This window comes from Acidocella sp. C78, from assembly GCF_907164655.1.
The window spans coordinates 1-115,343 of record NZ_CAJQZK010000001.1 but is presented as its reverse complement, the minus strand read 5'-3'; the positions used below and the strand labels follow the sequence as shown (position 1 = coordinate 115,343).

The window sequence follows — 115,343 nt, the reverse complement described above, 5'->3', positions numbered from 1 at the left end:
CGCAAATTGCTTCTTTTAACTTGATTTATGATTGGTTTTCGGCTGCCAATTCGGCATGTTCGTGCGCGAGAAGCGAATCAACGGCTACAGCTACCTTTATCTGGTCGAGAGCGTCCGTGAGGACGGGCGCAGCAAGCAGCGCATCATCAAGAACCTGGGCCGGAAGGAAGTCGTCCTGGCCGATGGAGGTCTCGACCGCCTCGCCGCCTCGATCGCGCGCTATGCCGACCGTGCCTCGGTCCTGGCCCAGCTGGCGGCAGGCAATCCGGACGGGCTGAGCTGCAAGCGGATCGGCGCGCCGCTGTTGTTCGGCCGACTGTGGCAGGAGAGCGGGATCGCTGCTGTGTTCGAGGAGCTGCTGGCCGGGCGGCAGTTCGAGTTCCCGGTCGAGCGCGCGGTGTTCGCCACCGTGCTCCACCGGATCATGGTCTCGGGCTCGGATCGCGCCTGCGACAAATGGCTCGAGGATTACGACATTCCCGGCACCGAGGAGCTCGGCCTGCATCACCTCTACCGCGCCATGGCCTGGCTCGGCGAAGAGCTGCCGGACGAGGAACAGGGGGATGCCACGCCCTTTGCGCCACGGACGGTGAAGGATCTGGTGGAAGAGCGTCTCTTCGCCCGACGGCATGATCTGTTCACCGACCTCTCGGTCGTGTTCATGGACACCACCTCGCTGTATTTCGAAGGTGCCGGCGGCGAGACGCTGGGCGCGCGGGGCCACTCCAAGGATTACCGCCCACAGCTCGCGCAGATGATCCTCGGCGTGGTGATCGATCAGGACGGAAGGCCAATCTGCACCGAGATGTGGCCAGGAAACACCGCCGATGTCTCGGTGCTGGTGCCGGTGATCGACCGCCTGCGGTCGCGCTTCGGCATCGGCCGGGTCTGCGTCGTCGCCGATCGCGGCATGATCAGTGCCGCGACGATCGCCGCGCTGGAGGAGCGCGGGCTGGAATACGTGCTCGGCGCAAGGGAACGCACCGACCGCATCGTCCGCGAGGTGGTGCTGGCCGATGAGCGCCCCTACACCCCGCTCTGCCTCGAGCGCGCCGGTGGCGACGAGACCCAGCTCTTCATCAAGGAGGTCAAGGTCGCGGGCAAGCGCTATATCGTCTGCCGCAACGAGGCGGTGGCCATCGAAGAGGCCGAGACCAGGCGCAAGGTGGTCGCCGCCCTCGATCGTCAGCTGACGCGCGGCGATAAGGCGCTGATCGGCAACTCCGCCTATCGCCGCTTCCTGCGCCCGGTCAGTGACGCAAAGCCCGGCCGCAAGCACAAGCTGTTCGAGATCGACGCCGGCAAGCTCGCCGAGGAAGCCCGCTTCGACGGCGTCTTCGTGCTGCGCTCCAACGCCCGGATTTCACCGCTGCAGGCGGTGATCCGCTACCGGGACCTGCAGAATGTCGAACGGCTGTTCCGTGTCGCGAAGGCGACAATGCGCACCCGGCCAATCTACCATTCCTCCGACGCCGCCATCCGCGGCCACGTCTTCTGCTCGTTCCTCGCGCTGATCCTGCACCAGGCGCTCGACGAAAAACTCCGCCGGGCCGGCAAGCGCGTCGAATGGGCCGATCTCCTGCGTGATCTCGACCGCCTCCAGGAGGTCACCATCAGCAAGCGCGGGCAGCAGATCGTCCTGCGCACCCCAGCAACCAACTCGATCGGGCCGATCTTCAAGGCCGCCGGCGTCGCCCTGCCAGCCAACGTGCGAGACGCATCCGCTTCCTGATCCAAATCCTCCCGAAAGCCGCAGGGTGTGGTGCTAAGAAACCACGCGCCCACAATACATGGCTGTTTTCATTGGACTATTTTCAGGTCGCTGTTCAAGTCGGGCCAGACTGCCTTGTATCCCCTTGACCAATGGTATTTGTAGCTATTAGCCCCAACACACCACCAGACCGGAGCAATACAAATGCGCGCCTAAAGAAATGCGCGGAAATGTCTGCGTTTCCGTGAGCACCGTCATGTATTGTCTGCAACCAAGGAATATAATTCTTCGCATTTCCTGCCACAATCGTATTTCCACCGGCAAAGGGTGGATTACCAACGATCGCATCAAACCCGCCGTTCTTTCGGTCAAAGACTTCCGGGAACTCGATCTCCCAATGGAATGGGGGTATCCCGTGCTCACCTTTGCGCAATCGCGTTGCTGCAAAATTGAGTAAATCCCAACGTGGCTGCGCGCTAGAGATCTGGCTTTCGACCTCTGCGCGTGCCTTCTCCCGAGCTTTTGTTTTGTCCGACACAAAAAAGGAGGAGACCACAGCATCCCCCATCACCCTGATTGGAAGCACTTCAGACTCCAAACTGCTGAATCGGGCCTCCTGAACAGTGCGCCCAATGTCGTCTGGCGCGTTCTGAATTTCGGCTCGCCCCCTCATAGCTTTCGACACACTTTCGCGCACTAATTGCCGAAATAACGGAAGACCAGCCTTTGATTCATTCCAATTGGCCGCAGAGATCTTTGCGATCTTCAGGCCGACAAGACTATCGCCGCACTTCAACGCGTGATCCAAGAATGTGAACTCGTGGTCCCGTGCCAACGTGGCCAGCCAAAGAGACAGCCGCGCAAGATCGACCGCGCGCGGGTTTTTATCGACCCCGTAGAGACAGCGTTGTGCGACGAGCCGCCGCGCATGAAGCTCCTCGTCCTCGTCGGCGGGAATGGTCGGACGCGTCTGCGGCCAACGTGTCCAGGCTACTACGAGGCGCTCGCCCAAAGCGCGGCAGGCCTCGACCAGGAAGGCGCCCGAGCCCATGGCCGGGTCGCACACTTTCAGCTCCAGCACCTGCTCCGGCGTGGCGTCCGCTCCGAGCCGCTCGAAGGCCGGCTCCAGCGCATATTTGACGATTGGCGCGGTGAGTGACCGAGGCGTATAGTGGCTGCCGGTCCGTCGCCGTTCGCCAGTTGGCTGCAGGATCGGTGTTCCGGATGCCGCGACCCGCTTCGTTGGCGAGCCGCGCTCATCGACCATGCCGTCGAGCGCGGCCACAAGATCCTCGACGCTCTTGGCGTCCTCGACCGGCTTAGCCTGCGCTGCCGTCAACGCGCGCCCGACGTTTTCCTTCAGTTCCTTGATTCGGTCCTTGCCCTTCTTCGCGAGAACGTCATCGAGCGCGACGAAAACCGGCGTCTTGTTGTTCTTGCCCGCCTTGATGGCGAGCACGCGGCTCGTGGCGGCCTCGACCGTAAAGCCCATGACTGTCTCGTAGACCGAGCCGATCTGTTCGACGTCGAGGGTTCGATAGGACAGTCGCTCGCGCTCTGCACCGCGCAGCTTCAGGGTCATCAGCCCTTCAAGGATGCGAAGCAGGCACCCGTCCGACACGGCCAGTATCCGGGCTGGCTCATCCTTTGAGGAGCGGCCTTCAAGGAAGGGGAATTCGTCCGGATCGAACAGCTTGCCGCCACGCGCCTGCACGAAGCCGGTCTTGTGGCCTTTGTGGATCAGGCGAAACAGCGCCAGTAATCCGCCCCATCCACCGCGCCGCTCGTCCATGGTGTCGGGATTGAGCGTCGCGTCTTCCGTGAGCTTCGCGTAAAGCCCGCGAACCGAATAACTCGTCTCGTAGATCTCGCGCGCACGGGCGTCGGATCGAGACGGAAGCAGGTCCCGGTCTTCGGCGTAGAGCACGAAGACCAACCGCATCAGGACGGTCAGCAGCCCCTCATAAAGATGATCAGGACGGCTCTCCGCGAGTTCGCGAACCAGCCTTGGCTCGGCGGCGTGCAAACCTCGGAGAAGTTCGTGGAGCGCGCCGAGAACCTGCTCGGCGAGAGCGGTTGAAACCAGAGCCTGGGCGTCGCGGCTATGCTTCAGCAGCGCGGGCAGCCGCCGATTATCGGCATCCGAGAACAGCCGAAACCGATCGAGCAAGAGCTTCAGACCGCCCAGCATGGGTCGGCCGGCAACCATCGCCATGGGCCGGATCGGAAAGCTCTGGTGGCCCGACGTTTCGCCGCGCGGAGCATAGATCAGGCGAAACTCGGGATAATACCGAACCTCACCGTCCTTCCGTTCGTCCCGCTCGGAGATCAGCAGGCCAGCAAAGACGCCGGTGTCACGCAAGAGCCGCTCGAAGCGCTGATGTGGGGTCGCCTCCCAGCCGTCGAGGGCGTTCCGGGCGTCAGGATCGACGCCTGGCGCCTCGATCCGCACGAGAAGCTGCCAGCGGCGATCGCCGTCACCGAGCTCCGCGACAGCCCATGTCGGTCGCAGCATGGTGCCATGCTCCGGGAGCGCCACGAGCAGTTCGTCCGGAATGGCCGGACCGCCGGGCGCACCAGCGACGTGGCGCGCTTCCCAGCCCAGAACCTGTTCGAAGAACGCCCAGGGATCGGTGAGCGCAGGCTTGGAAAGCTCCGAGCCGATAATCTCGGTCACCTGGCCAGTTTCGATTGGCGTTTGCCTGAGCGGCAATAACCCCAATTCCTTGAGCAACGTCGGCGCGACGACGAGGCCCACCGGGGGCACATGGTCGAGCCATTCGAGATCGGGATCGCGATAGATTTCCGCAGCCATTGTACTTACCCCGATACCGGCCAGAGATAGACCAGGCCGACGGGCTCCAGGCGATGCGCTCGCACCTCATAGGAGTCGCGAAGCCGCTTCGGTTCATCGCGCAATTCACGTTCAAGGCGCGTCAGGCGGCCTTCCCAATGCCGCCGGTCAGCTTCTCGCTCGCGCCGCTCCTCGGGCACGAGATCGAGGGTGAGCTGGTTGGGATCGAACTCTTTGGCCGCCTTGGCGATACGTGACCGCTGCTGTTCAAGCAGGTCTGACAGCGAGCGCGCCTCCTCCTCCCCTCGCTTCTGAAGTTGCGCCGTAACCGTCGTCAGTCGCTCTGAGGCGATCTTTTCCAAGGCCGGGACAAGGTCGGCGATATCCTTTGCGACGAGAGCCTGGATACGGGCGACGGCGGCTCCGGACGCTTCACGGGCGTCACGCAGGGCGTCTTCGAGCTGGTTGAGGGTCTTCTCCTCGCCGCTCTCGCCCAGCGGTCGGAGCGCCTTGTGGTCGCGTTCTGACTCCGTCCAGATGGCGGTAATCGGAATGACTTCTTCATGCAGCCGGGCTGCGCCCGCGCCAAAGACCGCCAGGCGTCCCATCAGTACGATACGAGGCTGCGCGCCCGGCCCGTAAATGACCGACACACGCGAAAGCTTCGACTGGAAGCCTTGGCTGAGGAAGCGAGACAGGAGCCGTCTGACCAGGCGGTGCTCAAGATGCACTTGCACCACGTCCGAGGCGTCACGGCCGTCAGCCATGATCGGCGGACTGAAAGCAATTGACCGGATGGGCGCATCGCGCCGCCAGTCGCCGAGACGCTCACCGCGCTTCCGCGGTCGAACCCGCAGATCGTCGAAGGCATCGTCCCAACCCGCGTCCTTTGTGAACGCCGGGTCGTTGGGATTGAGCCTGTAGGTTTCCACCTTGCCGACCGCCGGCCCACGGGCGTCGTCCAGAACATAACCGGCGCGCGACAACGCCGCCGCAGCCACACGATGAAGATCTTCCGGGTCGACGCCGACGCGCTCGCGCGACCGTTCGAGTGCGCGCTGCAGATCGGCCTGCTCCTTTAGCAACCGTTCGTGACGCGCGCGCTCGTCGTCGTCCATTTCGGCGCGCGCGCGATTGAGCCGTTCGGCGTCGCTTTCCTCAGCGATGGCCCTAGCGATCGCCGCGCCCTGACCGCGCAAAATGCCACCTTCGGCCAGACGCTTCGCAATGCGCTCTTCAATAACCTGGCCGACCGATCCGAGCTGGTCGCGGATGGTCTCCGTCTTCCGGACCAACGCCTCCAAGACGATGTCGGCTTCGCGCTGCTCATAACGGAAATATCGGCAAATGACCTGTTTCGCAGGTTGAAGTTTGCGATCGATCCGGCCGTTGCGCTGCTCCAGTCGGGAGGGGTTCCACGGCAGGTCGAAATGAATCAGGTCGGAGCAATAGCTTTGGAGGTTGATGCCTTCGCGGGCCGCATCAGTGCAGATCAGGATGCGCAACGGCTCAACATCGGGATCAGCGTTGAACGCTCGCTTCACCTCTTCCCTTCGATCCGATCCAGTTGCGCCGGTGAAGACGCCAACTCGGTCATCAGCGCGATCCGTGTCCGACACCGCCTCACGCAGGCGTCGTTCGAGCCACCGCCGCGTGTCTTCGTATTCCGTGAAAATGATGAGACGCCGGCGATTCCAGTTTTGGCCGCTGAGAAGGTTGGCTTTGATCCAGTCGGTCAACCAGCGCACCCGGGCGTCGGGCCGCGACGCGTAGCGCTCTGCGATGGCCAACATGTCGTCGACCACGGCAAGTTCAGCGCGCAGGTCTCCCTTCGCTGCGTCTGCAACGCCAAGGGCTGAAGCGGCCTCGGCCGTGGCGTCGTCATCCGCGTCGATAGTTTTTTCGGCGCGCTCTCCTTCAAGCCCAAGCTCGGCGCTGTCTTCGCTCGCCGGGCCGCCCACAAACGCCAGCGCGGCGGCAGCGACCAAGCCGGCTTCTTCACCATCGAGCATTCGCTGCAATGTTGCCCTGTGGACTTTCAGGGTCCGTGCGAACGCCGCGACCGACGACAACAGCCGTTGCTGGAGACCTACAAAGGCCAGCTTCGCCATCGACGCCTTTTGGGTCGGAAGATTAGCGATGCGCCGCATCCGCATCTCGCCGTACGTGGCAAGCTGCCGGGCGAGTGCGAGTTCAGGCGTGTCCTCTGGCAGACCGTCGATGCGAACCGCCTCGATGATCCGCTCCGGGAACGCTTCGCCAAGGCGCCGAAGATCGGCCTTCAGCCGCCGGACCATGACGGGCTCAAGATCCTTTGGGCGAACCTCGACACCCCGAGTGAAGCGCTGGGGATCAAGCATCTCAAGCAAAGCCGAGAAGCTGTTCGAGTGCCCATTATGTGGCGTGGCTGTCAGGAAAAGGCGGTGCTCGAACCGCTCGCCGAGTTCGCGAACCGCCTTCGTGAGCTGGCTTGAGATTGCGTAGCGAATGCCCGCCGCGGGCGCGGCGTGGTGCGCCTCGTCCAAAACGAATAGCGCACGGGCACGAAACTCGCCGAGCACGTCACGGAGTCCAGCCGCATAAACCTCATCCGTGAGGAGACGGTGCGAGACGATGAATCGCGAGCCGGTCGCCCAGGGATTCACGGAGAAGCCCCGAAGCCGGCGCATCTCGCCTATCCGCTCTCTGTCGATGATTTCGAACGAAAGCCCGAACTTCGCTTCCAGTTCATCCTTCCACTGGATCGTCATAGCGGGCGGGGCCGCAATGACGATGAAATCAATCCGCCGCCGCAGCAGTAGCTCTCGCGCGACTAAGCCTGCCTCGACGGTCTTGCCCAAGCCCACGTCATCCGCGATCAACAGATTCACGCGCGGAAGCCGCAACGCCTTACGAAGTGGGAGAAGCTGATAGGCATCCAGCCGAATGCCTGCCCGAAAGGGCGCTTGCAGCAGGTCGCGATCAGCGGCAGTCGCAGATCGCCATCTTATCGCGCGAAGGTGGGCGGCCAACACTTCAGCTCGATCAGGAAGGCCGGCGCCGACATTCCGCCACCCATCCTCATCGAGCACGACGGCGCCGATTTCGGCATCCCAGAGGATTTCCAGCCGCTCACCTTGAGCATCGTCGGAAATGCACGAGAGGTTGAGGGTCTGAAGGTCGTCAGCCTCCCCCTGGACTTCCTCGACCAACCACGGACGGCCCCGCAGCTCGACAAAGCTTCCCGGTTCGATTTTCTTGCTAAGGATTTGCTGCATTACGCGCCCAGACTCGTCTGTTGGTCAAGATCACTGTATTTCCCAGTCAGTCTGGTAGACCATTCAAATTTTTCAATAACAGATGCGAAAACCACAACCTGACAATGCTTTTCAATGGACGCGCGCCCAGAGTGAGCCGTGTCGATAAGCCGATTTTGCCGAAAAAGTTTGCATAACCTAACCATAAAGCCGCCCCTAATATTCGATGGCTAAATCCGCCACAAATTCAATATGACGATAGCTCCCGAAATCGCTCTTGCGAAGCACTCTCAGGCGGCCCCGGATTTTGACGTTGCGCGGGCCGGATTTCCAGACCGCCGAGTCTTCGCCGAGTACCATCAAATCCGTTTCCCATAGGATAATGGTCTCCGGCACAGTACCGAGGACACGACAAAGTATCCGGCAACGTCCCGCCGATTGCATTGAATGCGCGCAGAATACCGTCTGGCTTTGGCCCTCTAAGCAAAAACGGCCCCGAAGGACCGTTCTTAACGCGTTGATTTCGTTGATAAAATCTGGAGCGGGCGATGGGATTCGAACCCACGACCCCAACCTTGGCAAGGTTGTGCTCTACCCCTGAGCTACGCCCGCACTCCGTGTTGAGCCTTCTAGTCAGCTTCGTACGGCTTGGCAAGCGGGTCTCTCGTCCAAATTCGGGTGGCTGGCACGCTCTGATATCAAGCTTGCCGGCCTGCGCGCGAACTTGGCGTTGCCTGTTACCCCCGGGTTCGCGGTCATGAGGCAGACGTGAGGAAAGTCTGTCTATTTTCCGATGGATTTTCGATGCGGAATCGGAGCGTGTATCTATGAGGCGGCCTTGGCCTGCGGCGGCTCGATGACTGTGAGCAGCTTCTTTGGCTTTGATATTCCAAGATTTTTCAGGATCTCGGCAGCTTCGGGGCTGATTTTCGTGCGCTGAACAATAGTCCGGCCGGCGATCTGATAGCGGACCGCCTTGAGGCCGGCCAGGATGTGGGCGATCCGCGCCCAGGGAAGGCCGCAGCGCAACTCCGCCGAGCGCTGTATCTGCAGGGCAAGGACGCAGAGCCGGACATGCGCCTCGATCCGGCGCGGGCTCCAGTGATACATCGGCCGGACCTCGAGCCCGGTCTGCTTCATCCGCCGGAAGCAGGCTTCGATGATGGTCCCGCCTTTGTAGCCGAGGGCGACGTCCTCGGTGGACAGCGTGTCGTCGTTGGTGATCACGACGAACTTGCCGTCGAAGCGGGCGGCATGGGCGATCTTTCCGGAATCCAGATGCGGCCTGCCGGCCGCATCCGTGCTCAGGTAGCGGCCGTAGCGGCGCGAGGTGAGCAGTGCGCAGGCGGCCTTGGGATGCTCGGCATCACGTGCGGCGAGCAACGCCAGTTCGGCGCGCAGGCCGGCCAGAACCTCGTCGCGATGCTGGCGCTGCCGCTCGGCTTCCTCAGGGTTCAGGCAAAGAACGTAACGCTTGCGCCGCTCACCGTCGCCGACCACGACCTCCTTGGCCTGAAGATTGTCGGCAACCTTCCGATAGCGCCCCGGTCGGGTCAGAACCGCCTCATCCACATCGCGCAGCCGGCGCATCGGCACCGCCAGGATGTAGTGGCCGAGCCCCTTGCTCAGCGCCATCAGATTGTCCGCCGAATACATGCCAGCGTCGCCGACGAACAGGCAGCGCCCAAGGTTCCAGGCGCGCAGATCCTCCTTGATCCTCGCCACCGTCGCGACATCGGCGGTGTCGCCCGGCAGCACCCAGGAGCGAACCGGCATGCCGTCCCGTGTCACCGCCATGGCGATGATCACCTGCGGCTGATTGTCGCGTCCTTCCTTGCTGTGGCCGCGCCGGCGCAGCGGGGCGAACAGCCGCCCGGCCCAGACTTGCTCGGTCTCGTCGGCCTCGTCGATCTCGAAATAGGCCGTCGTGGTGTCATAGAAGATCAGATCGACATCGAGGCGGAACAGGTCGGCGGCCCGCAGGAACACCGCCCGCTCGATCGCGTCGGCCCAGACCGCCAGAACATCGAGGGCGCGGTAGAGGTGGTCGACCGTCAAATCAGTCGCCTCCGGCAGCCAGGCAGTGTCGGTGAGCCACCGCTCCGCGCAGGCACGCTTCGAGCCTGGATCATCGAGCCGGTTCGCCGCCATCGCGAACAACGCCGCCTCATGCGGAGCGGTGAGCTCCGCCTTGCTCAGGCAATCCCTGACCGCCGGGCCGATGCCGAGTTCCTCCCACAGATGCCGCGCTGTCAGCGGAATGCCGAACTCGAAGGCGGCGTCGATCTCGATATCGGGCGGCGCGGTGCCTGCCGGCGCGCCATCACCGACCTGCTCGTCATCGCCCAGCACACGGTTGATGCTGCGCACCAGCCGCTCGAGAGCGGCGCGATCGAGTTGATCCGCACGGCCGAAACTGTGGATCACCTGGGTCTCCGACCGCTTGCTGTCGGTGTTCCAGACGTTCTCCGCGAGCCCATAGTAGCGGACCGTGGAGCCGTCGCGGTTCCGGCGCTGGGTGACACGCAGATACATGCCTATCGAATAGCGTATCTCGTCAGGTTATAAAAGACACAAGGCCGAGAGTCGTGTGTCTATGTGTTGGCGCAGATTCCGCCCACTCCACGATCATTCAATCCAACCAATTCAACCACTTGCCCAAGCCACACACAGCCAAATGTGCCTCATGACCGCGAACACGGGTTACCCGCAATGCCGAAAATCCCAAGGGGGCCGCGTCATGTCCCTGGTGGTGGTGTAGGAGGCTGCTGATCAGCTTGCCGCCGTGACCGTTGAGAGCCTGACCCGACTTAAACAGTCAAACCCGGAACGATACGGTATCGTAAGTTGAGATCTTTGATTTCACTCGAGATTTTCGTAGGCACGTCGGGATTTTGCAAAAACGTGGTGCTAAATAATTGCGCAAATTGCTTCTTTTAACTTGATTTATGATTGGTTTTCGGCTGCCAATTCGGCATGTTCGTGCGCGAGAAGCGAATCAACGGCTACAGCTACCTTTATCTGGTCGAGAGCGTCCGTGAGGACGGGCGCAGCAAGCAGCGCATCATCAAGAACCTGGGCCGGAAGGAAGTCGTCCTGGCCGATGGAGGTCTCGACCGCCTCGCCGCCTCGATCGCGCGCTATGCCGACCGTGCCTCGGTCCTGGCCCAGCTGGCGGCAGGCAATCCGGACGGGCTGAGCTGCAAGCGGATCGGCGCGCCGCTGTTGTTCGGCCGACTGTGGCAGGAGAGCGGGATCGCTGCTGTGTTCGAGGAGCTGCTGGCCGGGCGGCAGTTCGAGTTCCCGGTCGAGCGCGCGGTGTTCGCCACCGTGCTCCACCGGATCATGGTCTCGGGCTCGGATCGCGCCTGCGACAAATGGCTCGAGGATTACGACATTCCCGGCACCGAGGAGCTCGGCCTGCATCACCTCTACCGCGCCATGGCCTGGCTCGGCGAAGAGCTGCCGGACGAGGAACAGGGGGATGCCACGCCCTTTGCGCCACGGACGGTGAAGGATCTGGTGGAAGAGCGTCTCTTCGCCCGACGGCATGATCTGTTCACCGACCTCTCGGTCGTGTTCATGGACACCACCTCGCTGTATTTCGAAGGTGCCGGCGGCGAGACGCTGGGCGCGCGGGGCCACTCCAAGGATTACCGCCCACAGCTCGCGCAGATGATCCTCGGCGTGGTGATCGATCAGGACGGAAGGCCAATCTGCACCGAGATGTGGCCAGGAAACACCGCCGATGTCTCGGTGCTGGTGCCGGTGATCGACCGCCTGCGGTCGCGCTTCGGCATCGGCCGGGTCTGCGTCGTCGCCGATCGCGGCATGATCAGTGCCGCGACGATCGCCGCGCTGGAGGAGCGCGGGCTGGAATACGTGCTCGGCGCAAGGGAACGCACCGACCGCATCGTCCGCGAGGTGGTGCTGGCCGATGAGCGCCCCTACACCCCGCTCTGCCTCGAGCGCGCCGGTGGCGACGAGACCCAGCTCTTCATCAAGGAGGTCAAGGTCGCGGGCAAGCGCTATATCGTCTGCCGCAACGAGGCGGTGGCCATCGAAGAGGCCGAGACCAGGCGCAAGGTGGTCGCCGCCCTCGATCGTCAGCTGACGCGCGGCGATAAGGCGCTGATCGGCAACTCCGCCTATCGCCGCTTCCTGCGCCCGGTCAGTGACGCAAAGCCCGGCCGCAAGCACAAGCTGTTCGAGATCGACGCCGGCAAGCTCGCCGAGGAAGCCCGCTTCGACGGCGTCTTCGTGCTGCGCTCCAACGCCCGGATTTCACCGCTGCAGGCGGTGATCCGCTACCGGGACCTGCAGAATGTCGAACGGCTGTTCCGTGTCGCGAAGGCGACAATGCGCACCCGGCCAATCTACCATTCCTCCGACGCCGCCATCCGCGGCCACGTCTTCTGCTCGTTCCTCGCGCTGATCCTGCACCAGGCGCTCGACGAAAAACTCCGCCGGGCCGGCAAGCGCGTCGAATGGGCCGATCTCCTGCGTGATCTCGACCGCCTCCAGGAGGTCACCATCAGCAAGCGCGGGCAGCAGATCGTCCTGCGCACCCCAGCAACCAACTCGATCGGGCCGATCTTCAAGGCCGCCGGCGTCGCCCTGCCAGCCAACGTGCGAGACGCATCCGCTTCCTGATCCAAATCCTCCCGAAAGCCGCAGGGTGTGGTGCTAAGAAACCACGCGCCCACAATACATGGCTGTTTTCATTGGACTATTTTCAGGTCGCTGTTCAAGTCGGGTCATGGTGGTCAGCGACAACGGCACTGAGCTCACCAGCATGTCGATCCTGCGCTGGTCGAAAGAGCGGAACGTGGAATGGCATTACATCGCGCCCGGCAAGCCCCAGCAAAACGGGTTCGTCGAAAGCTTCAACGCCCGGCTCCGGGACGAGTGCCTGAACGAGACCTTGTTCACGAGCCTGCCTCAAGCGAGGTCCGTGCTGGCCGCCTGGCGTCACGACTACAATCATCACCGCCCCCATTCGAGCCTGGGCAACAAAACCCCGGCAGAGGTGGCGGGAAAAATCAGCGGCGCGCCGGGTTGGGGGTTAACCCCCAACCCGGCTGTTGCACCTACGCCCAATCGTGGGCATCACTCGGGGATGAGACTCTACTCGTGAATGGCGGGAACTTGGGGCTCAGACCACAGGGGTTATCTCTCAACCAACGGATGTGCCGGCTACACCATAGTTTTGTAGCAAGTGGACGTTGCTGATTGGTCGGGAAAACCAGTAGCCTTGGCCGAATGGACACCCAAGGCTGCGAAGCAAACCAGCCTGATTCTCGGTTTCGATACCTTCGGCAATCATGTCTATGCCGATGCGCTGCCCCATACTAATAACCGTCTCAAGAATCACGCGGCCATTGGTATGCAGAAATACGTCTTCCAGCAAGGCCTGGGCAATCTTGATACGATCGAACCTATACTCGTGTATCGGCCGGAACGAGGAATAGCCTGTTCCAAAATCATCGAGTATGATGTTGCAGCCTAGAGCGCGGATCCGGTCGAGCAAGTCAAGACTATGACCGCTGATGTCGAGCAAACATGTTTCGGTGATTTCAAAAGCGATGCGGCCTGGGCCTAGTCCATTCTGCGCCATAACTTCGGCGATCTTGTCGGGCAGCGTTTCATCCCGCAATTGCCGCGGCGAAAGATTGATCGTGACTTGAAGGCCTGGTGTCAATTGAGCCGCGGTTTGGCAGGCCATGTCGATGACGTATTTGCCAATCATCCCGATGAGACCGCTATCCTCCGCGATCGAGATGAACTCGCCAGGGCTGATGATACCTCGTGCCGGATGGCGCCATCGGACAAGTGCCTCCATAGCCACTGGCGCGCCCGTGCTCAAATCCACAATGGGTTGGTAGTCGAGAAAGAGCTGGTTTCGTATCGCAGTATTTTTGAGATCGGCATGAATGGCGATCCGTCGCGTAATGGCGTCCTGAGTATCAGAATTGAAGAAATTGAACCGGCCGCGACCCTCGACCTTGGCCTGGTAGAGTGCAAGATCCGCGCAGTGGTGAATGCCTTCCGGCGTTCGCGCGTCGTTCGGCAGCATGGCAATTCCGACTGATACGCCGACGGTCATCGTCAGACTCCTGATCCGAAAGGGCTGGCCAAGATGCTCGACGATCCGCGCTGCAATCGAAGCCACCTCCGGCCGTTGCACGCCGGGTACGATGATGGCGAATTCATCGCCGCCAAGGCGAAACACCATGTCCCGCCCCCGCACACACCCACAAAGGCGTTCCGCGGCCGCGCGGAGAAGGTTGTCGCCCACCGCGTGACCGAAACTATCATTCACCGTCTTGAAGTAGTCGAGATCGACGCACAAAAGGGCCGCCGGCGCCTGTTCAGCGTCGTTGATCGCCTGCGCAAGGGCAACTGCGAACATATCCCGGTTGAACAAGGTCGTAAGGGGATCATGGCGGGCGAGATAGGTAACTCGTTCCCGGGAGCGATGCAGGTCTGTTATGTCACGTCCGACGCCGCGATAACAGGCAAGCTCACCAGTTTCCCTGAAAATTGGCTTGGCAGAAAGATCCCACCAGCGCAATTCTCCATCGAAAGGAATTGAGACGATCACGTCACGGAAGGGGAGATGTGATTCGAGTTGCTCCATCAGTTTGTCGATCGCTTCGTCCTTATGCCGGAAAATCGATCCATCACCATCGAGCAGAAGAGTGCGGAGATTGATCCGCATCGCCGACGCGCTACGTCGGGCGACCTCACAGAACCGTTCCGAGGGGTTTACAATCGCCAGACTGCCGTCAAGCTCGAACAACCAGTCGCTTGCGCCCTGCTGAAAATCGCGAAGAAGGATTTCTGTTTCCTCTTTCAGCCTGGCGATCCGGATGGCGCCGACTTCCCGCTCGACCAGCTTCCGGCTAAGTTCGATGATAAGGATAAACGAGACGACATCGTATGCAGCGATCCCCACGAGTGTTGCAACGCTTGTGTGGGATCCTGGTAGCAACAGTGCTATCATTGAACCCGTCACTAACGGGGTCCAAAACAACAATGAAAATGTAACTGGCCCCGCAAACACTGCCGTCGAAATCAACCCGATCAAGATGGCATAGATTTGAGCCATTTGCACAGAGTTGCTGTGCGGTAGCGTAGAGATTATTACCCCCCCCAACCAAAACCGATCAAAAATTGCAGGGCTCCGTAGATTCTAAAAAAAATTTTCAGAAGCTCAGCTTTGCGGCGGCTTCTTATCCAAAATTGACCAAGAAAAATCAGTGCGCCGTAACAAATAGAAAGTAAAAATACAAAAGGTATAAGTATTCTATCTACTAGGCCACCTAAAAAACTGTAAGTAAAAGCAACTAGGGTAATTTCGCCAATAGCTGCCATTTTTATACTGAGACGAGCGCGGGTGTCAATTTGAGAGATTTGGACGGAGGTTACAAAAGACTCCGGGATGAGTTTTGAAAAGAAAATTTTATTTCGAAATAATTGTCTGAAATTATAGAACATTCGAAAATGTCCAAAAATGCGGCGCCAACGTCCCATCTAAATCGACCCAAAGATGTGGGTTGTAATGTTTTTTATACTAAAAATTGAAAAAATTATATCATATAATGTTGATAGGTTTTGATGAACCCTGCCCTTAGATTCAGGAGATCCAAAATGGATGCCTACATTTGTTCCAATAGTGAACTGCGACGTCGTAAAACCATACTCGCCATTCCAGAAACCCAAGATACGACCGCGCGTATCGTAACAACTCCAGAATTTCTGGAGCAAGCTGCCAAAATACGCTATGATGGATATTTGTCTTATGGGTATATTGAAGCTCATAGCGATGAACTTTTTCTTGATGACTACGATGCTGCGTCGAACAGTCGGACTGTCATCATATACCGAGAACACAAGCCAGCGGCCACAATTCGTGTCACTTTGCTTGATCTTGAAGGACGCTCGGCCAGCGCGAGCAAAATTCCTTCCATGGATATTTTCGGTGCAGAGATTTTATCACTTGGCCGAGCAGAAATGCGTATCGGTCGCTCTGGCCGCGTAATTGAAATTAACCGCTTTGCAAGCGCGCCCGCTTTTGCAAATGATCGATCACTTATCATTGCTGCCTTCCGTATGGTTGCTTATTTGAGACTCTATTTCGATGCTGACCTAATGATAAATGCAGTACGAACCCAACATATGCCGATGTATAGGCGGCTAGGTTTCAAGAAAATCGAAGATCCTAGGCAATATCCCAATTTGAAGTTCTCCACTGGTCTTATGGCCATGTTCCCTGATGAATACGAAACAGCACTGCAGAAAATTGGATTTCCTGATGGGGTATCTGTTTCCGATCCAGTTTATACCAGATTGATAGCAGGTGAGTTGGTGTCGGTTTTTTCGTCTTCTTGGTCCCATCAGCGGCCAACTAGAAAGACGGAGGTTACCTTAACCATCGGCGGATAGGTCGTCCATTACGGGGTGGAACTCATTCCACCCTATTATGGTTAAGAAATTATTAAACTAAGGATAGCAAATTTGAATTAATTATGCAACCCATAATAGAATTAATGTGATGGAAGCCAAGCACTTCCTAGCGAAGCCAAGCACGTCCTAGCTCAGATCCGGCGCAGGCACGCGAACCAGAGGGTAGAGGGCAGCCCGCATCCGATGGCCAAGCATCCGGAATACGATCATCGCCGTCACGAGGAAGGCAAACTGCGGCAAAGACAGGAAACCGGCGCGGTAGCAGAACAGGCGAAACCTCAACTCACTACGGACATAGCCAAAACCACCAAGGCGGGTATACGCAGCTTTGTTCTTCCGTACATCGAGAAGGGCCTTGGGCAAGGCATGGAAGCGGGCGCCGGCAAGAACGAGGCGAACATAGAGGTCATAATCCTCCATCCTGCTATATTCGGCACGGTAGCCGTCCACCTCGAGAAGGCGCGATCTGCGAACCACCGTAGCCGGGTGCACCAGAACATTGCGCCATCGCAAAACGGCAGCAATGTTGTCGTGATCGACCGGTGAAGACTTAAGAAAACGTCGCCCGGAAATCTCATCGAACTCGCTGCACCACGCCGACAAAACGTCCGTTTCGGGATGCACCTCAAGATAGCGACGCTGAAGGGCAACCCGGTCTGGCCGGCAGACATTGCCGCTATCCATCCGCATCACCCACTCGCCGGAACAATGCGGAATGCCTGAATTCAGCGCCCCGACACGCCCGACATTACGATCGAGCCGGATGACTCGGACATCCGAAATCCTTCCGTCGCCCACGAAATCGTGCAGCACGCGGTCCTGCTCATCATCAATCGGGCCGTCCACGACGATGACGAGTTGTTCAGGAGGCTCAGTCTGGGCAAACAAGCTCGTGAGCGAATCGCGCAGAGACGATGCACTGTCGGCGGCACCGATCGTCATCAACACCGAAATACCCGCGCCACGGGAAGGAAGCGCTGTCACTGTCCGCTCCCCTCGACCACGGCACCGAATGTCTTTGCCAGGATAACGATGTCGCGAACGAAAGAGCGGCTGCGGACATAGGCAACATCGAGGCTGACGCGCGCCTCGTATGTCAGCGCATTGCGGCCCATGACCTGCCAGGGGCCGGTCAGCCCAGGTCTCACCGAAAGACAGGTTTCGGCAGCGTCCCGATAGTGGGCGTTGATTTCCGCCTGGGTCACCGGCCGCGGACCGACAAGACTCATCTCGCCGCGGAGCACATTCCAGAGCTGCGGCAGTTCATCGAGGCTCAGCGCGCGGAGCACACGGCCAATCCCAGTAATCCGCGGATCGTGCATGAGTTTGTGAGCGCCCTGCCACTCGTGTTTCGCCTCCGGGTGCAGTTCGAGATATTCGGCGAGGCAGTGGTCGGCGCCCATCATCATCGTTCTGAACTTGAAGCAGGGGAACGGAACGCCGTTCCGCCCCACGCGCCAATGAGCGAAAAAAACCGGCCCGCCATCCAGCGCGACCAGACAGGCGATGATTGCGAATATCGGCGAGGCCAACAAAAGGAGAATTGTAGCCGCCACAATGTCAGACACACGTTTGAAGCGGTCGCCCGGAGCAATTTGAACACGGTGGCGCAGGGTAGGCAGAGCCTGATAGCTCAGCATATGCGTGATCTCCCTCAACCTTCAAAAAATACCGAGAGTGCCGCCGGTAACGAGCCGGCGAATGATGCTGCCGCTGGACAACCGCCTCCCGTACCTGCCGCCCTGACCCCACCCCCGGCATTGCAAGGGTATGGAAACAGGTTGGCCAGGCATGAAAATATCAACCGCGTGCGCGGCACCCTTCCGTCGGCGCGATGCGACATCGAACGCGAGTCAACTTTCATCATCTCTCCATCACCCCAGCTCGACCCAACGTCCCCAGCCTGAAGACGTGCCAACTTTCGCCGACCGCCCGCCACAGCCATTAAATTTTCTGCAATAATTATGCCTAAATAACATTGAAGCGCTGGCGATAATGATATTCTGCATATTTTCAATTATTTACGCCTACTTTGTAGCAGAATTAGACAACGCTAAAAAATATATATTTTATTAAAATACATGTTTCTGTTACGTATCGGGTAACGTTTAATCAAATTTTTCATGTTTTTCAAGACGTGCGGGTCGTAAATATGAAATGTTTTTAATTTGAGACGATCGGGCAACGGGGGGGGGTATCTGCGCGCGTTCGGGCGAGGAAGCCCGTGACAACACGCGCAATCACCCAGAGCGATCAAATCGTCGAATTGGACCAATCGGGAATTCGCGAACCTTCCGACTCGCGGGTAGGATCATATCCTTGGTGGTGGTGTAGGAGGCTGCTGATCAGCCTGCCGCCGTGACCGTTGAGAGACTGAAGTCGGTGGGGGATTGGCGGCCATCGCGGGGATTTTTGGTAGTGTCCTGGGTCGAGGTGGACTTTTGGGGCCCCGTAACGGTGTAGTTTGAGGTGGCCATCGGATCAGTCGGATCAGTCGGCTATGGTGGAGTGGCGAGACTTCAACCTGAAGCCTGGAGAACCCGATAACCGAAGATAGATTACCACTAGCTGAGCTACTGGCCAAAGCCGGGAACGGCGATTTTCTGCGCAGCGTCGCGGAGGCGGTGGTTCAACTGCTGATGGAGACGGATGTGGATGGGCTGATCGGCGCCAGCCGCTACGAGCGCACCGGCAGCGCGCGACCTATCGCAACGGCTACCGGGTCCACTTCACTTGGCTGCCCGCGCTCTCACCGGCGGAACTTGCCGCTGCGGTCCACGACAATCTCCGCAACCTCGGCCTCGACGTTCTCGAACTCGTCAATTTCCGGAGCATGCATGGCATTCACGGACCCGAAGAGGGCTCGATCGAGGAGCCGCTCACCATCCTCGCGGAACTTTGGCAGAAGGGGCTGATCCGGCATATCGGGCTGAGCAGCGTGACGCCGGCGCAGGTGGCGCAGGGGCGCGCAATCACGGAGATCGCGTGCGTCCAGAACCACTACAACCTGGCGCATCGCGGGGATGACGCGCTGATCGACGAACTTGCCCGCGAGGGAATCGCCTATGTGCCGTTCTTCCCGCTGGGCGGATTCTCGCCGTTGCAGTCGCGGGAGCTGTCCAGGGTTGCCGAAGGTCTCGGGGCCTCGCCGATGCAGGTCTGAACGAAAATCTCGCCGCGGCCCGGCTGGAGCTGGCCGACGCGGACCTGGCCGCGCTGGACGGGATCGCGGGCGCGGACGCGCCGTAAGACAGGAGGGCGCTCAGCAGGGCTTTGCCCGGTCAGCCGGGGGCGATCAGCGCCTCGCGTTGCCGCCGTGATGCAATCAACCGCTGCCGAGCCGCGGCAAGGATCTCCGGCCTTGCCGTGGCGGGCTCGCCCGCGCTGAAGGGCGGCGCCGGCGCATATTCCATGGAGAGCTGAATTGTCTCCGCCTCATCCTGGCCCAATAGTTCGGCAATCACGGCGAGCCCGAAGTCGATACCCGAGGTCACGCCGCCTGCGGTGATAAGCCTGCCATCGCGCACCACCCGTGCCGCTACTGGCGTCGCTCCGAACCGCTGGAGCAGATCGAGCGCATTCCAATGCGTGGTGGCACGGCGACCCGTCAACAATCCGGCTTGCCCAAGCAGAAGCGCCCCGGTGCAGACTGACGTGACATACTGCGCCGTGATCGCCTGATCGCGAAGAAAGCCGAGCACCTCCGGATCGCTCAACAGAGCGTTGACGCCGCTGCCTCCCGGCACACAGATCAGATCGTAGCGAGGTGCTTCGGCCAGACGACGGTCCGGCACGAGCCAGAGACCCGTGGAAGCCCGCAGCGGGGTGACATCCTTCCAGACAAGCTCGACCTCCACGCCTTGCGCTGACGCGAAGACCTCATAGGGTCCGGTCAGATCGAGTTGCTGAACGCCCGGAAAGCAAAGAATGCCGAATTGCAGGGTCATGATCGTCTCCTTCATTGAACCGAAGATCGTGGCGACGAACGATGCGGCTTTGTCGCCAACGCGCCTTCGGGCATCCTGTTTGCCGTCGAGGCTAGGCCTCACATCTGCGAGACGCCACCGTCAACGACCAGTTCCGCGCCGACGACGTAGCCGGACCCGTCGCTGGCCAGATAGACCGCAGTCGCGGCGGCCCGTGGCATATTATCGCCAACCGCGCCCGGCGGCGGCGGCGAGGTTGGCGCGGATTACCTGACGATGAAAGGGAGCGATCGCAAACAGATAGGCTCTGCCAACGAGATTATGGCAGTGCACCACGGTCGTTGCGATGAGCTCTGCGCCATCGGTATCACGCCTTGGCCGCAGCAGTAGCGAGGCGCGGAAGTCGAGGTGCCGGTCATCCTCTCCCAGTATGACCTCGTCGCGCGACATGGATATGACCCTGAAGAAATCGATGTGCGCCGCGCCGTCTGCAGCGGCCTCCTCGCGCAGCTGACGCGAGGATTTGACGCCAAACGGGCGGACAAGCTGGTCGCGGACCGACAGGAGGGCCCGGAACCATGGCCCCGGATGGCCGAGCGCGCTGCGGGCGAGAGCCTCGATGCCCAGCGCTGCATCTTCCTTCATCAGGTTTATGGCGAAGGCATCTGCAAGATCAGCATCGGGCAACCACCCGGCGATGGTGCTCTCGCGCGGAAAAGGGACCTGCCTGACGATGTTGCTCATGGTGCCGCGCTTCTTTACCGCCAGCCTGGCGGCTCGTCACGAGATCCGCGGAGGAAGCGGTGTATCGGGGTGCATGGGGGGCTATCCATGAGCGTGTCGTCTGTCTTGTTTGATATCGTATTTCGATCAAAATAATACGCTCGATCGGATCAATCGATTGCGGCTCCCTCCGCCATCGGGTTCGGTCGGATATCGGGATGGGAATTGGCGGGGCGCGCGATGCAGCAGGATGAGCGGTTCAGGGATGGCGGCGTGGATGGGTTTCCAGCGCTCGATCGGGCGAGTCTGGCGCTGCCCGATTCGGCGCGGCTGGAGCCCGCTTCGCGGGCGACGCACCGGCCGCGGGTGTTGCTGCTGTATGGCTCGCTGCGCGAGCGTTCCTATTCGCGGTTTCTCACCGAGGAGGCGGCGCGGCTGCTCGGGCTGATGGGGGCGGAGGCGCGGATTTTCGACCCGCGGGAGCTGCCGGTGGCGCACAGCGTTTCGCCCGACCATCCGAAGGTGCGGGAGCTGCGCGAGCTGTCGCTATGGTCGGAGGCGCAGGTCTGGTGCAGCCCGGAGATGCATGGCGCGATCACCGGGGTGATGAAGAACCAGATCGACTGGATACCGCTCGAGATCGGCGCGGTGCGGCCGACCCAGGGGCGGGCTCTGGCGGTGATGCAGGTGTCCGGCGGGTCGCAGAGTTTCAACGCGGTGAACACGCTGCGCCTGCTCGGGCGGTGGATGCGGATGTTCACCATCCCCAACCAGTCGAGTGTCGCCAAGGCCTATGAGCAGTTCGACGCGGCCGGGCGGATGCTGCCCTCGGCCTATTACGACCGGTTGGTGGATGTGATGGAGGAGCTGGTCCGCTTCACCTGGCTGCTGCGCGACCGGGCGGAATATCTGGTGGACCGCTACAGCGAGCGGCGGGCGAAGCCGTCGGCGGAGACGACCGCGAAACTCTGAGCGGCGGCCCGCGCATCCGGCCCCAGCGCCGGCTGCTCCGCGACCCGGTGGGTGCGGAGCGGGACGGCGCCGCTTCTCAGGCGGGCGCGGGCGGCGGATGGACCAGGGGACGCGGCGCCCCGTGCGCGCCGGATGGCGCGGGACCGTCCGCAAGCGGCGGCGCTTGCGGGGCGGGATGCGGTGCTTGCGGCACCGCGCGCGGCCGGATGGCAGACAAGGCGGCCGGCGCCAGATATGCCGGCAGGCGAATGCCCAGCGTATTGCAGAGCGGGCGCAGCAGCCGGCCGAAGCGCGGATCGGCGCAGATCAGCGCGCGGGCTTCGGGATCGTCGAGCAGGGCGCGGAGCTGGCTGGCGCTGCAACGGGATTCGGGCACCGGGGCGAGCAGCCAGCCGCGGCGGCGCGGCAGGGCGGGCGGGCGGGCGCGCTCGGGCGGCGCCGATGGGCGGCTGGCGCGGGGACGCGGCGGCGGCGCGCCGGCGGCGAGGGCTGCGAAGCGGCGCGCGAGGCGGCGCAGATGGGTCCAGAACCGGACGGCGAAGCTCGGGTCGGTGGGGCTGGCGGGACTGACGGGGTCGAACACAAGGAACGCCTCCTTCACCGCCCGCGCGGCGACGGCGCGGCACAGCCCCTCGATGATGGCGGCGAAGCGGCGGGCGATCGTCATGAACGGAACAAGAACATAAACAAGGGGGGTGGGCAAGGCGAAAGCGGTTTCGCGCCCGCCGGGTTTACAGCGCCGCCCCCGGCCCCTACCTCTGCCCTACCCGCGCCGCCCCGGCGGCCGCCCGATCCCGCGTGAGCGCCGGCCGCTGGCCGCGCCTCGCGCCCCTGGTCCGCGCTGCGCGCGGACGCCGCCCCGGCGCGCTTCCGGCCGGGCGCACCAGCGGAGGAGCAAGACCACATGCAAAAGGTTGTCGCAGGAACGGCGTCGTTCTGGATGGCCCATCTCTCGACCATCATCGGCGTCGCGGTCGCGCTGCTGCTGGGCATCGGCGGCAGCGCGGCGGCGCGCGCGGCGCTGGGGGTTCTGGCGCGCTGGTCGGACCGGCACGGGCACCGGATGCGCGCGGCGATCTTCGTTCGTCTCGGGTTGCCGGTGGTGGTCGCGATCTGGGCGCTGGCGCTGTATTTCGCGGCGCTCGCGGTGGCGACGCCGCTGCGCCTGGTCGGGCTGCTCGGCGTGCTGCCGGTGATTCTGAAGGTGGTGATGCTGCTCGCGATCGCCTGGGCGGCGCTGCGCGTGATCGCGGTGGGCGAGCGCGCCTATCCGGCGCATGTCGCGGCGAAACGCGGCGAGACGCCGGACCCGATGCTGATCGACGCGATCGGCAAGATCACGCGGATTCTCGTGGTCGCGGTGATCGGGATGATGGTGTTGCGAGTGCTGAATTTCTCGATCGCCAGCCTGCTCGCCTTTGGCGGGGTGGCCGGCATCGCGGTCGGCTTCGCCGCCCAGGGCGTGACCGCCAACCTGTTCGGCGCGCTGGTGGTCTATCTCGACCGGCCGTTCAAGGTGGGCGAGTGGATCGTGCTGCCGGCGCAGAACGTGTATGGCACGGTCGAGCATATCGGCTGGCGGACCACCACGCTGCGCGGCTTCGACACCAGGCCGTACTACGTGCCGAACCAGATTTTCAATTCATCGGTGGTGCAGACGCCGCCGCGGATGCAGGCGCGGCAGATCAGCACCACGATCGCGATCCGCTACGCCGATTTCGACCGGCTGGAGGCGATCACCGAGGCGTGCCGCCAGCATGTCGACAACCACCCGGACATCGACCAGTCGCTCGGCGCGATGGTGTATTTCGACCAGTACGGAACCCATGCGTTGCAGATCATGGTGTGGTGCTTCACCCGCACCGTGGTGTGGGCGGAGTCGCTCGCGATCCAGGAGCGGCTGCTGATCGAGCTGGGGCGGATCGTGCAGCGTCACGGGGCGGAACTCGCCCTGCCGGTTTCGGAGGTGCGGCTGGCCGGCCCGATGCCGCAGGCCGCGCCGATAGCGCAGGCCGGGGCGATGGCGATGGCCGCCGGCGGCGCGCGGCCGGGATAGAGCATCATCCGATCAGATGGACTCATCTGATCGGATAAAGATGCTCTGAATATCAATATCATAGAGCACTACATCCGATCCGGATGGATCGGAAAGTGCTCTAGAGCATCATCCGATCAGATGGACTCATCTGATCGGGTGATGCTCCGAGACGGCGGCGGGCGGGGCGGAAAAAAAACGGCGGATCGGAGGTGTAACCATCCTGAAGCGGGCAACGTAAGGTGTATGCCGGCTCGTTGGCCGGACGGCGTCGCGACGCCGGACTGACGCCCCGCACAGGAGAGACACGCCGATGAGTTCGACCGGACCCGGACACGACGCCGCCGATACTGGCGCCGCGAACCGCCTGCTGGAGACGCTTTCGACGGTTCGCTGGAACCGGTTTCACACGATGGCGGTGCTGCTGTTCGGCCTGGGCTGGGCGCTGGATGCGTTCGAGGTGACGCTGATCGGCAATGTGCTGGGGGCGCTGCGGCAGCATTTCGGGCTCGGCAGCAACGCGATGTCGGTCATTCTGGCGGCGTGGTTCGTCGGGCTGATGATCGGGGCGGCGGGGTTTGGCGCGCTGTCCGACCGGTTCGGGCGGCGGCGGGTGTTTCTGGCCAGCCTCGTTCTGTATGGCGTGGCGACGCTGGCGACGGCGTTCGCGCCGAACCTGCTTGCGCTGCTGGCGCTGCGGCTGCTGGGCGGCATTGGCGTCGGCGCGGAATATTCGGCGATCAACGCGGCGATCGCCGAGCTGGTGCCGAGCCGCTCGCGCGGGCGGGCGGCGGCGATCGTGCTGAATTTCTGGCCGCTGGGCAGTTTCATCGCGGCGCTGCTGGCCTGGCTGGTGCTCTCGGCGCTGCCGCCGGATCTGGGCTGGCGGGTGGTGTTCGGGCTTGGCGGGGTCATCGCGCTGTCCGCCGCCTGGTTTCGCCGGCATCTGCCGGAGAGCCCGCGCTGGCTGATCGATGCCGGACGGGCGGAGGATGCGCGCGCCATCATCGCCGGGATCGAGGCGGGGCTGACCTCGTTGCCGCCGCCGGCCTCGGTGCCGATCGCGCACCGGATTCGCCGCGAGGCGGGGCAGTTCGGGCGGCTGGCGCGGCAATATCCGGGCCGGCTGCTGCTCGGCGCGGCGCTCGATTTCGCCGAGGCAGCGGGATATTACGGGCTGTTCGCCTTCCTGCCGATCGTTGTTCTCCCGGCGCTGCATCTGCCGGCGGACCGGCTGCCGCTGTTCTATCTCGCCGGCAGCGTGGGAGCCGCCGTGGGCGGGCTGGCCGCGGCGGCGCTGCTCGACCGGGTCGGGCGGAGCTGGACGGTGGGCGGGTTCTATCTCGCCACCGCGCTCGGTCTCGTGCTGTTCGCCCTCGTGACCGGGCTTGGCGCGGGCTGGATCATGCTCGGCTTCGCGCTGGTGAACCTGCTGGCGACGGGAAGCTGGATCGCCGCCTATCCGACCTTCTCGGAACTGTTCCCGACCGCGCTGCGGGCGACGGGGATTGGCGCCTCGGTCGCGGTGGGGCGGGTGGGCGCGGCGCTCTCGCCGTTCCTGGTCGGCTATGTCGGCGCGCGCTCGATGCCGGCGGCGCTGATCATGCTCGCCGCGTTCTGGGCGCTGGGGGCCATCGCCATCCTGGTCTGGCGGCTGCGCGGCGGGATCGAGGCGCGGGGGCTCGCCCTTGAGCAGCTCAGCGCCGCACCCGCGCGCGGCGTGTAGGGTGCGGCCGATGCTCGACATGACCACAGGCGAGGCGTCGATCCCGGTGATCGCCGCGGAGGGACCGGTGCTGGTGTTTGGCGGCTGCTACAGCAACCTGCAGGCGACGCGGGCATTGCTGGACGCGGCGCGGGCGCACGGGATTCCGCCCGAGCGGATGATCTGCACCGGCGACGTGGTGGCGTATGGCGCCGATCCGCAGGCCTGCGCCGACCTGATCCGCGGCCACGGGATCGCGACGGTGATGGGCAATTGCGAGGAGCAGCTCGGCGCGGGGCGGCCGATTGCGGCTGCGGCTTTACCGAAGGCTCGTCTTGCGACCGGCTGGCCGCCGCCTGGTTCGCCCATGCCGATGCGCGGATCGACGATGCGACGCGGCGCTGGATGGCCGCCCTGCCCCGGCGGATCGACCTCGTGATCGGCGGGCGGCGGATCGCGGTGGTGCATGGCGCGCCGAGCCGGATCAACCGTTTCCTGTTCGCCTCCGACCCTGACCTGGTGCTGGCCGGGGAGATCGGCATCACCGGGTGCGACGGGGTGATCGCCGGGCATTGCGGCATCGGCTTCACCCGGCGGATCGGGGAGCTGGTGTGGCACAATGCGGGGGCGATCGGCATGCCGGCGAATGACGGCACGCCGCGCTGCTGGTATTCGATCGTCACCCCCACTGATGCCGGGCTGGAGATCGGGCTGCACGCGCTCGACTATGATTACCGCGCGGCGGCGGCTTCGATGCGGCGGGCCGGGCTGCCGGAGGAGTATGCCGACACGCTGGAGAGCGGGATCTGGCCCAATCTCGACATTCTGCCGCATGCCGAGCGGGCGGCGACGGCGACGCGGCTGGAGCAGAGACCGGCGGCGGATGCGCGCGTGGCGCTGGAGGCGCTGGAGACGCTGTGGTTCAACACCGGCACGCTCTGCAACCTCGCCTGCGAGGGCTGCTATATCGAAAGCTCGCCGCGCAACGACCGGCTCGGCTGGCTGCGGCTGGAGGGCTTGCGCCGGGTGCTGGACGAGGCGGCGGACCGCCATCCCGAGCTGCGGGAGATCGGGTTGACCGGCGGCGAGCCGTTCATGAACCCGGAGATCGAGGCGCTGATCGGGCTCGCGCTCGACCGGGGCTATCGGGTGCTGGTGCTGACGAATGCGATGACGCCGATGCGCCACCACATGGCGGCGATCGCCGGGTGGCGGGGGCGGGATTTGCATCTGCGCGTCTCGCTCGATCATCATACCGAGGCGGGCCACGCGGCGCTGCGCGGGCCGCGCGCCTGGGGGCCGGCGCTGGAGGGGATCGGCGCGCTGTTCGCGTCCGGGTTCCAGCCCTCGATCGCGGCACGGTTCGACCCGGCGGTGGAGGACGAGGCGGCGACGCGGGCGGGGTTCGCCCGGCTGTTCGCGGCACAGGGCTGGGAGATTGACGCGTTCGACCCCGAGCATCTGGTGCTGTTCCCGGAGATGGACGTGCCGGCGGCGGCGGCGGGGGTGAGCGCCGCCGCCTGGGCGGCGCTGCGGCCGCGCGGGGCGGATGCGATGTGCCGCACCTCGCGCATGGTGGTGCAGCGCAGGGGCGAGGCGGCGCTCTCGATCGTCGCCTGCACGCTGCTGCCCTATGAGGCGCGGTTCGATCTCGGCGGCACGCTGGAGGAAGCCTCCCGGGCGGTGACGCTCGACCATCCGCATTGCGCGCGGTTCTGCGTATTCGGCGCATCCTCCTGCATGAGTGCGAGGTAAGACAGACATGAGCACGACGACGATCGGGCGCGCCAAGCGGCGCGGCAACGCGCGGGCGCTGGGTTTCGCGGCGCTCGCGCTGGGGCTGGTCGCCCTGGTGGTGGCGTTGGAGCGGCAGGGGGTTTCCATCGCCAGGCTGGAGGGCGATCTCGCCGGGCTGCGCGAGGCGGTGGCGGCGCATCCGCTCGCCGGGTTTGTTTTCTATTTCGGGCTTTACGTGGCGGCGACTTCGCTCTCGGTGCCGGGGGCGGCGGTGCTGACGCTCGGCGCCGGCGCGCTGTTCGGCGTGGCCGAGGGCGCGGTGCTGGTCTCGTTCGCCTCGTCGATCGGCGCGAGCCTCGCCTTTCTCGCCGCCCGCTTCCTGCTGCGGGATTTCGCCCTCGTCCGCTTTCCCGCGCTGTTCGAGCGGATCGAGCGCGGGATCGCCCGCGACGGGGCGTTCTATCTGGTCTCGCTCAGGCTGGCGCCGGTGGTGCCGTTCTTCGCCGTCAACCTGCTGGCGGGGCTGACCAGCCTGCGGCTGCGCGGCTTCTACCTCGCGAGCCAGATCGGCATGCTGCCGGCGACGCTGATCTATGTGAATGCCGGGGCCTCGCTCGCCACACTTGGCGGGCATGGGCCGATCCTCACCCCGCGCCTCGTGATCGGCCTGCTGTTGCTGGCCGCCCTGCCGCCCGTGGCGCCGCGGCTGCGCGACGCGCTGGCCGCCCGCAGGCTCTATGCGCGGTTTGCCCGGCCGAAGCGGTTCGACCGCAACCTCGTGGTGATCGGCGCCGGCGCGGGCGGGCTCGTCGCGTCCTATGTCGCGGCTGCGGTGAAGGCGAAGGTGACGCTGGTCGAGGCCGGCGAGATGGGCGGGGACTGCCTCAATTCCGGCTGCGTGCCGTCGAAGGCGTTGCTCCACGCCGCGCGCGCGGGGAAGGATTTCCACGCCGCCATCGCCGATGTCCGCGCCGCCATCGCGGGGATCGCGCCGCATGATTCGGTGGCACGCTACGAGGGGCTCGGCGTCGAGGTCCGGCGCGGGCGGGCGGTGATCGAATCGCCCTGGTGCGTCGCGGTTGAGGGCGAACGGATCACCACGCGGGCCATCGTGATCGCCGCCGGGGCGGAACCGTTCGTGCCGCCCATTCCCGGGCTTGCCGAGGCGCCCTACGCCACCTCGGAAACCCTGTGGGATATCGGGGACCTGCCGCGGCGGCTCGTCATTCTCGGCGGCGGGCCGATCGGCTGCGAGATGGCGCAGGCCTTCGCCCGGCTCGGCAGCGCGGTGACGCTGGTGGAGATGGCCGAGCGGCTGCTGGTGCGCGAGGATGACGAGGTGTCGGCGGCGATGGCGGCGGCGCTCGCGCGCGATGGCGTCGCCATCCGCACCGGCCACAAGGCCGAGGCGGTGACGCGTACGGAGGCGGGCTTCGCGCTTGTCGCGACCAGCGGGGCGCAAACCGCCGAACTGCCGTTCGACCGGCTGCTGGTCGCCATCGGCCGGCGGCCGCGGGTGAGCGGTTACGGGCTGGAGGCGCTCGGCATTCCGCTGACCCCGGCGAAGACGATCGAGACCGATGACGGGCTGCGCACGCTCTATCCCAACATCTTCGCCTGCGGCGATGTCGCCGGGCCCTACCAGTTCACCCATATGGCCGGGCATCAGGGCGGGTATGCCGCGCTGGGCGCGCTGTTCGCCCCGTTCTGGCGGTTCCGCCCGCGCTACAAGGCGGTGCCGGCGGTGACCTATACGAGCCCGGAGATCGCCCGGGTCGGGCTGAACGCGCGCGAGGCGGCGGCGCGGGGCATCGAAGCCGAGATCACCCGCTACGATTTCGCCGAACTCGACCGCGCCATCGCCGAGGCGGATACCGAAGGCTTCGTCACCGTGCTGACGCGGCGGGGCAGCGACCGCATCCTCGGCGCCACCATCGTCGGCACCCAGGCCGGCGAGCTGCTCACCGGCTTCACCCTCGCCATGCAGCACGGGCTCGGGCTGAAGGCGCTGATGGGCACGATTTTCCCCTATCCCACGCGGTCCGAGGCGATCCGCGCCGTCGCCGGGCAGTGGCGGCAGGCGCACGCCTCGGCGCGCGGGCTCGCGATCCTCGAACGGTTCCACCGGTGGCGGCGCGGCTGAGCGTCGTCATCCCGGCGCTCGACGAGGCGGACAATCTCGCCCGCCTGCTGCCGGAGCTGCTCGGGGCGGCGCACCTGGTCGAGCGGGTCATCGTCAGCGACGGCGGCAGCCGCGACGGCTCGGCGGCGCTGGCGCGGCGGCTCGGCGCGCTTGTGATCGAGGGGGCGTCGGGGCGCGGCGCGCAGCTGGGCCGCGGCGTTGCGGCCGCCGGGCCGGGCTGGCTCTGGCTGCTGCACGCCGACACGATCCTGCAACCGGACTGGGCGGCGGCGCTGGCCGCGTGCCTCGGCACCGCCGATCCGGGCCGCGCCTATTACGCGAGGCTGCGCTTCGCCTCGCCCCGGCGGCGGGCGCGATGCGCCGAGGCGATGGTCCGCGCCCGCTGCGCGCTGTTCGCCCTGCCCTATGGCGACCAGTCGCTGCTGGTGCGGGGCGCGCTGCTGGAGGCCGTGGGCGGGGTGCCGGCGCTGGCGCTGATGGAGGATGTGGCGCTGGCGCGGCGCCTCGGCCGGCGGCGGCTCGCGGCGATGAAGCTCGTCGTGACCACCGACGCCGCCGCCTATGAGCGGGATGGCTGGCTGCGCCGCAGCGCCGGCAATCTCTGGCGCCTCGCCCGCTTCCTCGCCGGCGGCGACGCCGGCCGGATGGCGGGGGGCTACAGGCGGTAGGGCGCGCGGCGCGGATCACGCCTTGCCGGATTCGTCCTTCTTGTGGGCCATCAGCGCCATCAGCCTGCGGTCGCGCCAGGCCGAGCGCGCGGCGAGTTCGGAGTCCGGCAGGGCGGCGCGGCGCTGGCGCTCGACCTCGGCGATCAGCCCGTCATCCCAGCCCAGCTCGACGCCGCGCGCGCCGGCGATGGTTTCGTACATGCCGCGGAAGCGGCGCGCGTAATCGGCGACGCCGCCGGGGGCGTTGAGGTCGATCGTCTCGAACGGGCCCATGAAGCTCCAGCGCAGGCCGAGGCCGGCGGAGACCGTGCGGTCGAGATCGGCGACAGAGATGATTCCCTCGGCCACCAGGCGGAAGGCCTCGGCGAGCAGCAGGCCTTGCAGGCGGTTGAGGGCGAACCCCTCGATCTCGCGGGTGAGCGCCACCGGCTCCTGGCCGACCTGTTCCATCAGGGCGCGGACGCGGGGCACGACATCCGGCCCGGTCCAGGGGGCGGGCACCAGCTCGACCACCGGGATGAGATAGGGCGGATTGACCGGATGGGCGATGAGGCAGCGCGCGCGGCAGGCGACATGCTCGGTGAAGGCGGAGGCGGGAATGCCGGAGGAAGAGCTGCCGACCAGGGTTTCCGGGCCCAGCACCGCATCCAGCGCGGAGAAGATGAGCCGCTTCTGCTCGACGGTTTCGAAGACGCTTTCCTGCACATAGGACGCGCCGGCGACCGCCTCCGCCAGGGTGGCGGCGAGGCTGATTCGGGGGAGGATTTCGGCGGCGCTTGCGACCAGCCCGGCGGCCTCGAGATCGCGCAGGCGCGCCTCGATCAGGGTGGCGGCGCGGGCGGCGCCGCCCGCCGCCGCATCGAATACCGCGACATCGTGCCCGGCGCGGGCGAACACGATGGCCCAGGCCGAGCCGACCAGCCCGGCGCCGACGACAGCAATCTTCATGCAACTCTCCATCATGGCTTAGAGCATCATCCGATCGGATAAAAATGCTCGGTTTATCAACATGCCAGGGTTTGTGACGGGACTGGCGGGCGGCGCGGCTCAGAAGCCGACGCGGTCCGCCCCCTTGAGCGACAGGATCTCCCGCGCCTCGTCCGGTGTGGCGATGCCAAGGCCGAGGCCCTCGACGATCTGGCGGACCTTGCGGACCTGCTGGGCGTTGGAGTCGGCGAGCCGACCGGGGCCGATCCAGAGCGAATCCTCCAGCCCGACGCGGACATTGGCGCCCATCGCGGCGGCCTGGGCGGCGATGGGCAGCTGGTTGCGGCCGGCGCCGAGGACGGACCAGCGATACTGGTCGCCGAACAGCCGGTCGGCGGTGCGCTTCATGTGCATCACGTCTTCCGGGTGCGGGCCGATGCCGCCGAGAATGCCGAAGACGGTCTGGATGAACAGTGGCGGCTTCACCAGGCCGCGGCCGAGGAAATGGGCGAGATTGTAGAGATGGCTGGTGTCGTAGCACTCGAACTCGAAGCGGGTGCCTGAGTCGCCCAGGGTGCGCAGGACGTATTCGATGTCGCGGAAGGTGTTGCGGAAGACGAGGTCGCGCGAGTTTTCAAGCGTTTCGGCCTCCCACGGATGGCGGAACTCCTTGAAGCGGTCGAGCATCGGGAAGAGGCCGAAATTCATCGAGCCCATGTTCAGCGAGGCGACCTCGGGGCGGAAGCTGGCGGCGGGGCGGACCCGCTCCTCGACCGTCATGTAGGGCGCGCCGCCGGTGGTGAGGTTGATGACGGCGCCGGTGCGCTGCTTCACCCGCGGCAGGAAGCGGGCGAAGGCCTCGGGCGACTGGTCTGGCCGGCCATCCCGCGGATCGCGGGCGTGGAGGTGGAGGATGGCGGCACCGGCCTCGGCGGCGGCGACGGCGGAATCGGCGATCTCCTCCGGGGTGATCGGCAGATGCGGCGACATGCTCGGCGTGTGGATCGCGCCGGTGACGGCGCAGGTGATGATGACCTTGCGTGGTGTTCCGCGCGATTCGCTCATTCCCTCGTTTCCCCCTGGAGCGCTTTCCGATCCATCCGGATCGGATATCGGGCTCAATGTTATTGATAATTGAAGCGCTTTCCGATCGACCCGGATCGGATGCAGCGCTCTGTGGCATTGATGGCCAGAGCACCTCTACCCGATCGGATGACGCCAGCCGATCGAACGACGCCCTGGTTTCGGCGTGCCCCGTTGCGGGGCTGTTTCATGGCCGCAAGGAGGCCATGCGCGCGGCGGTTTGGCAAGAGTGCCGGCGCGCGCGGGCGGCATTCCGGGCATTTTCAGATCGCGGCGCCGGCTGCCGCCCGGGTGCGCTGGCGCGGGAGCAGCAGCAGGCAGGCCATGCCGGTGACCATGACGGCGGCGGCCATCCACAGCGCGCCGTCGTAACTGCCGGTGAGGGCCGCGATGTAGCCGGAGACGGCGGGGGCGACGATCTGGGCGGCGCCGAAGCTGATCGTCATCCGCGCCATCGCCTTCGAGGGGTTGCGCGGGTAGAGCCGGCCGATAATGGTCAGCGTCATGCTGGTGACGCCGTTGAACGCGCAGCCGTAGAGGGCGGCGCCGAACAGCGACAAAGCGAGGCCGCGCGTGGTGGCGCCGATCGCGATGCTGAGGGTGAGCAGGGCGAAGGCGGCGAGCAGGGCCCGGATGTCGCCGGTGCGGCGGGCCACGCGGTCCCAGAGCGGGGCGGTCGGGATCGCGCCGAGGCCGACCGCGACCCAGACCAGGTTCCCCATCCCGCGCAGCGCCGGCAGATGCGCCACCAGGGCGACGATGAAGGTGGCGCTGACGACATAGCCGACGCCGGCGCAGAAATAGGCGGCGACGAACAGCGCCATCCAGCGGGCGACGGGCGGCGTGTCCGCCAGGGCGGCGGGGCCGGCGGCATCGGCCGGCGGGGGCATCGGCATCCAGACCCAGGCGGGGATGAGGAAGACGATGCCGAACAGGCCGGAGGCGATCCACTCGCCGGCCCAGTCGAGCCGGCCGGCCATCGCCATCGGCAGCAGGCCGGAGACGACGATGCCGAGGCCGAGGCCGCCGAAGGGGACGCCGAGTTCGAGCCGCCTGCCGTGATGGCGCAGCCAGGCGAGCATCAGCCCGGTGCCGAGCAGCAGCGCGCCCACCGCCGTCATGCCGGCGAGGAAGCGCAGCACCGCCCAGACGACGAGGCTGGTGGTCAGGCCCATCGCCGCCGTGGTGAGGACGGCGAGGACCAGCAAGGCGCGGTAGAACAGGAAGCGGGTGCGCAGGTTGCCGATCGCGGCGATCAGGAGCGTGCCGGTCATGTAGCCGGCGTAATTGACGGTGGCGAGCCAGCCGCCGCCGGTGACGGAGAGATGCGCCTGGTCCTGCATCACCGGCAGCAGCGGCGTGTAGAGGAAGCGGGCGAGGCCGACGGTGAGGACCATGCTGGCGATGCCGGCCGCCATGACCTTCGCGGCCTCGCGGTCGGTCGCGGTTATGGCGGCGGGAGACTCGGCGATGGATGACATGGCAGGCCTCATGACTGACCTGCCATGCTTAACGGAATGGCGCGGCGCCGCCAATCGTTCCGGCGCCGGCCGGCGTGGCTGACGCTGTGCGAGAGCGTCAGCCGGCGTGGCTGGTGCCGAACAAGGGCGTCAGCCGGCGTGGCTGGTGCCGAACAAGGGCGTCAGCCGGCGTGGCTGACGCTGAGCAAGAGCGTCAGCCGGCGTGGCTGACGCCGGCAAGGTGCTCCATCCGCTCGGTGTCGGCGCCGAGTTCGGCGGCGGAGCCGTCATAGACGACCTCGCCATCGGACAGGACATAGGCGCGGTCGGCGAGCTGGAGGGCGAGATGGGCGTTCTGCTCGACCAGAAGGATCGACATCCCCTCCCCCTTCATCCGCCCGATCGTGCGCATGACTTCCTGGACGATGACCGGGGCGAGGCCCTGGGAGGGTTCATCGAGGATCAGGAATTTCGGGTTGAGCAGCAGCGCGCGGGCGATGGCGAGCATTTCCTGCTCGCCGCCCGAGAGCCGGCCGCCCTTGCTGGTCTTGCGTTCCTCAAGCCGCGGAAACAGCTTGTAGATCGTCTCGATGGTCCAGGGCCCCTTGGTTTCGGGGGAACGAGCAGGTTTTCATGCACCGTCATGTGGCCGAAGATCTTGCGGCCTTCGGGGACATATCCGACGCCGGCATTGGCGATGCGATGGGAGGCCGCCTTGGTGACATCCTTGCCGAAGAGCTTGATGTTGCCGCCGCGGGGCGGGGTCAGGCCCATGACGCTGCGCATCGTGGTGGTCTTGCCGGCGCCGTTGCGGCCGAGCAGGGCGATCAGCTCGCCCTGGTTCACCTTGAGCGAGACGCCGTGCAGGATGTGGCTCTTGCCGTAATAGGTTTGCAGGCCGTCGGCTTCGAGAACGGCACTCATGCGGCGGTCTCCTCGATGGCGGTTCCAAGATAGGCGCTCTGGACGCGGGGATTGGCGGAGATTTCCGCCGCCGTGCCCTCGGCGAGGAAGGTGCCGTTGTCGAGCACGGTGATGCGGTCGGCGATGCCGAACACGATCGCCATGTCGTGCTCGACGAACAGCATGGTGATGCCCTGGTCCTTGTTGAGGCGGCGGATCAGGTCGGTCATGTGGTGGGTTTCCTCATCGCCCATGCCGGCGGTCGGCTCGTCGAGCAGGAGGAGGCGCGGATGGCGCGACAGGGCGATGCCGATTTCGACCACGCGCTGGTCGCCATGCGACATCTCGCCGACGATGCGGTCCGCCTTGTCGGCGATGCGGGTGACGTGGAGCAGTTCGTCGACCTTTTCATCGACCTTCGCGCGCGTCGCCCGCGAGATCCAGGGGCGGAGCTGCAGCCCCATCGCCGTTTCCACCGCGACGCGGACATTCTCGTAGACCGAGAGCGAGAGGAAGACCTGGGTGATCTGGAAGGTGCGGATGATGCCGCGGCGGACCAGATCGTTCGGGCTGACCGCGGTGATCGGCTGGCCGTCGAAGAGGATCTGCCCCTCGGTGGGCGGGAAGAAGCCGCTGATCAGGTTGAACAGCGTGGTCTTGCCGGCGCCGTTCGGGCCGATGACGGCGCGCAGTTCGCCCGGCTCGACGGCGAGCGAGATGTCCTTGAGGGCCTGGAGCGCGCCGAAGCGGCGGCCGACATGTTCGAGTTTCAGAAGGCTCACGACCGCCCCCTCCCCTTGATGAAGCCGAGCAGACCCTGCGGGAAGAACAGCACCGACAGGACGAAGATCAGGCCGATATAGCTCATCCAGTTCTGGGTGACGCTGGAGAGATAGTCCTGCGCCGCGATGTAGATGACGGCGCCGAGGAACGGCCCCCAGAAGCTGCGCATGCCGCCGAGCACGCAGATGACCACGAAGGAGCCGGAGAGCTGCCATTGCAGGTCATCCGGCGAGGCGAAGGCGGTCAGCATCGCGTTCAGGCTGCCGGCGAGGGCGGTGATGAAGGCCGAGATCGCGAAGGCGACCCAGATCTGCTTGTCCACCGCGACGCCGAGGAAGCGCAGGCGGGTGGTGTTCTCGCGCGTCGCGACGAAGGCGTGGCCCATCGGCGAGCGGAGGATCTGCCAGACGACCAGCATGACCGCGGCGAACAGGGCCAGCACCACGTAATAGAACCGGGCCGGGCCGAGCTTGATCGATTCGCCGGCGAGATGCAGCGGCACGCGGGAGAAGCCGGTCAGCCCGTCCTCGCCGCCGGTCACGGTGTTCCAGCGCACCGCGAGGAAGTAGAACATCTGGCCGAAGGCGATGGTGATCATCGAGAAGTAGATGCCCTTGCGCTTCATCACCATCGGGCCGACCAGGATGCCGCCGATGCCGCCGAGCAGCGTGCCGGCGATGAGGGCGAGCGGCATCGAGGGAATCACGTGGATGATGAACAGGCCGGTGCCGTAGGCGCCGAGGCCGAAATAGGCGGCGTGGCCGAAGGACAGGCCGCCGGTGTAGCCGAGCAGCAGGTTCAGCCCGGTCGCGGCCATCGCGTAGATCAGCACGCGGGAGGCGAGATCGGTGAAGCCGCCGATCGCGGGCAGCCAGATCGGCACGAAGAGCAGGGCGAGCCAGATGATGGCCGCGGAAATCTCGCGGCCGCCGATCGAGGGGGCAGGCCGCGAGGACGGCCGGGTTTCAAGTGCAGAACTCATTCGAAGAGACCTTCCTGCCCGAGCAGGCCACGGGGACGGATGACCAGGACCACCGCCATGATGACGTAGATGACGACTTCCTGCGCGACCGGAAAGAAGGCCGCGGTGAGACCGGAGGCGATGCCGATGATGAGACCGCCGAGCACGCTGCCCATAAGGCTGCCGACGCCGCCGACGATGATGGCGACGAAGGCCGGCATGATCAGCGAATCACCGATGGTCGGCGACAGGCCGAGCTGGCCGGCGGCGAGGATGCCGGCGACACCGGCAAGGAAGATGCCGATCCCGAAATTCGCGGCGCGGAGGAAGAAGATGTTCACGCCGAGCGAGGAGATGGTTTCCAGATCGGCGTTGCCGGCGCGGATGCGGATGCCGATGCGGCTGTAGCGCAGCACCGCGAACAGCGCGCCCGTCACCAGCACGGTGATGGCGATGACGACGAGGCGGAAGCCGGTGAGGAAGAACATCGACGAGCTGAGCGGCGAGTTGAGGTAGTTCGGCAGCGCGAAGGGCTGGCCGATCGAGCCCCAGATCGTGCGGATCACGTCCTGCATGATCATCGCCAGCCCGAAGGTGAGCAGCAGCGAGAACAGCGGGTCGCGCCCGTAGAGCGGGCGGATCAGGAAGCGCTCGACCGCCAGGCCGACGACGACCGCCAGCAGCGGCGCGACGACCAGGCCGCCCCAGAAGCCGATATAGGGTTCGAGGGTGAAGGCGAGATAGCCGCCAAGCGCCATGAAAGTGCCATGGGCGAAGTTGATGACGCCGTTCAGGCCCAGAATCAGCGACAGACCAAGCGCCATCAGCGCGTAGAAGATGCCGACAACCAAGCCGTTGAAGGCACTGTATAGCAACAGAGATTCCACGGTTTCACTTCACATCTAGCGCCCGCGGGCGCGGCTGGAGACAGGTCGCGTGGCGGTGCTAGCGAACTGGCCCACGACTTGCGTCGTGGGCCAGCGCAGACCGCCATGCGGATGGAGATCAGCTCGGATAGGTCATCTTGCAGCCGGCCGCGGCCGGCGACAGCGCGATCGACTCGCTGGGGATGACATCCGCGACCTTGAACAGGTTCGGGTAGCTCGCGTCCTTGGGGACGTAGCCGGGGAACATGTTCGCCATCATCTGATGGTCTTCGGCGCGGTAATGCACCTTGCCCGGCTGCAGCGCGACTTCCGGCGGCAGCTCCATGCCTTCGAGCGCCTTCACGACCTTGAGCGAGTCGAGCGACTTCGCCTGGTTCGCGGCCATCGCGATGGCGTAGGCGGTGGAATAGCCGAACCAGGTTCGCGCCGTCGGCACCTTGCCGCCGCTGCGTTTCTTCACTTCGGTGACGAAATCGGCGACATGCGGCACGCCGGGCTGGTTCCAGTACCACTCGAAGGTCCACCAGCCGAGGAGCGCGGCCTTCGGCAGCGCCTGGAGAACCTCGATTTCCTGCAGCGCGCCGGCGATGGCGATCTGCTTGTCGAGACCGAACTGCACGGCCTGCTTGAGCAGGTTGACGAGGTCGTCACCCGCCTGCAGGCAGATCAGCACGTCCGGCTTCGCGGCGCGGGCGCGGATCAGGTAGGACGAGAAATCGGTGGTGCCGAGCGGTGCGAGGGCATGACCCACGGCTTCGCCGCCGGCCTTCTTCAGCTGCACCATGTAGTCCTTGTAGAGGGCGTGGCCGAAGGCATAGTCCGGGACGATGAAGAACCACTTCTTGCCGAACTTGCTGAAGAGGGTCTTGAAGTCACCGGCGGTGAGCATCCAGGTGGTCGAGCAGGTGCGGAACGTGGTCCAGTGGCACTTGCTGCCGGTCACGTCGTCGGCGTGGCCGCCGGTGTCGACGAACAGCATCTCGTGCTGGAGGGCGAACTGGCTGAGCGATTCGGACGCGGCGGAGTTCACCGTGCCCATGAGGAAGTTCACCTTGTCCTCGGCGACGAGCTTCTGCGCCTTGCTGACGGCGGGCCCGGGAAGGCTGTTGTCGTCCTCGACGAGGAGCTGCACGGGCCGGCCGAGAATGCCGCCCTTCTTGTTGATCTCGTCGACCGCCATGGTGGCGCCGATGATCTCGTTGTGACCCGCCGGCGCATAGACGCCGGTGCGCGGATCGATCATGCCGATCTTGACCGGCTTCTCGCTGGCGCCCCAGGTGACCTGCGGCAGGACCAGGCTGGAAACGCCGGCCGCAGCGCCGGCCTTGAGCAGGCCGCGGCGGTTGAACGATGCAGAATTCACAAAATCCATTTGGATCATTTCCCCTTCCGTATTGTGGCCACGCCAGGCGGCACACCGGCTCAGCGACACATGCGGCCCGCTTTCACTAACGAGACGATCTGACAACATTGTGATGCCGACGACCCCGTGACGACCGCACGTCACAACCCGGTTGTATCGTGCATGCCTGATCTGTCAACCGCCGTAAGGTCGTAAAACGTCGCCGCGAAAAGCTATTTTGAAACAAATGTCCAGTAGTGCGACTGTCGTCCTGCTTTCGTCGCCTTGGCTTCATAGCGCGTCGCGGGCCAGTCATCCGGTCGGGACGTCGTTTTATTTAACAAAGAAAATGTAACATCGTTAGAAAAGACTTCATCAACCCATTGTTGATAGGTCGGGTCGTCGCTGGCGATGCGCCATAGGCCACCGGGACGCAGCACGCGCGCAACCTCGGCGAGAATGGCGGGATGGACGAAGCGACGCTTGGCGTGGCGCGCCTTCGGCCAGGGATCGGGGAACATCAGGAACAGGCGGGAGACCGAGCCCGCCGGCAGGCCGCGCAGCAGGGCGCGGGCGTCGTCGTCATGCACGCGCAGGTTGGGGGGAACCGTCGGCTCGGCGCCCTCGGGGGCGAGACGCGAGAGCAGCGAGGCGATGCAGTTGACGAACACCTCGCAGGCGACGAGGCCGATATCGGGATTGGCCGCGGCGATCGCCTCGGCGTGTTCGAACCCGCCGGCGCCGACCTCGAGCCACAGCTCCCTCGGCGCGATCGCGAAATCCTGCCCCGGCCAGCGCAGCCGGGGCAGCAGGGTCTCGATCAGCTCTTCCTGGCGTGCCCGCAGCGCGTGGCCGCGGGCACGGCCGTAGAGCCGGTCGGGCGGCGGTTTCAGCGCCCGCCCGGCTGCATCGTCAGCGGCCAAAAGCGGCCTTCAGCGCCGGCGCGAGGTCGGTCTTCTCCCAGGTGAAGGTGCCGAGCTGATCGTCCGGCTCGCGGCCGAAATGGCCGTAGGCGGAGGTCGGCACGTAGATCGGCCGGTTGAGGCGCAGATGCTCGCGGATGCCGCGGGGGGTGAGGTTCACCAGCTCGCGCAGCGCGGTTTCGAGCTTCACGTGATCGACATCGCGCTCGGTGCCGTGCATGTCGACATAGACCGACAGCGGATGGGACACGCCGATCGCGTAGCTGACCTGGATGGTGCAGCGGGTGGCGAGGCCGGCGGCGACCACGTTCTTGGCGAGGTAGCGGCACATATAGGCGGCCGAGCGGTCGACCTTGGTCGGGTCCTTGCCGGAGAAGGCGCCGCCGCCATGCGGGGCCGCGCCGCCATAGGTGTCGACGATGATCTTGCGCCCGGTCAGGCCGCAATCGCCGTCCGGCCCGCCGATGACGAACTTGCCGGTCGGGTTCACGTAGAACTGATCGTCCGGGCACATCCAGCCCTCGGGCAGCAGCTCGGAGACCAGCGGGCGGAGCATCGCCTTGATCTCGTCCTGGCTCATCCCGTCCTCGTGCTGGGTCGAGACCACGATCGAGGTGGTGCCGACCGGCTTGCCATCGGCATAGCGCAGGGTGACCTGGCTTTTCGCGTCCGGCAGCAGGCCGGCGGCGCGGGCATCGCCGATCTTGCGCAGCTCGGTCATGCGGCGGAGGATCAGATGGGCGTAATAGATCGGCGCCGGCATCAGCGCGTCGGTCTCGGAGCAGGCGTAGCCGAACATGATGCCCTGGTCGCCCGCGCCCTCGTCCTTGTTGCCGGCGGCATCGACGCCGACGGCGATATCGGCCGACTGCTCGTGCAGCAGCACGTCGATCTTCGCGTCGCGCCAGGAGAAGCCATCCTGCTCGTAGCCGATGTCATGCACCGCGAGGCGGGCGAGATGGGCGAGATATTCGCGGGTGATGGTCGAGGGGCCGCGGGTTTCGCCGGCGAGCACGATGCGGTTGGTCGTCACCAGCGTTTCGCAGGCAACGCGCGCATAGGGGTCGGCCGCCAGGAAGGCGTCGAGCACCGTATCCGAAATCCGGTCGGCAACCTTGTCGGGGTGGCCCTCGGAGACGGATTCCGAGGTGAACAGGTAGTCACCTTTGTCGCGCATGGATTTCTCCTCTTGTCGCGAGACGTCGTGCCCATGCCGGGCGGCGGCGCCGGCCGAATGCCGGAGCGTGCCGGGGCATGGCGCAATCGCGCCCGGGGGTCAAGACGAGGGGCGGCGGCAGAGCGATTTCCGATCCATCCGGATCGGATGCAGCGCTCTGTGACATGAATAAATAGAGCATCTTTATCCGGTCAGATGACGCCATCCGATCGGATGATGCTCTACAGGCCGAGCAGGTCGCGCATGCCATAGCGCCCGGGCGGGCGGGCGGCCAGCCACAACGCGGCGCGGACCGCGCCTTCAGCGAAAATCCGCCGGTCGAGCGCGTGATGGGTCAGCGTGATCTGCTCGACGGCGCTAGTGAAGATGGCGCTGTGGCTGCCGACGATCTGCCCGCCGCGCAGGGCGGCGAAGCCGATGGCGCCGGTCTCGCGCATGCCGGTATGGCCATCGCGCCCGGAGTCCTTCACCGAATCAAGCTCCACCCCCCTGCCCCGCGCCACCGCGGCACCGATCGCCAGCGCGGTGCCGGAGGGCGCATCGATCTTCTGGCGGTGGTGCATTTCGAGGATTTCGGCGTCGTGGGTTTCGGCGGCGAGGGCGGCGCCGAGGCGCTCGGCCAGCGCGATCACGAGATTGACGCCGGGGGCGAAATTCGCCGCCTGGAACACCGGAATCCGCGCGGCCGCGGCTTCGATGTCGGCCTCGGCGGCCGGATCGAACCCGGTGGTGCCGAGCACCCAGGGCGTGCCGGATGCGGCGAGGATACCGGCATGGCGGCTGACCGTGGCGGCCAGGGTGAAATCGATCACCACATCGCTGTCGTGCGCGAGGGCGGCGAGATCGCCATCGCGGCCGATGCCGCCGGCGAGCGTGGCGCCGGCCAGCGGCACCGCCTCGGCCAGCAGCTTGCCCATCCGGCCGGTGATGCCGGCAATGCCGATCCGGGTCGGGCCCATGCTCACATCCCGCCCGGATAGGCCGGGCCGCCGGCGCCCTCGGGCACCACCCAGTTGATGTTCTGCGTCGGGTCCTTGATGTCGCAGGTCTTGCAGTGCACGCAGTTCTGCGCGTTGATCTGCAGCCTCGGATCGCCCGCCTCCGCGCCGACGATTTCGTAGACGCCGGCCGGGCAGTAGCGCGTTTCGGGGCTGCGGTATTCGGCCCAGTTCACCGCGATCGCCTTCGCCGGGTCGAGCAGGGTGAGATGCGCCGGCTGGTTTTCCTCGTGATTGGTGTTGGAGATGAAGACCGAGCCGAGCCGGTCGAAGGTGAGCGCGCCGTCGGGCTTCGGATAGGCGATGGGGGTTGCGTCGCGGGCGGGTTTCAGCGCGGTGTTGTCGGCGTGGTTGCGCAGGGTCCAGGGCGACTTGCCGCGGGTGACGTAGGTTTCGAACGCGGCGTTGATCAGCCCGCCCCACATGCCGAATTTCGCGAAGCCGGGGCGGATGTTGCGCACCGCCTGCAGCTCGGGCCAGAGCCAGGAGGCGCGGACCTTCTCGGGGAAGGCATCGAGTGTCGCGGGGCGGCCGCCGGCCAGCGCCTCGGCGATCGCCTCGGCGGCGAGCATGCCGGATTTCATCGCGGTGTGGGTGCCCTTGATCTTGGGGACGTTGAGGAACCCCGCCTCGCAGCCGACCAGCACGCCGCCGGGAAAGGCGAGACGGGGGATCGACTGGAAGCCGCCCTCGTTCAGCGCCCGCGCGCCGTAGGAGATGCGCTTCGCGCCCTCGAAATAGGGGCGGATCGCCTTGTGGGTCTTGAAGCGCTGCATCTCCTCGAAGGGCGAGAGATAGGGGTTCGCGTAGTCGAGCCCGATGACGAACCCGTAGGCCATCAGGTTGCCGCCGAGATGGTAGAGGAACGAGCCGCCATAGGTTTTCGTATCGAGCGGCCAGCCGATCGTGTGCATGACCATGCCGGGATTGTGGTGCTCCGCCGGCACTTCCCAGAGTTCCTTGATGCCGATGCCGTAGGTTTGCGGATCGACCCCGTCGCGCAGGCCGAAGCGCGACATCAGCTGCTTGCCGAGCGAGCCGCGGCAGCCTTCGGCGAACACAGTATATAGAGCGCGCAGCTCCATCCCGCGCTGGTATTGCGCGGTCGGCTGGCCGTCCTTGCCGATCCCCATGTCGCCGGTGGCGATGCCGGCGACGCGGCCCTCCTCGACCAGGAGTTCGGCCGCGGCGAAGCCGGGATAGATCTCGACGCCGAGTTCCTCGGCCTTCGCGCCGAGGAAGCGGACGACATTGCCGAGGCTGACGACGAAATTGCCGTGATTGTTCATCTGCGGCGGCGTCGGCATGCGGTGGCTGCCGGATTCGGTGAGGAAGAGGAAACGGTCCTCGCCCGCTTTCGCCGAGAACTCGATCGCGCCGATATCGGCGTCGGGCAGGAGTTCGGCCATCGCGCGGGGTTCCAGCACGCAGCCGGAGAGGATGTGCGCGCCGACCTCGCCGCCTTTTTCCACGACGCAGACGGACATTTCGGGATCGAGCTGTTTCAGCCGTATCGCCGCGGACAGGCCGGCCGGGCCGGCGCCGACCACGACGACGTCGAATTCCATGGACTCCCGGGGCGGCACTGCGTCTGACATGTGGGTTCTCCTGCGCTGTCATTAACGTATAGGGAAGCGCGGGGCATTGCGCAAAGCCCGGCTCCGGGCGCAAATCGGCCGATGGACGCACAAGGCGGAAACATGACGGGAGATACGCGCGCCGCGTTGCTCGCTTCGCTTGCGCTGCAGGCGGAATGGGGGGCGGACGAGGCGTTGCTGGAGACGCCCGCCGACCATATGGCGGCACGGGTGGGCGGGCGGGACATGCCGGAGGCCGTGCCGGGGGCGACCGTGCTGAGGCCGGCATCCATCGCCCCCGCCCTGCCCGGCACCGATCCTGGCGCCCATCCTCACACCGAACCTGCTGGCGCCGCCGCAACGCTTGCCGCCCTGCGCGACGCGCTTGCGGGATTCGACCAGTGCGCGCTCAAGCGCACGGCGACCCAGCTCGTTTTCGCCGATGGCGCCGAGGATGCGCGGATCATGTTCATCGGCGAGGCGCCGGGCGCCGAGGAAGACCGGGTCGGGCGGCCGTTCGTCGGCCCGGCGGGGCAGTTGCTGGACCGGATGATGGCGAGCATCGGCCTCGATCGCGGCAAGGTGCGGATCGTCAATGTCGTGCCCTGGCGGCCGCCGGGGAACCGCACGCCTTCGGAGACCGAAATCGCCCAGTGCCTGCCGTTCCTGCACCGGCATATCGCGCTCGTGCGCCCGGCTGTGGTGGTCCTGCTCGGCGCCGTGGCCGTGCGCGCGCTGGTCGGCGGCAAGGAGGGGATTACCCGGCTGCGCGGCAAGTGGCGCGAGATCGAGGTGCCCGGGCTGGAGGGCGGGCTGCGCGCCTTGCCGACCTATCACCCCGCCTTCCTGCTGCGGCAGCCGGAGGCGAAGCGGCTGGCCTGGGCCGACCTGCTCGAATTGCGGCGCGAATGTGTCGAGTCATGCATATACGGCGAGTCTGACATGTTATTTACGCAAGTTATCACGAAAAGTTGAAATCTAGGGCGCAACGAAACCCGCAGAATTCCGGGCTTTGTCCAATTTTACGAGATTCTCAACCTCTCGGAGTGGTTGCGCAGCGGCGGAATTGGGTTGTAGCGAAACGATCATGCGAGGGGCCGTTAAAAAGCTCTCCCGCCTAAGCGTCGCCCGGGCGTGTATCGTCACCGCGGCGCTGTCTGCCGGATTGAACGTCGCCCATGCGGCGCCGGCTGGACACAGGGGGCCTTCGACCGACAGGCAGGGTGCCGCAGCGCACCCGGAATCAGTAGCGTATGCGATCCCGCGATCGGCGCCGGCAAATGGCGACGAGGTCGTGCTCGCGCGGCCGCTGGCGCCAAGCGATGTCGCGCTCTATCGGCGCATCTTCGCCGATCAGGCAGCGGGGCGGATGGCGGATGCCGCGGCGCTGATCAAGCGGCTCGGCGACCATGCGCTGATGGGGCAGGTGCTGGCGCAGCGCTATCTGGGTCCGTATCATCATTCGACGCCGCCGGAGCTTGAGGCCTGGCTCAGGAAATACGGGGGCCAGCCCGGCACCGACAGGATCAGGCACCTGCTCGCCTCGCGCCTGCCGCGCGGCGCCGCGATGCCGGCGGCGGAGGTGCAGTATCTGCCGGAGCCGGGCCTTGTGGCGAGCGGCGCGGCGACAACGCCGCGCGGCGGCAGGCACCTGCCCGCGCGGATGGCCGATCTGGTCCGGCGGCTGAGCGGCGCGGGGCAGACCAGCCACGCGATCGACCTGATCCGCCACGACGGTCATGTGTCTTCGCAGACGGGTGCGGCGTTGCGGGCCATCGTCGCACGGCACCTTTTCGAGCGCGGGGACAACGCCCAGGCGCTGGAGATTGCCGCCGACGCCGCCAGGGAAGGCGGGAACGAGGTGTGGGCGCCGGATTACATCGCGGGCCTCGCCGCCTGGCAGCTCGGCCGCCTCGCCGAGGCCAGAACCCATTTCGAACAGGCGGCCGATGCGGCGAAGGCGACCCCCGAGGAGCACGCCGCCGGCGCGTTCTGGGCGGCGCGCGCCGCGCTGCGGCTTGGCCTGCCCGACGCCTATATCGCCAGCCTCGGCAAGGCCGCGAACAACCAGGGCACGTTCTACGGCATGCTCGCGGCGCGGCTGCTCGGGCGGGACCTCGGCATGAGCGGCCTGACGGCCAGCCTGTCCGAAGCGGATGTCGAGGCGGTGGCCGCGCAGCCCGCGGGATCGCTCGCCTTCGCGCTGCTGCAGGTTGGCCGCACCGACGATGCCGCCCGCGCCCTGCGCAGCCTCTGGCCGCCCATCAAGGCAGATCCCAATCTGGGCCGGGCCGTGCTGCGGGTTGCCGCGCGGGCGGGGCTCATCGATGTCGCCATAACACTGGCGCGGACCCTGCCGGGCAACGAGATCGCGGGCGTGACGCTGCCATTGCCGGCGCTGCACCCCGCGGGCGGGTTCAGCGTGAGCCCGGCGCTCGTCTATGCGCTGGCGCGCACCGAATCCGGCTTCAACCCGCACGCCGTCTCGCGGGTGGGCGCGCGCGGGCTGATGCAGCTGATGCCGGCGACCGCGCGGGCGATGGCGCGGCGCTACGACATCACCGGCGATCTGGAGAGCCCCGCGGCCAATCTCGCGCTCGGCCAGTCCTATCTGCGGTATCTCGCCTCGCAGCCGGATGTGAACGGCGATCTGCTGCGGATTCTCGCCAGCTACAATGCCGGGCCGGTGGCCGCGACGAGATGGGCGCAGACGATCAGGGATGGCGGCGATCCGCTGATCTTCATCGAATCGATCCCGAACGCCACCACGCGGCGGTTCGTGCGGCAGGTTCTCACCGACAGCTGGATCTATGGCGAGCAGATCGGCAACATGCCCGCCAGCCTGACGGCGCTGGCCGAGGGGCATGTTCCCCGGCTGCGGGATGCGGCGATGGCGGTCGCGGCGCGTTGAACCGGACCCGCGCGACGGTGTTGTAAGGTTTCATTAAGTTTCTTGCCCTAGAGTCGGGGTCATGGATCAGAACATGACCACGGCCGCCGATGGCCCGGAGGCGCTTTTCGCGGCCGGGATTTCGGCGCACGGCAATGGGGATTACGCCGTGGCGGCGAGGTGCTTCACCGGCGTGCTCGAGGCCATCCCGGGATTCCCCGCCGCGCTCGCGAACCGGGCCCTGGCGCTATGGCTGCTCGGCGCGCTGGATGATGCGGAGCGCGATGCGAGCGCGGCCTGTGCCGCCATGCCGGGTCTTGCCGAAGGGTGGATGGTTGCCGGCGCGATCAGGATCGAGCGTGGCGATTCCGCCGGCGCCATCGCCGCCTATTCCGAGGCGGTCAAGCTGCGGCAGGGATTTGCGCCGGCGCAGGCGGGGCTTGCGGCGGCCTATCTCGCCCATGCCGACAACGCGGCGGCAGCGCGCCACGCCGCCCTCGCCCTGATGCTCGACCGGGATTGCAACCACGCGCGATTCACCCTGGGCTCCGCCGTATCGGCGCTGGGCCAGACCGAGACGGCGATCGGCCTGTTCACCCAGGTTCTGGCGGCCGAGCCGCGGCACGCCGGGGCTCTGCTCAACCGGGGCAATGCGCTTGTCGGGCTCGACCGAATCGAGGAGGGCGAGGCGGATCTGCGCGCGGCGCTCGCCATCGATCCCGACCTGCGGGAGGCCCTGGCCAGCCTTGCCGTGCTGCGGACGATCCGCGGCGATACCGGGGAGGCCATCGCGCTGTGCGACCGCGCCATCGGGCTCGATCCCGATTTCGCCATCGCGCAATGGAATCGGGGCGTCGCGGCGTTGCTGCAAGGGGATTTCGCCACCGGGTTCGAGGCCTATGAATGGCGCAAGCGCCATCCGCTCTACGGCCCGCATTTCGACCGCCTGCCCGCCCCGGTCTGGACCGGCGACAGTCTGGCCGGCCGCCATCTGCTGGTTCGTGCCGAACAGGGGCTGGGCGACACGATCATGTTCGCGCGGTTCCTGCCGCGGCTCATCGCCGAGGCGCGGCGCGTGACGCTGGCGTGCCATGCCACGCTGTTTCCGCTCTTCGCCGGGCTCGGCGTCGGGCTTTGCCGGCTGGACGAGCCGGCGCCGGCGGGAGTGGACTGCGCGATCGACCAGATGAGCCTGCCGCACGTGCTGCGGCTGACCCCGGAGACGATTCCGGCCGCGGCGGGCTATCTCGCCGCGCCGGCCGCGGCGGTGGAGCGGTTCGCCGATCTCGCGCCGCCGGCCGGCACACGGCTGTTCGGCCTGGTCTGGGCAGGAAATCCGGGCCACAACAACGACCGTCGGCGATCGTTGCCGGCCGGCGCGCTGGCGCCGCTGATCGCCAGCGAGGGCGTGCGGTTCGTCGCCCTTCAGCTCGGCGCGCGGCAGGGCGAATACGACGTGCCGAGCATGGCCGGCGCGCTTGACGATTTCGGCGCGACGGCCGGGATTCTGCACCATCTCGACGGGCTGGTGACGGTCGACACATCGATTGCCCACCTCGCCGGGGCGATGGGCAAGCCTTGCCATGTGCTGCTCTCGGCCTCGTGCGACTGGCGCTGGCTGCTCGGCCGGTCGGACACGCCGTGGTACAGTTCGATCAGGCTGCACCGGCAGCAGACGCTCGGAGACTGGAGCGGGCCGATCGGCTCGGTACTGGCAGCCCTTCACGGCTGAGCGACGGCCGCGTGCCTGGCGGCTTTCAGCGCCGCGGCCGGTCGCGGCCGGTCGCGGGGCATGGGATCGTGCAAAAATTCGTGAGCGATCCGGCGTCGGGGTCTTTTTACGCCTGCCCCGAGGTCCATCTGCTGGCAGGAGAGTGCCGCGACCATCGCGAAGGGAGAGGTGCCGAACCATGCGGACTCGGAACATGCCGGCGGCGTGCTGGCGTCTCGGAGCGGTCTGTCTTGCCTTGGCAGGGTGTTCCGGCCCGCGTCTCGCCCGGCCGATGCGGGCTTTCGTCGGCAAGCCGGAGGCCGCTCTGGTCAGGGCCATGGGCGTGCCCAACCGGCGCAGCGTTCACGGCGATGTTATCCACGATCAATACCGGCGCACCATCACCTATTCGGTGCCGGGCTGGACGGGCGGGCCGGCTTTCGTGGATCAGCGGCCGGCGATCGGCGATATTCCGCCAGCCGTTCCACCGCAGACCTACAGGAATACCTGCGTGATAACGTTTCGTATCGTTCACGGAATCGTGCGCGCCTACCGCGCCACCGGGCCCGTCTGCTAAGGCGCTTTTCGATTCATCCAGTGCGGATGCCGCGCTCTATAATATTGATAATTTTAGAATCTTTGTCCGATCAGGTGGCTCGATCCGATCGGATAAAGATGCTCTGAAGTCCGGCCCGGTAATTCAAAATCAAATATTTTGTGTCAAGTCTGTTAGCATGCTTGGCATCATCCCACACACGATCGACGAATATCTCAAACGCCGGGTCGATGCGCAGACCCGAGCCGCGGTGCTGCTGCGGGCGGGGTTTCAGGACGGAAAGCAGTTCCGTCTCGACACCGAATATGGCGATGCGGAATGCTGCGCGCTGGTGGCCGCCATCGCCGATGTCACCGGCGGCGCGACCGAGACCGTGTTCGACGAGATTGCCGATTTCTTCCTCGACTGGGCGGAACAGACGTTTCCCGGCTTCTTTGCCGTGGCGGCGGATACCAGGCGCTTTCTGATGATGCAGCCGGAGATCCACAACAGCCTGGCCTGCGGCCTGCGATCGAGCGGGCAGCGGAAAGTGGCGGAGAAATTCCGGGCGGTGGAATTGCCGGACGGGATCCGGATGCATTACCGCTCATCGAACCGGCTGGCCTATTTCTATTGCGCTCTCGCCCGCAATCTCGCGGCGCGCCGCGGCGAGATCGCCGAGATCAGCTTCATCGAGGGCGATACGGCGAGCAGCGCGGCGATCATCGAGATCCGGCTCAAACCGGAACCGGCGCTCGCGCGCGCATGACCGTTTCAGGCAGCGGCGATCCGGTCGATCGGGCGGCGATCGAGGCGCTGTGCCAGGCGATGTGCGGGGTCGTTACCGGCGATCTTTCATTGCGACTTCATACCGATAGCGCGGACCTGTCGGTTCAGAAGCTGGCGCTGATGGCGAATTTCATGCTCGAAACCGCACAGCGCGCGGTGGAGCGGAGCAGGACCTATGCCGCAGCGCTCGACAATGTGCAGCGCGTCGCCCGGCTGGAGGCCTGGCGGTTGACGCGCCCCGAGGGGGAGATTGTGCCGATCGGCCAGGTTTGCGGCCTGCCGGAGTGTGACGGCGAGGCGCTGCGCGGGATCGGATGGTTTCTCGACAGGGTGGGCGGCGGCCAGCGCGAAAGGGTCGAGAGGCTGTTCGATGGGCCGGGCGGCACGGCCGAATGGCCGGGGAACACGGCGGGGACGTGGTTTCGCACCGAGGTCAGTGCGTCGAGCGGCGATGATGAGGGGGGCGGCCACCTCGTGATCACCCAGGACATCTCCGAGCGCCACCGCGCCGCCGAGGAGATCCGCTATCTCGCCGAACACGACCCGCTGACGGGCCTTGCCAATCGCCGGCGGCTGATCTCGTGCCTCGACGCGGCGCTCGATCCTGCCCGGATCGAGACGCAGAAATTCGCGGTCCACGTGATCGATATCGACCGGTTCAAGACCGTGAACGATCTTTACGGACACACCACCGGCGACAGGGTGCTGATCGAACTTGCGGCCTGCCTGCGCGGGGAAGTGCGCGAACACGACATGATCGCGCGGAGCGGCGGCGATGAGTTCGTTGTCGTGCAAAACGGAATCTCCACCGAGCTGGATGCCAGCCGCCTCGCCGAGCGGCTGATCGGCGCGGTCGGCGAGAGGCTCGCCACGAGCGAGGCCGCCGCCGTCTCGACAACCGTGTCGATCGGCATCGCCCTCGCACCGGATGACGGGGCGACCGCCGAAGCCCTGCTTTCTCACGCCGACATGGCGCTTGGCCAGGTCAAATCGGCCAGCCGGAACGGATTCGCGTTCTTCAACACCGAGATCAACGATGCCCAGCTTGCCCGCCGGCGGATGGAGGCCGATTTGCGCGGCGCGTGCGGGCGGGATGAAATCTCGGTGCAATACCAGCCCCAGCTCGACATCGTTTCGGGGAGGATCGTCGGGTTCGAGGCTCTGGCGCGCTGGCGGCGGAACAACCGGGACATTTCACCGGCCGTGTTCATCCCCATCGCCGAAGAAACCGGATCGATCATCGAGATCGGCAGTTTCGTGTTGCGGGAGGCCTGCCGTGAAGCCGCGGGATGGCGCGCGCCGCTGCGCGTTGCGGTCAATATCTCGGTCATCCAGATCAAGCACGGCCAGTTGCCCGCACTGGTGGAGCAAGTGCTTGGCGAAACCGGGCTCGACCCCGCGCGGCTCGAACTCGAAGTCACGGAATCACTGCTGCTCGCCGATGCCGGCGCGGCGACCGATGCGCTGGCGCGCATCAGGGCGCTGGGGGTGACGATTTCGCTCGACGATTTCGGGACGGGATATTCATCGCTGGCAATGCTGCGGATGTTTCCATTCGACAAGATCAAGCTCGACCGTTCCTTCGTGGCCGATCTGGGCCGCGTGGATGAGGCGGAGGCGATCGTGCTGGCGGTTTTGGGGCTCGGGCGGGCACTCGATTTGTCGGTCGTCGCCGAGGGTGTGGAAACCGCGGCGCAGGCGGAGATGCTCCGCATGGCGGGCTGCGCGCTGTTGCAGGGATATCTGATCGGCCGCCCCGCGCCCATGGCACAGTTTGATCAGATCGTGGGACGCGCAGCCGGAGTGCCGCTGACCGGAGACACCGCGGTGCGCGCCTGACCGGGCGCCGGGGCAAACCTGCCCCGACCCTAGTGCCCCGAACCTGAAATCCGATGGATTTCAGATTGAAAGTGGACACTAGGAAAATCAATCATTTAGTGTCCTGTTCGCATCTGAAATTCACCCATGAATTTCGGGAACAGGACAATAGGGTGGTTACCGTGTCGTTGCTACGGACAGGCGAAGGTCGGCCAACGCCCGAGACGATTCCAGAAAACCGTTTGATTTCGTGGATTTGAGTGGTGGGCGCGACAGGGATTGAACCTGTGACCCCTGCCATGTCAAGGCAGTGCTCTCCCGCTGAGCTACGCGCCCGCCGTTGCGGTGCGACGGGTATTACAGGCCGCCGCCCCGCGATGCAAGAGGGGTGGAGCGGGTCAGCGCGGCGCCATCCGCAGCGCGCCGTCGAGCCGGATGGTCTCGCCGTTCAGCATGGTGTTGGCGATGATATGGCACACCAGCGCGGCATATTCCGACGGCCGCCCGAGCCGCGGCGGAAACGGCACGGCGGCGCCAAGGGCGCGCTGCGCCTCGTCCGGCAGGCCGGCCAGCATCGGGGTTTCGAACACGCCGGGCGCGATCGTCATCACCCGGATTCCGCTGCGCGCCAGCTCGCGCGCCAGCGGCAGCGTCATGCCGGCGACCCCGGCCTTGGAGGCGGCATAGGCGGCCTGGCCGATCTGACCGTCGAACGCCGCGATCGAGGCGGTGTTCACGATCACCCCGCGCTCGCCGCCCTCATCCGGCGCACCTTCCGCCATCGCCGCGGCGGCGAGGCGGATCATGTTGAACGTGCCGACGAGGTTCACCGAAATCACCCGCGCGAACCGCTCGAGCGAGGCCGGCCCCTCGCGCCCCAGCACCTTCTCGCCAAGCACGATTCCGGCGCAGTTCACCAGCCCGTGCAACCCGCCGAACGCCGCCCGCGCCGCCGCCACCGCTTCAACGGCCTGGCCGGCATCCGTCACATCGGTCCGCACGAATCGCGCGGCGGCGCCGAGTTCGCCCGCCAGCGCCATGCCCGGCGCCTCGGCCACATCCGCCAGCACCACGCGCCCGCCCTGCGCGGCCAGCGCCCGCGCCGCGGCGGCGCCAAGCCCGGAGCCGCCGCCGGTGACCAGAAACACCCTGTCGCGAATGTCCATTTTTGCTCCGCCCCGTCAGATCGCCCGGTGCGTCATCACGCCGGGCCGCCGCCCTCGCCCGAGGCCAGCTCCGGGAACGCGCTCTCGGCGAAGCGTACCACCTCGCCCGCCAGCCCGGCCTCGCCGCCCGCCTCGCCGCGCCGCAACTGCACGCGCCGGATTTTCCCGGAAATCGTCTTCGGCAGGTCGGTCACGAACACGATCTCGCGGATGCGCTTGAACGGCGCCAGCCGCGCCCGCGCATGCCGGAAGATCGACAGCGCCGTGGCCTGGTCCGCCACCGCCCCCGGCACCAGCGCGACATAGGCGACCGGCACCGAGAGGCGGATCTCGTCCGGCTTCGGCACCACCGCCGCCTCGGCGACGCTTCCATGCTCGATCAGCACGCTCTCCAGCTCGAACGGGCTGATCCGGTAATCGGACGATTTGAACACGTCATCCGCCCGGCCGACGAAGGTGAGATAGCCATCGGCATCGATCTGCGCGACATCGCCGGTGCGGTAATAGGCGCCATCGGTGCCGCGCAGCGCGCCGGTCGCGGCATCGACATAGCCGCGCATCAGCCCGGCCGGCCGCGCCGCGCCGAGCGGCAGCGCCACCTCGCCCTCGGTCACCGAATCGTTCGCCTGATCGAGAATGGAAATCCGGTAGCCCGGCAGCGGCCGGCCCATCGAGCCCGGCTTGACCGCCTGGCCGGGGGAGTTGCCGATCTGCGCGGTCGTCTCGGTCTGGCCGTAGCCATCGCGGATGGTCAGCCCCCACATCGCCCGCACCCGGTCGATGATCTCGGCGTTCAGCGGCTCGCCGGCGCAGGCCAGTTCGCGCAGCGCCACCTTCCATTGCGCGAGATCGTTCTGGATCAGCAGCCGCCAGACCGTCGGCGGCGCGCAGAGCGTCGTCACCCCGCAGCGGACCAGCGTATCGAGCAGCGCCTTCGCCTCGAAGCGCGGCTGGTTGACGATGAACACCGTCGCCCCCGCGTTCCAGGGCGCGAAGAAACTGCTCCAGGCGTGTTTCGCCCAGCCCGGCGAGGAAATGTTCAGATGCACATCGCCCGGCTGCAACCCGATCCAGTACATCGTCGAGAGGCTGCCGACGGGATAGGAATAATGCGAATGCAGAACGAGTTTCGGCTTCGCCGTGGTGCCGGAGGTGAAATAGAGCAGCAGCGGATCATCGGCCCGCGTCGGCCCGTCCGGCACGAAATCGGCGCTCTCGCCCTCCGGTGCGTAAGCCGTCCAGCCATCGGGCGCGCCGCCGATCGCGATCCGCTGGAACGTGCCGGCCACCGCGTCGAACTTCGCCGCCTGATCCGCCGTCGTCACCACGAAACGCGCAGCGCCGCGCTCCACCCGGTCCTGCAACTCCTCGGGCGTCAGCAGCGTCGTTGCCGGAATCACCACCGCGCCGAGCTTGATCGCCGCCAGCATCACCTCCCAGAGCGGCACGATATTGCCGAGCAGCAGGATCAGCCGGTCGCCCCGCCGCACGCCCTGGGCGCGCAGGAAATTCGCCGTGCGGTTCGACCGGGCGGAAAGGTCGGCGAAGCTCAGCCGCACATCCTCCCCGCCCGCCGGATCGGCGATCCACAACGCCGGGCGCTGCGCGCTGGCGGCGTCGCGGGCGAGATGCGCGTCGAACCAGTCGAGCGCCCAGTTGAAATCCCGCGCCTCCGGCCAGCGGAAGCCGGCGGAGGCGGCGGCAAGATCGGCCCGGTGGTCGAGCAGGAACTGCCGCGCGGCGATGAAGTCGGTCATGGACGTTTCCTTTGTTCTGGTTCCGCGCCGTTCAGGCGGGCTTCGACGCCGCCGAGATCGCGCGGAAGATCGCGGAAAAATCCTCGCCGCCATGCCCGGTTTCGGCGAAGGCGGCGTAGATGTCGCGCGCGTGGCGGCCGAGCGCGGTTTCGGTGCCGGTCGCCGCCGACGCCTCCATCGCGAGGCCGAGATCCTTCAGCATCAGCGCGGCGGCGAAGCCCGGCCGGTAGTCGTGATTGGCCGGGCTCGCCGGCACCGGCCCCGGCACCGGGCAATAGGAGGTCAGCGACCAGCACTGGCCCGAGGCGGTAGACGCCACGTCGAACAGTTTCTGCCGCTCCAGCCCGAGCCGGTCGGCCAGCGCGAAGGCCTCGCTCACCGCGATCATCGAGATGCCGAGGATCATGTTGTTGCAGATCTTCGCCGCCTGCCCGGCCCCGGCGGCGCCGCAATGCACGATGCGCCTTCCCATCGCCGCCAGCAGCGGCTCGCCGCGCTCGAACGCCTCGGCGGTGCCGCCGGCCATGAAGGTCAGCGTTCCGGCGCTGGCGCCGCCCACCCCGCCGGAGACCGGCGCATCGAGCGAGAGCATGCCCCGCCCCGCCGCCATCGCATGCGCGGCGCGGGCGGAATCGACATCGATCGTCGAGCAGTCGATGAACAGCGTGCCGGCCCGCGCCGCCGGCAGGATGCCGTCCGCCGCCTCATACACCGCGCGCACGATCGGGCCGGAGGGCAGCATCGTGATCACCGCATCCGCGTCGCGCGCCGCCTCGGCGGCAAGCTCCACGATCATTACACCCGCGGCCGCCGCCGCCTCGCGCGCCGCCGGCACGGTGTCGAAACCGAGCACCGCATGGCCCGCGCGGACCAGATTGGCGGCCATCGGGCCGCCCATATTGCCCAGGCCGATGAATCCGATCCGTGCCATGCGTGTCCTCCTGTCAGGTTGTTAGTTCATCGAGCCCCAGCTCGTCGGCGCCGAGCGGCGCGAAATACGCATCGAGCGTTTCATCATCCACGCCGTCGAGCGTCGCCGGCTGCCAGCGCGGATTGCGGTCCTTGTCGACGAGCTGCGCCCGCACGCCCTCGACGAAATCATGGGCGGCGACGCAGCGCACCGCGACGCGGAACTCGCGGTCGATCGCGGTTTCCACCTTCGCATCGCCCCGCGCCGCGCGCACGAGGCGCAGGCTGAGCTTCACCGAGGTGGGGGACATGCGCCTGATCGTCGCCGCCGCCTCGCGCGCCGCAGGGTCGGCATGCGCCTCCAGCGCCGCGACGACCGCCTCCGCCGTCGGCCGCCCGTAGCACTCGTCGATCCAGCCGCGCGCCGCGAGCAGCGGCGAGTCCGGCGCCGGGGTCGCGAAGGCGGCGATGCAGTCGTCGACATCCGCGCCGTCCACCAGTGCCGCCAGCGCCGCCGTCAGCGCCGGCAAATGCCGGCTTTCGACGTAATGATCGGCGATGCCGCAGGAGAGCGCGTCGGCGCCGGTCATCCGGTGCGCGGTGAGTGCGGCGTGGATGCCGGTCTCGCCCGGCATCCGCCCGAGGAGGAAGGTGCCGCCGACATCCGGCACGAAGCCGATGCCGACCTCCGGCATCGCCAGCATCGTCCGCTCGGTGACGATCCGGTGCGAGCCGTGCGCCGAAATGCCGACGCCGCCGCCCATCACGATCCCGTCCATCAGCGCGACGAAGGGTTTCGGATAATTCGCGATATGGGCGTTCATCCGGTATTCGTCGCCGAAGAACGGAAACGCCAGACGTTCGCCGCCGCTCTTCGCCGCGTCGTAGAGCGCGCGAATATCGCCGCCCGCGCACAGCCCGCGCTCGCCCCGCCCGTCCACCATCACGAAGGCGACGGAAGGATCATCCGCCCAGCGCAGCAGCGCGGCATCGATCGCCACTTCCATGTCGTGGGTCAGGGCGTTGAGCGCGCGCGGCCGGTTCAGGCTGATCCGGCCGACCCGGCCCTCGACCCGGATCTCGACATCCGTGGTGATCTCCCCGCTCATGCGTTCCGCCCGATGAGGCCGCGCGCGACGATCAGTCTCATGATTTCGTTCGTCCCTTCCAGTATCTGGTGCACCCGCAGATCGCGCACGATCTTCTCGATGCCGTATTCGGCGAGATAGCCGTAGCCGCCGAAAAGTTGCAGCGCGTTGTTGGCGACCTCGAAACCGGTATCGGTGGCGATGCGCTTCGCCATCGCGCAGCGGCGTGTCGCGTCCGCCGCGCCGCGATCGAGCGAAGCCGCGGCGGACCACAGGAAGAGCCGCGCCGCCTCCAGCTCGGTCGCCATGTCGGCGAGCCGGAACTGCAAGGCCTGGAACTCCTCCAGCCGGCGGCCGAACGCCTCGCGCTCGCCCATGTAGCGCAGCGCCTTCTCCAGCGCCGCCTGCGCGCCGCCGAGCGAGCAGGCGCCGATATTCACCCGCCCGCCATCGAGCCCGCTCATCGCGATGCGGAACCCCTCGCCTTCCGCGCCGAGGCGGAACCGCGCCGGAATGCGGCAGGATTCGAAGATCACCTGGCGCGTCGGCTGCGCGTTCCAGCCCATCTTCCGCTCATTGGCGCCGAAGCCGAGCCCCTTCGCATCCTTCGGCACCAGGAAGGAGGAAATTCCGCGCGCGCCGGCGCCGCCGCTGCGCGCCATCACCAGATAAAGGTCGGTCGCCCCGGCGCCGGAGATGAATTGCTTGACGCCATCGAGCACGTAATCGTCGCCATCGCGCACGGCCTTCGTTTTCAGCGCCGCGGCGTCCGATCCCGCGCCCGGCTCGGTCAGGCAGTAGCTGGCGAGATGCTCCATGCTGACCAGCGCCGGCAGGACGTCGCGGCGCTGGGCGTCGTCGCCGAAGCGATCGACCATCCAGGCCACCATGTTGTGGATCGACATATAGGCCGACACCGCGGGGCAGCCGGTCGCCAGCGCCTCGAAGATCAGCGCCGCGTCGAGCCGGGTCAGCCCCGACCCGCCGCTCTCCTCGCGCACATAGATCCCGCCCATGCCGAGCGCCGCCCCCTCGCGGATCGCATCGACGGGAAAATGCTTCGCCTCGTCCCACGCCACCGCGTGCGGCGCCAGTTTTTCATCGGCGAAGCCGCGCGCCATCTCGGCAATCGCGCGCTGCGCCTCGTCGAGCGCGAATTGCGGCGTTGCGTCGGATGGCGGCGTGGCGTTCATCGGTTCCTCCCGAAAGCGGCGTCTCCGTCAGCCGATCGGCTCGGGGACGATGGTCTTGACGATCGTCGCATCCAGCGCCTCGAACCCGGCATAGTCGATCGTCTCGTACAGCTCGGCGCGCGTCTGCATCGCCTCGACGCAGTTCTGCGCACCGCCATCGCGCCGGATCGCGGCGTAGAGAGTTTCCACCGCCTTCGCCGACACCCGCAGCGAGGTGACGGGCCAGATCACCATGCGGTAGCCCATCTCCTCGAATTCGGCAGCGGTGAAGAACGGGGTGCGGCCGAACTCGGTCATGTTGGCGAGCAGGGGCACGCCCGGCATCCGGCGGGCGAATTCGCGGAACATCTCGGCACTGTAGAGGGCTTCGGGGAAGATCGCGTCCGCCCCGGCCTCGACATACATCCTGGCCCGCGCCACCGCGCCGTCCATCCCCTCGCTCGCCGCGGCATCGGTCCGCGCGATGACGTAGAGATCCCGCCGCGCATGCGCCGCCGCCGCCACCTTCGCCGCCATGTCGCGCGGATCGGCGAGTTTCTTGTCGTTCAGGTGGCCGCATTTCTTCGGCAGCAGCTGGTCCTCGATATGCACGGCACCGGCCCCGGCATCCTCGAAGCTGCGCACCATGTGCATGACGTTGAGCGCCTCGCCGTAGCCGGTATCGCCATCGACCACCACCGGCAGGCCCGAGGCCCGCGCCACCTGGCGGACGAAGAAGCATACCTCGTCGACAGTGATGATGCCGAGATCCGGCAGCCCCATCGAGGCGGTCATCGCCGCGCCCGAGAGGTAGCACGCCTCGAAACCGGCCCGCATCGCCTGGCGGCCGGCGAGCCCGTTATGCGCGCCGGGGATCTGCACGATCGGCCCGCGCGCGACAAGCTCGCGGAAGCGCTGGCCGGCGGCGCGCGCCGGCAGGTCGGATGCTTGCAGATAGCTCATCGAACCCTCCTCAGCCGCGCTTGTCGAGCGGCACGAACTTGCGATCCTCGGGCCCGACGTAATTGGCCGAGGGGCGGATGATCTTGTTGTCGGCGCGCTGTTCCATCACATGCGCGCTCCAGCCGGCGGTCCGCGCGATCACGAAGAGCGGCGTGAACATCGCGGTGGGCACGCCCATCATGTGGTAGGACACGGCCGAGAACCAGTCGAGATTGGGGAACATCCGCTTTGCGTCGTGCATCACGCTCTCGATGCGCGCGGCGATGTTGAACATCTTCATCGATCCCGCCTGCTCGGAGAGCGACTGCGCGACGCGCTTGATGACCACGTTGCGCGGATCGGCGATGGTGTAGACCGGATGGCCGAAGCCGATGATCACCTCGCGCGCCTCGATCCGGCGGCGGATATCGGCCTCCGCCTCGTCGGGGTCGGCGTAGCGCTTCTGCACCTCGAAGGCGAATTCGTTGGCGCCGCCATGTTTCGGCCCGCGCAGCGCGCCGATGCCGGCGGTGATCGCCGAATGGATGTCCGAACCGGTGCCGGCGACGACGCGGGCGGCGAAGGTGGAAGCGTTGAACTCGTGTTCAGCATACAGGATGAGCGAGGTGTGCATCGCCCGCACCCAGGCATCGACCGGGCGGCGACCGTGCAGCAGGTGCAGGAAATGCGCGCCGATCGACGCATCGTCGGTCTCGACATCGATGCGACGGCCATTGGTGCTGAAATGATACCAATAGAGCAGCATCGAACCGAGCGAGGCGATCAGCCGGTCCGCCACGTCGCGCGCGCCGGCCGGGTTGTGGTCGTGCGCCTCCGGCAGCACGCAACCCAGGGCGGAGACGCCGCTGCGCATCACATCCATCGGGTGCGCCGCCGCCGGCAGCGCCTCGATCACCCGGCGCACCGCCTCCGGCAGCCCGCGCAGCGCCTGCAGCTTGGCGAGATAGGCCGAAAGCTCCGCCGCGGTGGGCAGCGTGCCATGGATGAGCAGATGGGCGATCTCCTCGAAGCTGCACGTCTCGGCGATGTCGAGAATGTCGTAGCCGCGATAGTGCAGGTCGTTGCCGCTGCGGCCGACGCTGCACAGCGCGGTGTTTCCCGCGGCAACCCCCGAAAGGGCGACCGACTTTTTCGGCTTCGGCGCCGTCGTGGTCTCGCTCATGCTGTCTGTTCCTTGCGTCTCAGAAGATGCCCGGCTTGCCTTCGAGCAGCGCGCCCGCGGGCAGGGCGACGTTCAGCCGGTCCAGCTCGCCGGCCGGCAGGCGCGGCAGCTCCTGCACCGCCTCGAGGAAGCGGGCCGCCTCGCGCGGGGAGATGATGCCATCGGTCAGCGTCTCGAACTTGCGGATGTAGTCGGCGCGCTCGAAGGGGCGGGCGCCCAGCGAATGGGCGTTGGCCACCGCCAGCTCGTCGACCAGCGTGGCGCCATCCTTGAAGCGGATCTCGACGCGGCCGCCGAACGCCTTCTCGTCCGGATCGGCGGCGTGGTAGCGGCGCGTCCATTCCGGGTCCTCGGCGGTTTCGATCTTGTGCCACAGCGCCACCGTGTCCGCCCGCCGCGCCCGCTTCGGCGCGTAGCTGTCGACATGGTGCCAGGCGCCATCCTGCAGGGCGACGGCGAAGATGTACATGATGGAGTGGTCGAGCGTTTCGCGGCTCGCCTTCGGGTCCATCTTCTGCGGATCGTTCGCCCCCGTTCCGATCACGTAATGGGTGTGATGCGAGGTGTGGATGATGATTTTCTCGATCGCATCGAAATTCTCGATCTGCTCGCGCATCCGGAAGGCGAGGTCGATCAGCGCCTGGCTCTGGTATTCGGCCGAGTGTTCCTTGGTGTAGCTGTCCATGATCGCGCGCTTGGCCTCGCCCTTGCCGGGCAGCGGGACGTGGTAGACGGCATCCTTGCCGCCGAGCATCCAGGCGATCACGCTGTCCTCGCCTTCATAGATCGGGCTGGGCGCGCCCTCGCCGCGCATCGCCCGGTCGACCGCCTCGATCGCGAGCTTGCCGGCATGGGCGGGGGCGAAGGCCTTCCACGAGCTGATCTCGCCCTTGCGGCTCTGGCGCGTGGTGAAGCTGACATGCACCGCCTGCTGCACCGCCTGGAAGATCGTCTCCTGCTTCAGCCCGAGCAGCGCGCCGATGCCCGCCGCCTGCGCGGGGGCGAGATGGGCGATGTGATCCTTCTTCCACTCGTGCAGGCAGATCGCCCGGACGAGGTTGATCTGGATTTCATATCCGGTCGCGATGCCGCGGATCAGGTCGCGCCCGGAGCGCTCCATCACCTGGCCGACCGCGAGGATCGGCGGAATGTTGTCGCCCGGGTGCGAATAGTCGGCGGCGAGGAAGGTGTCGTGGTAGTCAAGCTCGCGCACCGCCGTGCCGTTCGCCCAGGCGGCCCATTCCGGGCTCACCGTCTTGCGCGCCGGCAGGCCGAACACCGTCGCCCCGCCGCGTTTGGCATGGCCGAGCGCCATCGCCCGCGCCGAGACCACCGGGCCGCGATTGACCGAGGCCACCGCAACCGCCGCGTTGTCGATGATCCGGTTGATGATCATCGCCGTCACGTCCTTGTCGACGGTCACCTTGTCCGCCGCCACGCCGGCGATCTTCCAGGCCAGCTGATTGTCGCGCTTGAGCAGCGATTTCGAGGGGTGAACACGGACTTCGTGAAGTTTCATGGCGGTTCCGCTCTTGGTTGCAGGGGATGATCAGTCGCAATAGACCCGGCGGTTCGCAGATGACAAGCGAATTGCAGCAAGTTGGATCAAAGCCTCGCGACCGGATTGCGAATTTTGCGAATTCAGCCACCCGCCCCGGCAGCGCGCGCGCGCATCGTCTTCTTGTCGAGCTTGCCGACGGAGGTCTTGTCGAGGGACTCGACCAGAAATACCCGGTCCGGCACGGCGTAGCGCGAGATCGCGCCGGCATCGGCGCGGGCCTGGACGTGGGCGCGCAGCGCCGCCTCGTCGGCGTCCAGTCCCGCGCGCGGCACGATGAAGGCCACCGGGCGCTCGCCCCAGCGCTCGTCGGGGATGCCGACCACGGCGGCCTCGGAGACCGCCGGATGGGTGAGCAGGATCTCCTCCAGCCCGATCGAGGAAATCCATTCCCCGCCGGTCTTGATCACGTCCTTCACCCGGTCGACGATCCGCAGATAGCCATCCGCGTCGATCGTGCCGATATCGCCGGTATGCAGCCAGCCGCCGCGCCACAAGGCGGCGGAGGCTTCCGGGTTTCCGGCATAGCCGGCGGTCAGCGCCGGCGTGCGCGTCACCACCTCGCCGACCGAGCGGCCATCATGCGGCACGTCGTTCATCTCGTCGTCGACGATGCGGACCTCGACCAGCGGCCCCGGCAGGCCGGCGGCCATCCGGTAGCCGATCTCGGCCTCCTCCCGGTCCGGCAGGGTGTCGAGAATATCGCCGCGCAACTGCGCCAGCGTCATCACCGGGCAGGTTTCGGACATGCCATATCCGGCATAGATGTCGATGCCGCGCGCGAGCGCCGCCTCGCAGAGCGGGCGCGGCAGCGCCGAGCCGCCGATGACGACGCGCCAGCGGCTGAAATCCGCGCCCTTCGCGGCCGGCGCGTTGAGCAGCATGTGCATGATCGTCGGCACGCAATGCGAAACCGTGACCTTTTCCTCGGCCAGAAGGCGCAGCACGGTGTCGGGCTGGAAGCGGCCGACATAGACCTGCTGCATGCCGAGCATCGTCGCCGCATAGGGGAAACCCCAGGCGTGGACATGGAACATCGGCGTCAGCGGCATGTAGACATCCTCGCGCGACAAGCCGCCATTCAGCCCCGAGACGTTGATTCCGGTCAGCACCATCAGCGTGTGCAGCACGAGCTGGCGGTGGGTGAACATCACCCCTTGGGCAGGCCGGTCGTCCCCGTCGTGTAGAAGGTGGTTGCCAGCGTGTCCTCGTCGAATTCGGGGAACGCGGCGAGCGGTGGCGCGGCGTCCAGCATCGTTTCATACTCGCCGGCGAGCCCCTCCGGCACGGCGCTGTCGTCGTCGCGGATGAGCACGACCTGGCGCAGCTTGGGCAACCGCTCGCGGATCGCCGCCAGCACCGGCAGGAAATCGGCGTGGACGAACAGGATTTCGGCATCCGAATGATCGATCGTGTAGGCGATCTGCTCGGGGCTGAGGCGGATGTTCACCATCATCAGCACGGCGCCGGACATCGGCACGGCGAAATAGGCCTCGAGATAGCGGTGGCTGTCCCAGTCCATGAAGGCGACGCGCGTGCCCATGCCGGCCCCGAGCGCGCCCAGCAGGCCGCCGAACCGGTGCACGCGGGCAACGAATTGGGTGTAGGTGAGGCGGGTGTCGCCGCGATAGACGATCTCCCGCCGGCTTGCCTGCGCGATCGGCATTTTCAGCAGCTGGCCGATCAGCAGCCGGTAGCGGAACGGTTCGTGCACCTCGTTCATGGGTCGTATCCTCCGGTTCGCCCCCGATTGGCAGGAGGGCTTGCGCACCATAGGATAGGAGCGTATCGCGCCCGTCAATCCCGCCCGGACCGGGCCAGCAACGATGAGGAAACCCGAATGACCGCTCTGAAAACCCTGTTCGACCTGACCGGCAAGCGCGCCCTGATCACCGGCGGCTCGCGCGGGCTCGGCCTGCAGATCGCCGAGGCGCTCGGCGAGTTTGGCGCCACCATCGCGATTTCGGCGCGCAAGCAGGACGAGCTGGACGAGGCGGTGAAGCATCTTGCCGGCCTCGGCATCGCCGCCACCGCCCACCTCGGCGATCTCGGCAAGGAAGACGGTCCGAAGGCGCTGGCGGATGCGGTGCTGGCGGCCGGCCCGGTCGATATCCTGGTCAACAATGCCGGCGCCACCTGGGGGGCCGCGGCGGTCGACGTGACACCGGAGGCCTGGGCGCGGGTGATGAACCTCAACGTCAACAACATGTTCTTCCTCACCCAGGCGATCGCCGCGCGCTCGATGATCCCCCGCAAGTTCGGCAAGGTGCTCAACATCGCCTCGATCGCCGGGCTGCGCGGCCATCACCCTGACATCACCGGCACCATTCCCTACAACACCTCGAAAGGTGCCGTGGTGAACATGACCCGCGCGCTCGCCGCCGAATGGGGGCCGCACAACATCACGGTGAACGCGCTGGCGCCGGGTTTCTTCCCCTCGAAGATGACGCGCGGCATTCTCGGCCAGTTCGAAGAGAAGATCCTGGCGAAGACGCCGATGAACAAGCTCGGCAACGACGCCGACCTGAAGGGCGCCGCCCTGCTGTTCTGCACCGCCGCCTCGGGTCACATCACCGGCCAGATCCTCGCGGTCGATGGCGGCTCCGGCGTGATCTGAGCCGCGGTCAGTCCCCGGACGCGGCGGCCACGGCGTCGCCGATCCGGGGGCGGAAGCCGAAGAACCCGCGCCCGGCATGCGGCCACAAGGCGCGGTCCCAGGCGCGGGCGACGCGCAGCGCCGGCACATCCGCCGCCGCCAGCGCCTCTGCGACCGGCCCGACCGGCGGATGCGCGGTGACCACCTTCAGCCGGTGCGCCGCCGCCCAGCCGGCGAGATCGTCCGCTTCCAGCAATGCGGGCTCAACGCCGAACCGCGCGGCCGCGCGCGCCATCGCGTCCATCACCGCGCCCCGGGCGAAGGCTTCCACCGCGGGCGCGACGCCGCCGCGCGCCCGTGCCTGCGGCATCGCCACCGCCGCCACCGCCCGCACCTCGCAGCCGGCGAGATCGAGCGTCTCGGCCGCGCAATCCTCCTCGTGCAGCAGCAGCGCGACCTCGCCCGCAGGCGGCGGATCGAAGCGCGGCTTCAGCGCCGGCGCCGGCGTCAGCGTTTCGGTGAGCGGTTCCGCCGCCTCGTCGAGCAGCCCGCGCGGATCGAACCGCCCGCCGGTGTGGCGCGCGATGTTTTCCGCCCGCGCGAGATAGTGCTTGCCCGGCGTGTGCAGCCCCGCCACCCAGCGCCATGACAGCGTGTTGGAGGCGATGTCGCCATCCAGCAGGTGGCGGAGGAAGAAATCCGCCCCGAGTTCCCAGGGCAGCCGCAGCGTGAAGATCCAGATCGAGGCGAACCACATCCGCGCGTGGTTGTGCAGGTAGTTCCGCGCCACGATCTCGCGCGTCCAGGAATCGAAACAGTCGATCCCGGTATTGCCGGCGCAGGCATCGTGAAACGCGCGCCGCAGCCCCGCTTCGGTCGCCAGCCGGTTTTCGGCCCGCCGCAAGCCGGCGCGATAGAGGTCGTACACGCCGGGGCGCTGTTCGAGCCAGCCTTTCCAGTAGGTTCGCCAGCCGACCTCGTCGATGAATTTCGCCGCAACCTCGCCATGGGCGGCGAAGGCGGCCCGGGCCACCTCGGCCTCGGTCAGCAGCCGGTGGCGCAGCCAGGGCGACAGGCGTGAAACGGCACCTTTGGTCTCGGGCCCCGGATCGGTATTGCGGCCGGCGGCGTAGCGCGCGCCGGCGCGGGGCAGGAAATCGGCGAGATGCCGGAGCCCGGCTTCACGGGTGGGGATCGGTTCGGGGATCATGCCCTGGCAGATGGCGCCGCCACGGCTCTTGGCAATGACTTCGGGATCGGCGAAACAGACTGACGGGAGGTTTGAGTGGACAAACAGAACCGGCACGACGCGACGCGCGCCGATATCGCCGCCGCCGAACGCATCCTCGGCATCGAGCAGACCGCGCCGGAGCGGGCGCTGATCGCCGCCGCCATCGCCGCGCAGATCGATCTTGCCCGCGCCCGCCGCGCGGTGGAGCTGGACGATGATCTGGCGCCGGCCTGCGTGTTCGACCCGCGCCTGCCCGGCTTCGAGACGCCTGGGCGCGGACCGCTGACCCTGCCCGGCGCGGCATGCCCCTTTCCCGGGGCCGACGACGCGGCGATCGCCTTTGCCCCGGCCCGCGCCCAGGCGGCGTGGATCAGGAACGGGCAACTGACCGCGGCGCGGCTGACCGGCATCTATCTCGACCGGATCGCCCGGCTCGATCCCGCGATCGGCGCCTTCGCCCGGCTCAACCCGGCGGCACTGGCCGAGGCGGCCGCCCTCGACGACCGCGCCGCGCGGGGCGACTGGGCCGGGCCGCTGCATGGCGTGCCCTGGGCCTGCAAGGACCTGATCGACACCGCCGGCATCGTCACCGACTGGGGCGCGGAGCCGTTTCGCGGCCGGGTTCCGCCGGAGGATGCGGCCGTCGTGCGGCGGCTGCGCGCGGCCGGCGCCGTGCTGCTCGGCAAGACGGTGGTGGGCGCGCTCGGCTATGGCGATGTCTGGTATGGCGGACGCACCCGCAATCCCTGGAATCCCGACGAGGGGGCGTCGGGCTCGTCATCCGGCTCCGCCGCCGCCGTCGCCGCCGGGCTTTGCGGGTTCGCGCTCGGCACCGAAACCCTCGGCTCGATCGTCGCCCCCGCCGCGCGCTGCGGCGCCATCGGCCTGCGGCCGAGCTTCGGGCGGATCGGCCGCAGCGGCGTCATGAAGCTGTGCCCGAGCCTCGACCGCGTCGGGCCGCTCTGCCGCGACATCGCCGACGCGGCGCTTGTTCTCGCTGCCCTCAACGGCGCCGATCCGGGCGATCCGTCAAGCCGCGACATCCCTTTCGGCGGCGATGTCGCGGGCGGCGCCGAGGGGCTGCGGATCGGCATTCTCGACGGCGATTTCGCCGGCGCCGGAGCGGGCGAAGCGCGGCGGGCGCTGGAGCGGCTCCGCGCGCTCGGCGCCACCCTCGTCCGGGTGACGCTGCCGCCGCTGCCGTGGGAAACGCTCGTGTCGCTGCTGATGGCCGAGGCCGCCGCCAGCTTCGAGCCGCTCACGCTTTCGGGCCGCGATGACCTTCTCGCCCGCCAGGACGAGGCGGCCTGGCCGAACCAGTTCCGCCTCGCCCGGTTTCTCTCGGCGGTCGATCATGTGCAGCTCGACCGGCTGCGCCGGCGCGGGATGCAGGCGATGCGCGACGGCTTCGCCGCGGTCGATCTGCTGGCCGCCCCGTTCGCGGCCGGTCCGCTGCACACGCTGGCGGCCTTTACCGGCCATCCCTGCCTGTGCACGCCCGTGGGCTTCACCAGCGCGCCGCCGCGCCCCTCGGCCGGGCTCGCGCCACCCGAACAGGCGCCGCCGCGGCGCGTGCCGGCGGCGCTCTGCCTGTGGGGGGAACTGTTCGACGAGGCGAAGCTGCTCGCCGCGGGCCTGGCGCTCGCGGAGCGCTGCGCGCTCGATCTCCGCCCGCAGCCGACCTAGCGCCGCGGCATGAAAGGAACATCCGACCGGATGAGACACGCCAGCCCCACGACGCCCGCTTCCAGCCTTGCGCACGAACGCGACATCATCAGCGCGAGCGCCCTGTTCGATCCGGGCCACTATACGCTGCAGGCGCGCGACCTGGCGAAAGGGGACGATCCGCTCGATGATTTCTGCAACCGCGGCTGGCGCGCCGGCCTGCGGCCCAACGCATACTTCGATCCCGCGTATTACCTCGCCCGCAACCCGGACATCGCCGCCTCGAACGTCAATCCTCTGCTGCATTACATCCAGTTCGGCGACCGCGAGGGGCGCGATCCATCGCCGCTGTTCCACGCCGCCTGGTATCGCGAGGCCTACGGCATCCCGGAAAACCGGAACGCCCTGGCCGATTACCTCGCCCGCCGGCGAACCGGCAAGGTCAGCCCGGTGCCGCTGTTCGACCCGCAATGGTATCTGGATCACAACCCCGACGTCGCGGCCTCCGGCAACGATCCTTTCGAGCATTTCTGCGCCTTCGGCGCCGCCGAGCGGCGCGACCCCTGCCCCGGTTTCGACATCGCCTTCTACGCCGCCCGCTATGCCGCCGAGATCGGCGGCGGCAATCCGTTCCTGCATTATCTCGCGCATCGCGACGGCGGGTTCCAGCCGGTTCGGCCCGCCGCCGAACGGCTGATCGCCGGCGCGGTGCGGGCTGCGACACGGCCGGCCGACAGTTTCGAGCCGCGCCAGCCGCTGCCGCCGGGCGCGCCGCGCCTTGCCACCGTTCTGGCCTATTACCTGCCGCAGTTTCACGCGATCGCGGAAAACGACGCCTGGTGGGGAACCGGCTTTACCGAATGGACCAACCTGGCCCGCGCCACGCCGCGCTTCGCCGGGCATTACCAGCCCCGCGCGCCGCGCGATCTCGGGTTTTATTCGCTCGACGATCCCTCGGTCATGCCGCGCCAGATCGCCATGGCAAAGGAGGCGGGCCTCGGCGGTTTCGTGTTCTATTACTACTGGTTCAACCGCCGGCGGCTGCTGGAAAAGCCGGTCGAGCGGTTTCTCGCCGATCCGGCGCTCGACATGAGTTTCTGCCTGATGTGGGCGAACGAGAACTGGACCCGCCGGTGGGATGGGCTCGAGCGCGAAATCCTGCTGGCGCAGGATTACCTTCCGCAGGACGATACGGCGCTGATCGACGATTTCGCCCGGCACTTCGCCGATCCGCGCTATATCCGGCTCGAAGGCCGGCCGCTGCTGATGATCTATCGGGCCGCGCTCATTCCCGACCCGGAGCCGACCATCGCGCGCTGGCGCCGGCTGTTCATGGAACGCCACGGCGAAAATCCCCTGCTCTTCATGGCCCAGAGCTTCCACGACCACGATCCGCGGCGGCACGGGCTGGACGGCGCCGTCGAGTTCCCGCCGCACAAGCTTGTGGTGGATGCGCCGAAACTCAACGCCTCGCTCGACCTTTTCGACCCCGAGTTTTCGGCCGATGTCTATCATTACAACGACATCATCGCCGCCTCGCTCGCCGATCCAGATCCCGCTTATCCGCTGATCCGCACCGCCGTGACCGGCTGGGACAACGACCCGCGCCGAGAGGGCGCGGGCGTTGTGCTGCACGACGCGACGCCCGCGACATATCAGGCCTGGCTGGCCGCGCTGATCGGGCGGGCCCGCCGCAACCCGGTCTGGGGCGAGCCGATCGTCTGCATCAACGCATGGAACGAATGGGCCGAGGGCGCCTATCTCGAACCCGACCTGCATTACGGCGCCGCCTTTCTCAATGCCACCGCCCGCGCGATCACCGGCCGGGCGGCCGCCGGCGCCGCGCACAATCTGCTGCTGGTCGGGCATGACGCCCTGCCCCATGGCGCGCAGATGCTGCTTCTGCACCTCGCCCGCGCGCTGCGCCGGGAGCATGGCATCGTGCCGCGCATCCTGCTGCTGAGCGGCGGCGAGCTGGTGCCGGACTACGAGGCCGAGGGCATTGTCGATCTCGCTCCCAACGAGGCGGCGCTGCTGCGTCATGTCGCCGCCTACCGCGCCCAGGGGATCGACGCCGCGATCGTCAACAGCCTCGCCTCCGCGCGGGTCTGCGTGAAGCTGGCAGAGCAGGGAATCCGCAGCCTGCTGCTGGTTCACGAGATGCCGCGGCTGGTGGAGGAGAGATCGCTGCGCGGCGTCGCGCGCCAGGGGATGCGGGCGGCGGCCGCGACGGTGTTCTCGTCGGATCACGTGCGCGACACGTTATGCGCGGCGCTGGACATCGCCCCCGCGGCGCATGTCATCCCCCAAGGCAATTATCAGAATGTCGGCTACGACCCGGCGGCGCGCAAACGCTTCCGTGCCGGTCTCGGCATTCCGGCGCGCGCCTTCGTCGTGCTCGGCGTCGGGTTCGGCGACCTGCGCAAGGGCTTCGACCTGTTCATGCAGGTTTTCCGCCTGCTCGGCGCCGGGCGGCGGGATGTCCACTTCGTCTGGCTCGGCGAGACCCATCTCTGGATCCGCGACTATCTTGGCGCCGAGATCGAGGCGGCGCGCGAGAGCGGCCGCTTCCATCTGCTTCCCTTCACCAGCGACGTGGCGCCCGCCTATTGCGGCGCCGATCTCTACGCGCTGACCTCGCGCGAGGACCCGCTGCCGACCACGGTGATCGAGGCCTTGGGCGCCGGCCTTCCGGCCATCGCCTTCGCCGGCGCCGGGGGCATTCCCGACCTGCTGCGCGAGACCGGCGCGGGCGACAGCGTGCCCGCCGGCGACGTTGCCGGCTTCGCCGCCGCGATCGCGGCCCGGCTCGACCATGCGGCCCTCGCGGCGGCGCGGCCGGGCATCGCCGCCGAGGCCGCGCGGCGTTTCGATTTCAATGCGTATGCCCGCCGCCTGCTGGCGCTCGCCAGGCCCGAGCTTGCGCGCATTTCCTGTTTCGTCACCAATTACAATTACGGCCAACATCTGCCGCGGCGGCTCGCCGGCATTTTCGGCCAGACCCATCCGGTCGAGGAGATTACCCTGCTCGACGATGCCTCGACCGATCGGTCGGTCGAGATCGCGCGCGAGACCGCGGCGGCGTGGCGGCGCAGCCTTGTGATCCGCGCCAACGCGAGGAACACCGGCTCGCCTTTCGGCCGATGGCGCGAGGCGGCGGAGGCGGCGCGGGGCACGTTCGTCTGGATCGCCGAGGCGGATGACGATGCCGCGCCCGGCTTTCTCGCGGCTCTCGTCGACGCGCTTGCCGGCGCGCCGGACGCGGTGATGGCAATCGCCGAGTCGCGGGCCATCGATGCCGATGACAACCCGTTGATGCGGGATTACCGGCGATATTACCTTGAGGCCGGCGCGCCGGAACTCGCCGCCTCCATGACGATGGCGGCGCGGGATTTTGCCAGCCGCTTTCTCGCGGTGCGCAATCTCGTGCTGAATGTGAGCGGCGTGCTCTTCCGGCGCGACTGCCTGCTGGCCAGCCTCGCGCGCCTCGGCGACGAACTCCCGACCTTCCGCCTCGCCGGAGACTGGCGGCTTTATCTCGACCTGCTGGCCCACGCGTCCGGCGATGTCGTGTGGATCGCCGAGCCGCTGAACATCCACCGCCGGCACGCGACCGGCGCCACCGGCACGCTCGACGCCGCTTCGCATCTGGCGGAAATCGCGCGGATCCATGACATCGCCGACGGGTTGCTGGACCTCGACGGCGATATCCGCCTCGCCCAGAGGCGCTGGCGCGACGACTTCGCCCGCAAAGCCGGCCTCGGCGGCGAGACTTCCGGCCCCAGCCCGGGCGGAAGGCGGAAAGCCGCCGGCGGTTCACCAGATCGGCGCCGACGCTGAATTGCGGAGCGGTTTTCGCGCCTTCGGGATCGGAAAGTGTTCGAAGGCAACATTGATTGTATAAAAAATAAAACCTACGCTATGTTTTTGTATTGTCTTAACGTTGTAGTATCTTTTTGGAATTATATAAAATATTATTTCAATCTTTCTTAGATTGGCCCGTTTTCTTGTACGAATGGAGATGCTAGTTTGAAACGTGGAAGGTGAGGCGATTCAATCTTCTTCCGCGGTTAGAATGTTTTCGAATTGTCTATAATTTTTAACATTTGAGCGAGCCGGATTACCGGCCTCGTTTATTTTTGAAGATATACCTGATCTGAAATGAAATTTCTCATTACTGGCGGTTGTGGTTTCATTGGGTCTGCTGTTGTCCGGCGCGTCATTGGCCATACGGCTCATGAGGTGGTGACGGTCGACAAGATGACCTATGCGGCGTCGCATGAGGCGCTGGGCGAGGCGCTGGGGCATCCGCGCCATCACCTGGTTCATGCCGACATCGCGGATGCCGCGGCGATGCGCGCCGTCTTCGAGGCGCACCGGCCCGATATCGTGATGCATCTCGCCGCCGAATCCCATGTCGATCGTTCGATCGACGGGCCGCGCGATTTCATCGACACCAATATCACCGGCACCTTCGTCCTGCTGGAGGCCGCCCGCGCCTGGTTCGCCACGCTGGACGAAGCCGGCCGCGGGCGCTTCCGCTTCCACCACATCTCGACCGACGAGGTGTTCGGCGCGCTTGAACCCGACGATCCCCCCTTCACCGAAACCACCCCCTACAACCCCCGCAGCCCCTATGCCGCGAGCAAGGCCGCCTCGGACCATCTCGTCCGCGCCTGGCAGCACACCTACGGCCTGCCCACCATCGTCTCCAACACCACCAACAATTACGGCCCGTGGCAGTTCCCCGAGAAGCTCATCCCGCTGGTGCTGATCAACGCGCTCGAAGGCCAGCCTTTGCCCGTCTATGGCGATGGCTCGAACATGCGCGACTGGCTCTTCGTCGAGGATCACGCCGAGGCGCTCCTCGCCGTCGCCCTCACCGGCACGCCGGGCGAGACCTACGCCATCGGCGCCCGCCAGCCCCGCACCAATCTTGACGTCGTTCGCACCATCTGCCGCCTGCTCGATGACCGCCGGCCGGATCCCGCCGGCCCGCGCGAGCGGCTGATCAGCTTCGTGACCGACCGGCCGGGACACGATTTCCGCTACGAGATCGACCCCGCGCGCAGCGAGGCCGCGCTCGGCTGGCGCGCCGCGCACGATTTCGAGGCCGGCCTCGCCCGCACCATCGACTGGTATCTGGCCAACGAGCCCTGGTGGCGCGCCATCCGCGCCCGCCTCTATGCCGGCCAGCGCCTCGGGCACGCGGCATGATTCGCAAGGGAATCATCCTCGCCGGCGGTTCCGGCACCCGCCTGCACCCCTCCACCCTCGCCGCCTCGAAGCAGCTCCTGCCGGTCTATGACAAGCCGATGATCTACTATCCGCTGTCGACCCTGCTGCTCGCCGGCATCCGCGACCTGCTGCTGATCTCCACCCCGCAGGACCTGCCGCAGTTCCGCCGCCTGCTCGGCGACGGCGCGCAATACGGCATCCGCATCGACTATGCCGCCCAACCCGCGCCGGACGGCCTTGCCCAGGCCTTCCTGATTGGCGAGGACTGGCTCGCCGGCGAGGCCTGCGCCCTCGCCCTCGGCGACAACCTCATCCACGCCGACCATCTCTCCATCGCGCTGCGCCAGGCCGCCAGCCGCAAGGACGGCGCCACCGTCTTCGCCTATCAGGTGCGCGACCCCGAACGCTACGGCGTCGTCTCCTTCGACGAGGCCGGCCGCGCCACCGGCATCGTCGAGAAACCCGCCACCCCCACCTCGCACTGGGCGGTGACCGGCCTCTATTTCTACGATCGCCGGGTGACGGAATTCGCCCACCGCATCCGCCCCTCGGCGCGCGGCGAGCTTGAGATCACCGATCTCAACCGGCTCTATCTCGACGACGGCTCCCTCACCGTCGAGCGGCTCGGCCGCGGCACCGCCTGGCTCGATGCCGGCACCCCGGACTCGCTGCTGCAGGCCGCCACCTTCGTGCAGACCATCCAGGCCCGCCAGGGCCAGCTCGTCGGCTGCCCCGAGGAGGTCGCCTTCCGCATGGGCTTCATCGACGCCGACACGCTGCGCCACCACGCCAAGCGGCTCGGCAAGACAGATCTCGGCCGCGCGCTGCGCGAACTCGCCGACGCCGAGGCCGCATGATCCAGCCGCTCGACCTGCCCGAGGTGAAACTCATCACCCCGCCGCGCTTCGCCGATTCCCGCGGCTGGTTCAGCGAAACCTGGAACCAGGCGAAGCTCGCCGCCCTCGGCTTCAGCGAAACCTTCGTGCAGGACAACCACTCCTGCTCTACCCGGCCCTTCACCATCCGCGGCCTGCACTGCCAGATCGCCCCCTTCGCCCAGGGCAAGCTCGTCCGCTGCGTGCGCGGCGCGATCTGGGATGTCGCGGTCGATATCCGCCACGGCTCGCCCAGTTTCGGCCGCTTCGCCGCCGCCGAACTCTCCGCCGCCAATGGCGCCCAGCTCTGGATTCCGCCCGGCTTCCTGCACGGGTTCTGCACCACCGAGCCCGAGACCGAAGTCGTCTACAAGGTCACCGCCCCCTACGACAAAGCCTCCGAACGCGGCGTGATCTGGAACGACCCCGATCTCGCCCTGCCCTGGCCGGTTCCCGCCGGCGCCGCCCTGCTCTCGGACAAGGACACGCTGCTGCCCCGCCTCGCCGCGGCCGAACCGTGGTTCGGGTTCTGACATGCCGACCCGCCCGATCCTGATCACCGGCGCGAGCGGCCAGCTCGGCCACGCCCTTGCCGCCCATGCGGCCAGAACCGGTATCCCGGCCCGCGCCGTCGGCCGCCCCGGATTCGATTTCGACGCGCCGGAGACGATCGCCGCCACCTTCGGCGCCGCCGACCCCGCCCTCGTCGTCAACGCCGCCGCATGGACCGCCGTCGACGCCGCCGAGACCAGCGCCGACGCCGCCTTCCGCGCCAATCGCGACGGACCCGCCGCCCTCGCCGCCCTCTGCCGCGCGCACGGCATTCCGCTCATCCATGTCTCGACCGACTATGTGTTCGACGGCAGCAAGGGCGCGCCCTACACCGAAACCGACCCGATCGCCCCGCTCGGCGTCTATGGCGAAAGCAAGGCCGCCGGCGAGGCGGCCGTGCTCGCCTCCGGCGTCGACGCGCTCATCCTGCGCACCGCCTGGGTCTTCTCCGCCACCGGCAGGAATTTCGCCCGCACCATGATCGCCGCCGCACGCCGCCTGCCGGCGCTGCGCGTCGTCGCCGATCAGCGCGGCGCCCCCACCGCCGCCGAAGACCTTGCCGAGGCCATCCTCGCCATCGCCTCCCGCATCCTCGCCGCGGGCTGGCAGCCCGGCTTCGCCGGCATCTTCCACGCCACCAGCGCCGGCGACACGTCCTGGCACGGTTTCGCCACCGAAATCCTCGCCATCGCCGCCCGCCACGGCACGCCCCGCCCCGACATCGTCCCCATCGCCACCGCGGACTGGCCCACACCCGCCCGCCGCCCCGCCGATTCCCGACTCGATTGCACGAAACTCAGACAAACCTTCGGCCTCGCGCTGCCCCACTGGCGGGACGCCACCTCACGCATCGTCCCCGCCCTCATCGCGCAGGGCGACGCGCCGTGATCACCATCCTTCTCTCCACCTATAACGGGGCGCGGTTTCTGCCCGAGCAGCTCGCGAGCTTCGAAGCCCAGACGGATCGGGGCTGGCGTCTGCTCTGGCGCGATGATGGCTCGTCGGATGCGACGCGTGAGATGATGGAGGATTTCACCCGCCGGATCGGTGCCGAACGGTGCCGCGAGGCGGCCAACTCCCGAATCCATCTGGGCGCGGGGCAGAGTTTCCTCTCCCTTCTCGCCGAAGCCCAGGACGCCCGGATCATCGCCTTTGCCGATCAGGACGATGTCTGGCTGCCCGAGAAGCTCGCGCGCGCCCGCCTCGCGCTGAGCGGGCAGAAGACCGGGGCGCACCTCTACACCGCGCGCCAGTATCTGGTCGATGCCAGGCTCCAGAACCGCCGGCTTTCCAGCCTGCCCGGCCGCAAGCCGGGCTTTCCCGCCTGCCTTACGCAGAACGTCGTGCATGGCAACACCGCGGCGATGAACCGAGCCGCCGCCGACCTGATCCGGCGTATCCCCGGCCCGGCCGGCACGGTGCATGACTGGTGGAGCTATATCGTCGTCAGCGCGTGCGGCGGTTCCATCACCGTCGATCCCAGGCCCGTCGTGCTGTACCGGCAGCACGAGGGCAACCTGATCGGATCGCCGCGGACGACCGTGGCGCGCGCCGTCGGCGCGATCAAGCGCGGCCCGGATATCTTCATGTCCATGATGCGGCGCCATGTCCGCCAGCTCGAGGCGCATGGCGACCTGCTCGCCGCGACGGCGCGCGACGATCTCGCCCGCATCTCCGCCGGGCTCGAGGGCGGGTTGGCGCCACGCCTCAGCGCCGTGCGCTGCCCCGGCCTGTCGCGGCAGACCGCCCTCGAAAACCTGTTGTTCCGGCTCTGGTTCGTCTTCGGCTGAACCGGCGGAACGCCTATTTGACAGGGTCTGCGACCGCCAGCGTCTCGATGCGCCAGCCGCCATCGCCGGTCAGCAGCAGCCGCCGCGCGTGATAGCGGATGATGGTAGAGCGGTGACCGACGCTGATGATGGTCGCCGCCGGCAGGTCTTCGAGCAGAATGCGATACATCGACGCCTCGTAGGCCTCGTCCAGCGAGGAGGTCGCCTCGTCGAGGATGACCACATCCGGGCGAAGCAAGACGCAGCGGGCGAAGCCGATGCGCTGCTGTTCGCCGAGCGAGAGCTCGCGGTCCCAGGGCTGCTCGGACTCCAGCCGGTCGACAAGATGGCCGAGCCCCACGCGGCGCAGCGCCGCCGCCACGTCCGCCGGGGCCAGGGTGTCGGTATACGGAAAGCCGATGCTTTCGATCAGCCTGCCATTCGCAAGATATGGCCGCTGCGGCACGAACAGCATCCGCCCGGCGGGCGTCGTCACTCGCCCCTCGCCGAACGGCCAGATACCGGCGATGGCGCGGACCAGCGTGCTTTTCCCCGAACCCGTCGGCCCGCTGACCAGAAGCCGCTCGCCGGGCGCGACCCGGAGATCGAGCGCATCGAGCAGCTTGCGCCCATCCGGCAGGGTGAGCGACAGGCGCTCGACCGAGAGTTCCGCATCGTCGCCGCGCGCATGGACGATGCGCGGCGCGGCGGCGGCGGCGTGATGATGCCGCAGGCTCACCTCCAGCGCGTAGAGGCGGTCGACCACCGCGCGCCACTCGGTGATCGACAGGTAGCCCTGGCCGATCGAGCTGAAATTGTTGAGAATGAAGGCGAAGGCCTGCTGGGTCTGGCCGAAGGCGTTGTTGGTCTGCGAGACCGTGCCGATCAGGATCCGCTTGGCGAGGTAGGAGGGGATGACCAGGCCGAAGGCGAGCAGCCCGCCGAGCGTGTTGAAGGAAAAGTTGAACGTGTTGACGAACACGGTGCGGTAGACCCGGCGATAGAAAATCTCGACCACCGGCGCGAAGTTCCGCTTGAGCCGCTTCGCCTCCGCCTCGCCGCTCTGCGCGGTTGCGATGGCCTCGGAATTATCCCGCACGCGGACCAGCTCGAAGCGGAAATTGCCCTGCATGCGCTGCTGGATATTGTTGAGCCAGAACAGCGGCTTGCCGATGATCAGGATCAGCCATGTGCCGCCGATCGCATAGATCAGGTTCATCCAGAGCAGCAGGCCGGGGACATAGACGCCGAACAGCCGGAGATTGCGGCTGAGCATCCAGAGCATCACCGAGAACGAGACGATCGTGACGACGGACTGCAGGGCGTTGAGCGGCAGGTTCACGGTCTGGCCGGTGAAGAAGTCGATATCGTCGGAAATGCGCTGGTCGGGGTTGTCGACATCGCGGTCGTCGAGCTGCATCCGGTAATGCGCCTGGCGGGCCATCCAGCCATCGACCATGTGCCCGGTCAACCAGCGCCGCCAGCGGATCTGGAAGATCTGCACGAGATACTGGCTCGCGGTGTTGATCACCACGACCATCGCGGCCAGCCCGAGAAAGATCCAGAACAGGCGCCAGATCTTGGCCACGTCGTAGCGCTGCATCGCATCGAAGAACGATCCGTTCCAGACCGTCAGGGCATAGTTCATCGCCACGATCACCAGCACCATGACGACGTTGAGGATCAGCAGCCCCCACGCCATCGCCCGTTCTTCCGAACGGAAAAACGGCTTCGCGACATAGAGCAGGCGGTGGAAAAATCCGGTCCGGGCGAGCTCGTCGTCCATCTCTGTCTCCGCATCCACAGGTGTTCCCGCCCCCATATAGGCGCGGATGCCGCAAGACCAGCCGGCGCCGCGATATCATTTGCCTTCCGGCACACTCCGGCGCGGCGCTCTCGCGCCATCGTGAGCCCGGCCGCCGGCGCGGCGGTTGAACATCGCGCCCCGGCTGCAAACCTGCGGGGTCATGGCGCGCGTCCCATCGGGCTTAATTATGCTTAACGGGCATGAATCAAAGCTGACTTGCCGATGCCGGGCGCGGGTCTTAAGACCGGGACCCGAACAGGAGGGATGACATGGCCAGTAGCGACACCGCCGGCAACGAGATTGCGCTGGAGCGCCAGAAGGCGGTCCTCGCCCGGCCGATGACCGAGACCCGACAGCTTGCCAACGCCGTGCGCGCGCTGGCGATCGACGGCGTCGAGGCCGCGAAGTCCGGCCATCCCGGCATGCCGATGGGCATGGCCGATGTCGCCACGGTGCTGTGGACGAAGTTCATGAAGTTCGATGCGGCCGACCCGCACTGGCCGGACCGCGACCGCTTCATTCTCTCGGCCGGCCACGGCTCGATGCTGCTCTACGCGCTGCTGCACCTCACCGGCTACGAGGGCATGTCGATCGAGGATCTGCGCCAGTTCCGCCAGCTCGGCGCGCGCGCCGCCGGGCATCCCGAGCGGATCGAGCATCCCGCCATCGAAATGACCACCGGCCCGCTCGGCCAGGGCATCTCGACGGCGACCGGCTTCGCCCTCGCCGAGCGCATGCTCGCCGCCCGCTTCGGCAAGGGGCTGGTCGATCATCGCACCTGGGTCATCGCCTCGGATGGCGACATGATGGAGGGCGTGTCCCACGAGGCCTGCGCCATCGCCGGCCATCTCGGCCTCGACAAGCTCACCGTCTTTTACGACGACAACGAGATCTCGATCGACGGCGGCACCGACATCGCGATGACCGACGACGTGCTGAAGCGCTTCGCCGGCTATGGCTGGGCCACCCGCCGGATCGACGGGCACGACCCCGAGCAGATCGAGGCCGCCATCCGCTTCGCCCTGCGCAGCCGCAAGCCGACGCTGATCGCCTGCCGCACCATCATCGGCTTCGGCGCGCCGAAAAAGGCCGGCACCCCGGCCACCCACGGCTCGCCCCTCGGCGCCGACGAGGCGGCCGCCGCCAAGGCGCTGCTCGGCTGGACCGCGCCGCCCTTCACCGTGCCGGACGAGATCCTCGCCCCCTGGCGCGCGGCCGGGGCGCGCGGCGCCGGCGCGCGCGGCGCCTGGGCGAAGCGCCACGCCGCCAGCGACCGGCGCGCCGCCTTCGACGCCGCCCTCGCCGGCGACCTGCCGGCCGAATACACGACCGCGATGGAAGCCCTGCGCGAGACGATCGCCGCCGGGAAGCCGAATATCGCCACCCGCCAGGCCAGCCAGATGGCGCTCGACGCGGTGGTGCCGGTGGTGCCGGAACTGGTCGGCGGCTCGGCCGACCTCACCCCCTCGAACAACACCTTCGTCACGTCGATGGGCGTGTTCACGGCGAAGGACCATGCCGGGCGCTATCTGCATTTCGGCGTGCGCGAGCATGGCATGGCGACCACGCTGAACGGCATTGCCCTACATGGCGGGCTGATCCCCTATGGCGGCACGTTCTTCATCTTTTCCGATTATTGCCGCCCGGCCATCCGCCTTGCCGCGCTGATGCGCGTGCGCTCGATCTTCGTGCTCACCCACGATTCGATCGGCCTTGGCGAGGACGGGCCGACCCACCAGCCGGTCGAGCATCTCGCCTCGTTCCGCGCCATGCCGAACGTGCTGGTGCTGCGCCCCGGCGACGCGATGGAGACCGCCGAATGCTGGGACATCGCGCTGCGGCACAAGGACGGGCCGGTGCTGCTCGTGCTCAGCCGCCAGGCGATGCCGACCCTGCCGCGCGATCATGGCGCTGAAAACCTCTCCGCCCGCGGCGGCTATGTCGTCGCTCCGGCCGAGGGGCAGCGGCGCGCCACCATCCTCGCCACCGGCTCGGAAGTCGCCCTCGCGCTGAAGGCGCGCGAGATGCTGGCGGCCGAGGGAATCGCCGTCGCCGTCGCCTCGGTGCCGAGCTTCGAACTGCTCGAACGCCAGGACCCCGGCTACCGCACCGAGGTGCTGGGCGAAGGCCCGCGCATCGGCGTGGAGGCCGCGGTCGGCTTCGGCTGGGAGCGTCTGCTCGGGGCGGATGGCGCCTTCATCGGCATGCACGGCTTCGGCGCCAGCGCGCCCTACCAGAAACTGTTCCAGCATTTCGGCATCACCGCCGAGGCGGTCGTTGCGGCAGTGAAAGCGAAGCTGTAATTCCCCCCTGTCACAGCCCAGAGCTTACCTGAACGTTTTCGAGGGAGACTTCATCATATGACCATCAAAGTCGCGATCAACGGATTCGGCCGCATCGGGCGCCTCGTGCTGCGCGCGATGATCGAGAGCGGACGTTCCGACGTCGAATGCGTCCTGATCAACGACCTCGGAAGCGTCGAGGACAACGCCCACCTGCTGCGCTACGACTCGGTGCATGGCCGCTTCCCCGGCACCGTCGAGGTGAAGGGCGACAGCATCGTCATCACCAATGCCGGCCGCACCTATGCGCCGATCCGGGTTTCCGCCGAGCGCGACCCGGCGAAGGTGCCGATGCAGGGTGTCGACGTGGCGATGGAATGCACCGGCCTGTTCACCAAGCGCGACGCCGCGGCGAAGCTGATCGAGGCCGGCGCCCGCAAGGTCCTGGTCTCCGCCCCGGCGGACGGGGTGGACGCCACCATCGTCTACGGCGTGAACCACCACACGCTGACCAAGGACATGACGATCATCTCCAACGCCTCCTGCACCACCAACTGCCTCGCGCCGATGGCGATGGTGCTGCACGAGACCTTCGGGATCGAGCGTGGCTACATGGTGACGATCCACTCCTATACCGGCGACCAGAAAACGGTGGACACCCTGCACAAGGACCGTCACCGCGCCCGCGCCGCCGCGCTCTCGATGATCCCGACCACCACGGGCGCGGCCCGCGCCGTCGGCCTCGTCCTGCCCGAGCTGAAGGGCAAGCTCGACGGCACCGCGATCCGCGTGCCGACCCCGAATGTCTCGCTCGTCTCGCTCGACGTGAACCTGAAGACGCAGGCCAGCAAGGACGAGATCAACGCGGCGATGAAGGCGGCTTCCGAGGGCAAGCTCAAGGGCATTCTCGACTATTCGACCGAGGCCCTGGTCAGCGCCGATTTCAACCATGTCGCCTATTCATGTAGCTTCGATGCGCCGCAGACCGCGGTGATCGACAACGCGCTCACCCGCGTCATGGGCTGGTACGACAATGAATGGGGCTTCTCGAACCGGATGAGCGACACCGCCGCCCTGTTCGGGTCGCTCTGATGGCGGACTGGCGCCCGCTCGACGGGGTCGATGTCAGGGGAAAGCGCGTGCTCGTGCGCGCCGACCTCAACGTGCCGCTGCGCGACGGGCGGATCACCGACCTCACCCGCATCGAGCGCCTCTCGCCCACCATCGTCGAACTCGCCGGCAAGGGTGCGAAGGTGATCGTGCTGTCGCATTTCGACCGGCCGAAGGGCAAGGTCGTGCCCGAGATGTCGCTCCGTCCGGTTGCCGAGGCGCTCGGCGCGGTGCTGCGTCGGCCCACCGCCTTCGCCGGTGACTGCGTCGGCCCCACGGCCGAAGCCGCCGTCGGCGCGCTGGCGGAGGGCGACATCATCGTGCTGGAAAACACCCGCTTCCATCCCGGCGAGGAGAGCAACGACCCCGCGCTGGCGAAGGCGATCGCCGCCAATGGCGACATCTTCGTCAACGACGCCTTTTCCGCCGCGCACCGCGCCCATGCCACCACCGAGGGTCTCGCCCATCTCCTGCCGGCCTATGCCGGGCGGCTGATGCAGGCGGAACTCGCCGCCCTGGAAGCGGCGCTCAGCCACCCGAAGCGGCCGGTCGGCGCCATCGTCGGCGGCTCGAAAGTCTCCACCAAGCTCGACCTGCTGACCAACCTGATCACCAAAGTCGACCTGCTGGTGATCGGCGGGGCGATGGCGAACACCTTCCTCGCCGCCCAGGGCGCCGAACTCGGCACATCGTTGCAGGAGCCCGCGCTGCACGACACCGCCCGCGCCATCGTCGAATCGGCGGCGGCGCATGGCTGCCGCATCCTGCTGCCGTCGGATTTCGTGGTCAGCGAAACCTTCGCGCCGAACCCGCCCACCGAAACCGTGCCGGCGAACGCGGTGCCGGCGAACGCGATGGCGCTCGATGTCGGCCCCGCCACCGCCGCGGCGATCATCGCCGCGGTGAGGGAGCTGAAGACGCTGATCTGGAACGGCCCGCTCGGCGCCTTCGAGACCCCGCCTTTCGACGCCTCGACCATGCGACTCGCCGCCGCGGTGGCGGAGGCGACGGCGGGCGGGCTGATCTCGGTCGCCGGCGGTGGCGACACGGTGGCGGCGCTGCGCCTGGCCGGCGTGACCGACCGGCTGACCTATGTCTCCTCGGCCGGCGGCGCCTTTCTCGAATGGATGGAGGGCAAGACCCTCCCCGGCGTCGCGGCACTCGGCGAGCACTGATCGGCACCGCGCGGAATGGATTGAACCGCCGGCGCGGGGGACCGCGCCGGCGGTTCGTGTTTCGGAACCTTGCCCGCGCAGACAGGGGCGCTGAGCGGGGCCGGGTTCCGGGATGATCCATGGCACTGTGAAATAGAGCATCGTTATCCGGTCGGATGATGCTCTATCATATTGAAAAATAGAGCATCCTTATCCCGGCGGATGATGCTCTACCATGTTGAGAAATAGAGCATCCCTATCCGGTTGAATGATGTTCTATCCACTTTATTTTTTCATCGCGGGAACGACGACGGCCTGGATCACCGTTTCGGCGTCGGGAAGAGAGTTGACAACCAGCTTTTGCTTGACCTGAAACGCCTTGATCGCGGCTTGAGTGCTGGGGCCGAATTGGCCGTCCACCGGGCCTGAAAGATATTTATGCTTCTTCAGGTAGGTCTGAAGACGCTTCAGGGTCGTCTCGCGGATCGCGACGGACTTGCCGCCGAACGACGCCGTCACCAGCGGCGACGAGGTGTGTATCGCGCCGAGTTTCAGCGTGTCGATAATCGAGTTCGCAACTCCGGCGACCATCGCCTTGCCGTTCTTGGCGCAGATGTTGACAACGAGGTTTGTCATCGCGTTCGCGGACTGAACAGGCACGATATCGAACGTATTGGGATCAACACGATTGAGGGCGCTGATATATCCCATCAGCCAGCTCGACAACTCCGCACGCACGGCGACCTGGCCATGGTTGATGGCGTTGACCGTATCCGCGCAGGATGTCGCGCCAATGCCATTGACGGCAAAATTACCCCTGGCATCGGCTGCCCGGGCTGCGTGCGAAGCGAACCAGCCGCACGCGAGAGCGACAGTTGCGACCTTGACGAGACGAGACGTACGACAACCCATCAATGAACTCCATGTCCAAGCGGTTAAGCAAAAAAGAGGGGAAGCGAATGCTTCCCCTCCAAGGTGTTCTTGCTCCAGTTAGTGAGCAACAACCGTGTTGATGGCGCTGTTGCCGGTCGCCCGAGCAACAATGCTGTTATTCGCGACATTGACAGTGCTGCCAGTTGCGCCAGGAGCACCGGTCGTGACGCCGAAGGCGTTGTAGCCGGCAGTGGCGGTCACGTTGCCAGTGTTGGCCTGGGTGTTCTGCAACGCGCTGGTTGCGTTGCCACTATTCAGGCCAGCAAGGGTCACCGTGTTCTGGGCCGAGTTGCCGAAGGCGTTCACGTTGACGGCATTGCCCATGACGCTCACGCTGGTGTTCTGAACCTGTGCCGTACCGCCGGTTGCACCGTTCAGAGCCACGCTGAACTGGCTGGTGGGCGCGGTTGCACCGAATTCAGAACTCGTCGCGCTGACCGACCCGCTGTTGGTCTGGGCGTTCAGAGCCACGAACTGCGCCGTGGTGGCCGTCGTTCCGCCAGCCGAAGCACCGGCCGCCTGGGTGCCGAAGCTCGCGGTCGGCAGGGCGTTGAGTGCGTTCACGCTGGAGTTGCCCGCCGCCTGCACATTCAGAGCATTGTTCGTCAGTGCAATCGTCGAGCCGGAGGCCGCCGGAGTGGTCGCGGTGCCGCCGGTCAGGCTGAACTGAACGTTCGAGGTGCCTGCCGCGGAAACCGAGTCGGCGTTGTTCTGGTTATTCAGCAATGCTGCCGGCGCGTTCACGGTCGAGCCCGCGACGTTGAGCGTGTTCGCCGCGGTGTTGGCGATGGCGTTCGCCGTCGTCGTGTTACCGTTGAGAACAACCGAGCTGCTCTGCAGGCCGGTGCTGCCAGCCGTATCGCTGTTGCTGACCGAGCTGTTGGCCTGGGCGGTCACGCCGGTGGTGGCACCGGACGAGGACTGCGTGTTGTTCAATGCGTATGCCGCATTGACCGTTTGCAGATTCGTCGTGATCGACGCCGCGCTGGTTGTGGGGTTGTCCAGCGTCGTCGCGTTTGCCGTCAGCGTGTTGGTCGCGCTGTTGGCATTCGCCGTGGCCGTTGTGGTGTTGCCGTTCAGCGCCAGGCTGGAGCTGGAGCCGATCGCGCCCGGGGAGGTCACGGTCTGGCCGACCGTCGATGTGGTCGTGGCCGAGGTGGCCACGGTACCCGCGGTAGCCGTCACGTTATTGGTCGCATTCTGGCTCGACACCAGGGCGCCGGACGTCGCGTAGGTCCCCGCTGTCGTATTGTTCTGCGAAATCGTGCCGTTGACCGTGAGGGCAGTCGTCGCGACGTTGGCCTGGGCCGTCGCGTTCAGCGAGTTATTCGACACGCTGAGGGTCGATCCCGAAATCGCCGGCGAGGTTGCCGAGCTGGTGATCTCGGCTCCACCATAGGCCGTGGCGCTGGTGATCGAGGCGTTGGTTTGCGCGTTGACCGCCGACAGATCGGCCGTGGCCGTTTGCGAGGTGGTCGACGCAACGGTTGCGCTGCTCTGGGTTCCCGCAAGGGCGCCGCCGTTGACAGTATCCGCCGTCACCGAGACGTTGGTGGTGCCAACGTTGCCCTGCGCGACCGCGCCATAGTTGTTACCCGTCACCGACAAGGTGCTGTTGGTCAGATTACCAGACGTGGCAACCTGACCGAACGGCGTGGTGTTCAGGGCAGGAACGGTAATTGTTCCTGCGGTTGCGACAGTCTTCGCCCCCGTATTGATCGTAAAGGTCGTTCCCGTCGGGAATGTAAATGTCGACGACGACGTTCCCGGCGTCAACACCACATTGGTCCCACTAACCGAGACAGTGCCACCACCCGTAGCCGAAATGACAGAGGCCAACTGAGCCGGCGTGAGGCCCGTCCCTGTCGTGCTGAACGTAAGGGTCTGGCCCGAAGTCAGTGTAATCGTGTTATTGGTGCTTGCAATCGAAGACCCGGTGTAATTACCGTTGACGCCGGTGGTTGACGTCACGGCCGGGGAGCCGGCATTACCGACAGACGCCGAAGTGCCGCCAGCGCTCGTCACCGTCTGGACATTGAGCCCGCCGGCGGAGCTTGTCAGCACCGCAACCGGCGTGGTGGAGGTGCCGATCACGAGGTTATTCGACGCGCTGTTGGTGGTCGCCGACGCGTTAAAGTTGTTGTTCTGCGCCTGCAGGGTCGAATTCGAGACCGCACCGGTGCCGCCGAGGCTGAGAAGCGCGCCAGTATTGGTCTGGGTTGCCGAGACAGTATTGGAGGCGGACTGGGTGTTGGCCACGCTGAAGCCCGCGTTCACCGACGCCGTGGTTCCATTATAGGACACAGGCGCGGTAATGGCCGTCCCGCTTGCATCGATCAGGCTGGTGCCGGTGACGGTCAGGTTGTTGGCGGAAGCGAGGTTGCCGTTGGCCTGGGCCAGCGCATTATTGCCGCTGAGGCTCAGCGTCGAGCCGCTGACGGTACCCGTTCCGGTTGCCGTCGTCAGATCGAACAGACCCGTATTCGTCGAGGCGCCGGTCACCGTGCTGGCAACTTGACCGCTCAACGTCGAGGTGTTGGCAACCGCCGCCACGGGCAGGAAGGCTGGCGGCGGCGTTGCTCCGGCAGTCGGCTGCGCAAGGTCGGTGATCGAGACGTTGGCAGCGTTGCTGGTCTGGTTGCCGTAGCCCGCCGCAACAAACTGGTTATTGGTGTTGCTGACGGTCGAGCCGCTCACATTACCCGCACCGAGAGACACCAGAAGCGGATTCGTGGTTGTCGCCCCCGCGGTCACACTCGCGGTTTCGGACTGGCTGTTGAACAATGCCAGCGCCGCATCCGCGCTATTGCTGGTCGACGCCAGAGACACAGCGGTGGCTGGGGCCGTCGCCGTGTAGACGTTAAGGCCGGTCGAGGTCGAGTTCAGCGTGTTGGCATTCGCATTGCCATACGCCAGAGACCGCAGGATGTTGCCGTTGGCGCCGCCGAGGGTGATCGAGGAGTTCGAGATCGGGTTGTTGCCCGTCGTATTCGCCGCGATCTCGATATTCGGGTTCAGCAGCGTGGCGGAGGCGCCGCTTGCGTCGGTCTGCACGCTGGCGAGACCCGCGGAGCCGGCCAACTGGTCAGCATTGACGCTGAGCGCATTCGACGCGTTGTTGCTCTGCGCGATAGCCTGGGCCGCGTAGGTTCCGGCCGCGCCGGACAGGCTCAGGGTATCACCGGTAAGAGTGGTTCCATTGGCTGTCAGTTTGATCGCGTTGCCGCTGTTGGTGGCGGCGACCGGCGAGGTGCTGGAACTCTGGTTGTTGCCAACGGACAGGCCGGCGGCGGCCGTCAGTGTGGTTCCATCATAGGTCAGGCCCGCCAGCGACGCGGTACCCGCATTCGGGTATGCGTTCACGTTGGTGCCGCTCACCGTCAGCGCGTTGCCGGCGCCGCCGGTTGCGCTCACCGCGTTGTTGCCAACCGCCGACGCGCTGGTGCCGTTACCCGTCAAAGCCAGGGTGGAGTTGCTGACCGTGGCGGTGGCGAGGGGGGTCGTGGTTCCATCGGTTCCGGCGGTCAGCGAGACGGTGTTGCCGGAGTTGTTGGCGGTGACGGCCGAGCCGGTCGCGGTCTGCAGGCTGTTGATGCCGATCAGCCCATCGAGCGTGGCGGCATTGGCGCCCGAAGTCGGGATGGTGACGGCGTTCGACACGCTATTGTTGGTGGCCGACGCGTTGATGGTGTTGCCGGTTCCGCTCACCGTCGAGCCGCTCACGTTCTGCGCGAGGGAGGTGATGCTGTTACCGGAGACCGACGACTGAGCGGCGATGGAATTGACCTGGGATTGCTGGCTGGCGATCCCGAAATCAGCCTGGAGGGTATTCGTGGGCGTGCCCGAAGCCGACGTGTTCGCCTGCGTCGTGGTCGCACCGGCGAGGTTCATCGTGCCGGCGAGTTCGGCGAGATTGGTCGCGGTATTGCCCGTGGAGGAGCCGCTGATCGCGTTGCCCGACTGGGTCAGGCTGCCGTTCGAGAGCGTGATCGGGTTGTTGGTCGAAGCACCCGACGCGACGGACGCGGTGATGCTGTTTCCAGTCACAGAGCTCGTCGTCGCACCTGTCGGCGCGGTCGTCTGGGTGTTGCTTTGCAGGTTGCTGACCAGCGCGCTGCCATCGAGGCTGGGCGCCGAGCCGGAGGCAACCGAAAGCGTGCTGGTCGCGGTATTGCCGGTGTAGGAGGCCGACACGGTGTTGCCCGTCTGCGCCGCAGTCAGCGACTGCGTCTGCGCGGTTGTCCCGGTCGAGGAATTTACCGCGAGATTGACCGTGTTGTTCGTGGTGGAAGCAGCGCTTGTTCCGGCGATGGAATTATTGGCCTGCGCGTTGCTCAGGGCAATATTGGCGGAGGCGTCGAGGGCGTTGCCCGTTGTCGCCTGAGACGAGAGAACGGCACTGCCCGGCGCACCCTGACCCACGTAGGTTACCGGAACAGCACCGCTGATGGTGGTGTTGCTCGCATTTCCGGTCGCCGACGACGAAATGGCGTTGGCGCTCTGGGCGAGGCTGGAACCGCTGACGGCGTCCGTCGTGACGTTCCGGAGCGTGTTGGCGGTGGTGATCGCGTTGACGGCAACGACGTAGGTATTTGCGCCATTCGTCGTTGCGTTATTGGCTTCCTGGGCCAGGACCGCAAGGCCGTTGCCGGTTGTTCCCGCCGTCGTGCCGCCGATCGTCGCCAGATCGACCGTGTTGGTCAGGGTGTTGCCCGTGGCCTGCGCAGCGATGGTGTTCGCGGTTGTCGTTGACGAATTGGCAACAGTGCCGGTACCACCGGTGCCGGTGAACGTCGCGCCAGAGGTCTGGTTGGACGCGGTGGCCGAGATCGCCAGATTGGCGGTTGCCGTGCTGGACGGGGTATTCTGGGCATTGAAATAGTTAGATGTATACCCAGTCGCCGCGCCGGGGCCGGCCGCCACGCCGGACGTCGTGACCGTTGCGCCGACAGTTGTTTTCGCAGTCTGCGCAAATCCCTGGCCGCCATACATGGCGCCGAAGAATAGCAAACTTGCCGCTGTAGATCCCAGCAGATTAGTTCGTAGCTTTGCGTCTTTCAAAGCTCTCTCCCATTTTGAAAATTAACCATCCTGTTTTGGATGCATTTATGGTCTATCTGATTCGTAAGATTTTGGTATCTTTACGATGTCGTCATTTGTATTTTCTTTTATTTATATTATTTATTAATCGTAACGATTGCCACCTTCTGATAACTTGAGCCCTCATGATAGATTTTGCTGTCGGTATCGGACGGGGCCCACTGGGTGGTGACCACCGGCGCCGCCATGCCATGGGTTGCAAGACCCGACTTCAGCGCGGCTATGCGGGCCTGGACGAACCCGTAACGGTTCATGGGAGACCAATCCTCGAGGGCGGGCGCCAGCAGCTCGACCGTTATCGGGGCTTTTGCTGCCATCTGCGCGATCTTTGTGAGGAGACCGCCATCTCCTGGCGGGATCTCCGATGAACCGAAATCGAAGGCCAGCTTGATCATGGCGCCCCCGCTGGCGCCCGCAAGCGGCCTGGCAAGCGGCCTGGCAAGCGGCTGCTCAGCGCCGGGAGGCATTGGCGGCTGGATGATCTTTACGTGGTTTGGCGTCTTGCGCAGCTGATCGGCCGTCTTTTCGGAGATGCGATCCCGGACCTTTTTCATACAGGGCAGAGGACTCAGATGCTCGGCTGCCGCCACCAGATCCAGCGTCCCCTGTTCCAGCGTGGTGCGCACGCCAAGCTCCAGCGGCTCCTCGTTCTTGGCCCCGATGTTCACATCCCACAGGTCGCTGCCGAAGAACCGGAAAATGCCGGCGCTCACCTGATAGCCGACGATCTGCTTTTCGAGACTGACGGTTTTGACAATCTGTGTCGTCTGGGTATCCACAAGCTCGAGGTCGATCGCGATGTTTTCGGTGAAGGTGGTTGCCGAGGGGCCGGACAGATTCTGCATGACCTGCACGCCACCACTTTGAATATTGTAATTCAGCTCGGTAATGCCGCCGATGATGTAATATTGTGAACGCAGGATCGTGCCGCCATAATAGGGCATCCACGGCACCGGGCCTGCGCCCGGCTTCAACTGGTGCGGACGGCCATCGCCCAGCTCTCGCTGGTCGGTGTAACCCAGCTCCATCTGGGTGATATGAGGATCGACGCGCTCAACCTGCGTTATCGCGTTGCCGAGATGCCCCAGAGCCGTCTCGACCATCAGCGCGCCGCCCTGCGTGATGGCGTTGCCCTCGTTGATGTTGTAGCGGCCCGTGTAGTCCTTGATGTCGCCGACCGCGAAGGTCAGGCGCGGCTTGTCGTCGCGGACGATCTCGTCGGCGAGGCAGGCGAAGGCCGGATCGACCGGCGTCAGATTGTATCTGACCTTGGGACCCAGCACGATAGGCGCCTCTCCGGGCTCAACCCGCTGCATGCCGATGGACGCGCAGCCTACCAGCGCCTGACTGCTCAAGAGCAGCACCGCGGTGCCGCGCAGCATGCGCGCTCGTGAAACACGCCGAATCAAGCAGCGCGGGGATGTCGCCAGCGCCACCAGGTTGCGTGGCAGGGGAAGAAGACGATTTTCAGTTGTCTGGGTCATGGCTAGTTCAGCGATCCGGAACCAACAGAACATGCAGTACTGTTGCTTACTGACGCGCTCTGCGTCCCCCCATTGGTCTGGTTACTGTTAAGCGCCTGGGAATAGGTTCCGGCGATCGACGTGCTTGTCGAACCATTCAGGACGGTTCCGACCGCGCCGCTGTTTGTCTGCCCCGTCGTGGTCAGGGGCGTGCCTGCGGTCGATGCCGACAGCGAAGACTGCGTTGAACTTGAATTGCCGGTTGCGCTTGGCGTCGCACCGATCGTGCTTGGCGAACCGGCCGTCGCTGCGGTCGTTCCCGAATTTCCGTACGTTGTCGGCGCAACGTTGCAGTTCGTCTGCTTCGCGATATTTGTTGTACTGTAGGAATTATATACAGGAGAATGATACATTCCTGCCTGTTTTTGGAGAATTATGCTTTCCACGGCACCGAGATTGGCAAGATCGGCTGGCGTCGGGAGTTGATAAGGCGAATCCGTTCCATACCCGTTTGCCCGCGCTCCTGCCGTCATCGCAGCCAGGACAATGAAAAGCCGCGTGCAGTGCCTCAGCTTTCTTCTGAACATCACCAAACCTCGAATCATACGCTTTGTGCATAGCCCGGTATTTTGCGTTTGGCATGTTTTAATGTGCAATTAATTGTATATATTATGTTCAATGCTGTGATTGTAAATTTTGTCAGAACAAGACGCAACCAATAGGAATAGTTTTTCTATAAATATCGAATATTTTAAATATTTTATATTATCATTTTCAGGATAAAATATTTGCGGATTCCGCCGAGGATAGAGCACTTTCCGATCAGATGACTCCATCCGATCGGGTGATGCTCCATGTGCCTCAAGGACGTAGCGGAGTGGGCGGACCCAGATGTGGAGTGCGTCAGCCGTTGCGGGCGGCGGCGGCCGGGGTGCGGAGCTGGCGCCGCAATTCGGCCTCGGAAACCGGGGGGGAGAAGAAATAGCCCTGCGCCCAGTCGCAGCCGAGGCTGGTCACGTAGTCGAGCTGGACGGCGGTTTCCACGCCTTCGGCGGTGACGGGCAGGTTGAGTGCCGCGGTCATGCCCATGATCGCCTCGAAGATGGGCTGGCGGTCGCCAGGCGCGCGGATGCGGGAGAGGAAGGATTTGTCGATCTTGACGACATCGACCTTGAACGTGTCGAGATAGGAGAGCGAGGAAAAGCCGGTGCCGAAATCGTCGAGCACCAGCATCGCGCCAAGTTCGCGCAGGTCTTGCAGGAGGCGGGCGCTGGCGGCGTTCTGCGAGAGCAGCACGGATTCGGTGATTTCGAGCTTGAGACGGCTCGCGGGCAGGCCGCCGGCGGCGAGGGCTTCGGTGACGGTAGCGCGGATGTCGCCGATCTCGAACTGGCGGGGTGAGACATTGACGGAAATCTTGACGTCGTCCGGCCAGGCGCGGGCGGCGGCGCAGGCGCGGCGCAGCACCCAGGCGCCGAGGGCGGCGATCTGCCCGCTTTCCTCGGCGAGCGGGATGAACTCGGCGGGCGGAATGAGGCCGCGGGCGGGATGGTGCCAGCGGAGCAGCGCCTCGACGCCGACGGTGCGGCGGGTTGCGAGATGGACGATGGGCTGGAAATCGAGCGCGAATTCGCCGCGGCCGAGCGCGCCCGACAACTCGGCGCGCAGGCGGCGGCTGGCCTCGTCGGCTTGCAGCATGTCGGGGTGGAACAGGCGGTAGGTGCCGCGGGCGCGGGATTTGGCGACGTAGAGCGCGCGATCGGCCTGGCGGTAGAGGGAGTCGGCGTCGGCCTGGCCGGGGAGTGCGACGGCGACGCCGATCGAGGCGCCGGCGGGCAGCGAGATGCCATCGACCTCGAAAGGCTGGCGCAGCGCGGCGAGAATGCGGTCGGCCAGCGCCAGGGCGTCGGGCGGGGCGGAGACGCCGGTCTGCATGATGACGAATTCATCGCCGCCGCAACGGGCCAGCAGATCGCGCGAGCGCAGGCAGAGGCGCAGCCGGCTGACGAGCTGGCGCAGCACGGCATCGCCGGTCGGGTGGCCGTGCTGGTCGTTGATTTCCTTGAAATAGTCGAGATCGAGGCAGAGCAGCGCGGTGAGGTTTCCGGGCTGCTGGCACTGCAACTGCTCGGCCAGGCGGGAGAACAGGGAGGCGCGGTTGGCGGCGCCGGTCATGTAGTCGACGCTGGCGGCGTAGCGGAGCTGCTGCTGGGCGAGGCGCTTTTCCGAGACGTCGCGCAGGAAGAGCGAGATGTCGCTGGCTTCGGCGACGATGGTGGCTTCCAGCCAGCGATCGGTCGGCGGCCAGAACAGCTCGAAATGGGCGCCGGCGCCGGTTTCCATCGCCCGCTTCAGCGCGGCGCAAAGCTCGCGGCAATGGGCGGAGGCGAAGAGACCGTCGGCGTCGAGGCCCTCCGGCGGCGCGTCGAGCCCGAGCAGGGGGGCGAGGCGCGCATTGGCGAAGGTGACGGCGCCGGCGGCATCGAAGACGATCACCGCGTCGCCGCTGGCCTCAAGCACGCGCAGGGCCAGCGCCTCGGACGCCTTGCGCGCGTTTTCCGCCATCCAGCGGTCGGTAATGTCTTCGAGCGTGCCGTACCAGCGCAGGATCTGCCCGGCCTCATCGCGGCGGGCGGCGGCGCGGGCGCGCACCCAGGCATAGGCGCCATCGGCGGCGCGGATGCGGAACTCGACATCGACCGGATCGCCGCTGGCAAGGCTGTGCTGCCAGGCGGCAAGGGTGGGCGGGAGATCGTCCGGGTGGACGGCGGAGGTCCAGCCGAAGGGCATGGTCTCCTCGCGGGTCATGCCGGTGATGGCGAGCCATTGCGGGCCGACTTCGAGAATCCCGCCATCCGGCCCCGCCGTCCAGGGGATTTGCGGGTGCAGCTCCACCATGTGGCGGTAATGGTCCTCGCTTTCGCGCAGCGCCGCCTCGACCCGCCGGAACGGGGTGACATCCTGGGTGGTGCCGCGCAGCTGAGCGACGCGGCCATCGGCCCCGATCACCGGCTCGGCATGGGTAAGCACGGCGTGGATGGCGCCATCGGGCAGGACGGTGCGGTATTCCAGCGTGACCGGCGTCGCGGTTTGAACCGCTTCGCGGAAACAGGCCATGGCGTAATGATAGTCGTCGGGGTGGATGATGCGGCGAAGCTGGTCGTAATCCATCTCCGCGGCCGCGCCCTCGATGCCGAGCAGCCAGAGGGTTTCGGTTGAAAGCCAGACGCGATGGCGGGCGAGATCCCAGCGCCAGGCGCCGACCCGGGCGAGGCGATGGGCACTGGCGAGTTCCTCGGTGCGGCGGGCAAGCTCGGCGGCGAGGGCGGCGAGACGGTCGTTCTCGGTGCTGCCGAGGGCGCCGGCGGCAAGATCCGGCAGGGCGCCGATATCCGCGATGATGCCGGCGAGACGCAGGGGCCGCCCGGCCTCATCGCGCCCGACGACGTGGAAGCGGGCGAGCTGCCAGAAGGCGCCGGGCGCGGCCCCGGCGCGGCGGAAGGCGATGTCGAGCCCCATACTGCCGGGCGCAGCCGCGGCGTCGAGCGCAGCGGCAACGCGGGCGCGGTCGTCCGTATCGATGCCGGCGAGAAAGGCGGCGAGCGACTCGGCGGCCGGCTGGTTGGAGTCCGGACCGGGCGCGCCGCCGGCGAGCGGGCGGACCCGCCCGGCGAGCGGATCGATCTCCCAGGCGGCGAACCCGCGGGCGCCGGCGAGCACCTGGCAGAGCGTCGGCTGCTGCGCGGCGTCCTGCGCGGTCATCACGGCGCCTCCGCCGGGGCGGGCGGCGGATCGGCCGGCAGGTCGCGCAGCAGGGCCACCATGTCCGGCGGCGCCAGTGGCCGTTGCAGGCCGGCATGGTAGCGGCGGAACCCGCCGCGCCCGCCATGCTTGGCGGCGTAGAGCGCGCGGTCGGCGCGTTCGAGCAGGGTTTCGGGATCGTCGCCGTCGGACGGGCAGAGCGCGAGACCGACCGAGGCGGTGACGGTGAGCGGCGCGGGCCGTGTGGCCAGCGGCTGGCCGATCGTCGTGACGATGCGGCCGGCCAGAGCGAGCGCGTGATCCTCGTGCGAGATGCCGCGCTGGATCACGCAGAACTCGTCGCCGCCGAGGCGGGCCACGGTGTCGCCGGCGCGGATCACCCCGCTGAGCCGACGGCCGATGATGCGCAGCACGCTGTCGCCGACGATGTGGCCGAACTGGTCGTTGATCGGCTTGAATCCGTCGAGATCGACGAGCAGGACGGCGACCAGTTCGCCGCTGCGCGGGGCCGCGGCGAGCGCCTCGGCGAGGCGCTGGGTGAACTGGCCGCGATTGGGCAGGCCGGTGAGATTGTCGTGCGCGGCGAGGTGGCGGGCGCGGGCCTCGGCCTCGCGAAAGCGGGTCACGTCCGACAGGGCGGCGATGATGAACGGCGTGGGACCGGCCAGCGTGTCGAGCTGGATCAGGCGCTTGCGGGTGATCACGATGCGCTGCCGGCCGCCGGCGCCGGTGACGATTTCCTCGGTCTCGTCGCTTTCGCCGGTGGCGAAGACGCGGTCGTCCACCCGCCAGTAGCCTTCGAGCAGCGCGCGCGGCACCCGCCCCTCGCCATTGCGGCCGACGAGCGACTCGCGCGGATAGCCGACGAAATCCGCCATCGCCTGATTGACCAGGACGAGGCGGTGATCGCGGTCGATCAGGAAGACCGGATTGGGCAGCGAATCCAGCAGGGTTTGCAGGACTTCCACCGTGAGGATGATCGACGACTGATCGAACAAGGACAATCTCTGGGGCGCGATTTCATTTGCGTAAAGCGATACACTATCGCGTGATATGATTAAATTTTAGTTAATTGCAATATGTGGCGGTGTGAATCGAGGGGTCAGACCGGCTTGCCGCGAGCGGCGCGCAGCAGGTTGCGATAGGTGCCGTCGAAGATCGTGCCGGTGGCCGAGGTCCAGCGGGAGGACTGGCCGAGCGTGTCGCGGCTGGCGTGGATGCGGCGGGCGCGCAGCTCGCGCGCGGCGGCTTCCTCGGGGGGCATCGGCGCGAGTTCGAGCGCGGGATCGGCCGGCACCACGACGAGCTGGATGAAGGGCTCGCCCCGGCGGAAGACATGGGTGACGCCCGCAGGCGGCGCCTTGAAGACGACGAAGGAGATCATCGGCCACCAGGCGGTGCGCAGCAGCGCGGGGACGGCCAGCGGCACGTCGCCGGTCTCGTCGGTGAAGTAGCGGGGGTGGGGCTCGGCGCGGACGGCCATCGGCTCGTCAACCGCGATGTCGAGCAGGAGCTGACAGGTGTAGTAGCCGGGGCCGAAGGGGCGGAAGGGCGGCCAGTTGACGCCGGTGCCCGGATCGGCGCCCCAGTCGCTCTCCAGCGCCACATGGCCATCCCGGCGGGTGACGCGGAGTTCGTTCTCATAGGGGTAGAACACCTCGATCCCGTATTGCGCGCCCTCGACGAAGGGGGCGCAGTGCCAGGGCTGCTCGTGCGCGCCGTCGCCCCGCTTCTCGGGCGCGCCGCCCCAGCCCGGCACGTCGAGCCGGGTGCGCCGCGGCGCCAGCCCCGGCTCGAAATAGCGCAGCCTTACCTTCGTCGTCATCGCCCTCCCCTCACCCGGCGGCGGTTCAACGCCAGTCCGGCCGCGGATACCAGCCGTAATAGCCATAATACCCGTAATAGCCGTGATGGTGGTGATGATGGTGGTGGTGGTGCTGGTAGTAGCGATAGCGGCGATAGGCGTGGTGGTGGTGATGGTGGTGGTCGACCAGGTCGAGCCTTGCCGGCGCCTCGGCCGGGGCGCGGGCGAGCAGCGCGTCATGCGCGCGGAGGATGGCGGCGGGCGCGTCCACCGGGGCGAGCAGCTCGGCATAGCTCGCGGCCGGCGGCAGCGGCGCGGGCTCGGCCAGGGCCGTCGCGGGCGCGGCGGCGGCGAGACCGCCCAGCGCGCCGAGAAGCCCGATCGTGGTTCGTTCCATCTGCGCTCTCCTTTCGGTTGCGGCAGCATTGAAGCGGCGGGGCGTGTCATTTCTGTGACTGAACTGCGGCGGAATCCATAAATCCTTGTCACCAAACCTTGTCGCCGGCCGCCGCACCGGATCGGCGGACGGCGCGCGGGAGACGGCATTTGACGCGGCGGCGGACATGGCGCAGGATTTTTGGAATTCCGAATGCGGCGGGAACGGGGATGGAGCGGATCGAGACCGCGGAGACGCTGATCGACCAGGTTTATGAACGGGTGGTGGAGGCGATCGCCGATGGCGACCTGCTGCCGGGCATGCGCATCCGCCAGGGCGAGCTGGCCGCGCGGCTCGGCGTGTCGCGCCAGCCGGTGAGCCACGCGCTGCATCTGCTGCACCGCCAGGGCCTGCTGCGCGAGAGCGGGCGCAAGGGCTTCGAGATCGCGCCGGTCGACCCCGAACGGATCGTCCAGATCCATGACGTGCGCGCCGCCCTCGACGGGCTTGCCGCGCGCCGCGCCGCCGCCCGGCGGGATGCCGGCGCCCTGGCCGCGCTCGACGCCATCATCGCCGCCGCCGGCGCGGCCGGCGGCGTTCCCGCCCTGCTGCGGCTCGACCTCGCCTTTCACCGCGCGCTCTACCGCGCCTCGGGCAACCCGGTCTTCGAGACGATGACCGGCCCGCATTTTCCCGCCCTCGCCCGCGCCATGGCGGCGGTGCTGGAGACCGAAGACTACCGCGCCCGGGCCTGGCGCGAGCACGCCGAAATCCTCGCCCGCGTGCGCGCGGGCGACGAGGCGGGGGCCGAGGCGGCGGCGCGCGAGCATGCGAGCGATGCCGGCGCGATCACCGCGCGCCGCCTCGCCGAACGCGCGCGGACGGGCTGAGCCACAACCGACAAACGACAGAACAGGAGGAAACGACATGCAACTCACCGCACAGCAGATCGAGGATTTCCACCGCGAGGGCTGGCTGTTCCTGCCCGAGCTGTTCAGCCCCGCGGAGGTGGCGCTGCTCAAGCGCGAGTCCGAGGCGATCTATCGCGAGCACCGGCCCGAAGTCTGGCGCGAGAAGACCGGCGCGCCGCGCACCGCCTTCGCCGCGCATACCTATAACGAGGCGTTCGGCACGCTAGGCGCGCATCCGCGGCTGATCCGGCCGGTCGAGCAGATCTTCGGCGAGCAGGTCTACATGCACCAGTACAAGATCAACGCGAAGGCGGCCTTTACCGGCGAGGTGTGGCAGTGGCACCAGGATTACGGCACCTGGAAGCGCGATGACGGCATGCCGGAGCCGCGGGCGATGAACATTTCGGTGTTTCTCGACGAGGTGATGCCGATCAACGGCCCGCTGCTGCTGGTGCCGCGCAGCCACAATGCGGGCGACCTGGAGGCGCGCCACGATGTCGAGACCACGTCCTACCCGCTCTGGACGCTGGACGAGGCGACGGTGAGCCGGCTCGTCGCCGAGGGCGGGATCGTCGCGCCCACCGGCAAGCCGGGCGGCGTGCTGATGTTCCACGGCAATCTCGTGCATGGCTCGGCCGGGAACATCACGCCCTATCCGCGCCGCATCGTGTATCTGACGCTCAACGCGGTTTCCAACCACATCCGCACGCCGACGCGGCCGGAGTTCATCGCGCACCGGGATTTCGCGCCGATCGTGCCGGTGGCGGACGATGCGCTGGCGCGGCTTGCGGCGCACACGCCCCGCGCGGCGGCGGAATGAGGCGATGAATCTCTCCCACCTCCTTGCCGCCCGGGCCGATGCCGGGCGGCCGGTCCGCGTGCTGCTGATCGGCGCCGGGAAATTCGGCTCGATGTTCCTCTCGCAGGTGCCGCACACCAGGGGCATCGAGGTCGCCGCCATCGCCGATCTCAGGCCGGACGGCGCGCGCGCCGCCTGCCGCGCCGTTGGCTGGGACGACGCGCTTGTCGCCGCGACGCGCTTCACCGACGATGCCGGCGCGGAATTGCGGCGCGCGGATATCGACGTGGTGATCGAGGCGACGGGCAACCCGCCCGCCGGCATCGCCCATGCGCGCGCCGCCTTCGCCGCCGGCAAGCCGGTGGTGATGGTCAATGTCGAGGCCGATGCGCTGGCCGGCCCGCTGCTCGCCGCCGAGGCAGATGCGGCGGGGGTGACCTATTCGCTGGCCTATGGCGACCAGCCCGCCCTCGTCGCCGAGATGGTGGACTGGGCGCTGGCCTGCGGGTTTTCCGTGGTCGCCGCCGGCAAGGGGACGAAATACCTGCCGCTCTATCATGGCGTGACCCCGGACACGGTGTGGCAGCATTACGGGCTGACGGCGGAGCAGGCGCGCGAGGGCGGGATGAACCCGCAAATGTTCAACTCCTTTCTCGATGGCACCAAATCCGCGATCGAGATGGCGGCGATCGCGAATGCGACGGGGCTGGCCGTGCCCTCGTCCGGCCTGCATTTCCCCGCCTGCGGGGTGGACGACTTGCCGCATCTGCTGCGCCCGCGCGCGGCCGGCGGGGTGCTGGAGCGATCAGGCATGGTCGAGGTGGTCTCCTCGCTGGAGCGCGACGGGCGGCCGGTGTTCCGCGACCTGCGCTGGGGCGTCTATGCCGTGTTCGAGGCGCCGAACGACTACGCCGCCGCGTGCTTCGCGCAGTACGGGCTGAAGACCGATGCCTCCGGCCGCTATGCCGCGATGTACAAGCCCTATCACCTGATCGGGCTGGAGCTGAACGTCTCGGTGCTGTCGGTCGCGCTGCGCAACGAGCCGACCGGGCGGCCGCGCGGCTTTGCCGGCGATGTCGCCGCCATCGCCAAGCGGGATCTGGCGGCGGGCGAGGTGCTCGATGGCGAGGGCGGCTACACGGTGTGGGGCAAGCTGCTGCCGGCGCGGGCGAGTCTTGCCGCCGGCGCGCTGCCGATCGGGCTCGCGCATCACGCGCGGCTGCGGCGCGGCATCGCCGAGGGCGAGGTGGTGGGGTGGGACGATGTCGATTTCGCCGCCGCCGGATCGGCGCTGCAAACGGCGATCGCCGCACGCCGGGAGATGGAGCGGCGGTTCGCCGCCGCCTGAAGCCGCCGCCGCCGCGCCGCTTGATTTCGATCAAGGACGCGGCGGCGCGGGCGGGCCAGACAGGGCGCATGGAACAGGCCCTTCTCGCGCGCTACGACCGCCCGCTGCCCCGCTACACCAGCTATCCGACCGCGCCGCATTTCTCCGCCGCGACCGGGGCGAAGGATTATGCCGGCTGGCTCGCCGCCATTCCGCCCGATGCCCGCGCCTCGCTCTATCTGCACGTGCCGTTCTGCCGCAGCATGTGCTGGTTCTGCGGCTGCACCACGAGCGCGGTGCACAGCGTCGGCGCGCTGGAGCGCTACGCGGCGGCGCTGGAGACCGAGATCGGCCGCGTCGCCGCCGCGATCGGGCATCGTCTGCCGGCCGGGCAGATCCATTGGGGCGGCGGCACACCGACCGCCCTGCCCGCACCGCTGCTGCGCCGGGTGCATGCGGCGCTCGCCCGGCATTTCGTGCTGGAGGATGCGACCGAAATCGCCATCGAGATCGACCCGCGCACTTTGCCGCGGGACGCCACGGGGCTGCTGCGCGATCTCGCCGTCACCCGCGTCAGCCTCGGGGTGCAGGATTTCGCGCCCGAGGTGCAGGCGGCGATCGGGCGGCACCAGAGCGTGGCGCAGACCAGGGAAGCCGCCGAGGCGGCGCGGGCGGCGGGCATCGCCTCGGTGAATTTCGACCTCGTCTATGGCCTGCCGTTCCAGACCATCGATTCGCTGGAAGCGACGATCGGCGAGGTGCTCGCCCTCGGACCCGATCGGATTGCGCTCTACGGCTATGCCCATGTGCCGTGGACGCGCAAGCGCCAGCAGGTGATCGCCGAGCGTGCCCTGCCGGATGTCGCGGCGCGCTTCGCCCAGCAACAGCGCGCCGCCGAACTGCTGGTCGCCGCCGGCTACCGGCGGATCGGGCTCGACCATTTCGCGAGGCCCGAGGACGCGATGGCACGCGCCGCCGGCACCGGGGCGCTGCGGCGCAATTTCCAGGGTTATACGGTCGACCCCTCGGACCTGCTGATCGGCCTTGGCGCCTCGGCGATCTCGCGTCTGCCGCAGGGCTACGCGCAGAACGCGGTCGGCACCCAGCCTTATCTCGCGGCGATCGAAGCCGGCGGGCTCGCCACCGCCAAGGGGCTGGCGCTGGATGACGAGGACCGGCTGCGCGGGGCGATCATCGAGCGGCTGATGTGCGATCTCGCGGTCGATCTCGCCGCGTTCGGCGGCGATTCCGGCCGGTTCGGCGCCGAATGCGAGTCCCTCGCCCCGCTGGAGGCCGACGGGTTTCTGCACCGCGAGGGCAGCCGCATCGCCATCACCGAGGCCGGGCGGCCGTTCCTGCGCCATGCCGCCGCCGCCTTCGATGCCTGGCTCGGCCAGGCCGGGCGGCACGCGGCGGCGATCTGAGCGGGATCAGGAATCCGCCGCGCGGATCGCCTCCCACACGCGCAGCGGGGTGCAGGGAAGTGGCGGCAGCGTCGCACCGATCGACCGCAGGGCGTCCGCCACCGCATTGGCGACCGCCGGCAGCGCGCCGGTCGTCCCCGCCTCGCCCAGGCCCTTGGCGCCGAGCGGATTGTTCGGCGAGGGCGTCGGCAGGTCGATCGTGACGAAGCCGGGGACGTCGGCCGCGCGCGGCATCGTGTAGTCCATGAAGCTGCCGGTGAGCGGCTGGCCGGCTTCGTCGTAGCGCATCCCCTCGCCCAGCACGCCGCCCACACCCTGGACGATGCCGCCATGGATCTGCCCCTCGGCGACGACGGGATTGACCAGCACGCCGGAATCATCGGCGGCGACATAGCGCACCAGCCGGACCAGACCGGTCTCGCGGTCGATCTCCACCTCGGCGATGTGGCAGCCGGAGGGGAAGGTCGCGGCGACGGGTTTGACCCCGGTGACGGCGATTTCGCCGCCCGCGGCCGCCACCGCCTCGGCGAGGGTCATGACCGGGGTGCGGTCGCGCCGGAGGATGGCGCCGCCGGCGATGGCGAGATCCTCGGGTGCTTCATTGGCGCGCAGCCCGGCCAGGGCGAGCAGCCGCTCGCGCAGCCTGACGCCCGCATCGGCCACCGCGCTGCCGGCGCTCACCGTCGAGCGCGAGCCGATCGAGCCGGCGCCGGCGAGCGTGCTGCCGGGCGGGCTCGCAACGAGTTCGATATGAGCGGGGTCGAGCCCGGTTTCGCGGGCGAGGATGAAGGCGTAGGTTTCCGCCTGGCTCTGGCCGCTGCCGCCGGTGACGGTTTCGATGCGGGCGACGGCGTGGCCGCCTTCGAGCGAGAGGGTGACCAGCGCCTCGTCCTGCGCCGCCGCCCCGCCGCCGGCGATTTCGGTGAAGAGCGCGGCGCCGCGGCCGCGGAGCGCGCCGCGCGCGGTGGCTTCGGCGCGGCGGGCGGCGATGTCGTCCCATCCCGATTCCGCCCGGGCGGCGGCGATCAGGGCGGCATAGTCGGCGCTGTCATAGCTGGCGCCAAAGGCGGTGCGCCAGGGAAAGGCGGCGGCAGGAATCGCGTTGCGCGCCCGCAGATCGAGCGGGTCGGCGCCGGTTGCGGCGGCGGCCTCGTCCACCAGGCGCTCGACCAGCAGCGCGATATCCGGCCGCCCGGCGCCGCGATAGGGGCCGAGCGGGCCGGCATTGGTGAAATATTGCGCGAAACGGGCATGCGCCGCCGGGATCGCGTAGGTGCCGGTGCCCGATTGCAGCGCGTTATGGACGTTGACGAAGGCGCCGACGGTGGTGACATAGGCGCCGAGATCGGTCTGGTAGTCGATCTCGATCGCGGTGAAGCGGAGATCGGCATCGAGCGCGAGGCGGCCGGCGAGCCTGGTGCCGCGGCCGTGATTGTCGTTGAGGAAGGCTTCGCCGCGCGTCGGCACGTAGCGCACGGTCCGGCCGGTGGCGCGGGCGGCGAGCAGGAGGGCGGCGTGCTCGGGATAGGCCGGGCTGCGCAGGCCGAACCCGCCGCCGACATCGGGCAGTTCGATCATGATGCGCGACGCCGGCACGCCGAGCACGGCCTCGAGATCGAGCCGGATCTCGTTGATGCCCTGGTGCGGGGTGACGAGGTGATAGACGCCCGAAGCCGCGTCATACCGTGCGACGATGCCGCCGGGCTCCATCGTGGAGGGGGCGAGGCGCGGCAGGTCGAACCGCACCGCGGCGACATGCGCCGCCGTGGCGAAGGCGGCGGCGACCGACGCGGCATCGCCCGCCTCGTGCAGGAAGGCGAGATTGCCCGGCGCCTCGGGATGGATCGGCGGCGCGTCCGGCGCGGCGTCGAGCCCGACCACCGGCGGCAGCATCTCGTACTCCACCGCGATCGCCTCCGCCGCGTCCATCGCCGCGGCGAGGGTTTCGGCGACCACGCAGGCGACCGGCTCGCCGGCATAGCGCACCCGCCCCTGCGCCAGCACCGGGCGGAACGGGGCGACGAGCGGGCGCGCGCCCTCGGCGCCGTAGCGCATCAGGGCGCGGAAATTGCCGAAGCCGGCGGCGGCGCAATCCTCGCCGGTCAGCACCGCGACGACGCCCGGCATGGCCCGCGCCGCCGCGGCATCGAGCGAGGCGATCGCCGCATGGGCGTGGGGCGCGCGCAGAAAGGCGGCGGCCAGCGCGCCGTCCGGCTGGAGGTCCGCGACATAGCGCCCGGCGCCGCTGACCCAGCGGGTGCGGTCGCGCGCCGACTGGGTGAGGCGCGAGGCGTTGCCCGATAAGTTCATGTCCGTCTCCTCCCTTGCGGCCAGCGAGCGCCTCACCAGGGCAGTTCGGCGCCGGTATAGTCGAAGAAGGCGAGGCCGGGCGTGCCGCGCCGGGCGATCAGCTGATCGACCACGCGGGGGATGCTCTCGCCGATGGAGAGCGTCGCCTGCGGGCCGCCCATGTCGGTCCGCACCCAGCCGGGGGCGACGAGGGCGAGGGAGCGGGCCGAGCCCTTGTGGCGGACGGCGTAGCTGCGCATCAGCGTGTTCAGCGCCGCCTTGCTGGCGCGGTAGGCCTCGAACATGCCGGTCGTGTTGTTGGCCACACTACCGAGGCCGGAGGACATCAGCCCGATTCCGCCATCCGGTGCCACGAGGTCGGCCAGCGTCTCGACCGCGCGCATCGGGCTGAGCGCGTTGGTCAGCATCAGGTCGACGAAGGTTTCGGTGCTGACCGCGCCGATCGGCGCCGCCGGGTCGTTGGCGATTCCGGCATTGACGAAGAGCTGGTCGAACACCCGCCCTTCCAGCCGGGCGCGCAGGGCGGCGAGCTGGGCGGGATCGTTGATGTCGAGCTGTTCGATGGCGAGGCGGCCGCCTTCCCGCGCGGCAAGCTCGTGCAGGCCGGTGCGGGCGGCGCCGCGCACCGTCGCGGTCACCTGCCAGCCGCGGGCGAGATATTCCTCCGCCATCGCGAGGCCAAGGCCGCGCGAGGCGCCGAGGATGAGACAGGACGGATGCGTTGCCATGCGATTCTCCACTCCGGTGCGCCGAACTGGCGGCAGGCTACGACGATTCCCGCGCCTGCCGCCAGACGCGGCCGGGGGCGGCGTGGCGAAGCGGAACATTTCGCCGCCGCCGCGATCGTCGCCGCTTTACAGGACCGCGGGGTTCATTTAGGTGCCGCCTAACGAATATGAGAACAACGCCCGGTTGCGGGCCTACTGAACATGGGGAACATTCATGACCAACGCACACAGGGCCATGCTTGGCCTCGCCGCCGCCGCGATGCTGGCGCTGCCGGGGATCGCCTCGGCGGGCTGCGCGAGCGGCGATTTCACCGCCGCCCAGGCGGCGACCGGCAAGACCCTTTACGATGCGAACTGCGCCGCCTGCCACATGACCAACATGGAGGGCGGGTCGGGCCCGGCGATCGGCGGGGCGAAGTTCAAGTCGTATCTCGAATTCACCAAGATCACCGGCGCGCAGCTGCTGGCTTTCATCAAGTCGCAGATGCCCTACCAGGCGCCGGGCAGCCTCAAGCCGGCGGAATATGACGCGATCTTCGCGTATGTCCTGCAGCATAACGGCTATTCGTCCGGCGCCACGGCGCTCGACGCCAAGACCGCCTCCTGCGTCAAGATGCTGCCTTATCCCGGCAAGTCCTGACGCCGGACGGAACGCCGGCCGCGCGCGCGGCCGGGACTGGCTAAAACCACAGGGGAAACTCACAAAATGACAACAACGGACAATCAATCCCGCCTCGCGCGCCGGCTGCGGCTTGCCGCGCTGCCGGCGGCAGCACTGCTCGGCCTCGCGCTGGCGCAGTCGGCGCAGGCCGGCGCGGTGAAGGCCGAAGGGTCGGAGACCGGCGGGCTCACCGCGAAGGTCGGCAAGACCATCACCTCGGACGTCAACGTGTCGACCACGATGCTGGAAGCGGCGCCGAAGGCGGATGCGAACTGGCTGGTCAATGGCCGCGATTTCGACAACTCGCGCTTCTCGCCGCTCAAGCAGATCACGTCGGCCAATGTGAAGGATCTCGCTCCGGTCGCCATCGCGCAGACCGGCTACAGCGCGAGCTTCGAGACCACGCCGCTGGTGGTCAACGGCGTGATGTATCTGACGACGCCGATGGTGAACTCCAAGCAGGCGCTGATCGCGATGAACGCGACCAATGGCCAGACGCTGTGGACCTACACCTACACCGACGGCCAGATCCAGATCTGCTGCGGCCCGGTGAACCGTGGCGCGGCCGCCTCGAACGGCAAGGTCTACATGCTGACGCTGGACGATCATCTCGTCGCGGTGAACGCCAAGACCGGCGAGCAGGAATGGTCGACCAAGGTTGCCGATCCGCGCTATGGCTATTCGGAGACGATGGCGCCGACCGTCTACAAGAACATGGTCATCATCGGCAGCGCCGGCGGCGAGTGGCCGATCCGCGGGTTCGTCGCCGCCTATGACGCGACGACCGGCAAGCAGATCTGGCGCTTCCACACCACCGACAGCAAGGCCGGCTGGGAAGGCGATTCGTGGAAGACCGGCGGCGGCACCGTGTGGACGACGCCGACCGTCGATCCGAAGCGGGGCCTGCTGATCTTCGCGACGGGCAACCCGAACCCCGACCTCAACGGCTCGGCACGCAAGGGCGACAACCGCTATACCGACTCGATCGTCGCGCTCAACATCCACACCGGCAAGCTCGTCTGGTATTACCAGGAAGTGAAGCACGACGTGTGGGACTATGACGCCGTCAGCAACGCGATGCTGTTCGACGTGCGGGACCACGGCAAGATGGTTCCCGCCGTTGGCGAGGCGGGCAAGACCGCGTGGTATTACATCGTGAACCGCGAGACCGGCAAGCTGATCCGCAAGTCGCAGCCCTTCGACAAGCAGGAGAACATGTTCGCGCAGCCGACGCCGAAGGGCGTGCAGATGCTGCCGGGTGCGAATGGTGGCGCCGAGTGGTCGCCGCCGGCGTTCTCGCCGCTCACCCGCGACGTTTACGTGATGGGCATGAACCAGCTCATGACCTTCACCAACGAGAAGAGCAGCCCGGCCATCCCCGGCCAGATCCGCCTTGGCAGCACGTTCAAGAATGTCGATCACGGCATCCAGGACGGCACGCTGACGGCGATCGACGTCGATACCGGCAAGATCCGCTGGAACGACACGCTGCCGCAGCCGATGATGGGCGGCGTGCTGGCCACGGCCGGCAACCTGGTGTTCACCGGCGAGGGCAATGGCTGGTTCGACGCGATGGACGCGAAGACCGGCAAGCGCCTGTGGCGGTTCAACCTCGGCGCCGGCGTGAACGCCCCGCCGGTCGCCTATTCGGTGAACGGCCGCGAATACGTCGCGGTTGCCGCCGGCGGCAACTTCCAGCTCAGCTATCCGTATGGCGACGCGGTGGCGATCTTCGCGCTGCCGAAGAAATAAGCCCCTTTGCGCCTGCGACACGGCCGGAGCGCATCGCGCTCCGGCCATTTTCATGCCTTGCCGCCGAAGCGCCTTCCGATCAGTTGCCGCCCGAAAAACCGCCGAGCGGGCTCGGGTTGAAGTTGATCTGCAGGTCCATGATCGCCTTCGCCATTTCCATCTCGGCGCGCGCCATGTGCATCATCGCCTCATGCTCCATCTTCGGCGCGATGGCGAAGTCGGTGTGGTAGCTCCGGTTGATCTTGGCGACCAGCGCCTGCGCCTGGGTCAGGTCCGCCTTCATCGTCGTCGCCTGCTGCGGCGTCAGGCGCGTGCCCGCGTTGCCCTGTTGCGCGAATGCAGTGCCCGTCCCGGCCAGGGCAAGGGCGCCGAGCAGAATGAATGTCTTCATGGTGTCCTCCTTGTCGGATCCGCGAAGCGGATCGTCCCCGCCGTCTCCCGCAACCGCCGTTCTCGCGGCGCCGCGTGCGGCTCCTGAAAAATGCCGGCAGCACCTCGATGAATCCAATGCCGTTTGATTATCGTTTCAATGCCGCGACGGGATGCCGTGCGGGACGGATCATGCCGGCGGCCGGCGATCGCGCTCCATCCTGCCGCACCGGATCGGATATCAAGAGCAGATCCGACTCCCGCCACCTGCCGGCATCAACGCGGTCAAACGGTGCACCGTTCTAATATTACAGAATAATTTAAAAAAATACCTTTATTCTAAAGTCATAAATACGTTTTGAGGTATTTATGCACTCTCGCCAACGCATTTATTTTCAAATTGACAACAAAATTCAATAATGGAATCTCCGATTCATTGATAAATTCGATGGAGCGGACACTGAAATCCGAACGGGTAGCTTTTCTTGACGGTCTGCGCGGCCTTGCCGCCCTCCAGGTCGTCTTTCTGCACTATGTGAGCGCGTTTCTGCCGGTCCTCGCGATGGCCGGCATCGGCCCTGCCGACCTCCTCGCCTCCCATGGCTGGCAGGCCGCCATCGCCCGCTCTCCCACCGTGTTCCTGATCAACGGCTACAGTGCCGTTTACATCTTCTTCCTGCTCAGCGGTTACGTGCTGCGGCGCGCCTTCGCCCGGATCGACGGTTTCGCCTCCGGTCTCTGGCGCCGCCTCGTGCGCCTCGGCCTGCCCGCTTCCGCGGCCGTGCTGTTCGCCGGCGCATTGCTGTCGCTGGACGACCAGGCGCATCTCCATGCCGCCGCCCTCTCGGGCTCGACGCACTGGCTGGGCATCCTGCTCGCGACCCCGCCCGCCGCCGGCCCGGTTCTTCGCGACGCCGTCCTGAACAGCGTCCTCACCGGCTATGCCGGGGCGAACGGCTTTCCGTTCCTCCGCCATCTCATCCCCATGCCGGATCTCCTGCACGCCTTCGATCCGCCGACCTGGACACTCAATGTCGAACTGTCCGGATCGGTGCTCTGCCTCGGCCTCAGCTATGTCGAGCGGCGCCGGCGCGCGCTGCTGCCCTAAATCATCGCCGCCCTCGCCCTCTGGCTCGGGGCGAGCCAGTGGTTCCTCTTCGCCCTCGGCTACGCGCTTGCCGGCCTGAGCCGACCTTCACCCGGGCGTTTGCGGCAGGGCCTCGCGATCCTCTCCCTGGCCACCGGCATCCTGCTCTGCCGCCTGATCCCGCCGGCGCCGATCCTGCTGCTGCACAGCCTGCTGCGCCACCAGCACCCGCCGGATCCGTTTCACTTCTCCAACCAGGTCGGCGCGATCCTGATCTTCCTCGGCGTGCTGCACCTGCCGCGCGCCCGGCACCTGCTGGAACGCCGCAGCCCACCCTTCCTCGGCCGCATCTCGTTCAGCCTTTACCTGGTGCATTTCCCGGTCATGGCGACCATCGGGTGCAGCGTGTTCAACCTGATCGCGCCACGGTCCGGCGCAGTGCCGGGCTGCCTGGCCGCGCTCATCGCCGGCCTCGCGGTCACCCTGCCGGTCGCGGTCCTGTTCGAGCGCCATGTGGACCGGCTGGCGGTGCGCCTCAGCCGCCGCAGCCCACCCTTCCTCGCTCCCGTGCCAAGCGAACTGAGCAGCTGACCCGATCGGGTCAGCCGGGGCCCCGGTGCGACTTGCACGGATGCCGGCCGATCAGGGCCGCACGCAACCGCGCGATCGGCCATGCCGCCAAGGCATCCGCGAAACGTCGATCATGTCCTGGAAAACGCTGGTGGAGCCAATCGGAATCGAACCGACGACCTCCTGAATGCCATTCAGGCGCTCTCCCAACTGAGCTATGGCCCCACCGTGCGTGAGGGCCCTATTAGACCGAGTTCGCGGCCGCGGCAAGGGCTGCGGAGGACAAACCGGCCATGAAATGTGACGGGGGCAAGACGCCGCGCGGGAGGGGGCGGCGGGGTGGGCGCGCGGGGGGACGAGAAAACTGTACGGATGTTCAATTCCGGATCGACACGGGCGGCACTGGCCGGTAGTGTCGCGACGCACCAGGGAGACGACGCCATGTCCATGATCGTCGACAGACGCGACCTCGACTTCATTCTGTTCGACCTGCTCGGGATGGACGAGTTGCTGCGCCACGAGCGCTTCGCCGCGTTCGACCGCGACGCCTGCACCCAGATGCTCGACACCGCGCAGGCGATCGCCGAGGAGCTGTTCCTGCCGATCGCCGCAGAGGTGGACGCGCAGGAGCCGCGCTTCGTCGATGGGCGGGTGGAGATGCCGGAGGGGACCGGGCGCGCGCTGCGCGCCTGCGCCGCCGCGGGGTTCTTCGCCCTGCCCTTCGCGCTGGAGCATGGCGGGTTGCAGGCGCCGCGGGTGCTGCACACGGCGGCCAGCGGCATTTTCACCTGTGCGAACACCGCCGTCGCCAATTACGCGTTTCTCACCGTCGGCGCAGCCAATCTGCTCGCCGCCTTCGGCAGCGCGGCGCTGCGCCAGAACTTCCTGCCGCCGATGCTGGAGGGGCGCTGGTTCGGCACGATGTGTCTTTCCGAACCGCAGGCCGGATCGTCGCTCGCCGACATCACCACCACGGCGACGCCGCGCGCGGACGGGACGTTTTCGCTGCGCGGCAGCAAGATGTGGATTTCGGGCGGGGATCAGGAGGTTTCGGAGAATATCGTGCACATGGTGCTGGCGCGGATCGCCGGCGCGCCGGCGGGGACGCGCGGCATTTCGCTGTTCCTCGTGCCCAAGCGCCGGGTCGATGAGAGCGGCGCCGTCGGCGCGAGCAACAACATCGCCCTCGCCGGGTTGAACCACAAGATGGGCCAGCGCGGCACCACCAACTGCCTGCTGAATTTCGGCGAGAGCGGCGAGACGATCGGGTATCTGATCGGCGAGGCGCATCGCGGCCTCGGATACATGTTCCAGATGATGAACGAGGCGCGCATCGGCGTTGGCCATGCCGCGGCGATGTCCGCCCTCGCCGGCTATCGTCATTCGGCGGAGTATGCCCGCACCCGCATCCAGGGGCGCAAGGCAGGGCAGAAGGACCCGGCGGCGGCGGTGCCGATCATCGAGCATGCCGATATCCGCCGCATGCTGCTGGCGCAGAAGGCGGCGGTGGAGGGCGCGCAGGCGCTCTGCCTCTATGCCGCGCAACTGGTCGACCGGCAGGAGATCGCGACCGATGCGGCGGAGGCCGAATGGCTCGGCACGCTGCTCGGGCTGCTGACGCCGGTGGTGAAATCCTGGCCCTCGGAACACTGTCTCGAAGCCAACAAATGGGCGATGCAGATTCTCGGCGGCTATGGCTACACGCGGGACTATCCGCTGGAGCGGCTCTATCGCGACAACCGGCTGAACCATATTCACGAAGGCACGTTCGGCATTCAGGGCATCGACCTGGTGGGCCGCAAGCTCGGCGGGGACAATGGGGAGGCGCTGCGCCGCTTCGCCGCGCAGATGCGCGAGACAGCGGCGCGGGCGGGGCTTCAGCCCACCCTCGCGGCGGAGGCCGCGCGGCTTGGCGGCGCGCTCGACCAGCTTGAGCGCACGGCCGCAGCACTGCTCGGCTGCGCCGACATTCCCCGGCGGCTGGCCAATGCCACTGTGTTTCTCGATGCGTTCGGGCATGTCGTGATCGGCTGGCTGTGGCTGTGGCAGGCGCTGGCGGCCACCGCTGCGCGCGGGGGCGACGCCTCGGCCGATGAGCGCCTGTTCCTTGAGGGCAAGATACTGACATGTCGTTATTTCATGGCGCATGAGCTGCCGCTGGCGGTTGCACGCCTCGCGCTGTGCGCGACGCTGGAGACCAGCAGCCTCGACGCGCCGGCCGCGCTGTTCGCGCTCTAGCGGGGGGCTTCGGCGCATGGTGCAGGATCGCAGCCTGCGCACGCGGCAGCGGATTCATGAAGGTGCCGTCGGCGTTCTTGCCAAGGGCGGGGTTTCCGGGCTGACCCATCGGGCGGTGGCGGCAGCGGCGGGCGTGAGCCTTGCCGCGACGACTTATCATTTCGATTCGAAAACAGAACTCATCGCCAGCGCCTCCCGCCATCTGATGAGCGGCTATCTCGACGCGTTCGCCCGGCTCGAACGCCGCGTCAGCGCCGGCGAGGCGACCGGGCTCGGGCGGATCGACGATCTTGTGATCCGCGTCGTGCTCAACGCGCTCGGCCGCGAGCGGACGCGCTCGCTGGCCTGGTGCGAGCTGATCCTGCATGGCGGGCGGGGCGCGGAGGGGCGGAGGCTGGCGCAGGGCTGGTACGCGCGGCTCGACGAGATCTGGCACGCCATCGGCGCGAATCTCGGCTTCGGGCTCGACCGCGGCGCGGCCCGCGCGGCGATCGACCGGGCGATCGGCCTGACCTTCCTGCTCCATCCGCTCGGGCTGGAGCCGGAGGCGGCGCGCGATCTCATCGAGGGAAGGCTCGACTTCGCGCGGTTCGGCCCGGCCGATCCCGCGGCGGAGGGCGAGGCTGGCGCCGCCACCGCGCGCCAGCGCGAGACCCGCGCGCGGATCGTGCAGGCGACGATCGACATTCTCGTCGAGTCCGGGGCCGGGGCGGTGAGCTGGGCCGCCATCGCCCAGCGCGCCGGGCTCGCCCGCAGCGGGCCGGCCTATTATTTCCCGGCGATCGGCGCGCTGCTCGCCACCGCGCAGGTCGCGCTGTTCGAGCGGGCGAAGGCGCGCTACCGCGCGGGCTTCGGCGCGATCGACCCCGCCGCGATCGACGAGGCGCGGCTGGTCGATCTCACCACGGCGATCTGGTTTCGCGAGGTGCTGGAGCATGCGCGCGAGGCGCTCGGCCATTACGCCGTGTTTCTGCGCGCCGCCCAGGCGCCCGGCGAGAGCGTGGCGCTGCGCGCCGCACTCGCGGCCACGCTGCGCGACCAGCACCAGGCCTGGCGCCGGCGGCTGGCGGCGATCGGCGCGGCGCCGCCGCACCCCGCCGGGCCGCTCGCGGTGCAGGCCGTCTTCGTCGGCAAGCTGATCCGCGCCGCCGCCACCGGGGCGGATACGGCGCTGCTCGCGCTGGCGCGGGAGGATTTCGCCGCCGCGATTGCCGGGGCGATCCGCCCGGAAAAACCGTACGTTCATCCAAAACCGGCTTGCCAGCCGGGCCCGCCTGGCTTAGCTGAACAGAGAGAAGCGCCGCTTCGCGGCCCGGAACCATAAGGGAGGACCGGCATGATCGATCCGGCATCGCTGTTTTCGTTGCAGGGGCGCGTCGCCCTCGTCACCGGCGGCTCGCGCGGCATCGGCCGGATGATCGCCGAGGGGTTCCTCGCCCAGGGCGCGCGGGTCTACATCTCGGCGCGCAAGGAAGCGCAGTGTCGCGAGGCCGCGGCCGAACTCGGGCCCGATTGCATCGCCCTGCCGGCCGACATCTCCACCGTCGAGGGTGCCCGCGCGCTGGCCGCCGCCATCGGCGAACGCGAGCCGGCGCTCGACATTCTGGTGAACAACGCCGGTGCTGCCTGGGGCGCGCCGTTCGAGAGCTTCCCCGAGCATGGCTGGGACAAGGTGTTCGACGTCAATGTGAAGGCGCCGTTCTTCCTGACCCAGGCGCTGCACGGCGCGCTGAAGGCGGCGGCGCGGCCCGACCGCCCGGCCAAGGTGATCTGCGTCGGCTCGATCGACGGGCTGCGCGTCAACGCCTGGGAGACCTACAGCTATCAGGCATCGAAAGCGGCGATCCATCACCTGATGCGGCGGATGGCGGCGCGGCTGATCCGCGACAACATCGTCGCCAGCGCCATCGCCCCCGGCGCGTTTCCCTCCGAGATGAACCGCGCCGCCCGCGACCGGGGCGAGACGGTCGCCGCCGCGATCCCCGCCCGCCGCATCGGCCGCGCCGAGGACATGGCGGGGGCCGCGATCTATCTTGCCAGCCGCGCCGGCGATTATGTCGTCGGCCAGGTGCTCACCGTCGATGGCGGCCTCGTCGCCGCCAACCCGGTGGAGACGGCCGAACCCTGAGGCCCTCCACCCCATTTTCCGCCAGAGGAGCGAACAGCCATGCGTGACGCCGTGATCGTCTCGACCGCCAGAACCCCGATCGGCCGCGCCTATCGCGGCGCCTTCAACGCAACGCCGGCCCCCACCCTCGCCGCCCACGCGCTGCGCGAGGCAGTGCGCCGCGCCGGGATCGACCCCGCCGAGATCGACGACTGCCTGATCGGCAGCGCGCTGCCCCAGGGCGGCCAGCACACGATCGGCCGCACCGCGGCGCTCCGCGCCGGCCTGCCCGTCACCGTGCCGGGCATGACGATGGACCGGCAATGCTCCTCCGGCCTGATGACCATCGCCACCGCGGCGAAGCAGGTCATCGTCGACCGGATGGACGTGGTGCTGGCCGGCGGCGTCGAGTCGATCTCGACGGTGCAGACCGAGGCGATGCGGGTCGATCGCGACCCCGAGCTGCTGGCCCTGCACGCCGACACCTACATGCCGATGATCGACACCGCCGAGGTGGTGGCGAAGCGCTACAACGTCTCGCGCGAGGCGCAGGACGCCTACGCCCTGCAATCGCAGCTTCGCACCGCCAGCGCCCAGCAGGCCGGCCGGTTCGACGCCGAGATCATCCCCGTCACCGCGACCAAGACGGTGACGGACCGCGCCACCGGCGCCACCAGCCAGCAGACCGTCACCCTCGCCGCCGATGAGGGCAACCGGCCGGAGACGACCGCCGAGGGCCTCGCCGGGCTCAAGCCGGTGCGCGAGGGCGGCTGCATCACCGCGGGCAACGCCAGCCAGCTCTCGGACGGCGCCTCGGCCTGCGTGGTGATGGAGGCGAAGCTCGCCGAACAGCGCGGCCTGCAGCCGCTCGGCCGCTATGTCGGCATGGCCGTCGCCGGCACCGAGCCGGACGAGATGGGCATCGGCCCGGTCTTCGCGGTGCCCAAGCTGCTCTCGCGCTTCGGGCTCGGCGTCGGCGATATCGGCCTGTGGGAGCTGAACGAGGCCTTCGCCGTGCAGGTGCTCTATTGCCGCGACCGTCTCGGCCTGCCGGACGAGCTGCTCAATGTCGATGGCGGCTCGATCTCGATCGGGCATCCCTATGGCATGTCCGGCGCGCGCATGGTCGGCCACGCGCTGATCGAGGGCAAGCGCCGCGGCGCGCGCCATGTGGTGGTGACGATGTGCGTCGGCGGCGGCATGGGCGCGGCCGGCCTGTTCGAGGTTCTGTGAGCGCCCCGGCGCTCACCCTCGCCGACTATCGCACGCTGGTCGGCACCGAGGTCGGCTGTTCGGGCTGGATCGAGGTCGGCCAGGCGCGGATCGACGCCTTCGCCGAGGTGACGGAGGATGACCAGTTCATCCATGTCGATCCCGAGCGGGCGCGGGAGAGCCCGTTCGGCGGGACCATCGCGCATGGGTTCCTCACCCTCTCGCTGCTCAGCCGCATGGCCTACGACACGCTGCCGAGGCTCGCGGGGGTGGCGATGTCGGTGAATTACGGGATGAACAGCCTGCGGTTTCTGGCCCCGGTGCGCGCCGGGTCGCGCATCCGTGGCCGGTTCGCGCTGGCCGATCTCGCCGAGAAGGGCGAAGGCCGCATCCTGCTGACGCATGACGTGACGATGGAGATCGAGGGGCAGCCGAAACCGGCGCTGGTGGCGCAGTGGCTTACGATGCTGGCGCTGGGCTGAGGGCCGAGGGCGGTGTCTCGGCGTCGGGCAGCCCCGGCGCCGTCGCCCAGGCGAGTTCGACCAGGGTGACGATGCGCCGCCCTGCCCCGTCGAGCTGGCAGACGATCAGCCCCTGCTCTTCCATGTAGGCGAGCAGCCGGCGGGCGCGGCCGAGCGAGCGGGTGCCATAGGCCCGCGCGATCGCGGGGTCGCCGGGACAGGGCTGGCCGTCGCGCGCGGCGCGGGCGATCATCAGGAAAATCCCCTGCATGTCCTCGGGCAGGATGGCGGCGCGGGACAGCACATCCTGCCAGACCGCATCCTCCGCCATCGCCGCGCTGATCCCGGCGCGCGCGCGGGTCAGCATCCGCCGGAAGGCGGCGAGGTCGGGGGCGGCGGCGCCCAGCGCCTCGATCCGGCAGCGGACCAGGAAATCCTGATACAGCACGCCGACCGGACGGAACCCCGCCTCGGGATCGGCCAGGAGATCGGCGAGGATGCGCTCGAGCCGGGCCTGATGCGCGGCCCGTTCGGCCGGGCTCTGCGGCGGCGGCGACTCGGCGGCGAGGCTTTCCATCGCCGGCCGGGCCGCCATCAACTGGCTCAGCAGGTCGGGCGGCGGCGGGGATGGGGCGCGGCGCGGCGGGCGCGCGGCCTCGGGCGGCGGCGGGGCGAGGATGACGGTCTGCGCATCCTCGATCGTGGCCTGGGGCAACGGGGTGAGGCGCGGGGTGGCGTGGCGCGCCTCGGTCTCGGTGGAGCCGATCCGCAGCGCCAGCGGCCGGCGCGACAAGGCGGGGCCGAGGGCGATGAAATGCCCGCGTTCGAGATCGCGGAACGCCTCGGCCTGGCGGCGCTCCATGCCGAGCAGGTCGGCGGCGCGGGCCATGTCGATATCGAGGAAGGTCCGCCCCATCAGGAAGTTGGAGGCCTCGGCGGCGACGTTCTTGGCGAGCTTGGCGAGGCGCTGGGTGGCGATGATGCCGGCGAGGCCGCGCTTGCGGCCGCGGCACATCAGGTTGGTCATGGCGCCCAGCGAGAGCTTGCGCGCCTCGTCCGACACCTCGCCGGCGGCGGCGGGGGCGAAGAGCTGCGCCTCGTCCACCACCACCAGCATCGGATACCAGTGGTCGCGCGGGACCTCGAACAGCCCGCCGAGAAAGGCGGCGGCGCGGCGCATCTGGTTCTCGGCGTCGAGACCCTCGAGATTCAGCACGGCGGACACACGGTGCGCGCGCGCGCGCTCGCCGGCGAGTTGCAGCGCCGGCTCGGAATGCGCCTCGGCATCGATCACCAGATGGCCGAACCGCTCGGCGAGGGTGACGAAATCGCCCTCGGGGTCGATGATCGCCTGCTGCACCCAGGCGGCACTCTGTTCCAGCAGGCGGCGGAGCAGGTGGGACTTGCCGGAGCCGGAATTGCCCTGGACCAGCAATCTCGTGGCCAGCAGTTCCTCAAGGTCGAGCACGGCAGGCGCGTTGCCGGCCGCCACACCCATCTCGATTGCCACGGTCATGGTCCGATTCGCTGCCTCCTGGTGCATGGCCCGGCCCGGGCTGTATCGCGTTCGGGCAAGACTACGTGCTTCGTCAATAGAATGGCGCGCGGCGGCCGCCCCGCCTGGGGGGCGCCGCGCGCCGGGCGGACCGGCTTATCAACCGCGCGGCGCCGCGTCGAGCCGGTGCGTCGGAATGACGTGGCCAATGTTCACAAAATTATGTGGAAGTCTGTGCCTTGTCGTAACGGTTCGTTAATTTTTAACGTCTAGATACAATCCTGCACGAGCGCAAAAAAGCGTGCGCCGGCTGGCAACAACCGCACGCCGCAGGCCGTGCAAAACGCACGGGGACCGCGCCCGCCGCCGAAAAATGTCGTCGGCAACTCGGTGACTGCCGTGAGAGAGCGGCACCTTTTTGTCCGGGATCGCTCGGGCGAATTTATCCAGGATCGCTCCCGCGAACGGGCCGGGCGGCCGGTCAGCCGGAGATCAGCGCCGCGAATCCAGCCGCCCAGAGTTCCGCATTCGCCACATCGTTGATGCAGAGACAGCCTTCCGGGGCGAAGCGGGTTGCGCGCTCGAGCAGCTGGATATCCGCCTCATGCTCGCGCGCCACATGCGGGTCCTCGAAAAAGATCAACCGCCGGCAACGCCCTTCCAGCACCTCCTCGGCGATCTGCGCATCGCCGCCGCGCGGGCCGGACTGGAAGGCGGTGGTCCAGCCCGGCACGGGCGGCGGCAGCCGCGAACGGAATGCCGCCGCCTCGGCCGCAAGCCGCGCCGGCACCTCGCCGTTCAGCAGCCCGCCGGTGGTTCCGGTGGCAAGGCGCCGGCTGAAGCGCGACAGCAGCGCGTGGTGCCGCCGGGCGAAATCCAGCATCACCGGCTTCTGGGTGTCGTGGGCGATCAGCCCGATCGTTTCCGCCGCGACCGCTTCGGGCCGCACCCAGCGGACGAGTTGCGCCGCAAGCCCGGTGCGGTCGATTCCGGCCAGACGATTCCAGACCAGAGCGCACCATTCCGAGGCGGCGCCACGATTGGTCAGGAACGCTCGCCCATGCACGACGCATTGCCGCTTCAGCGCCTGCATCTCGGGGAAAACGCCGATCGGGTCGACCGGATCGATCAGGTAGATCACGAAATCGAGCGCCGCATGGCCGGCGGCATCCGGCACCACCATCGACGTGAGAGTGATCACCCCACCCTCACGCGCGGGGCGCAGACGAACCGGCGGGTTGCCGCCGAGCAGGCCGGAGGCAAGGATGGCATCGCAGGTGGCGCCAACCGCGTGCAGCCGCACCCGGGGGGCGGCGAGAAATGGCGCGAAGTCGCGCAGGAAGCCGAAGAGCGGCGAGTCGGCGCCGCTTCGCAATGCCGCCGATGCCGCGATGCCGATCCGCACAACCCCCGTTTCATCGCCGCTCGTCACGTTCATCTTCCGCCCCCCCCGTCATGCCCGGCCTCTGCGGGTGGGGTGAGAGTCGAGGCCTGACACAAAAAAATCAATAGGTATC

General features: G+C 67.1%; 91 protein-coding genes, 3 tRNA genes and 3 pseudogenes. 44 read left to right on the top strand and 53 right to left on the bottom strand.

What is annotated here, in order from left to right:
- Positions 1–55 precede the first annotated feature (55 nt).
- Positions 56–1,732 carry an IS1634 family transposase gene (locus ACIDOCELLA78_RS97440; protein ID WP_201727475.1) on the top strand — a complete coding sequence of 559 codons (1,677 nt, stop codon included), beginning with the start codon at positions 56–58 and terminating at the stop codon, positions 1,730–1,732.
- A 94-nt stretch (positions 1,733–1,826) separates the two neighbouring features.
- On the opposite strand, the gene ACIDOCELLA78_RS97435 is transcribed toward ACIDOCELLA78_RS97440, so the two are convergent.
- The 5 genes from ACIDOCELLA78_RS97435 to ACIDOCELLA78_RS97415 form a co-directional block, all read right to left on the bottom strand.
- Positions 1,827–4,526, bottom strand: a complete 2,700-nt coding sequence (locus ACIDOCELLA78_RS97435) for an Eco57I restriction-modification methylase domain-containing protein (protein WP_201727479.1) — start codon at positions 4,524–4,526, stop codon at positions 1,827–1,829.
- A 5-nt stretch (positions 4,527–4,531) separates the two neighbouring features.
- Complete coding sequence (gene drmD / locus ACIDOCELLA78_RS97430) at positions 4,532–7,762, bottom strand: DISARM system SNF2-like helicase DrmD (protein ID WP_201727478.1); 3,231 nt, start codon at positions 7,760–7,762, stop codon at positions 4,532–4,534.
- 195 nt (positions 7,763–7,957) lie between these two features.
- Positions 7,958–8,101 carry a hypothetical protein gene (locus tag ACIDOCELLA78_RS97425; RefSeq protein WP_201727477.1) on the bottom strand — a complete coding sequence of 48 codons (144 nt, stop codon included), beginning with the start codon at positions 8,099–8,101 and terminating at the stop codon, positions 7,958–7,960.
- A gap of 177 nt (positions 8,102–8,278) precedes the next feature.
- Positions 8,279–8,353, bottom strand: a tRNA-Gly gene (locus tag ACIDOCELLA78_RS97420).
- 213 nt (positions 8,354–8,566) lie between these two features.
- Positions 8,567–10,276, bottom strand: a complete 1,710-nt coding sequence (locus ACIDOCELLA78_RS97415; RefSeq protein ID WP_201727476.1) for an IS1634 family transposase — start codon at positions 10,274–10,276, stop codon at positions 8,567–8,569.
- A 441-nt stretch (positions 10,277–10,717) separates the two neighbouring features.
- Here ACIDOCELLA78_RS97415 and ACIDOCELLA78_RS97410 point away from each other — a divergent pair, with 441 nt between their 5' ends.
- Positions 10,718–12,394 carry an IS1634 family transposase gene (locus ACIDOCELLA78_RS97410; RefSeq protein WP_201727475.1) on the top strand — a complete coding sequence of 559 codons (1,677 nt, stop codon included), beginning with the start codon at positions 10,718–10,720 and terminating at the stop codon, positions 12,392–12,394.
- Between the two features lie 106 nt (positions 12,395–12,500).
- A pseudogene (locus ACIDOCELLA78_RS97405) lies at positions 12,501–12,878 on the top strand (integrase core domain-containing protein); the annotation flags it as partial.
- 39 nt (positions 12,879–12,917) lie between these two features.
- Here ACIDOCELLA78_RS97405 and ACIDOCELLA78_RS97400 read toward each other — a convergent pair.
- A complete protein-coding gene (locus ACIDOCELLA78_RS97400; protein WP_201727474.1) occupies positions 12,918–14,852 on the bottom strand; it encodes a bifunctional diguanylate cyclase/phosphodiesterase in 1,935 nt (644 codons plus the stop codon).
- Positions 14,853–14,887: 35 nt separating this feature from the next.
- Positions 14,888–15,277, bottom strand: a complete 390-nt coding sequence (locus tag ACIDOCELLA78_RS97395) for a hypothetical protein (RefSeq protein WP_201727473.1) — start codon at positions 15,275–15,277, stop codon at positions 14,888–14,890.
- 117 nt (positions 15,278–15,394) lie between these two features.
- Here ACIDOCELLA78_RS97395 and ACIDOCELLA78_RS97390 point away from each other — a divergent pair, with 117 nt between their 5' ends.
- Positions 15,395–16,189: an N-acyl amino acid synthase FeeM domain-containing protein gene (locus tag ACIDOCELLA78_RS97390; protein ID WP_201727472.1), complete on the top strand. Its 795-nt coding sequence runs from the start codon at positions 15,395–15,397 to the stop codon at positions 16,187–16,189.
- Positions 16,190–16,336: 147 nt separating this feature from the next.
- Here the strand turns inward: ACIDOCELLA78_RS97390 and ACIDOCELLA78_RS97385 are convergent, their stop codons facing one another.
- Positions 16,337–17,194, bottom strand: coding sequence for a glycosyltransferase (locus ACIDOCELLA78_RS97385; RefSeq protein ID WP_201727471.1), 858 nt, complete (start codon positions 17,192–17,194; stop codon positions 16,337–16,339).
- Positions 17,191–17,850 (bottom strand): sugar transferase, encoded by a 660-nt coding sequence (locus tag ACIDOCELLA78_RS97380; protein ID WP_201727470.1) that lies wholly within the window; start codon positions 17,848–17,850, stop codon positions 17,191–17,193. Before ACIDOCELLA78_RS97380 ends, ACIDOCELLA78_RS97385 begins: the two co-directional genes overlap by 4 nt.
- Positions 17,851–18,753: 903 nt before the next feature.
- Between ACIDOCELLA78_RS97380 and ACIDOCELLA78_RS97375 the strand changes: the two are divergent.
- Positions 18,754–18,932: pseudogene (locus tag ACIDOCELLA78_RS97375) on the top strand (transposase); the annotation flags it as partial.
- Positions 18,933–18,947: 15 nt separating this feature from the next.
- Complete coding sequence (locus tag ACIDOCELLA78_RS97370; protein WP_307850846.1) at positions 18,948–19,373, top strand: aldo/keto reductase; 426 nt, start codon at positions 18,948–18,950, stop codon at positions 19,371–19,373.
- Between the two features lie 118 nt (positions 19,374–19,491).
- On the opposite strand, the gene ACIDOCELLA78_RS97365 is transcribed toward ACIDOCELLA78_RS97370, so the two are convergent.
- The 3 genes from ACIDOCELLA78_RS97365 to ACIDOCELLA78_RS97355 all read right to left on the bottom strand — a co-directional run bounded on the left by ACIDOCELLA78_RS97365 (position 19,492) and on the right by ACIDOCELLA78_RS97355 (position 20,880).
- Positions 19,492–20,157 carry a DJ-1/PfpI family protein gene (locus ACIDOCELLA78_RS97365; RefSeq protein WP_201727469.1) on the bottom strand — a complete coding sequence of 222 codons (666 nt, stop codon included), beginning with the start codon at positions 20,155–20,157 and terminating at the stop codon, positions 19,492–19,494.
- A 98-nt stretch (positions 20,158–20,255) separates the two neighbouring features.
- Entirely contained in the window at positions 20,256–20,357 is a 102-nt protein-coding gene (locus ACIDOCELLA78_RS97360; RefSeq protein ID WP_249674872.1) for an SDR family oxidoreductase, read from the bottom strand.
- A 1-nt stretch (position 20,358) separates the two neighbouring features.
- Complete coding sequence (locus tag ACIDOCELLA78_RS97355) at positions 20,359–20,880, bottom strand: DUF2867 domain-containing protein (RefSeq protein WP_201727468.1); 522 nt, start codon at positions 20,878–20,880, stop codon at positions 20,359–20,361.
- A gap of 219 nt (positions 20,881–21,099) precedes the next feature.
- Here ACIDOCELLA78_RS97355 and arsH point away from each other — a divergent pair, with 219 nt between their 5' ends.
- Positions 21,100–21,831, top strand: a complete 732-nt coding sequence (gene arsH / locus ACIDOCELLA78_RS97350; protein ID WP_201727467.1) for an arsenical resistance protein ArsH — start codon at positions 21,100–21,102, stop codon at positions 21,829–21,831.
- Between the two features lie 76 nt (positions 21,832–21,907).
- Here the strand turns inward: arsH and ACIDOCELLA78_RS97345 are convergent, their stop codons facing one another.
- On the bottom strand, positions 21,908–22,498 hold the full coding sequence (locus ACIDOCELLA78_RS97345) for a hypothetical protein (protein WP_201727466.1): 591 nt from the start codon (positions 22,496–22,498) through the stop codon (positions 21,908–21,910).
- 237 nt (positions 22,499–22,735) lie between these two features.
- On the opposite strand from ACIDOCELLA78_RS97345, the gene ACIDOCELLA78_RS97340 reads away from it, so the two are divergent.
- The 6 genes from ACIDOCELLA78_RS97340 (at position 22,736) to ACIDOCELLA78_RS97315 (ending at position 30,119) form a co-directional block, all read left to right on the top strand.
- On the top strand, positions 22,736–23,887 hold the full coding sequence (locus ACIDOCELLA78_RS97340) for a mechanosensitive ion channel family protein (protein ID WP_201727465.1): 1,152 nt from the start codon (positions 22,736–22,738) through the stop codon (positions 23,885–23,887).
- Between the two features lie 292 nt (positions 23,888–24,179).
- Entirely contained in the window at positions 24,180–25,592 is a 1,413-nt protein-coding gene (locus tag ACIDOCELLA78_RS97335; protein WP_201727464.1) for an MFS transporter, read from the top strand.
- A 10-nt stretch (positions 25,593–25,602) separates the two neighbouring features.
- Complete coding sequence (locus ACIDOCELLA78_RS97330; RefSeq protein WP_249674871.1) at positions 25,603–26,010, top strand: metallophosphoesterase; 408 nt, start codon at positions 25,603–25,605, stop codon at positions 26,008–26,010.
- Positions 25,977–27,326, top strand: coding sequence for a radical SAM protein (locus ACIDOCELLA78_RS97325; protein WP_249674868.1), 1,350 nt, complete (start codon positions 25,977–25,979; stop codon positions 27,324–27,326). The genes ACIDOCELLA78_RS97330 and ACIDOCELLA78_RS97325 overlap by 34 nt, the downstream gene beginning before the upstream one ends.
- 7 nt (positions 27,327–27,333) lie before the next feature.
- Positions 27,334–29,451 carry an FAD-dependent oxidoreductase gene (locus tag ACIDOCELLA78_RS97320; protein ID WP_201727463.1) on the top strand — a complete coding sequence of 706 codons (2,118 nt, stop codon included), beginning with the start codon at positions 27,334–27,336 and terminating at the stop codon, positions 29,449–29,451.
- A complete protein-coding gene (locus ACIDOCELLA78_RS97315; protein WP_249674865.1) occupies positions 29,436–30,119 on the top strand; it encodes a glycosyltransferase in 684 nt (227 codons plus the stop codon). Before ACIDOCELLA78_RS97320 ends, ACIDOCELLA78_RS97315 begins: the two co-directional genes overlap by 16 nt.
- A 15-nt stretch (positions 30,120–30,134) precedes the next feature.
- Here the strand turns inward: ACIDOCELLA78_RS97315 and ACIDOCELLA78_RS97310 are convergent, their stop codons facing one another.
- The 13 genes from ACIDOCELLA78_RS97310 to ACIDOCELLA78_RS97250 form a co-directional block, all read right to left on the bottom strand.
- Positions 30,135–31,067: a 3-hydroxyacyl-CoA dehydrogenase gene (locus ACIDOCELLA78_RS97310; protein ID WP_201727462.1), complete on the bottom strand. Its 933-nt coding sequence runs from the start codon at positions 31,065–31,067 to the stop codon at positions 30,135–30,137.
- Positions 31,068–31,166: 99 nt separating this feature from the next.
- On the bottom strand, positions 31,167–32,111 hold the full coding sequence (locus ACIDOCELLA78_RS97305; RefSeq protein ID WP_201727461.1) for a 3-keto-5-aminohexanoate cleavage protein: 945 nt from the start codon (positions 32,109–32,111) through the stop codon (positions 31,167–31,169).
- Positions 32,112–32,392: 281 nt separating this feature from the next.
- Positions 32,393–33,610: a YbfB/YjiJ family MFS transporter gene (locus ACIDOCELLA78_RS97300; protein ID WP_201727460.1), complete on the bottom strand. Its 1,218-nt coding sequence runs from the start codon at positions 33,608–33,610 to the stop codon at positions 32,393–32,395.
- A gap of 193 nt (positions 33,611–33,803) precedes the next feature.
- Positions 33,804–34,097, bottom strand: coding sequence for a hypothetical protein (locus ACIDOCELLA78_RS97295; RefSeq protein ID WP_374223204.1), 294 nt, complete (start codon positions 34,095–34,097; stop codon positions 33,804–33,806).
- Positions 34,052–34,513, bottom strand: coding sequence for an ATP-binding cassette domain-containing protein (locus ACIDOCELLA78_RS97290; protein ID WP_374223203.1), 462 nt, complete (start codon positions 34,511–34,513; stop codon positions 34,052–34,054). The genes ACIDOCELLA78_RS97295 and ACIDOCELLA78_RS97290 overlap by 46 nt, the downstream gene beginning before the upstream one ends.
- On the bottom strand, positions 34,510–35,274 hold the full coding sequence (locus ACIDOCELLA78_RS97285; protein WP_201727459.1) for an ABC transporter ATP-binding protein: 765 nt from the start codon (positions 35,272–35,274) through the stop codon (positions 34,510–34,512). The genes ACIDOCELLA78_RS97290 and ACIDOCELLA78_RS97285 overlap by 4 nt, the downstream gene beginning before the upstream one ends.
- On the bottom strand, positions 35,271–36,257 hold the full coding sequence (locus ACIDOCELLA78_RS97280) for a branched-chain amino acid ABC transporter permease (protein ID WP_201727458.1): 987 nt from the start codon (positions 36,255–36,257) through the stop codon (positions 35,271–35,273). Before ACIDOCELLA78_RS97280 ends, ACIDOCELLA78_RS97285 begins: the two co-directional genes overlap by 4 nt.
- Positions 36,254–37,111, bottom strand: coding sequence for a branched-chain amino acid ABC transporter permease (locus ACIDOCELLA78_RS97275; RefSeq protein WP_249674863.1), 858 nt, complete (start codon positions 37,109–37,111; stop codon positions 36,254–36,256). The genes ACIDOCELLA78_RS97280 and ACIDOCELLA78_RS97275 overlap by 4 nt, the downstream gene beginning before the upstream one ends.
- Positions 37,112–37,241: 130 nt before the next feature.
- Positions 37,242–38,495: an ABC transporter substrate-binding protein gene (locus ACIDOCELLA78_RS97270; protein WP_201727456.1), complete on the bottom strand. Its 1,254-nt coding sequence runs from the start codon at positions 38,493–38,495 to the stop codon at positions 37,242–37,244.
- Positions 38,496–38,698: 203 nt separating this feature from the next.
- Positions 38,699–39,388: a tRNA (guanosine(46)-N(7))-methyltransferase TrmB gene (locus ACIDOCELLA78_RS97265; protein ID WP_201727455.1), complete on the bottom strand. Its 690-nt coding sequence runs from the start codon at positions 39,386–39,388 to the stop codon at positions 38,699–38,701.
- On the bottom strand, positions 39,378–40,565 hold the full coding sequence (gene metK / locus ACIDOCELLA78_RS97260) for a methionine adenosyltransferase (RefSeq protein ID WP_201727454.1): 1,188 nt from the start codon (positions 40,563–40,565) through the stop codon (positions 39,378–39,380). Before metK ends, ACIDOCELLA78_RS97265 begins: the two co-directional genes overlap by 11 nt.
- Positions 40,566–40,786: 221 nt before the next feature.
- Complete coding sequence (gene dapB / locus ACIDOCELLA78_RS97255) at positions 40,787–41,524, bottom strand: 4-hydroxy-tetrahydrodipicolinate reductase (RefSeq protein ID WP_201727453.1); 738 nt, start codon at positions 41,522–41,524, stop codon at positions 40,787–40,789.
- 2 nt (positions 41,525–41,526) lie between these two features.
- Positions 41,527–43,161, bottom strand: coding sequence for an electron transfer flavoprotein-ubiquinone oxidoreductase (locus tag ACIDOCELLA78_RS97250; RefSeq protein WP_201727452.1), 1,635 nt, complete (start codon positions 43,159–43,161; stop codon positions 41,527–41,529).
- A gap of 81 nt (positions 43,162–43,242) precedes the next feature.
- On the opposite strand from ACIDOCELLA78_RS97250, the gene ACIDOCELLA78_RS97245 reads away from it, so the two are divergent.
- From ACIDOCELLA78_RS97245 to ACIDOCELLA78_RS97220, 6 genes are all read left to right on the top strand, one after another.
- Positions 43,243–44,115, top strand: coding sequence for a uracil-DNA glycosylase (locus tag ACIDOCELLA78_RS97245; RefSeq protein ID WP_201727451.1), 873 nt, complete (start codon positions 43,243–43,245; stop codon positions 44,113–44,115).
- Between the two features lie 319 nt (positions 44,116–44,434).
- Positions 44,435–46,051, top strand: coding sequence for a lytic transglycosylase domain-containing protein (locus tag ACIDOCELLA78_RS97240; RefSeq protein WP_249674860.1), 1,617 nt, complete (start codon positions 44,435–44,437; stop codon positions 46,049–46,051).
- A gap of 73 nt (positions 46,052–46,124) precedes the next feature.
- Complete coding sequence (locus ACIDOCELLA78_RS97235) at positions 46,125–47,762, top strand: tetratricopeptide repeat protein (RefSeq protein ID WP_249674849.1); 1,638 nt, start codon at positions 46,125–46,127, stop codon at positions 47,760–47,762.
- A 178-nt stretch (positions 47,763–47,940) separates the two neighbouring features.
- A complete protein-coding gene (locus ACIDOCELLA78_RS97230; RefSeq protein WP_201727448.1) occupies positions 47,941–48,318 on the top strand; it encodes a hypothetical protein in 378 nt (125 codons plus the stop codon).
- A gap of 157 nt (positions 48,319–48,475) precedes the next feature.
- Positions 48,476–49,045 (top strand): heme NO-binding domain-containing protein, encoded by a 570-nt coding sequence (locus ACIDOCELLA78_RS97225; RefSeq protein ID WP_201727447.1) that lies wholly within the window; start codon positions 48,476–48,478, stop codon positions 49,043–49,045.
- Positions 49,042–50,904 (top strand): bifunctional diguanylate cyclase/phosphodiesterase, encoded by a 1,863-nt coding sequence (locus tag ACIDOCELLA78_RS97220; RefSeq protein ID WP_201727446.1) that lies wholly within the window; start codon positions 49,042–49,044, stop codon positions 50,902–50,904. The genes ACIDOCELLA78_RS97225 and ACIDOCELLA78_RS97220 overlap by 4 nt, the downstream gene beginning before the upstream one ends.
- A 240-nt stretch (positions 50,905–51,144) precedes the next feature.
- On the opposite strand, the gene ACIDOCELLA78_RS97215 is transcribed toward ACIDOCELLA78_RS97220, so the two are convergent.
- From ACIDOCELLA78_RS97215 to ACIDOCELLA78_RS97165, 11 genes and pseudogenes are all read right to left on the bottom strand, one after another.
- Positions 51,145–51,219 (bottom strand) — tRNA-Val (locus ACIDOCELLA78_RS97215).
- A gap of 62 nt (positions 51,220–51,281) precedes the next feature.
- Complete coding sequence (locus ACIDOCELLA78_RS97210) at positions 51,282–52,049, bottom strand: SDR family NAD(P)-dependent oxidoreductase (protein WP_201727445.1); 768 nt, start codon at positions 52,047–52,049, stop codon at positions 51,282–51,284.
- Between the two features lie 35 nt (positions 52,050–52,084).
- Positions 52,085–53,806 carry an AMP-binding protein gene (locus tag ACIDOCELLA78_RS97205; RefSeq protein ID WP_201727444.1) on the bottom strand — a complete coding sequence of 574 codons (1,722 nt, stop codon included), beginning with the start codon at positions 53,804–53,806 and terminating at the stop codon, positions 52,085–52,087.
- A gap of 31 nt (positions 53,807–53,837) precedes the next feature.
- Positions 53,838–54,737 carry a 3-hydroxyisobutyrate dehydrogenase gene (gene mmsB / locus ACIDOCELLA78_RS97200; protein ID WP_201727443.1) on the bottom strand — a complete coding sequence of 300 codons (900 nt, stop codon included), beginning with the start codon at positions 54,735–54,737 and terminating at the stop codon, positions 53,838–53,840.
- A 13-nt stretch (positions 54,738–54,750) separates the two neighbouring features.
- Complete coding sequence (locus ACIDOCELLA78_RS97195) at positions 54,751–55,824, bottom strand: enoyl-CoA hydratase/isomerase family protein (protein ID WP_201727442.1); 1,074 nt, start codon at positions 55,822–55,824, stop codon at positions 54,751–54,753.
- The gene (locus ACIDOCELLA78_RS97190) at positions 55,821–56,996 is read right to left on the bottom strand and encodes an acyl-CoA dehydrogenase family protein (RefSeq protein WP_201727441.1); all 1,176 of its coding nucleotides are present in this window, start codon (positions 56,994–56,996) and stop codon (positions 55,821–55,823) included. Before ACIDOCELLA78_RS97190 ends, ACIDOCELLA78_RS97195 begins: the two co-directional genes overlap by 4 nt.
- 27 nt (positions 56,997–57,023) lie before the next feature.
- Positions 57,024–57,938 (bottom strand): methylisocitrate lyase, encoded by a 915-nt coding sequence (prpB, locus tag ACIDOCELLA78_RS97185; protein ID WP_201727440.1) that lies wholly within the window; start codon positions 57,936–57,938, stop codon positions 57,024–57,026.
- 10 nt (positions 57,939–57,948) lie between these two features.
- The gene (prpC, locus tag ACIDOCELLA78_RS97180) at positions 57,949–59,100 is read right to left on the bottom strand and encodes a 2-methylcitrate synthase (RefSeq protein ID WP_201727439.1); all 1,152 of its coding nucleotides are present in this window, start codon (positions 59,098–59,100) and stop codon (positions 57,949–57,951) included.
- A gap of 19 nt (positions 59,101–59,119) precedes the next feature.
- Complete coding sequence (locus tag ACIDOCELLA78_RS97175) at positions 59,120–60,619, bottom strand: MmgE/PrpD family protein (RefSeq protein ID WP_201727438.1); 1,500 nt, start codon at positions 60,617–60,619, stop codon at positions 59,120–59,122.
- A 122-nt stretch (positions 60,620–60,741) separates the two neighbouring features.
- A complete protein-coding gene (locus ACIDOCELLA78_RS97170) occupies positions 60,742–61,257 on the bottom strand; it encodes an AMP-binding enzyme (RefSeq protein WP_374223212.1) in 516 nt (171 codons plus the stop codon).
- Positions 61,243–62,324: pseudogene (locus ACIDOCELLA78_RS97165) on the bottom strand (AMP-binding protein); the annotation flags it as partial. The gene ACIDOCELLA78_RS97170 and the pseudogene ACIDOCELLA78_RS97165, both read right to left, overlap by 15 nt.
- Positions 62,325–62,498: 174 nt before the next feature.
- Here ACIDOCELLA78_RS97165 and ACIDOCELLA78_RS97160 point away from each other — a divergent pair.
- On the top strand, positions 62,499–63,275 hold the full coding sequence (locus ACIDOCELLA78_RS97160) for an SDR family oxidoreductase (protein ID WP_201727437.1): 777 nt from the start codon (positions 62,499–62,501) through the stop codon (positions 63,273–63,275).
- A gap of 7 nt (positions 63,276–63,282) precedes the next feature.
- On the opposite strand, the gene ACIDOCELLA78_RS97155 is transcribed toward ACIDOCELLA78_RS97160, so the two are convergent.
- Entirely contained in the window at positions 63,283–64,560 is a 1,278-nt protein-coding gene (locus tag ACIDOCELLA78_RS97155) for an FAD-binding domain-containing protein (RefSeq protein WP_249674847.1), read from the bottom strand.
- Here ACIDOCELLA78_RS97155 and ACIDOCELLA78_RS97150 point away from each other — a divergent pair.
- On the top strand, positions 64,540–66,171 hold the full coding sequence (locus ACIDOCELLA78_RS97150; protein WP_201727435.1) for an amidase: 1,632 nt from the start codon (positions 64,540–64,542) through the stop codon (positions 66,169–66,171). The genes ACIDOCELLA78_RS97155 and ACIDOCELLA78_RS97150 overlap by 21 nt on opposite strands.
- Before the next feature lie 9 nt (positions 66,172–66,180).
- Positions 66,181–69,990: a glycoside hydrolase family 99-like domain-containing protein gene (locus tag ACIDOCELLA78_RS97145; RefSeq protein WP_249674845.1), complete on the top strand. Its 3,810-nt coding sequence runs from the start codon at positions 66,181–66,183 to the stop codon at positions 69,988–69,990.
- 213 nt (positions 69,991–70,203) lie between these two features.
- On the opposite strand, the gene ACIDOCELLA78_RS97140 is transcribed toward ACIDOCELLA78_RS97145, so the two are convergent.
- On the bottom strand, positions 70,204–70,389 hold the full coding sequence (locus ACIDOCELLA78_RS97140; protein ID WP_214006268.1) for a hypothetical protein: 186 nt from the start codon (positions 70,387–70,389) through the stop codon (positions 70,204–70,206).
- Between ACIDOCELLA78_RS97140 and rfbB the strand changes: the two genes are divergently transcribed.
- Genes rfbB through ACIDOCELLA78_RS97115 form a run of 5 tightly spaced genes read left to right on the top strand, consistent with a single transcriptional unit; the run spans position 70,312 to position 74,605 of the window.
- Positions 70,312–71,367 (top strand): dTDP-glucose 4,6-dehydratase, encoded by a 1,056-nt coding sequence (rfbB, locus tag ACIDOCELLA78_RS97135; RefSeq protein ID WP_201727433.1) that lies wholly within the window; start codon positions 70,312–70,314, stop codon positions 71,365–71,367. The two genes, ACIDOCELLA78_RS97140 and rfbB, sit on opposite strands and share 78 nt — an antisense overlap.
- The gene (rfbA, locus tag ACIDOCELLA78_RS97130; protein WP_201727432.1) at positions 71,364–72,245 is read left to right on the top strand and encodes a glucose-1-phosphate thymidylyltransferase RfbA; all 882 of its coding nucleotides are present in this window, start codon (positions 71,364–71,366) and stop codon (positions 72,243–72,245) included. Before rfbB ends, rfbA begins: the two co-directional genes overlap by 4 nt.
- Positions 72,242–72,796, top strand: coding sequence for a dTDP-4-dehydrorhamnose 3,5-epimerase (gene rfbC, locus ACIDOCELLA78_RS97125; RefSeq protein WP_201727431.1), 555 nt, complete (start codon positions 72,242–72,244; stop codon positions 72,794–72,796). Before rfbA ends, rfbC begins: the two co-directional genes overlap by 4 nt.
- A 1-nt stretch (position 72,797) precedes the next feature.
- Complete coding sequence (gene rfbD / locus ACIDOCELLA78_RS97120) at positions 72,798–73,703, top strand: dTDP-4-dehydrorhamnose reductase (protein WP_201727430.1); 906 nt, start codon at positions 72,798–72,800, stop codon at positions 73,701–73,703.
- Positions 73,700–74,605 (top strand): glycosyltransferase, encoded by a 906-nt coding sequence (locus tag ACIDOCELLA78_RS97115; protein ID WP_201727429.1) that lies wholly within the window; start codon positions 73,700–73,702, stop codon positions 74,603–74,605. The genes rfbD and ACIDOCELLA78_RS97115 overlap by 4 nt, the downstream gene beginning before the upstream one ends.
- Before the next feature lie 13 nt (positions 74,606–74,618).
- Here ACIDOCELLA78_RS97115 and ACIDOCELLA78_RS97110 read toward each other — a convergent pair whose 3' ends face one another.
- Entirely contained in the window at positions 74,619–76,370 is a 1,752-nt protein-coding gene (locus tag ACIDOCELLA78_RS97110; RefSeq protein ID WP_201727428.1) for an ABC transporter ATP-binding protein/permease, read from the bottom strand.
- Between the two features lie 290 nt (positions 76,371–76,660).
- On the opposite strand from ACIDOCELLA78_RS97110, the gene tkt reads away from it, so the two are divergent.
- From tkt to ACIDOCELLA78_RS97095, 3 genes are read left to right on the top strand one after another with little or no spacing between them, the layout of a single operon-like run.
- Positions 76,661–78,694, top strand: coding sequence for a transketolase (gene tkt, locus ACIDOCELLA78_RS97105; RefSeq protein WP_201727427.1), 2,034 nt, complete (start codon positions 76,661–76,663; stop codon positions 78,692–78,694).
- 57 nt (positions 78,695–78,751) lie between these two features.
- Positions 78,752–79,765, top strand: coding sequence for a type I glyceraldehyde-3-phosphate dehydrogenase (gene gap, locus ACIDOCELLA78_RS97100; RefSeq protein WP_201727426.1), 1,014 nt, complete (start codon positions 78,752–78,754; stop codon positions 79,763–79,765).
- Complete coding sequence (locus ACIDOCELLA78_RS97095; protein ID WP_201727425.1) at positions 79,765–80,958, top strand: phosphoglycerate kinase; 1,194 nt, start codon at positions 79,765–79,767, stop codon at positions 80,956–80,958. The genes gap and ACIDOCELLA78_RS97095 overlap by 1 nt, the downstream gene beginning before the upstream one ends.
- Positions 80,959–81,222: 264 nt before the next feature.
- Here the strand turns inward: ACIDOCELLA78_RS97095 and ACIDOCELLA78_RS97090 are convergent, their stop codons facing one another.
- The 3 genes from ACIDOCELLA78_RS97090 to ACIDOCELLA78_RS97080 form a co-directional block, all read right to left on the bottom strand.
- A complete protein-coding gene (locus ACIDOCELLA78_RS97090) occupies positions 81,223–81,849 on the bottom strand; it encodes a peptidoglycan-binding protein (RefSeq protein WP_201727424.1) in 627 nt (208 codons plus the stop codon).
- Positions 81,850–81,927: 78 nt separating this feature from the next.
- Positions 81,928–86,862 (bottom strand): S-layer family protein, encoded by a 4,935-nt coding sequence (locus ACIDOCELLA78_RS97085; RefSeq protein WP_214006260.1) that lies wholly within the window; start codon positions 86,860–86,862, stop codon positions 81,928–81,930.
- A 185-nt stretch (positions 86,863–87,047) separates the two neighbouring features.
- Positions 87,048–88,454 (bottom strand): CsgG/HfaB family protein, encoded by a 1,407-nt coding sequence (locus ACIDOCELLA78_RS97080; protein ID WP_201727422.1) that lies wholly within the window; start codon positions 88,452–88,454, stop codon positions 87,048–87,050.
- A gap of 120 nt (positions 88,455–88,574) precedes the next feature.
- On the opposite strand from ACIDOCELLA78_RS97080, the gene ACIDOCELLA78_RS97075 reads away from it, so the two are divergent.
- The gene (locus tag ACIDOCELLA78_RS97075; protein WP_201727421.1) at positions 88,575–88,820 is read left to right on the top strand and encodes a hypothetical protein; all 246 of its coding nucleotides are present in this window, start codon (positions 88,575–88,577) and stop codon (positions 88,818–88,820) included.
- A 516-nt stretch (positions 88,821–89,336) separates the two neighbouring features.
- Here ACIDOCELLA78_RS97075 and ACIDOCELLA78_RS97070 read toward each other — a convergent pair.
- From ACIDOCELLA78_RS97070 to ACIDOCELLA78_RS97055, 4 genes are all read right to left on the bottom strand, one after another.
- A complete protein-coding gene (locus tag ACIDOCELLA78_RS97070; RefSeq protein WP_201727420.1) occupies positions 89,337–92,195 on the bottom strand; it encodes an EAL domain-containing protein in 2,859 nt (952 codons plus the stop codon).
- On the bottom strand, positions 92,195–93,193 hold the full coding sequence (locus ACIDOCELLA78_RS97065) for a sensor domain-containing diguanylate cyclase (RefSeq protein WP_201727419.1): 999 nt from the start codon (positions 93,191–93,193) through the stop codon (positions 92,195–92,197). Before ACIDOCELLA78_RS97065 ends, ACIDOCELLA78_RS97070 begins: the two co-directional genes overlap by 1 nt.
- A 104-nt stretch (positions 93,194–93,297) precedes the next feature.
- Positions 93,298–94,020: a hypothetical protein gene (locus ACIDOCELLA78_RS97060; protein WP_201727418.1), complete on the bottom strand. Its 723-nt coding sequence runs from the start codon at positions 94,018–94,020 to the stop codon at positions 93,298–93,300.
- A 25-nt stretch (positions 94,021–94,045) separates the two neighbouring features.
- Complete coding sequence (locus ACIDOCELLA78_RS97055) at positions 94,046–94,396, bottom strand: hypothetical protein (RefSeq protein ID WP_201727417.1); 351 nt, start codon at positions 94,394–94,396, stop codon at positions 94,046–94,048.
- A gap of 209 nt (positions 94,397–94,605) precedes the next feature.
- Here ACIDOCELLA78_RS97055 and ACIDOCELLA78_RS97050 point away from each other — a divergent pair, with 209 nt between their 5' ends.
- The 4 genes from ACIDOCELLA78_RS97050 to hemN all read left to right on the top strand — a co-directional run bounded on the left by ACIDOCELLA78_RS97050 (position 94,606) and on the right by hemN (position 98,836).
- On the top strand, positions 94,606–95,265 hold the full coding sequence (locus tag ACIDOCELLA78_RS97050; RefSeq protein WP_201727416.1) for a GntR family transcriptional regulator: 660 nt from the start codon (positions 94,606–94,608) through the stop codon (positions 95,263–95,265).
- Between the two features lie 37 nt (positions 95,266–95,302).
- Positions 95,303–96,106: a phytanoyl-CoA dioxygenase family protein gene (locus tag ACIDOCELLA78_RS97045; protein ID WP_201727415.1), complete on the top strand. Its 804-nt coding sequence runs from the start codon at positions 95,303–95,305 to the stop codon at positions 96,104–96,106.
- A 4-nt stretch (positions 96,107–96,110) separates the two neighbouring features.
- Positions 96,111–97,433 (top strand): NAD(P)H-dependent oxidoreductase, encoded by a 1,323-nt coding sequence (locus tag ACIDOCELLA78_RS97040; protein ID WP_201727414.1) that lies wholly within the window; start codon positions 96,111–96,113, stop codon positions 97,431–97,433.
- A 68-nt stretch (positions 97,434–97,501) separates the two neighbouring features.
- Entirely contained in the window at positions 97,502–98,836 is a 1,335-nt protein-coding gene (hemN, locus tag ACIDOCELLA78_RS97035) for an oxygen-independent coproporphyrinogen III oxidase (RefSeq protein WP_201727413.1), read from the top strand.
- A 6-nt stretch (positions 98,837–98,842) separates the two neighbouring features.
- On the opposite strand, the gene ACIDOCELLA78_RS97030 is transcribed toward hemN, so the two are convergent.
- Together ACIDOCELLA78_RS97030 and ACIDOCELLA78_RS97025 are read right to left on the bottom strand one after the other, a co-directional pair.
- Positions 98,843–101,146: a xanthine dehydrogenase family protein molybdopterin-binding subunit gene (locus tag ACIDOCELLA78_RS97030; RefSeq protein ID WP_201727412.1), complete on the bottom strand. Its 2,304-nt coding sequence runs from the start codon at positions 101,144–101,146 to the stop codon at positions 98,843–98,845.
- Positions 101,147–101,178: 32 nt separating this feature from the next.
- The gene (locus ACIDOCELLA78_RS97025; protein WP_201727411.1) at positions 101,179–101,874 is read right to left on the bottom strand and encodes an SDR family NAD(P)-dependent oxidoreductase; all 696 of its coding nucleotides are present in this window, start codon (positions 101,872–101,874) and stop codon (positions 101,179–101,181) included.
- 214 nt (positions 101,875–102,088) lie between these two features.
- Here ACIDOCELLA78_RS97025 and ACIDOCELLA78_RS97020 point away from each other — a divergent pair, with 214 nt between their 5' ends.
- Positions 102,089–102,514, top strand: a complete 426-nt coding sequence (locus tag ACIDOCELLA78_RS97020) for a c-type cytochrome (protein WP_201727410.1) — start codon at positions 102,089–102,091, stop codon at positions 102,512–102,514.
- 66 nt (positions 102,515–102,580) lie between these two features.
- Entirely contained in the window at positions 102,581–104,287 is a 1,707-nt protein-coding gene (locus ACIDOCELLA78_RS97015; protein ID WP_201727409.1) for a PQQ-binding-like beta-propeller repeat protein, read from the top strand.
- 79 nt (positions 104,288–104,366) lie between these two features.
- Here ACIDOCELLA78_RS97015 and ACIDOCELLA78_RS97010 read toward each other — a convergent pair whose 3' ends face one another.
- On the bottom strand, positions 104,367–104,678 hold the full coding sequence (locus tag ACIDOCELLA78_RS97010) for a hypothetical protein (protein ID WP_201727408.1): 312 nt from the start codon (positions 104,676–104,678) through the stop codon (positions 104,367–104,369).
- A gap of 426 nt (positions 104,679–105,104) precedes the next feature.
- Between ACIDOCELLA78_RS97010 and ACIDOCELLA78_RS97005 the strand changes: the two genes are divergently transcribed.
- Positions 105,105–105,764, top strand: a complete 660-nt coding sequence (locus tag ACIDOCELLA78_RS97005) for an acyltransferase family protein (protein WP_249674835.1) — start codon at positions 105,105–105,107, stop codon at positions 105,762–105,764.
- A gap of 99 nt (positions 105,765–105,863) precedes the next feature.
- The gene (locus ACIDOCELLA78_RS97000; RefSeq protein WP_249674833.1) at positions 105,864–106,334 is read left to right on the top strand and encodes an acyltransferase; all 471 of its coding nucleotides are present in this window, start codon (positions 105,864–105,866) and stop codon (positions 106,332–106,334) included.
- A 128-nt stretch (positions 106,335–106,462) separates the two neighbouring features.
- Here ACIDOCELLA78_RS97000 and ACIDOCELLA78_RS96995 read toward each other — a convergent pair.
- Positions 106,463–106,538 (bottom strand) — tRNA-Ala (locus ACIDOCELLA78_RS96995).
- 222 nt (positions 106,539–106,760) lie between these two features.
- On the opposite strand from ACIDOCELLA78_RS96995, the gene ACIDOCELLA78_RS96990 reads away from it, so the two are divergent.
- Genes ACIDOCELLA78_RS96990 through ACIDOCELLA78_RS96970 form a run of 5 tightly spaced genes read left to right on the top strand, consistent with a single transcriptional unit; the run spans position 106,761 to position 112,352 of the window.
- Positions 106,761–108,551, top strand: a complete 1,791-nt coding sequence (locus tag ACIDOCELLA78_RS96990; RefSeq protein WP_249674829.1) for an acyl-CoA dehydrogenase — start codon at positions 106,761–106,763, stop codon at positions 108,549–108,551.
- 16 nt (positions 108,552–108,567) lie between these two features.
- Positions 108,568–109,875 (top strand): TetR/AcrR family transcriptional regulator, encoded by a 1,308-nt coding sequence (locus ACIDOCELLA78_RS96985; protein WP_201727406.1) that lies wholly within the window; start codon positions 108,568–108,570, stop codon positions 109,873–109,875.
- Positions 109,876–109,887: 12 nt separating this feature from the next.
- Positions 109,888–110,679: an SDR family oxidoreductase gene (locus tag ACIDOCELLA78_RS96980; protein WP_201727405.1), complete on the top strand. Its 792-nt coding sequence runs from the start codon at positions 109,888–109,890 to the stop codon at positions 110,677–110,679.
- Positions 110,680–110,718: 39 nt separating this feature from the next.
- Complete coding sequence (locus tag ACIDOCELLA78_RS96975) at positions 110,719–111,891, top strand: acetyl-CoA C-acyltransferase (protein ID WP_201727404.1); 1,173 nt, start codon at positions 110,719–110,721, stop codon at positions 111,889–111,891.
- Entirely contained in the window at positions 111,888–112,352 is a 465-nt protein-coding gene (locus tag ACIDOCELLA78_RS96970; protein WP_201727403.1) for a MaoC family dehydratase, read from the top strand. The genes ACIDOCELLA78_RS96975 and ACIDOCELLA78_RS96970 overlap by 4 nt, the downstream gene beginning before the upstream one ends.
- On the opposite strand, the gene ACIDOCELLA78_RS96965 is transcribed toward ACIDOCELLA78_RS96970, so the two are convergent.
- Together ACIDOCELLA78_RS96965 and ACIDOCELLA78_RS96960 are read right to left on the bottom strand one after the other, a co-directional pair.
- Positions 112,330–113,847 (bottom strand): ATP-binding protein, encoded by a 1,518-nt coding sequence (locus tag ACIDOCELLA78_RS96965; protein WP_201727402.1) that lies wholly within the window; start codon positions 113,845–113,847, stop codon positions 112,330–112,332. The genes ACIDOCELLA78_RS96970 and ACIDOCELLA78_RS96965 overlap by 23 nt on opposite strands.
- Before the next feature lie 460 nt (positions 113,848–114,307).
- Positions 114,308–115,264, bottom strand: coding sequence for a methylglyoxal synthase (locus tag ACIDOCELLA78_RS96960; RefSeq protein WP_201727401.1), 957 nt, complete (start codon positions 115,262–115,264; stop codon positions 114,308–114,310).
- Positions 115,265–115,343: the final 79 nt, after the last annotated feature.

Coding starts and splice junctions, on each gene's coding strand:
- ACIDOCELLA78_RS97440 (WP_201727475.1), top strand. CDS start 56: ATGTTCGTGCGCGAGAAGCGAATCAACGGCTACAGCTACCTTTATCTG.
- ACIDOCELLA78_RS97435 (WP_201727479.1), bottom strand. CDS start 4,526: ATGGCTGCGGAAATCTATCGCGATCCCGATCTCGAATGGCTCGACCAT.
- drmD (WP_201727478.1), bottom strand. CDS start 7,762: ATGCAGCAAATCCTTAGCAAGAAAATCGAACCGGGAAGCTTTGTCGAG.
- ACIDOCELLA78_RS97425 (WP_201727477.1), bottom strand. CDS start 8,101: ATGGTACTCGGCGAAGACTCGGCGGTCTGGAAATCCGGCCCGCGCAAC.
- ACIDOCELLA78_RS97415 (WP_201727476.1), bottom strand. CDS start 10,276: ATGTATCTGCGTGTCACCCAGCGCCGGAACCGCGACGGCTCCACGGTC.
- ACIDOCELLA78_RS97410 (WP_201727475.1), top strand. CDS start 10,718: ATGTTCGTGCGCGAGAAGCGAATCAACGGCTACAGCTACCTTTATCTG.
- ACIDOCELLA78_RS97400 (WP_201727474.1), bottom strand. CDS start 14,852: ATGGCTCAAATCTATGCCATCTTGATCGGGTTGATTTCGACGGCAGTG.
- ACIDOCELLA78_RS97395 (WP_201727473.1), bottom strand. CDS start 15,277: ATGGGACGTTGGCGCCGCATTTTTGGACATTTTCGAATGTTCTATAAT.
- ACIDOCELLA78_RS97390 (WP_201727472.1), top strand. CDS start 15,395: ATGGATGCCTACATTTGTTCCAATAGTGAACTGCGACGTCGTAAAACC.
- ACIDOCELLA78_RS97380 (WP_201727470.1), bottom strand. CDS start 17,850: ATGCTGAGCTATCAGGCTCTGCCTACCCTGCGCCACCGTGTTCAAATT.
- ACIDOCELLA78_RS97365 (WP_201727469.1), bottom strand. CDS start 20,157: ATGACCCTGCAATTCGGCATTCTTTGCTTTCCGGGCGTTCAGCAACTC.
- ACIDOCELLA78_RS97360 (WP_249674872.1), bottom strand. CDS start 20,357: ATGCCACGGGCCGCCGCGACTGCGGTCTATCTGGCCAGCGACGGGTCC.
- ACIDOCELLA78_RS97355 (WP_201727468.1), bottom strand. CDS start 20,880: ATGAGCAACATCGTCAGGCAGGTCCCTTTTCCGCGCGAGAGCACCATC.
- arsH (WP_201727467.1), top strand. CDS start 21,100: ATGCAGCAGGATGAGCGGTTCAGGGATGGCGGCGTGGATGGGTTTCCA.
- ACIDOCELLA78_RS97345 (WP_201727466.1), bottom strand. CDS start 22,498: ATGACGATCGCCCGCCGCTTCGCCGCCATCATCGAGGGGCTGTGCCGC.
- ACIDOCELLA78_RS97340 (WP_201727465.1), top strand. CDS start 22,736: ATGCAAAAGGTTGTCGCAGGAACGGCGTCGTTCTGGATGGCCCATCTC.
- ACIDOCELLA78_RS97335 (WP_201727464.1), top strand. CDS start 24,180: ATGAGTTCGACCGGACCCGGACACGACGCCGCCGATACTGGCGCCGCG.
- ACIDOCELLA78_RS97330 (WP_249674871.1), top strand. CDS start 25,603: ATGCTCGACATGACCACAGGCGAGGCGTCGATCCCGGTGATCGCCGCG.
- ACIDOCELLA78_RS97325 (WP_249674868.1), top strand. CDS start 25,977: ATGGCCGCCCTGCCCCGGCGGATCGACCTCGTGATCGGCGGGCGGCGG.
- ACIDOCELLA78_RS97320 (WP_201727463.1), top strand. CDS start 27,334: ATGAGCACGACGACGATCGGGCGCGCCAAGCGGCGCGGCAACGCGCGG.
- ACIDOCELLA78_RS97310 (WP_201727462.1), bottom strand. CDS start 31,067: ATGAAGATTGCTGTCGTCGGCGCCGGGCTGGTCGGCTCGGCCTGGGCC.
- ACIDOCELLA78_RS97305 (WP_201727461.1), bottom strand. CDS start 32,111: ATGAGCGAATCGCGCGGAACACCACGCAAGGTCATCATCACCTGCGCC.
- ACIDOCELLA78_RS97300 (WP_201727460.1), bottom strand. CDS start 33,610: ATGTCATCCATCGCCGAGTCTCCCGCCGCCATAACCGCGACCGACCGC.
- ACIDOCELLA78_RS97295 (WP_374223204.1), bottom strand. CDS start 34,097: ATGCTCGCCATCGCCCGCGCGCTGCTGCTCAACCCGAAATTCCTGATC.
- ACIDOCELLA78_RS97290 (WP_374223203.1), bottom strand. CDS start 34,513: ATGAGTGCCGTTCTCGAAGCCGACGGCCTGCAAACCTATTACGGCAAG.
- ACIDOCELLA78_RS97280 (WP_201727458.1), bottom strand. CDS start 36,257: ATGAGTTCTGCACTTGAAACCCGGCCGTCCTCGCGGCCTGCCCCCTCG.
- ACIDOCELLA78_RS97270 (WP_201727456.1), bottom strand. CDS start 38,495: ATGGATTTTGTGAATTCTGCATCGTTCAACCGCCGCGGCCTGCTCAAG.
- metK (WP_201727454.1), bottom strand. CDS start 40,565: ATGCGCGACAAAGGTGACTACCTGTTCACCTCGGAATCCGTCTCCGAG.
- dapB (WP_201727453.1), bottom strand. CDS start 41,524: ATGGGCCCGACCCGGATCGGCATTGCCGGCATCACCGGCCGGATGGGC.
- ACIDOCELLA78_RS97250 (WP_201727452.1), bottom strand. CDS start 43,161: ATGTCAGACGCAGTGCCGCCCCGGGAGTCCATGGAATTCGACGTCGTC.
- ACIDOCELLA78_RS97245 (WP_201727451.1), top strand. CDS start 43,243: ATGGACGCACAAGGCGGAAACATGACGGGAGATACGCGCGCCGCGTTG.
- ACIDOCELLA78_RS97235 (WP_249674849.1), top strand. CDS start 46,125: ATGACCACGGCCGCCGATGGCCCGGAGGCGCTTTTCGCGGCCGGGATT.
- ACIDOCELLA78_RS97230 (WP_201727448.1), top strand. CDS start 47,941: ATGCGGACTCGGAACATGCCGGCGGCGTGCTGGCGTCTCGGAGCGGTC.
- ACIDOCELLA78_RS97225 (WP_201727447.1), top strand. CDS start 48,476: ATGCTTGGCATCATCCCACACACGATCGACGAATATCTCAAACGCCGG.
- ACIDOCELLA78_RS97220 (WP_201727446.1), top strand. CDS start 49,042: ATGACCGTTTCAGGCAGCGGCGATCCGGTCGATCGGGCGGCGATCGAG.
- ACIDOCELLA78_RS97210 (WP_201727445.1), bottom strand. CDS start 52,049: ATGGACATTCGCGACAGGGTGTTTCTGGTCACCGGCGGCGGCTCCGGG.
- ACIDOCELLA78_RS97205 (WP_201727444.1), bottom strand. CDS start 53,806: ATGACCGACTTCATCGCCGCGCGGCAGTTCCTGCTCGACCACCGGGCC.
- mmsB (WP_201727443.1), bottom strand. CDS start 54,737: ATGGCACGGATCGGATTCATCGGCCTGGGCAATATGGGCGGCCCGATG.
- ACIDOCELLA78_RS97195 (WP_201727442.1), bottom strand. CDS start 55,824: ATGAGCGGGGAGATCACCACGGATGTCGAGATCCGGGTCGAGGGCCGG.
- ACIDOCELLA78_RS97190 (WP_201727441.1), bottom strand. CDS start 56,996: ATGAACGCCACGCCGCCATCCGACGCAACGCCGCAATTCGCGCTCGAC.
- prpB (WP_201727440.1), bottom strand. CDS start 57,938: ATGAGCTATCTGCAAGCATCCGACCTGCCGGCGCGCGCCGCCGGCCAG.
- prpC (WP_201727439.1), bottom strand. CDS start 59,100: ATGAGCGAGACCACGACGGCGCCGAAGCCGAAAAAGTCGGTCGCCCTT.
- ACIDOCELLA78_RS97175 (WP_201727438.1), bottom strand. CDS start 60,619: ATGAAACTTCACGAAGTCCGTGTTCACCCCTCGAAATCGCTGCTCAAG.
- ACIDOCELLA78_RS97170 (WP_374223212.1), bottom strand. CDS start 61,257: ATGAACGACGTGCCGCATGATGGCCGCTCGGTCGGCGAGGTGGTGACG.
- ACIDOCELLA78_RS97160 (WP_201727437.1), top strand. CDS start 62,499: ATGACCGCTCTGAAAACCCTGTTCGACCTGACCGGCAAGCGCGCCCTG.
- ACIDOCELLA78_RS97145 (WP_249674845.1), top strand. CDS start 66,181: ATGAAAGGAACATCCGACCGGATGAGACACGCCAGCCCCACGACGCCC.
- rfbB (WP_201727433.1), top strand. CDS start 70,312: ATGAAATTTCTCATTACTGGCGGTTGTGGTTTCATTGGGTCTGCTGTT.
- ACIDOCELLA78_RS97140 (WP_214006268.1), bottom strand. CDS start 70,389: ATGAGCCGTATGGCCAATGACGCGCCGGACAACAGCAGACCCAATGAA.
- rfbA (WP_201727432.1), top strand. CDS start 71,364: ATGATTCGCAAGGGAATCATCCTCGCCGGCGGTTCCGGCACCCGCCTG.
- rfbC (WP_201727431.1), top strand. CDS start 72,242: ATGATCCAGCCGCTCGACCTGCCCGAGGTGAAACTCATCACCCCGCCG.
- rfbD (WP_201727430.1), top strand. CDS start 72,798: ATGCCGACCCGCCCGATCCTGATCACCGGCGCGAGCGGCCAGCTCGGC.
- ACIDOCELLA78_RS97110 (WP_201727428.1), bottom strand. CDS start 76,370: ATGGACGACGAGCTCGCCCGGACCGGATTTTTCCACCGCCTGCTCTAT.
- tkt (WP_201727427.1), top strand. CDS start 76,661: ATGGCCAGTAGCGACACCGCCGGCAACGAGATTGCGCTGGAGCGCCAG.
- gap (WP_201727426.1), top strand. CDS start 78,752: ATGACCATCAAAGTCGCGATCAACGGATTCGGCCGCATCGGGCGCCTC.
- ACIDOCELLA78_RS97095 (WP_201727425.1), top strand. CDS start 79,765: ATGGCGGACTGGCGCCCGCTCGACGGGGTCGATGTCAGGGGAAAGCGC.
- ACIDOCELLA78_RS97090 (WP_201727424.1), bottom strand. CDS start 81,849: ATGGGTTGTCGTACGTCTCGTCTCGTCAAGGTCGCAACTGTCGCTCTC.
- ACIDOCELLA78_RS97085 (WP_214006260.1), bottom strand. CDS start 86,862: ATGTATGGCGGCCAGGGATTTGCGCAGACTGCGAAAACAACTGTCGGC.
- ACIDOCELLA78_RS97080 (WP_201727422.1), bottom strand. CDS start 88,454: ATGACCCAGACAACTGAAAATCGTCTTCTTCCCCTGCCACGCAACCTG.
- ACIDOCELLA78_RS97070 (WP_201727420.1), bottom strand. CDS start 92,195: ATGACCGCGCAGGACGCCGCGCAGCAGCCGACGCTCTGCCAGGTGCTC.
- ACIDOCELLA78_RS97060 (WP_201727418.1), bottom strand. CDS start 94,020: ATGACGACGAAGGTAAGGCTGCGCTATTTCGAGCCGGGGCTGGCGCCG.
- ACIDOCELLA78_RS97055 (WP_201727417.1), bottom strand. CDS start 94,396: ATGGAACGAACCACGATCGGGCTTCTCGGCGCGCTGGGCGGTCTCGCC.
- ACIDOCELLA78_RS97050 (WP_201727416.1), top strand. CDS start 94,606: ATGGAGCGGATCGAGACCGCGGAGACGCTGATCGACCAGGTTTATGAA.
- ACIDOCELLA78_RS97045 (WP_201727415.1), top strand. CDS start 95,303: ATGCAACTCACCGCACAGCAGATCGAGGATTTCCACCGCGAGGGCTGG.
- ACIDOCELLA78_RS97040 (WP_201727414.1), top strand. CDS start 96,111: ATGAATCTCTCCCACCTCCTTGCCGCCCGGGCCGATGCCGGGCGGCCG.
- hemN (WP_201727413.1), top strand. CDS start 97,502: ATGGAACAGGCCCTTCTCGCGCGCTACGACCGCCCGCTGCCCCGCTAC.
- ACIDOCELLA78_RS97030 (WP_201727412.1), bottom strand. CDS start 101,146: ATGAACTTATCGGGCAACGCCTCGCGCCTCACCCAGTCGGCGCGCGAC.
- ACIDOCELLA78_RS97025 (WP_201727411.1), bottom strand. CDS start 101,874: ATGGCAACGCATCCGTCCTGTCTCATCCTCGGCGCCTCGCGCGGCCTT.
- ACIDOCELLA78_RS97020 (WP_201727410.1), top strand. CDS start 102,089: ATGACCAACGCACACAGGGCCATGCTTGGCCTCGCCGCCGCCGCGATG.
- ACIDOCELLA78_RS97015 (WP_201727409.1), top strand. CDS start 102,581: ATGACAACAACGGACAATCAATCCCGCCTCGCGCGCCGGCTGCGGCTT.
- ACIDOCELLA78_RS97010 (WP_201727408.1), bottom strand. CDS start 104,678: ATGAAGACATTCATTCTGCTCGGCGCCCTTGCCCTGGCCGGGACGGGC.
- ACIDOCELLA78_RS97005 (WP_249674835.1), top strand. CDS start 105,105: ATGGAGCGGACACTGAAATCCGAACGGGTAGCTTTTCTTGACGGTCTG.
- ACIDOCELLA78_RS96990 (WP_249674829.1), top strand. CDS start 106,761: ATGATCGTCGACAGACGCGACCTCGACTTCATTCTGTTCGACCTGCTC.
- ACIDOCELLA78_RS96985 (WP_201727406.1), top strand. CDS start 108,568: ATGGTGCAGGATCGCAGCCTGCGCACGCGGCAGCGGATTCATGAAGGT.
- ACIDOCELLA78_RS96980 (WP_201727405.1), top strand. CDS start 109,888: ATGATCGATCCGGCATCGCTGTTTTCGTTGCAGGGGCGCGTCGCCCTC.
- ACIDOCELLA78_RS96975 (WP_201727404.1), top strand. CDS start 110,719: ATGCGTGACGCCGTGATCGTCTCGACCGCCAGAACCCCGATCGGCCGC.
- ACIDOCELLA78_RS96965 (WP_201727402.1), bottom strand. CDS start 113,847: ATGACCGTGGCAATCGAGATGGGTGTGGCGGCCGGCAACGCGCCTGCC.
- ACIDOCELLA78_RS96960 (WP_201727401.1), bottom strand. CDS start 115,264: ATGAACGTGACGAGCGGCGATGAAACGGGGGTTGTGCGGATCGGCATC.